Genomic DNA, 111,985 nt, shown 5'->3' with positions numbered 1-111,985 from the left:
GCGGCTGCGGACGTCGTGCAGCCCCTGGGGGCTCAGCACTCGGCGCCCGCTCACCGAGTCGCGCACGCCGAGGGCGGAGCCCACCTCGACGACCACGTCCTCCGGCGAGGTCACGCCGACGAGCTCGACGAAGTGCACCACCTGCTGCTCGGCCTCGCGGCCCAGGAGGTGAGCGAGGCGGGTCTTGCCGAGCCCGCCCGGCCCGAGGATCGAGGTCACCCGGGCGTCGCGCAGCGCCGCCCGCAGGGCCCGGAGGTCCTCGTCGCGCCCGACCAGGGAGGTGGAGTCGTAGCGCAGCCCGGAGCGCACGGGGTTGTCCGCGGCGAGCAGCTCGCCGTGCACCGCCTGCAGCACCGGGCCGGGGTCGACGCCCAGCTGCTCGGCCAGCGCGCTGCGGTGAGCCTCGTAGCGCTGCAGGGCCGCGGGCGCACCGTGGACGGCGAGCTCGCTGCGCAGCAGCGCGGCCATCGTGACCTCGTCCGGGTGGGGTACGGCGCCCAGGTGCCGCAGGGCGTCGGCGTGCTCGCCGCGCGCCGAGCAGGCGCGCCCTAGCACGGCCGTTGCGACGCCCAGGCGCTCGCGCGCCCGTACGCGCAGCTCCTCGAGCGGACCCGGCTCCCCCGGGCCGGCCACGGCCACGGCCAGCGCGGCTGCGGCCAGGTCTCGCGCGGCGACGGTGTCCCCGGCATCCTCCGCGCGACATGCCCGGTCGACCAGTGCGCCCTGCACCAGCGCATCGACCTCGTCGGGAGCCACGCCCAGCGCGTAGCCCTGCTCCAAGCGCAGTACGGCGCCGCGGTCGGTCTGGGCACGGGCTCGCGAGACCACGACCTGCAGGGCCTTGGCCGCACCCGCGGGGCGGTCCTCCCCCCACACCTCGTCGACGAGCCTCGCCTCACCCACCGCGCGGCCGCCGGCGGCGACCAGCGCCGCGAGCAGGGCCCGCGGCCGCTCGCCCCGGATCGGCGCGCCCCTCCACGACGCGCCGTCGAGGAGGGCGAGATCGCTCATGCGCTAGCGCTGCACCGCGCCGCAACGCTCGGCGGCCACGGCGACGGCCGCGTCGCGCGCGGCGCCCGTGTCCTCCTCGGTGAGGGTGCGGTCCGGCGCACGGAAGCGCAGCGCGAACGCGAGCGACTTGCGCCCCTCCCCGATCTGGTCGCCGGTGAAGACGTCGAAGAGCCGGATCGACTCCAGCAGGTCGCCGGCTCCGTCCCGCAGAGCCGCCTCGACCTCGGCCACCGTGGTGGCGGCATCGACGACGAGAGCGACGTCCTCCTTCGCCAGCGGGAACGACGACAGCTCGGGTCCGGCGACCACGTCGACCGCACGGCTCATCAGGAAGTCGAGGTCGAGCTCGACGGCCGCGCTCCGCGCCGGCAGCCCGAACGCCTTGCAGACCTTCGGGTGCAGCTCGCCGGCGTGGCCGAACTCGATCCCCCCGACCTCGAGGCGGGCGCAACGCCCGGGGTGCCACGGAGCGCGCGAGGCCGATGCCACCGTGAGCTCCACGCCCAGGTCCGCGGCGAGCCGGCGCACCAGCGCCACGCTGTCCGCCCAGCCGCTCTCGCGCCCCGGGCCCCACCACCCGGGCCGCTCGCTCTCGCCGGCAAGCACGAGGCCGAGGTGGAGCGGCTGCTCGGGCAGCGCCTCGAGGAGCTTGGCCAGGTCGGCGTCGTCGGGGCGGCGGTCGACGCCGTAGATCGGCGCCGGGCCCCGGTCGACCGGGAAGGCCACCGTGCCGGTCTCGAAGAGCGCGACGCCGGGCGCACCGCGCCCGAGGTTGCGAGCCGCGGCCTTCAGCAGACCCGGCAGCAGGGTCGTCGTGTACGACGGCTCCTCCGACGAGATCGGGTTGGCCAGCCGGACGGTGCGCCGCAGCACGTCGTCGGCCGGAAGCCCGAGCGCATCGAAGGCCGCCTCGCCGACGAACGGGAAGCTCACGACCTCGACGCAGCCGGCGCCGGCCAGGACCCGCCCGACCCGACGGCGCAGCCGCTGGGTCCGGGTCAGCCCGCGCCCGGCGGCTTCGCGGGGCAGCACCGACGGCACCTGGTCGTAGCCGACGATGCGGGCGACCTCCTCGACCAGGTCGTAGGGGTCGGTGACGTCGGGTCGCCAGGTCGGCGGGGTGACGGTGAGGCGCCGGCCGTCGGCCTGCACCGCGCAGCCGACCGCCTCGAGGTGCGCGACGGTGGTCTCGGGCGTGATCGGCATGCCCGTGATGCGCGCCGGCAGGTCCGCGTCGATCTGGATGGCCGGCGACTCGGGGACCACCCCGACCAGGGTGGCGCCGGGCTCGATCGTGCCGCCGCCGTACGTCGTCAGCAGCTCGGCGACCCGGTCCGCGGCGACGGCCGGGAGCAGCGGGTCGACGCCGCGCTCGTTGCGCTTGCCGGCCTCCGAGGAGAGCTTGTGGCGCTTGCCGGTGCGGAACATCGAGACGGCGTCCCAGTGGGCGGCCTCGATCACGACGTGCGTGGTGGCCTCGGAGAGCTCGGTGGTGGCCCCGCCCATCACGCCGGCCAGGCCGATGGGGCCGGATCCGTCGACGATGACCAGGTCCTCCTCCGACAGGACCCGGCGGACGCCGTCGAGGGTGGTGAGCCGCTCGCCCTCGACGGCCCGGCGCACGCGCAGCGCGCCGTCGAGCCGGTCGCCGTCGTAGCCGTGGATGGGCTGGCCCAGCTCGAGCATGACGTAGTTGGTGACGTCCACGCCCAACGAGATCGGGCGCATGCCGGCCTGCTGGAGGCGCCGCGCCATCCAGGCGGGGGTCGGGGCGGTGGGGTCGAAGCCGGTGACCCGCCTCGCGGCGAAGACCGGGCACCCGGCCGGGTCCTCGATGATGACGGGGTAGCCGTCGGCGTCGGGTGCGGGCACCTCGCGCGCCGCCGGATCGTGGAACGGCACGCCGTAGGCCAGGGCCGCCTCGCGGGCGACGCCGCGCAGCGAGAGCGCGTAGGCGCGGTCGGGGTTGATCTCGAACTCGATGATCTCCTCGTCGAGGCCGAGCAGCCCGAAGGCGCTCTCGCCCGGGACGCCGGCGTCGGCCGGCAGCACGATGATGCCGTCGTGATCCTCGCCGAGGCCGAGCTCCGCAGCCGAGCAGATCATCCCGGCCGAGGTGTGGCCGTAGGTCTTGCGCGCGGAGATCGCGAAGTCGCCGGGCAGGACCCCGCCGGGCAGGACGACCACCACGAGATCACCGGGGGCGAAGTTGTGGGCGCCGCAGACGATGCCCTGCGGCTCGCCGGTGCCGTTGGCGTCGCCGACGTCGACGGTGCACCAGTTGATGGTCTTGCCGTTCTTCTGCGGCTCGGGCTCCATCGTGAGCACGCGGCCCACCACGAGCGGACCGGTGATCGCCTCGCCGGGCCGCTCGATCGCCTCGAGCTTGAGCCCGAGCGCGGTCAGGCGCGCGGTCAGCTCGTCGGTGGTGACCTCGGCCGGCAGGTCGACGTACTCCCGGATCCAGGAGACGGGGGTCTTCATCCCTACAGCTCGCTTCCGAAGGCGGTGGTGAAGCGGACGTCGCCCTCGAACAGCGCCCGCAGGTCCTCGAGTCCGTGCCGGAACATCAAGGTGCGGTCGATGCCCATGCCGAAGGCGAAGCCGGAGTAACGCTCCGGGTCGACGCCGCAGGCGGTGAGCACGCGCGGGTTGACCACGCCGCAGCCGCCCCACTCGATCCAGCCCTCGCCGCGGCAGGTGCGGCAGGCGTCGGAGTCGACCCCCCGGCAGACGAAGCAGACCAGGTCCACCTCGGCGCTGGGCTCGGTGAAGGGGAAGTACGACGGCCGGAAGCGGGTCGTGATGCCCTCGCCGAACATCGCGGCGGCGAAGTGGTCGAGCGTGCCCTTGAGGTGGGCCATCGAGATGCCCTCGTCGATGGCCAGCCCCTCGACCTGGTGGAACATCGGGCTGTGCGTGGCATCGTACTCGTCGGTGCGGAAGACCCGGCCGGGGCACACGACGTAGAGCGGTGGCTCGCGGGTGAGCATGGTGCGCGCCTGGACCGGAGAGGTGTGGGTGCGCAGCACCAGATGGTCCTCGGCGGGTGCGGTCCAGAACGTGTCCTGCATGGTGCGAGCAGGGTGGTCGGGACCGAGGTTGAGCGCGTCGAAGTTGAGCCATTCGGCCTCGATGACCGGGCCCTCGGCGACCTCCCAGCCCATCGCCACGAAGATGTCGGCGATCAGCTCCGATCCGGTGGTCAGCGGGTGGCGCGCGCCCACGGGCAGGCGGTCGGTCGGGACCGTGACGTCCACGGTCTCCTCGGCCAGCATCCGCTCCTCGTGCTCGGCCTCCAGCACCTCCTGGCGAGCCGTCAGCGCCTGGTTGACCGCGCCCCGGGCCTGCCCGATCCGCTGTCCGGCCTCCTTGCGCGCCTGGGGCGGCAGCGCCCCGATCTCGCGGTTGGCCAGGGCCAGCGGCGAGCGGTCCCCCGCGTGCTCGAGGCGGGCCTGCTTGAGCTCCTCGAGGTCGCGGGCCGCGGCGAACGCCGCCAGCGCGGCGTCTCGGGCGGCGGTGACCTCTTCGGGCTGCAAAGCACTGACCTCCACGGGGTCGTAGTCGCTGTTGGGTCCGGACACGGGGTGAAGTCTAGGAACGTCCCTCGACGCCGCGCGAACCGGTTGTCACTCTGCCTGCCGTAGGGGGTCCGCCGGGCCGGGTGCGCTCTCCCGCACGAGCAGCCGGTGCGGCACCACGAGGTCGCGACCGGGCAGCGCGTGGTCGCGCATCCGCTCCTCCAGGCAGCGCAGGGCCAGCTCGGCGAGCCGCTGCTTGTCGGGGCCGACGGTGGTGATGCTCGGGACGGCGTAGCGACCGGCCTCGATGTCGTCGAAGCCCACGAGCGCCACGTCCTCGGGCACCCGCAGGCCCAGGTCCGCGCAGGCGCGGAGCGCCCCCAGCGCCAGCTGGTCGGTGAAGCAGAACAGCGCGTCCGGCAGTTCGTCGAGGCCGGCGAGGCGCCGCATCGCGCGGACCCCGTCCTCGTGGTGCAGCCGCTCGACCGCGACGTGCAGACGCTGGTCGTCCGGTACGCCGGCCTCGGCCAGCGCGTCGCAGTGGCCGGCCAGCCGGTGCTGGGCCGTCTGGTTGCGCAGGTGCGGCTGCAGCCCCACGGCGGCGATCCTGCGGCGCCCGGAGGCGAGCAGGTGCCGGGTGGCGCTCGCGGCGGCCACCCGGTTGTCGACCGCGACGTGGTCCACGGCGCCCACGCCGGGCTGCTCCCCCAGCATCACGACCGGCGGCGCGGCGGTGCGGCGCGAGATCTCATCTGCGGTCATCGACCACGGGCTGAAGATCACCCCGTCGACGCCCTGACCCCGCGCCCCGTCGAGGAGCTCGCGCTCGCGCGGGCCGCTGCCGTCGGTCTGCTCGATGTGCACCGTCCACCCCCGGGCCTCGGCGGCACGCACGACGTGGGCGGCCAGCTCCGCGAAGTACGGCGAGTCGATCTCCGGGACGACCAGGCCGATCACCTCCGAGCGGCCACGGCGCAGCTGACGGGCGGCCACGTTGGGGCGGTAGCCGAGCTCCTCGATGGCCATGAGCACCCGTCGCCGGGTGCGCTCGGCCACGACCTCGGGGGTGTTGACGACGTTCGACACCGTGCGCACCGAGACCCCGGCGCGGACGGCCACGTCCTTGAGCTTGGCTGGCATGAATCCGTACCTCCCGGGCACAGGGTATTGCAACGTGGCATTGCAACGTTGCAAGCTGGACCCCGACACCCGACTCGGCAGGAGTACCGATGACGACCACCGCAGCACTCGACGTCCCGATCGACACGGACGTCATCTCGTCCACCATCCACACCGACGGCATCATCGGCTGCAAGTCCGCGTTCTCACGCGAGTGGGTCGAGCAGCTCCGCGAGGACGTGGAGGTCGCCTTCGAGGAGGCCCGCTCGCGCGAGGGCGGCGCCGTCGGGCGGGGCCCCCACCGCTACTACGTCGAGATCCATCCCGAGGCCCTGCGCGGCTTCGTCGACCTGGTCGACCACCCGTGGGTGCGCGCGGTCTGCGAGACCGTCCTCGGACCCGACTACACGATCGTGGAGGTCGGCTTCGACATCCCGTTCGCCGGCGCCGTCAACCAGCCGTGGCACCGCGACTTCCCCAGCCCACGCGAGACGCTCGAGGAGAAGCGGCTGACGTCACTGGCCTTCAACGTCACCTGCGTCGACACCGCGGAGGACATGGGCCCCTTCGAGGTCGCGCCCGGGACCCACTGGGACACCGGGGAGGACTTCGAGCACGGCATGTTCCCGCCGAAGTCGGCCTACTCTCGCTACGAGGAGCTGGCCGTGCGCAAGTACCCACAGAGGGGTGACGTCTCCGCGCGATCCGCGCTGACGGTGCACCGGGGCACGCAGAACCACTCGGAGAAGGCCCGTCCGGTCCTGGTGCTCGGCGTCGACGCCCCGGGCGCCGGCAACGACGAGAAGCACGATCTGGCCGTGACCCGGGCGCTCTGGGACAGGCTGCCCGAGCGGGTGCGCCGACACCTGTCGTGCCCGGTGGTCGAGGAGCTCACCCCGATCACCCAGAAGCACACGATCGAGGGCCTGGTGATGGGCGAGGCCTGAGCCTGCCCGCGGTTCGTTAGGTGCGCTCGGCGCGGGTCAGCCAGCGCTGGAGGGTGACGACGCCGAGCAGGATGGTGCCGCTGACGACGGCCTGCCAGTCGGAGTCGAGCGAGCCCACCTGGTTGATGACGTTCTTGATCACCTGCAGCAGCAGGACGCCGATCAGGGTGCCCAGGATCGTGCCGGCCCCGCCGGTGAGCAGCGTGCCGCCCAGCACCACGGCGGCGATGGCCTCGAGCTCCAGGCCGACGCCGAGGATGGTGACCCCCGAGGAGGTGTAGGAGGCGATCATGATCCCGCCGAAGCCGGCCAGCAGGGCCGAGGCGACGTACGTGACGACCTTGGTGCGCTGCACCGGCAGGCCCATCAGCTCGGCGGCGTCCTCCTGCCCGCCGATCGCCAGCACCGTCGCGCCGTACGACGTGCGGTGCAGGACCAGCGCGCCGATGGCGAAGAAGAGGACCACCAGCAGGACCGGATAGGGGATGCCGAGCAGCTCGCTCTGCGCCAGCTTGCGGAACGCCGAGCCGGCCGGGACCTTGTAGGTGGTCGCGCCCTCGTCGGTGAGCAGGAGCAGCAGACCGCGGGCGAAGAGCAGGCCCGCCAGCGTCACGATGAACGGCGGCAGCCCGCCTCGGGCGATGACCACGCCCTGCACCAGCCCGATCAGCCCACAGACGCCGAGCGGCAGCGCGAACGCCACGAGGGTGCCGTGCTGGGAGCCCCAGGCCGCCAGCACCCCGCCCAGGGCGAAGACGCTGCCGACCGACAGGTCGATGCCGCCGGTCATGATCACGAACGTCATCCCGAGGGCCAGCATCGCGAGGAACGACGCCTGCACCGCGATGCCGGTCAGGTTGCCGCGGCTCAGGAAGGTGTCGAAGCTGAAGCTCGCGACGACCATCACCAGGACGAAGATCGCCAGGGCGCCCTGGCGCTGGACCAGCGCCGCGAACCGCGCCCGGGAGGCCATGGCGGCCTCGGGCGAGTTGCCGGTGGCGGGGTCGACCTCGGTGCGGCTCATGTCTTCCTCGGCTTCCTGCTCGTGCCCCGCCGCCCCAGCTGGACGTAGACGGCCGCGATCACGATCACCGCCTGCACGATCTGCGCCGACGAGTCCGGGATGTTGTGGAAGATCAGCGTGGCCGTGATCAGCTGCATCAGCAGCGCGCCCGCGACCGTGCCGAGGATGCGCACCTGCCCGCCCGACAGCGGGGTGCCGCCGATGACGACCGCCGTGATCGCGGAGAGCTCCATGAGGAGTCCCAGCTTGGTCGGATCGCTGGCCTGCGAGCGCGCGGCCAGCAGGATGCCGGCCATGGCGGCGAGCAGGCCCGATACGACGTACGTGGTCACCAGCACGCGCTTGACCGGCAGCCCGGCCAGCTCGGCTGCGAGCTTGTTGCCGCCGATGGCGACCAGCTGGCGCCCGTAGGTGGAGCGCCGTACGACCAGACCGACGACGAGCGCAACGAGGGCCGCGATGGCCACGACGTAGGGGATCCCGAGGACGCTGCCCGTGCCGAGCTCGCGAAAGCCCTCGTCGCGGATGCTCTTGATCTGTCCGCCGAACAGGTTGGCCACGCCGCGCCCGGCCACCATGAGACCGAGCGTGGCCACGATCGGCTGGACGCCGACGTGGGCGACCAGGACCCCGGCGATCAGCCCCACGACGACGCCGGCAAGGAGCGAGATGCCGATGGAGATGCCGGTGCCGTAGCCGATGTAGAGCGGGATGAGGGCCGCGGCGAGGGCCATGACGGCACCGACGGAGAGGTCGATGCCCTCCGTGCCGATCACCAGCGCCATGCCGAGCGCCACGATCAGGACCGGGGCCACCTGCACCAGCTGGAGTCGCAGCGTGCCCTCCGTGGCGAAGTTGTCGGTGAAGAGCAGGTTGAAGACCAGCAGCAGCAGCAGCGCGACGAAGACGCCGTTGCGACGCACCCAGTCGCTGTCGATGCGGCGGCGCCGGCCGCTGTCCCCGGTGCGGCCCGAAGGCTCCGTCGTGCCCGCCCCGGTGGTGGCGGGGCTCGCGGTGTCGGTCACGATGCCTCTCCTTCGCTCGCAGTCGCTCGGTCCCCGGCGAGCGCCCGGAGCAGCTCGGAGCTGCTGAGGTCGCTACTGTCCAGCTCGGCCTGCGCCGAGCCGTCGTGCAGCACGACGATCCGGTCGGCGCCCTCCACCAGCTCCTCCATCTCGCTGGAGATCAGCACCACGGCCAGGCCCTGCTGGGCGAGCTCGTCGATGAGCGCCTGGACCTCGCTCTTGGCCCCCACGTCGATGCCGCGGGTGGGCTCGTCGAGCAGGAACACGGTCGGCTCGGTGCACAGCCACCGGGCGATCAGCACCTTCTGCTGGTTGCCCCCGGAGAGCTCGCGCACCTTCTGCTGCGGGCTCGACGCCTTGATCTTCAGGCGCCGCATGAACGTCTCGACGAGCCGGTCGATCTGCCCCTCGGAGACCACGCCGCCGCGCGAGACCCGGGGCAGGACGGCCAACGCGATGTTGTCGCGCACCGAGAGGTCCGGGACGATCCCCTCCGCCTTGCGGTCCTCCGAGAGCAGCGCGATCCCGGCCTTGAGCGCCCGACGTACGGAGTTGGGTCGCACCGCCGTGCCCGCGACCGTCACCTGCCCGCCGTCAGTGTGCAGGGCGCCGTAGACGGCCTTGACCGTCTCGCTGCGCCCGGAGCCGAGGAGCCCGGCGAGGCCGACGACCTCGCCCGGTCGCACGGACAGGTCGATGCCGTGCAGGCGATTGCGCACCTCGATCCCGGAGACGACGAGGGCCGGCTCCCCGGTGCGCCGGTGCGACGCGCCGAACTCGGTGGCGCCCTCGGAGGCCACCTCCTCGACGTCGCGCCCCAGCATCTGCGAGACGAGCTCGAGCCGGCTCAGGCCGGCCATCGACCCGGTGTGCACCCAGCGGCCGTCGCGCAGGATCGTGACCCGGTCGCACAGCTCCCAGAGCTCGTCGAGCCGGTGCGAGACGAAGACCAGCCCGACCCCGCGCTCGCGCAGCCGCCGCGCCACGGCGAAGAGCGTGGCGACCTCCTTGGCCTCCAGGGAGGAGGTGGGCTCGTCCATGATCACGACCCGGCTCTCCACCGACATGGCCCGGGCCAGCGCGACCATCTGCTGGGCGCCGAGACCGAGGCGGCCGAGCTCGGTGGTGACGTCGAGGTCGATGGTCAGCTCCCGCATCAGCTCGCGGGCCCGCTGGTTCATCGCGCGTACGTCGATCAGCCCCACCCGGTTGCGTGGCTCCCGGCCCAGGAAGATGTTGCGGGCCACGCTCAGCAACGGGACCAGGTTGACCTCCTGGTAGATCGTGGAGATGCCGACGTCCTGCGCGTCGGAGGGACGGCGGAAGTGCTGCATCTCCCCCGCGTAGCGGACCTCACCCGCGTCGGGGGTATAGACGCCCGTCAGGACCTTGATCAGCGTCGACTTGCCGGCGCCGTTCTCCCCCACGAGGGCGTGGATCTCACCAGGCGCGAGCTGGAAGTCCACCCCCTGCAGGGCATGCACGCCGCCGAAGGTCTTGGTGACGCCCACCGTCTCCAGGACCGGTGCGGTGCCGTCCTCTGACGCGGTCTGCTCGGAGATGCTCACGCCAGGCCTCAGAACGCCTTCCCGAGGTCCTGCTCGGCGTTGTCGGAGTTGTACTCGTCGTCCTCGATGATGACGTCCTCGGGGATCTCCTCGCCGGCGTAGAACTTCGTCATGGTCTCGAAGGCCAGGGGGCCGAAGCGCGGGTTGGACTCGATCACGGCGTTGATGTCGCCGTCGACGATGGCCTGCACGGCGTTGCGGGTCCCGTCGATCGAGACGATCTTGATGTCCTCGCCGGCGTCCTTGCCGGCCGCGGCGACGGCGGTGACCGCCCCGAGCGCCATCTCGTCGTTGTGGGCGTAGATCGCGGTGATGTCGGGGTTGGACTGCAGCAGCTGCTCGGTCACCGACTGACCCTCGTCGCGGGCGAAGTTCGCGGTCTGTTCCTCCGCGATGTCGAGGTCGGGGTACTCCTCCGCGACCCGGTCCTTGAAGCCGGCGTTGCGCTCGTCGGTGACGTTGTTGCCCGAGGAGCCCAGCAGGATCGCGACCGTGCCCTCGCCTCCGGTGGCGTCGGCCAGGGCGTCGGCCGCCCGCTGGCCCTGGTCGTAGAAGTCCGAGCCGAGGAACGCGACGTAGTCGGAGCAGGGCTCGTTGGTGACCTTGCGGTCGATGGTGAGGACGGGCACGCCCTTCTGCTTGGCCGCGTCGAGGGCCGGGTCCAGGCCGTCGGAGTTGACCGGGGCGACGATCAGCATCTGGACACCCTGGTTGAGCATGTCCTGGACGTCGGCGATCTGCTTGGGCAGCTCGGCGTTGGCGTTGGTGACGATCAGCTTCTTGACGCCGGCCTGCTCGGCGGCCTCGCGGATCGAGGCGGTCTCGGCCGCCCGGAACGCCGCCGTGTCCGGCTCGGACTGCGAGAAGCCCACCACGGCGTTCTTCAGGTCGAGCTTCTTGGCGCCGTACTGCTCGAGCGTGCACCCCGGCCCGGCGGACTCGCTCTCCTTCACGACCTGCTCGTCGTCGCCGGCGGGGCGGTCGCTCGCCTCCTCGTCGCCGGAGTTGGTGCAGCCTGCCAGAGCCAGGGCAGCGACCGCCGCGGCGGTCACCAGCCTCCAGCGGGTCACGGTGGTGCTGGTCATGAGGTGCTCCTTGCGAAGGATGTCGAGGGTGAGACAGCCGTCACACCGAGGTCGTCAAGAAAACAGGATCGAACAGATCTGCGCAATCACCCACAAGGGTCCTCTCCGGCGACCCTGCGCGAGCGGCCCGGAGCCCTCGTCGGGGCTCACCGGCGGCCGAGGGAGGCCACCTCCGCTGCCGTGAGGGCTCGGTCGAAGAGCCGGACGTCGTCGACGTCGCCGCGCAGATAGTCCACCTTGTGCCCGCCGAACTGCCCGCGCCCGATGACCGTGTGGCCGCTGGATCCCGCGGCGGTGCAGGCGCTGCGGGTGGCCACGAGCTGCCCGTCCAGGTAGAGCTGGATCGTGCCGGCGGTCGCGTCGCGCACGCCGGTGAGGTGGTACCAGCGGCCCACCTCGGGCCGGGCCGGGGACAGCGCCCGCAGCCCGACGAAGCTGAACGCCCACCGCTGGTCCTGCCCGGAGTACTGGAGGAAGAACGCGCTGCTGGACTCGGAGTCCTGGCTGACGACCGTCTGGAACGCACCGGTGGCCTCGTCGAGTCGGGCGTAGGCGGCCACGCTGTAGCTGCCGGCCGTGTCGAGCAGCGCGGCGCCGGTGTCGGCCTCGCCGTCGCCCTCGAAGGAGGCGGCGCTGCCGGTCACCCCGGGCGTCCAGGTGACCCCCGTCAGCGTCGCGTCGGCGTCGCCGACGCTGTCGGCCGCGGTGGACCCGCTCCCCTCGTCGAAGGGGTAGGCATGGACCCCCTGGGTGCCGGGGGTCCCCGAGTCCGGGGGCGGTCCGCCGTCGCCGGTGTCGTTTGCCCCGGCGATGATCGACTCGTTGACCGCGCGCACCCGGGCGTAGTCCATCTTTCGCACCCGTCGGTCGTAGGTCAGGAAGCCGTTGACCTCGTGCTCCACGTCGGTCAGCTGGGTGTAGACCGAGCCGCTGATGCCGCAGGCACGGGCGGTCGCGAGCACGTCGCGCTGGTTCTCGACGTAGCGCCGGGTGAGGGTGGCTGAGTCCGGGGTCATCTCGTAGGCGTGACCGTCCTCGAACCACATGTGGTCTCGCACCTCGAGTCCGAAGCCTCCGTGCTCACCGTCGATCGCGACCCGCCGGGCGTCCGGGACGGGTTGCCCGGGGCCGACGTACTGGTGCCAGTCGAGGACGTCGCCCTGGCCGGAGTCGCCGAGGGAGTCGCAGCAGTTGACGCCGCTGTGGGCGTTGACCAGCCGGGTGGGGTCCTGGGCCTTGACGCTGCGCGCGATCCGGCCCGTGGCCTCGCGGTCCCACTCGCCCCAGCCCTCGTTGAAGGGCACCCAGCCGATGATCGAGGTCCAGCTGGACTTCTCGTCGACCATCTCGTGGAGCTCGCGCTCGAACTGCGCCTGCGCCCGGGGCGGGATCTGATGGCTGCCCGTGCGCATGGCCGGCATGTCCTGCCAGACCAGGAGGCCCAGCCGGTCGGCGTGGTAGTACCACCGGTCGGGCTCGGTCTTGATGTGCTTGCGCACCGTGTTGAACCCGAGGCGCTTGTGCTCCACCAGGTCGAAGCGCAGCGCCTGGTCGGTCGGAGCGGTGTAGATGCCGTCGGGCCAGTAGCCCTGGTCGAGGGTGGAGAGCAGGAACAGCGGCTTGCCGTTCAGCGTGATCCGGCGCCTCCCGTCGGCGCCCCGGGCCGTGGAGATCTCGCGCATCCCGAAGTAGGAGCCGACCCGGTCGAGCGTGCGCCGGCCGTCCTTGAGGCGCACCGTGAGGCGGTAGAGGTGCGGGTCGTCGGGGCTCCACAGCCGAGCGCGCGGGACCGGGAGTCGGAGCCGCCGGCTCGCCGGTCCACGCGTGCGACTGACGACCTTGTCGCCGTTGAGCACCGTCGCCTCGACCTGGAGTCCCCGGGGGGAGCCGGACGCGTCGGCATGCAGGCGCAGGGAGCTGGTGTCGAGGTCCGGGACCATGTCGAGGTGCGCGATGCGGCGCCCCGCGACCGGCTCCATCCACACCGTCTGCCAGATGCCGGAGGCACCTTCGTAGAAGATCCCGCGGTCCGGGACGCGCCGCTGCTTGCCGACCGGCTGCCAGGTCGCGTCGGTGCGGTCCTCGACGCCGACGATGATCTCCTGCTGTCCGCGCGGCCGCAGGGCGCGGGTGACGTCCGCACTGAAGGCACCGTATCCGCCTTGGTGGGTGGCCACCCGGACCCCGTTGACGAAGACCCGGGCCCGGTAGTCCACGGCGCCGAAGTGCAGCTGGAGACGGCGGCCCGGCTCGCCGACACGCCAGCTCTTGGGCACCCGCACCAGGCGGCGGTACCACATGTAGTCCTCGTGGCGCTGCACTCCCGAGAGCGCCGACTCGATGGGGTAGGGAACCAGCACCTGCTCGCGCAGCCGTTCGCCCAGCGGTGGCCGCTCGCCGGCCACCGCGCCCGAGAACTGCCAGAGGCCGTTGAGGTTGCGCCACTCGGAGCGGCGCATCTGAGGGCGCGGGTACTCCGGCAGCGCGTTGCGCGGTGAGACTCGCGATGTCCAGGGGGTGGCGAGCCGAGGGGTGCCCGGCGACCACCGGTCCTCCTGCTCGACGGCCGAGGGAGGCTCCCCGGCCTGCGCGACGACGGCGGGGCCGAGTGCGAGTGCGGCCACGAGGACGAGGGCGCCGCGGCGCCGCCCGAGGCGGCCTGGGAGCGAGGAACGCAATGACATGGGGCGCCTCCCGAGAGTGAACGGCGTCGACGGACTCCCGCCGCAGGCTCGGCCGGCTCTCGCTGTCGTCGAGCACCCGTCGCCGTTGCCTGTGAGCCATCTCACAGGTCAGAATGAGAGATGTCAACATGCTCACCCAAATTCGCACACGTCCTCACAGGCGCCCGCCACGCTCTACGATGAGCGCCGTCCGCCGCCGGCGTCCGCCGGTCCCCAGCCCCAGGAGTCGCACATGCTCGCAGCCGAGCGGCAGGCCCGGATCCAGCGAGAGGTCGAGCACCGTGGCGCCGTGCGGGTCAGCGAGCTGGCGCGGCTGCTGAACGTCTCGGACATGACCATCCGGCGCGACCTCGACACCTTGGCCGCCCAAGGGGGCCTGGCCAAGGTGCACGGCGGCGCCACGGTCACCGGAGGCGGCAGGCCGAGCACCGACGAACCCGGTTTCGAGACCAAGGCCGCCCAGCAGACCGCCGAGAAGGAGGCCATCGCCGCCGCGGCCGCCGCCCTGGTACGGCCCGGCTCCGCGATCGGCCTCAGCGCGGGGACGACCACGTGGACACTGGCCCACCACCTGCGCGACGTGCCGGGGCTGACGGTGGTCACCAACTCCATGCGCATCGCCGACGTCCTCCACGGCGCCGGGGCGGCCGCACCCAACGTCGTCCTGACCGGCGGCGTCCGCACCCCCTCGGATGCGCTGGTGGGGCCGGTGGCGGTCTCGTCGCTGCGCCTGCTCCACCTCGACCTGGTCTTCCTCGGGGTGCACGGCATGAACGCCCGGGCCGGGTTCACCACCCCCAACCTGCATGAGGCGGACACCGACCAGGCCCTGGTCGCCGCCGGCCAGCGCGTGGTCGTGCTCGCCGACCACACCAAGTGGGGCATCGTCGGCATCAGCACGATCGTGCCGCTCGACCAGGCCGATGTGGTGGTCAGCGACGAGGGTCTCTCCGAGGAGGCCCGCACCATGATCGGCGAGTCGGGCGCCGACCTGGTGATCGCTCCCTACCGCCCGGCCGGCGACGGCTACGTGCGCACCGGTTGAGCGCCCAGCTCCCAGTCAGAGCATGCTGCCCGAGGGCCAGGTGAGCACGACCCGGGCACCGCCCCCAGGGGCGTCGGTGATCACCACGGTGCCGCCGTGGGCACGGACCAGCCCGTTGACGAGGTACAGGCCGAGGCCCGAGCCTCCGCTGACTCCCCCGCGCCAGAACTTGGTGAACACCCGGCGCCGGAGCTCCACCGGGATGCCGTCCCCCTCGTCGTCCACGGTGAGCTCCACCCCCGGCGCCTCCGCGGAGTCCGGAAGGGGGCGCAGGCGCACGCATACGCGGCCCTCCCCGTGGCGCACGGCGTTCTCGATCAGGTTCGTCACCACCTGGGTGAACTTGTCCGGGTCCACGTTGACCTGCGGCAGGTCGCCCCCGATGTCCACATCGATCTCACGCGACGTGCCGGCGCCGACCGAGTCCGCGATCCGCCGCACCAGCACGGCCGCGTCGGAGGGCCGCGGGTGCAGCTGTAGGCGGCCGGTGTCGATGCGCGCGACGTCGAGGAGCTCGGCGATCAGCCGGCTGAGCCGGTCGGAGTCGGCATGGACCGTGGTGAGCATCAGCTTCTTCTGCTCGTCGTTGAGCCGGTCCCAGCGGTGGAGCAGCGCTTGGACGAACCCCTTCACTCCCGTCAGCGGCGAGCGGAGCTCGTGCGCGACGGTCGCGACCAGGTCGGAGCGCTCGCGGTCCAGGCGCGCGCGCCCGCGCCCCGAGCGGATCGTCACCGCCACCTGTGCGACCGGCTCTCGTAGCGACGGCCGGTCGATGCGCGCGGCCACGAGCACCTCGGTCCCGTCGGGCAGCAGCCAGGATTGCTCGGGGACCGCGGTGCGGGTGACCAGGCCGCCGTACGGCGTGTTGGCGGCGTGCCAGCTCCTGCCGCCGTGGTCCTGCAGGGCCAGGACGTCGGCCAGTGGGCGGCCCACCAGCTCCTCGGCCGAGCCCCCCAGCATCCGGGCGGCAAGCCGGCTGACGAGGACGACCGCGCCGCTGCCGTCAGCGAGCACCACACCGTCCGGGAGCGCGTCGGCCAGTGCCTGCGCGCTCGGGGTGCCCTCGGTCATGCGTGCACCCTACGAGGGTGCGGAGCGTCGCTGCGCGGTCGCGGACGCGTAGAGGCACAGCGCGGCCGCGGTGGAGAGGTTGAGGCTCTCGGCGCGGCCGTGGATCGGGATCGCGACCCGGTGGTCGGCGAGGGCGGCGAGCTCGGCCGGCAGACCCCACGCCTCGTTGCCGAACAGCCAGGCGGTCGGGCGCGAGAGCAGGTCTGCGGCGTCGGACAGGTCGACCTCGCCGGCGCCGTCCGCGGCGAGTACCACGAGGCCGGCGGCCTGCGCGGCCCGGACTGCCTGCTCGGCGTCGTCGACGACGGCCACCGGCAGATGGAAGACGCTGCCCACGCTGGCGCGCACGGTCTTGGGGTTGTAGACGTCGACCGAGCTGCCGGCGAGCACGACCGCGCCTGCCCCCGCCGCGTCGGCCGAGCGGATCACGGTGCCGGCGTTGCCGGGGTCGCGCACGTCCGCGCAGATCGCGACGAGTGCCGGCGCCGGGTCCAGCAGGTGGGTCAGCGGCCGGTCCAGGAACCGGCACACGCCGACGACGCCGGCCGGCGTCACGCTGTCGCTGAGCGCCGCCATCGCCCGGTCGTCGACGAGCGTCCAGGCGGGTGCGGCCTCCGCCAGGGCGGCGTAGCGCTCGGTGGCGGCCGGGGTGGCGAAGACCTCGACGACGCAGCCGGGGACCTCGAGAGCCGCCTCCACCGCCTTGGGCCCGTCGGCAAGGAACAGCCGCCGCTCGGATCGCTCCGAGCGGCGGCTGAGCCGACGCGTGTCCTTGACCCGGGTGTTGCCCGCGGCCAGGGGTGGGTGACCAGACCGGCGCGTGGCGCCGTCATCCGCCATCGAGTTAGGCAGTCGCCTCGACCTTGGGCGCGTTGACGTCCTCGGGCAGGGCGGCGCGGGCGGCCTCGAGGATCGCGGTGAACGCGGCCGGGTCGTTGACGGCCAGGTCGGCGAGGATCTTGCGGTCCACCTCGATGCCGGCGAGGTGCAGTCCCTGGATGAAGCGGTTGTAGGTCATGCCCTGCGCACGCGCGGCGGCGTTGATGCGCTGGATCCACAGCTTGCGGAAGTTGCCCTTGTTCTTGCGGCGGTCGTTGTAGCTGTAGACGAGGGAGTGGGTGACCTGCTCCTTGGCCTTGCGGTACAGGCGCGAGCGCTGGCCGCGGTAGCCGGCGGCGCGCTCGAGGGTGGTGCGGCGCTTCTTCTGGGCGTTCACTGCCCGCTTGACGCGTGCCATGGTGTTACTCCTTGGTGCTGAAGTTGCTAGATCGAGAGTCCTCGACCAACGAACGGGTGGACGAGGGTCAGATGCCGAGCATCTTCTTGGCGCGCTTGGTGTCGGCCTTGGCGACCTCGACCGTGCCGGTCAGGCGGCGCGTGACCTTGGAGGCCTTCTTCTCCAAGTTGTGGCGCTTGCCCGCCTTCTCGCGAAGGATCTTGCCCGAGCCGGTCACGCGGAAGCGCTTGCCGGCACCGGAGTGGCTCTTGTTCTTCGGCATCTCTGTCTCTCTCTTTCGGTCGTGGTCGCGCGCGGGGCGCGACCCGATCGGCTGCTGGCCGGCGTGGCGCCGGCCCGGGTCTCAGGCCTCGATCTCGGGATCGAGGTTCTCGGAGCGGCCGCGCTCCTTCTTCTGCGCGACCGGTCCCGCCGCGTGAGCGGCGTCGCGCTCGGCCTTCTCGGCGTCCACGACGGCGGCACGCTCGGCCATCTTGGTCTCCTTGTCGGCCTGCAGGTCGACCTTCGCGTCGGCCTTCTTCTTGTGCGGGCCGAGGACCATGATCATGTTGCGGCCGTCCTGCTTGGGCGAGGACTCCACGAAGCCCAGCTCCGAGACGTCCTCGGCGAGCCGCTGCAGCAGCCGGAAGCCCAGCTCGGGGCGGTGCTGCTCGCGACCGCGGAACATGATCGTGATCTTGACCTTGTCGCCGGCGCGCAGGAACCGCACCACGTGACCCTTCTTGGTCTCGTAGTCGTGCGCGTCGATCTTGGGACGAAGCTTCATCTCCTTGATGATCACGTTCGTCTGGTTCCGGCGCGCCTCACGGGCCTTCTGGGCGTTCTCGTACTTGAACTTCCCGTAGTCCATGAGCTTGCACACGGGCGGCTTGCCCTGAGGGGCGATCTCGACGAGGTCGAGGTCGGCCTCCTGGGCCAGCTTGAGGGCCTGGTCGGTCGGCACGATGCCGACCGTCTCGCCGTTGGGTCCGACGAGTCGGACCTCGGGAACCCGGATCCGCTCGTTGATACGAAGCTCGGTGCTGATGTGTCCTCCAGTGTGTTCGGGGCCCGGAAGCCGCCCGAAATGAAGAACGGCTCCCGCTTGTCTCAAGCGGAAGCCAGTCGCACCGCGTCCACCCGTCCGGGCTTCTGCGACTCCGCCGGCTTCGGGATCACGCGGGCGACGTGCGCTCGCGCAAGGCCGGAGCCTGCGGGACCGGACCCGACGACCTGGCGGTCGATGCGGGTGGGAGACGATGAAGCTGACTCCGCTTGTGTGATCGGTCCGGTCTCCCGGACTGATCGGTCAACACCGCATGCTATCGGACTATTCCGCCGGGTGCCCAATCGCCCTCACGAGGGCCGCAGCCACGCGGAGCGCCCGCCGACCGTCGTGAGCGTCCAGCCGGAGGCGACGCCGAGCAGGTCGTCGCCCTCGAGGACGAACGTCGCCGGGCCGGCGACGTCGACCACGAGCGCCGCCGCCTCCTCCTGCAGGGCGGACTGGGCGGCGGTGCGGGCCGTGACCGGCACCGGGCGAGCCCCCGGGTCCCAGGCGGCGAGGCTGTCGATGCCCGTGAAGGCCAGCATCGCGAGCCGGCCGTCGGCGCCCTCGAGGAGCACGGCGGCCATGTCACTGGTCTTGTCGCGCGCCAGGCCGTCCTCGCCGACCTCGACCTCGCCCAGCACCGCGACCACCGGCACCAGCAGCCGCGACCGGGCGATCGCGGCCAGCGCCGCCGCGTCGTCGTACGCCGCCAGCGCGGCACGCAGCTCCGGGTCGGCCTCCCCGGCGTCGTCGGGGAACCCGGGGCCGAGAAGGCGTCGATCGCTCATCGGGCCATTGTGGCGGGCGGGCGACTGTGCCCCCGGACACGCCCCATCGAGCCCGGTCCATGACCTGGTCGCGGTGCACGGGCATCTCGCAAGGCGATCCCGGCCGCCGGGGCCCCATGCCGGTCCGAGGCCGGTGCACCCGGCCCTGCTGGGGCCACGTGGAGCTTTGTGCCACGCTGGGGACGTGGACGACGTGACCTGGGCAGCCCTCGCACTGGTGCTGACGGCGCTCGGCGCCGTCTGGACCTGGTTCGCCTACCGGCGCCGCGGCCTGCCGGCGGCCCTGAAGGCCGCCGGGCTGACCCTGCTGCCCCTGGCGGCGTACCTGACCAAGACCCTGAAGATGCTCACCCGGATCGGCGACGCGGTGGCCGACTGGGCCACCTCGCTGGTCTTCAGCCCGCTCGTCTGGGCAGGGGTGGTCGTGGCCGGGCTCGCAGTGGTCCTCTTCGGCGCCGGCCGCGCACTGGAGCGGCGCTCCGGTGGCCGCCAGGCCCCTCGTCGAGACGCCCGGCGTGAGGTCCCCCCGAGCCCTGGAGCGGGGGCCCGCGCGAAGCCCGCCATCGACGACGACCTGGCCGAGATCGAGGCGCTGCTGCGCAAGCGCGGCATCGAGTGATGGCCGCCGTCTCGGTCTCCTCCTCCTTCGTGGACCGCAACCGGCTGTGGGCACGGCTCAACGAGGCCGTGGCGGCCCACCCCGAGCCGTTGGGCTCCCCGCTCGCGGTGGTCGACCTGGACGCCTTCGACGCCAACGCCGACGACCTGCTGCGCCGGGCCTCCGGCAAGCCCATCCGAGTCGCGTCGAAGTCGATCCGAGTGCCCGCCCTGCTCCGCCGGGCGCTCGCCAGGGACGGCTTCCAGGGCATCCTCGCCTACACGCTCTCGGAGGCCCTCTGGCTCGAGGAGGAGGGACTGAGCGACGACATCGTCGTCGCCTACCCCACGGTCGATCGTGCCGCGCTCACCCGGTTGGTCCAGTCGCCCCGGGCGGCCGGCCGGATCACCCTCATGGTCGACGACGCGGCCCACCTCGACCTCGTCGACTCGGTGCGGGCCTCGCACGCCGTGCCGGTGCGGGTCTCGATCGAGATCGACGCGGGACTGCGCCTCGGGCGCCAGCACGTCGGGCCCAAGCGGTCTCCGCTCTATGACGCGGGCTCGGTCACGCGGCTGGCCCGGGCCATCCTCGACCGCCCCGGCTTCCGCCTCGTCGGCGCGATGACCTACGAGGGCCAGGTCGCCGGCGTGCCCGACGACGTGCCGACCGCGAAGGCCCGCTCGCTCGTCGTACGCCGCCTGAAGAGCATGTCGGTGAGCCAGCTGGAGGTCCGCCGGCGCGAGATCGCGGACGCGCTCGGCGAGCTCGTCGAGCTCGAGTTCTGGAACGCCGGCGGCTCGGGCTCGGTCGAGGACACCGTCGCGGACCCGGTGGTGACCGAGGTCGCGGCGGGCTCCGGGCTCCTGGTCCCCGCCCTCTTCGACCACTACCAGTCCTTTGAGCCTCGCCCGGCGGCCTTCTACGCCCTGCCGGTGGTGCGGCGTCCCTCCCCGGAGGTCGCGACGGTGCACGGCGGCGGCTTCGTGGCCTCCGGACCGGCCGGCCAGGACCGCCTCCCGATCCCGTGGGCCCCCGCTGGCCTGCACCTGACCGGGCTCGAGGGCGCCGGCGAGGTGCAGACCCCGCTCACCGGCCATCCCGCCGCGCTGCTGAAGATCGGCGACCTGGTGTGGTTCCGCCACGCCAAGTCCGGCGAGCTCTTCGAGCACACCAACCAGGTCCACCTGCTCTCGGGCAGCCGGATCCACGAGACCGTGCGGTCCTACCGTGGCCATGGGCTCGCCTTCTGACCCAGCGCGCCACCTGCTGGACCTGGCGCGGTCGCGGCCCCCGACGCTGGGCGACGGGAGGCTCGTGTGCATCGATGGGCCGGCCGGCTCCGGCAAGACGACGCTCGCCGCCTCCCTGGCGGCCCTCGCGGGGGCGCCCGTGGTGCATATGGACGACCTCTACGACGGCTGGGACGGGCTCCCGCGGGTCACCGACCAGCTGGACGGTCTGCTGCTGCCGCTGACCGAGGGTGCCGCTGGCAGCTACCGGCGCTACGACTGGGTCCTGCAGGAGTACGTCGAGGCCGTCACCGTCGCCCCCGCCCCGCTGCTGGTCCTGGAAGGGGTCGGCGCCGGCTCGTTGGCCCACGCGGCGCGCTGCACGGTGCTCGCCTGGGTGGAGGCTCCCGACGCTCTGCGGCTGCAGCGCGGCCTGACCCGCGATGGTCCGCAGGTCGAGCAGCACTGGCGGCGTTGGATGCGCGCCGAGGCCGAGCACTTCGCCGACCAGCGCACCCGAGACCGCGCGGACGTGATCGTCGACGGCACCGCAGCCGCCCCGCCGCGCTCCCCGGGCCGGGTCACCTGATCAGCGACAAGAAAGATGCGCGCGCGTCGCAACCAAACTCGACCCCGGAGCGTCACTTAAGGTGTGAACGTGACCCCGCGGGTGGTGCTCCGCCTGGTGGCGGCCGGGGTCGCCCTCGCCGCCGTGATGACGGCTGTGCTCTCGGGGGCGCAGGAGCCGGAGGGACCGGCCGGCTCGAGCGCTGCCGGGACAGCCGGGCCCAGCGTCGCTCCCCTGCCCGTGGTGAGCGGCCCCACGCGTGAGGCCGCTCCGTCGAGCCCCAACATCGTCATGGTGATGGCCGACGACATGCGCGCCGACGACCTGCTGTTCATGCCTGCGCTGCGCAAGCTGGTCGGCGCCCACGGCCTGACCTTCCAGAACTCCTTCTCGCCGTACCCGCTGTGCTGCCCGGCGCGGGCGTCCTTCCTCACTGGCCAGTACGCCCACAACCACCACGTCTGGTGGCACGAGGAGCCTTACGGCTACGGCGCCTTCGACGACTCACGCACGCTGGCGACGTCGCTGACGGAGGCGGGCTACGCGACCGGCTTCATCGGCAAGTACCTCAACCGCTACGGACCGGCACGCTCGCTGGTGAGTGGCGGGCCGTCCTACCGCTACGTCCCGAGCGGCTGGACGGACTGGCGAGGCTCGATCGACCACGTCGAGGGGGTCGGCATCCACGGCGGGACCTACCACTACCTGGACACGCCGTTCAACGTGAACGGCAAGGTCGACAACGGCTATCGCGGTCGCTACAACACCCACGTGATCGGCGACTTCTCGGTCGACATGGCCCGCCGGTTCGGCCAGGGCAGCAAGCCCTTCTTCATGTACGTCAACTACGTGGCTCCGCACTTCGGGGGTCCCTTCGAGTCCGACGACCCGCCGGCGCAGATGACCGACGCCTCGGGGAACACGCACGACCTGCGCACGCCGGCCGTGCCGCCCTCGGTCCGCGGGCGCTTCGACCGGCTGATCACGCGCGGCGCCGGAATGCCCAGGAACGGCGGCCCCAGCGAGGCGGACATCTCCGACAAGCCCGAGGCCTACCGCCGCAACGCGGAGCCGAGCGCCGCCGAGAGGCGCGCGATGACCGAGCTGACCCGCCAGCGCGCGGAGTCGATCTACGTCATGGACCGCCAGGTGCGCCGGCTGGTGCGCGAGCTCAAGCGGAGCGGCGAGTGGCGCAACACGGTCTTCATGTTCACCTCTGACAACGGCTACTACCTCGGCGAGCACCGCAAGCGCAGCGGCAAGGCCCGCGCCCACGAGCCGTCGCTGCGGGTGCCGTTCCTGGTCACCGGCCCGGGCATGCGGACCAAGGCGAAGCGCTACGACCCGATCACCACGATCGACGTCTCCGCCTCCATCCTCGACCTGGCGAGCGCCGAGCCCCCGCGCCTGCCCGACGGCACCAGCCGGGTCCCGACCATGCTCGAGGGGGACCAGGGCTGGACGACGCCGGTCCTCGACGAGGCCACCTTCACCGGCGGGTCGTACCGCAAGACCCCTGGCTTCCGCGGACCCCGCACCTCGATCGGCATCCGCACTGCCCGCTACTCCTACATCCGCAGCCGGACCCGCGAGACCGAGCTCTACGACCTGGCCCGGGACCCGCTCCAGATGCGCAACGTCCATGGGCAACGGGCCTACCGCGAGGCCGAGCGGGCGCTGAGCCGGGTCTGGTGGCAGACCCGCCACTGCGACGGTCAGGAATGCCTGACCCCGCTGCCGCCCGAGCTCCGCGCGGGCGCTGGCCGCGAGCGCGCCCTTGGCCGCAGGTACTGGCGCCGCGTCCTGGCCTTCTACGGGTTCCGAGCCCCCTAGGGTGAGCGCATGGTGGCGCCGAGCGGGGAGCAGTTCGAGATCGAGGGCGGCGGCTACCGAGCGGTCGTGACCGAGAGCGGGGCCGCGCTGCGCACCCTGTCCCACGGCACCCGCGACCTCGTCGACGGCTTCGCCGAGGACGAGATGTCCCCCGGTGGGCGCGGGCAGCTCCTGATGCCGTGGCCGAACCGGATCCGCGACGGCCGCTACGCCTTCGGCGGCTCCGAGCACCAGCTCCCGCTCACGGAGCCGCAACGGCACAACGCCTCGCACGGCCTGGCCCGGTGGGTCGCGTGGACGCTGGAGGAGCACACGACCCACTCGGTGTCCCTGCAGTACCGGCTGATGGCACAGAAGGGCTACCCCTGGACCCTGGACCTGCGCGTCGTCTACGACCTGTCGGCCGACGGGCTCACGGTCACCCAGACCGCGACCAACACGTCGCGGGATCCGGCGCCGTACGCGTGCGGTGCCCATCCCTACCTCGCCGTAGGCCCCGGGCCCGCCGACAGCTGGGAGCTGACCCTGCCCGCGGCCACGCGCAGCCTGACCGACGACCGGCTGCTGCCGGTGGGGCGCGAGCCGGTCGACGGCACGCCGTACGACTTCCGGGTCGCTCGCCCGGTCGGCGGCACCGTCCTCAACGCCACGTTCACCGACCTCACCCGCAACGACGACGGCGTGGCGACCACGGTGCTGCGAGACCCGGCGACCGGTCACGCCGTCGCGCTGTGGGTCGACGAGCGGGTGCGATGGCTGCTGCTCTACACCGCCGACGACGTGCCCGCGACGGCGCGCCGATCGGTGGCGGTGGAGCCCATGACCGCCGACACCGACGCGTTCCGCTCCGGCGAGGACCTGGTCACGCTGGCGCCTGCCGGAGAGGCAGGCGACGAGCTATCGGTCTCGTGGGGCATCCGGGCGGTCGACTAGCCAGCGCAGCTCGCGCACGGCGGTCCGCGCGCGCTGGCCGTCGGAGCCCTGGATGCCCATGACCGACACGGTGGTGCCGTCGGTCAGGTCCAGGGTCACCCACGGAGCGCCCGGCGGCAGGTGCACCCCGACGATCTGCTCCCAGGCGAAGCGGCGCGAGCGGTAGCCGTTGACCACCGTCAGCCCGTCCCGGTCGGCGACGGCGCGGCAGCGGATCAGGGCGTGGATGCCCACGCCGATGAGGACGCCCAGCCCGACGACCGTCCCGCGCTGGAACGGCGTGACGGACTCGCGGGTGGCGTCGTCGAAGCCGATCCAGAGCAGGACCATCATCAAGACGAGGACCGCGCCGGCGACCAGCCCGGCGATGCGGGGGCCCATGGGTCGCCAGGTGCGCGGCACGCTCACCTGGACGGGCTCAGAGCCGGCAGGCATGGATGTCCGTCGTGAGGATGCCGCGGGCACCGATGCTCCACAGCTCGTCCATGAGGCGCTGGGCGCCGGCGCGCGGGACCATGGCCCGCACAGCGACCCAGCCCTCGCGATGCAACGGCGAGATCGTCGGCCCCTCGATTCCGGGGGTGATCGCGACCGCTGCGGTCACGTGCTGCTCCTCGATGTCGTAGTCCATCATCACGTAGCTCCGCGCGACCAGCACCCCGTCGATGCGGCGCTTGAAGACCTCGAAGCCGTCGGGGACGTCGCCGTTGCGCGTGACCAGCACCGCCTCGGACTCCAAGATGGCCTCGCCGAAGGTCTCGAGCCCGGCGTGCTTGAGCGTGCTGCCGGTCTCCACCACGTCCGCGATCACGTCGGCGACCCCGAGCTGGATGCTGCTCTCGACGGCCCCGTCGAGGCGGGTGACGCCGGCCTTGATGCCGCGCTCGGCCAGGAACGCCTCGACGACACCGACATACGACGTCGCGATGCGAGTGCCCTCGAGCTGGCCGAGGTCGGAGTAGCGACCGGCCGGCCCTGCGAAGCGGAACGTGCTGCGCCCGAAGCCGAGCGTCAGCGACTCGACCGCGTGCGCGCCGGAGTCGAGCAGCAGGTCGCGGCCGGTGATGCCGACGTCGAGGGTGCCCTCGCCGACGTACAGCGCGATGTCGCGCGGGCGCAGGTAGAAGAACTCGACGCCGTTCTCGACGTCGATGAGCGACAGCTCCTTGGAGTCCGAGCGCTGGCGGTAGCCGGACTCGCGCAGGATGTCGGACGCGGACTGGGACAGCGACCCCTTGTTGGGGACCGCCACTCGCAACAGAGACATGGAGACCTTCAGAGGTGGGCGTAGACGTCGTCGAGCTCGATGCCGCTGGCGAGCATCAGGACCTGGGCGTGGTACAGCAGCTGGCTGATCTCCTCGGCCGTGCGCTCCTTGCCCTCGTGCTCGGCGGCCATCCAGGACTCGGCGGCCTCCTCGACCAGCTTCTTGCCGATGGCATGGACGCCGGCGTCGAGCTGCTGCACGGTGCCGGATCCTGCCGGTCGGGTCCGGGCCTTGTCACTCAGCTCGGCCCAGAGCTCGTCGAACGTCTTCACGGGCCTCAGCCTACGGTCAGCGGACTTCGCCCCCGTCCCCGGGCGCCGCGGCGAGACGTCGCGCGGGCCAGGGGCCGGTGTGGCGGAGCTCAGCTCTCGTAGCCGCGCCGGACGCGCCTGAGCGTCTGCGCGGTCACCAGCGCGGCGGCGGTGGCCTCGTAGCCCTTGTCCTCGGCCGACCCCTCGAGGCCGGCGCGGTCGAGGGCCTGCTCCTCGGTGTCGCAGGTGAGGACGCCGAAGCCGACCGCGGTCTGGTGGTCGAGCGCCACCCGGCCCAGGCCGTCGGTCGCAGCGTTGCACACGTAGTCGAAGTGGGGGGTCCCACCGCGGATGACGACGCCGAGCGCCACGACCGCGTCGTACCCGTGCGCGGCGAGCGCCCCGGCGACCACCGGCAGCTCGAAGGTGCCGGGCACCCGCACGACGACCGGCGCCTCCACCTGGTGTGCCGTCAGAGCCCGCTCGGCGCCCGCGATCAGCCCGTCCATGACCTGGGTGTGCCAGCTCGCCGCGACGACCGCGACCCGCAGGTCGTGGCAGTCGACGGGCTCGTGGCTGGGGGCTCCGTGGCCGCTCATCGCATCGCTCCTTGCTCGAGGTCGGGAAGATGGTGGCCCATCCGGTCGCGCTTGGTCAGCAGGTAGGCGAGGTTGTGGTCGTTGGGGTGCGGGGTCAGGGGCACGCGCTCGGCGACCTCGATCCCGAAGTCCTCGAGGTTGTCGACCTTGTCGGGGTTGTTCGTCATCAGCCGCACCCGCTCGATGCCGAGGTCGCGCAGCACCTGGGTCGCGGTGCCGTAGTGGCGCGCGTCCGCGGGCAGCCCGAGGTCGAGGTTGGCGTCGACGGTGTCGCGCCCGCCGTCCTGGAGCTGGTAGGCCTGCAGCTTGGCCACCAGGCCGATCCCCCGGCCCTCGTGGCCGCGCAGGTAGACCACCACGCCGCGACCCTCCTGCACGATCCGCTCCAGCGCCTCGTCGAGCTGCGGGCCGCAGTCGCACCGGTTGCTGCCGAACACGTCGCCGGTCAGGCACTCGGAGTGCACGCGGGTGAGGACGGGCTCCGGGCCGGTCAGGTCCCCGTGCACGAGCGCGATGTGCTCGCTGCCGTCGACGGTGATCCGGTACCCGTACGCCGTGAAGTCGCCGTGGCGCGTCGGCAGCCGGGTCTCCGCGACCCGCTCGACGAGGGTCTCGTGGCGACGCCGGTAGCGCACCAGGTCGTCGATCGAGATCATCGCCAGGTCGTGCTCGTCGGCGAACGCACGCAGCTCGGGTGCCCGCTTCATGGTGCCGTCGTCGTTGACGACCTCGACCAGCACGCCGGCGGGCGTGAGGCCGGCCAGGGTCGCCAGGTCCACCGCCGCCTCGGTGTGGCCGCGGCGCACCAGCACCCCGCCCTCGCGGTAGCGCAGCGGGAACACGTGGCCCGGCCGGGTGATCTCCCACGGCTCGGTGGCCGAGTCGGCCAGGACCCGCACGGTGTGGGCCCGGTCGGCGGCGGAGATCCCGGTGCTCACGCCGTCGCGGGCGTCGACCGAGATCGTGTACGCCGTGCGCAGCTTGTCCTTGTTGTGCGGGGTCATCAGCGGGATCTCGAGCCGGTCGAGCATCCGGGCGGGCATCGGCACGCAGATGACGCCGCTTGAGTAGCGGATGGTGAACGCCATCAGCTCTGGCGTCGCCTTGCTGGCCGCGAAGATGATGTCGCCCTCGTTCTCCCGGGTCTCGTCGTCGACGACGATCACCGCCTTGCCCGCGGCGATGTCGGCGATCGCGCGCTCGATGCTGTCGAGGCGGACGAACGCATGCTGTTGCTCGGTCATGACTGCTCCTTGCTGGGGTGCTGCTGGTAGGCGCCGAGCAGCTTCTCGACGTGCTTGGCGATGATGTCGACCTCGAGGTTGACCCGGTCGCCGGGTCGGCGGGAGCCGAGCGTGGTGCGGGCGAGGGTCTCGGGGATGAGGCTGACGGTGAACGTGGTGTCGAGAGCCTCCACGACGGTGAGGCTGACCCCGTCGACGGTGATGGACCCCTTGTCGACGAGGTACCTGCCGAGCTCGGCGGGCATCTCGATCTCGACGACCTCCCAGTGCTCGCTGGGGGTACGGCGCACGACGCGACCGACACCGTCGACGTGGCCCTGGACGATGTGGCCGCCGAGTCGCTTCTCCGCGGTGACCGCGCGCTCGAGGTTGACCCGGTCACCTGGACGGGCCCCCTGGAGGCTGGTCTTGTCGAGCGTCTCCTGCATGACGTCGGCGGTCCACTCCACGCCGTCGTGGGAGACCACGGTGAGGCAGCAGCCGTTGACGGCGATCGAGTCGCCGAGCTGCGCGTCGCTCAGGACGGTCTCCGCCTTGACCGTCAGGCGGATCGCGTCGCCCTGGTCCTCGACGGCGGTGACGGTGCCGAGCTCCTCGACGATTCCGGTGAACATCAACTCTCCCTCTCCTGGGGGGTCATGGTGAGGCGGACGTCGGGCTGCTCGCCGTCGAGGCCGGTCAGGACCGTCACGTCGGTGACCACGGGCCGCAACGCGTCGGCGATCGTGGTGATCCCGAGTTCGCCCACGGCGCTGCGGCCGGCCCCGAGCAGCATCGGCGCCACGTAGGCGACGATCTCGTCGACCAGTCCGGCCCGCAGGAAGGCCGCCGCCAGCGTGGGGCCCCCCTCGAGGAACACGTGCTGGCGATCGCGCGCCCGGAGCTCGGCGAGCGCGCTCCGCGGGTCGCGGGTGCGCAGGTGCAGGCTGCCGCCGGGCTGCGTCTCGTCGAAGATCCGGCGGTCGTGCTCCAGGTCGCGCTCGCCCATCACCACGCGCAGCGGCTGGGCCGGCACCGGCCGGTCGTGCTCGTCGCGGACCGTGAGCCGCGGGTCGTCCACGGCCACGGTGTTGGTGCCGACCAGCATCACGTCGCACAGGGCGCGCAGGCGATGGGTGTCGCGGCGGGCCGCGAGCCCCGACACCCAGCGAGAGGTGCCGTCAGCCGCCGCGCTGCGGCCGTCCAGCGTGGTCGCGAACTTCCAGGTCACGAACGGGCGCCCGCGCTCGGTGGCGAAGGTCCACACCCGGTTGAGGGCGCGGCTCTCCTGCGCCAGCAGCCCGCTCTCGACCTCGACCCCCGCCGCCCGCAGCGTGTCCGCTCCCCCGGCGGCGACCGGGTTGGGGTCGGGCTGCGCGTACACCACCCGCCGTACGCCGGCGTCGACGAGGGCCCGGGCGCAGGGCCCGGTGCGGCCGGTGTGGTTGCACGGCTCCAGCGTCACCACGGCGGTGGCCCCGCGGGCGGCGGCACCTGCGCGGGCGAGAGCGTCGGCCTCGGCGTGCGGCGTACCGGCACCGCGGTGGAAGCCCTCGGCGACCGTGCGGCCGTCGTCGGCGAGCAGCACGCAGCCGACCCGCGGGTTGGGGCCGAGCGGGACACCTGGCGTCGCGGCCAGCTCGAGGGCGCGCAGCATCGCGGTCCGCTCGGCTGCGGTCACGCTCATGTGGCTGGCCCCTCGTGTCCGGTCACGGACTCCGGGGCCGACGGCCACGCTGGCGCCTCGCGGGCACCGACGTCGCCTGCGTGCGCTTCCCATCCGGACTTTCACCGTCGGTCCAGGAATCTCACCTGATCAACCGGCCACAGGCTGTGACCGGGTCGCGGACTTTCACCGCCGGCTCGGAATTACACCGACCCCAGAGCACGCGAGTTGAGAACTCGTCGAGAACAGCCTGCCACATGCCCGGTGCGCCCCCACACAGGTGCCCACATCCCGGCCCTCACGGAGCGGCGGCCTCGGCGGCGGCACGCAGCGCGGCGACCATGCGGTCGGGGTCCTCGGCGGAGTAGACGGCTGAGCCGGCGACGAAGGTGTCGGCGCCGGCCTCGGCGCAGCGCTCGATGGTCTCCAGGGAGACTCCCCCGTCGACCTGCAGCCAGGTCTCGATGCCATGGCGGTCGAGCATCGCGCGGGCGGCGCGGATCTTGGGCAGGCACAGGTCGAGGAACTTCTGGCCCCCGAAGCCCGGCTCCACCGTCATGATCAGCAGCATGTCGAGCTCGGGGAGCAGGTCCTCGTACGGCGCGATCGGCGTCGCCGGTCGCAGGGCCATGCTGGCGCGTGCGCCCGCGGCGCGGATCTCCCGGGCCAGGCGCACCGGTGCCGTCGCGGCCTCGACGTGGAAGGTGACAGAGCCGGCCCCGGCCTCGACGTAGGTCACCGCGTGGCGATCCGCGTCCTCGATCATCAGGTGCGCGTCGACCGGTACGTCGCTCACGCGCGCGATGGCCTCGACCATCGTCGGGCCGAAGGTCAGGTTCGGAACGAAGTGGTTGTCCATCACGTCCACGTGCACCCAGTCCGCCCCGGGGATGCGCGCGACCTCCTCGCCGAGCCGGGCGAAGTCCGCGTTGAGGATGCTCGGAGTGATCTGGATGCCCACGGCCCGATCCTAGGGCGCGGCCCGCGGCGGCTCGGCCCTGGCCCGGCGGTCGACAAGCCCGCATCGGCCCGGCAGGCTGGGGCACCGGACGCCACGGCCGACGCTCGTGGGCCGTACCAGCTCGGGAGGCACCTCGATGAACCGTACGCCGCAGCGTCCGCTGGCCGCCCTGGTCGCGCTCGGGCTCGCCGCCGGCCTCACCGCCGCCGTCGGCACGGCCACCGCCAGCGCCGAGGAGGACCACCGCGCCCAGCGCACCAGCGTCCAGCCGCCGACGCCGAACCCGCCCAAGACGGCCACCAGCGTCGGCTACGGCGGCGCGGTGTCGAGCGTCGACCCCTACGCCAGCCGGGTCGGGATCCGGGTCCTGCGCCGAGGCGGCAACGCCACGGACGCGGCGGTGGCCATGGCCTCGGCGCTCGGGGTGAGCGAGCCCTACAGCGCGGGCATCGGGGGTGGTGGCTACTTCGTCCACTACGACGCGAAGACCCGAAAGGTACAGACCATCGACGGGCGCGAGACCGCGCCGCGCCGGATGCCGCGTGACGCGTTCATCGACCCCGCCACCGGCGAGCCGTACCCGTTCGCCCCCGACCTGGTGACCAGCGGCGTCTCGGTGGGCACGCCGGGCACCCCGCTGACCTGGCAGCGGGCCCTGCGGCGCTGGGGCACCTGGTCGCTCCCCGACGCGCTGGCCCCGTCCATCCGGCTGGCCCGCGAAGGCTTCCGGGTGGACCGCACGTTCCGCCAGCAGACGGAGGACAACCGCGAGCGCTTCGCGGCGTTCCCCGCCACGCGACGGCTGTTCCTGCCGAAGGGCCGGCTGCCGGAGGTCGGCTCGACGTTCCGCAACCCCGATCTGGCCCGCACGCTGACCCGCCTGGCGCGGCTCGGTGTACGCGACGGCTTCTACCGTGGCCCGCTCGCCCGCCAGATCGCCAAGACCGTCCAGCGCCCGCCCAAGAGCAAGAGCACCACGCTCCCGGTGCCGCGGGGCCACCTCACGGCCCGCGACCTGCGCGACTACCGGGTCCGCGAGCAGCGTCCGACCAAGATCGGCTACCGCGGCTACGAGGTCTACGGCATGGCACCCTCCTCGAGCGGCGGCTCGACCGTGGGCGAGGCGCTGAACATCCTGGAGCGCTTCGACCTGCGCGGCATGGACGACGGCGAGGCGCTGCACCACTACCTCGAGGCCAGCGCCCTGGCGTTCGCGGACCGGGGCGAGTACGTCGGCGACCCGACCAAGGTGCGGGTGCCGCTGCGCCGCCTGCTCGACGACCGGTTCGCTCGCGAGCGCGCCTGCGCGATCGGGGACACCGCGATCGCCAAGCCGACCGCGCCGGGTGACGTGCGCGACTACGACGGGGTGTGTGGACCGACTCGCGCCGGACAGGTCGAGACCGACACCGAGAACATCTCGACGACGAACCTCACCGTCGCCGACCGCTGGGGCGACGTCGTGGAGTACACGCTGACCATCGAGCAGACGGGCGGCTCGGGCATGGTCGTCCCCGGCCGCGGCTTCCTGCTCAACAACGAGCTGACCGACTTCTCCACCGTCTACGCCGCCGACGACCCGAACCGCATCCAGCCCGGCAAGCGGCCACGCTCCTCGATGTCGCCGACGATCGTGCTGAAGAACGGTCGGCCCTACCTCGCCCTCGGCTCCCCGGGCGGCTCCACCATCATCACCACCGTGCTGCAGATGCTGGTCAACCACCTGGACCGGGGCATGTCGCTGCCGCAGGCCATCGCGGCCCCGCGTGCGTCGCAGCGCAACACCGCGACGGTCACCGCGGAGCCGGACTTCATCGCGGCCTACGGCGCGGTCCTCGAGGACCTCTACGGCCACGACCTGGTGCCATCGGGCGACGGGCTGACCAGCGCCTCCGAGATCGGCGCCGCGACGGCGATCCGCTTCGGCCCACGCGGGCGGCTCGTGGTGGTCGCCGAGCCGGACCGCCGCGGCGGTGGGGCCGCGTACGTCGTACGGAAGGCGCGCCGCTGAGCTCGACCTAGGCCGAGGTGAGCAGGCCGTGCTCCTCGACGACCTCCAGCGACCTGCTCACTCGGGCTCCTCGGGAGTCTCGGCACCCTCCCGCTCGTCGCGGTCGGCCCACTCCAGCAGCGGCGTGATGTCGAACACGTCCCCGTCGATGCCGTCGTGCAGGTCGCCGAGCTCGGCGAAGCGGGCGGGGACGGTGAAGATCGTGAAGTCGCGCGGGTCGCAGTCGTCGACCTCGTCCCAGCGGATCGGCGCGGAGACCCGGGCGTCGGGCAGACCGCGCACCGAGTACGCCGCCGCGATGGTGTGGTCGCGAGCGTTCTGGTTGTAGTCGACGAAGAGCTGGTGGGGGTCGCGGTCCTTGCGCCACCAGGTGGTGGTCACGTCGTCCGGCGCGCGCCGCTCGACCTCGCGGGCGAACGCCAGCGCCGCCCGGCGTACGGCCTTGTGGCCGTGGTCGGGGCGGATGCGCACGTAGACGTGCATGCCCGAGCCGCCGCTGGTCTTGGGGTAGCCGACCGCCCCCAGCTCGTCGAGGACCTCGTGCGCGACGTGCGCGACGCGCTGCACCTGCGCGAAGTCCGACAGCGGACCGGGGTCGAGATCGATGCGCCACTCGTCGGGACTCTCCGGGTCCTCACGGCGGCTGTTCCACGGGTGGAACTCCACCGTCGACATCTGGACCGCCCAGATCACGCTGCCGAGCTCGGTGACGCACAGCTCGTCGGCGGTGCGGTTCCACCGCGGGAAGTGCAGCCGCACCGTCTCCACCCACGGCGGCGCACCCTGCGGGAGCCGCTTCTGGTGCACCTTCTCCCCCGCGAGACCCTTCGGGAAGCGGTGCAGCATGCACGGCCGCTCGAAGAGCGCGCTGACGATGCCCGGCCCCACCGCGAGGTAGTAGTCGACGAGGTCGGCCTTGGTGGCGCCGGACTCGGGGAAGTACACGCGGTCGGGGTTGCTGACGCGCACGACCCGGTCGTCGACCTCGATCTCGAGCGCGGGCGGCGAGCTGGCCATGGCTCAGACCTTACGGAACAGCGCCATGAACATCGCGTCGGTGCCGTGTCGGTGCGGCCACAGCTGCACGGTGCCGGGCAGGGGCCCGTCGCAGTCGGGCACCTGGGGCAGCAGCGCCCGCGCGTCCTCGAGGACCACGTCGTCGCGCTGCTGCAGGACGGAGGTGACCACGTCGTCGGTCTCCGCGCGCACGGGCGAGCAGGTGGCGTAGAGCACCAGCCCCCCGCTACGGGCGGCGTCGATGGCCGACGCCACCAGCTGTCGCTGCAGCAGCACCAGCGTGAACAGGTCGTCGGCGCGGCGCCGCCAGCGCGCCTCGGGCCGGCGCCGAAGGGCGCCCAGGCCGGTGCAGGGCGCGTCGACCAGGACCCGGTCGACGCTGCCCGGCCGTACGGGCGACGCGGTGCCGTCGCCCGTGACGACGCCCACGACCCCTGCCGCCCCCTCGAGGTTGCGCGCCACGAGTCGCGAGCGGTGGTGCTGGCGCTCCACGGCGACCAGGCCGGCGCCGCGCTCGGCCGCGAGGGCGGCCAGCAGCGCGGACTTGCCGCCCGGTCCCGCGCACAGGTCCAGCCAGCGACGGTCCGGCCCGTCCAGGGGCGCCGCGGCCAGCAGCGCCGCGACCAGCTGGGAGCCCTCGTCCTGCACGCCCGCCCGGCCCTCGGCCACGGCCGGCACCGCGCCCGGGTCACCGCCCTCGAGCACCACGCCGTACGGCGAGAACGCCGTGGGGGTGCCCGGCAGCTCCGCGACGGTGGCCCGACCGGGGCGCGCCACGAGCGTCACCCGCGGGGCCACGTTGTCCGCGGCGAGCACCGCGTGCAGCTCGGCCTCGCCCACCGCCTTGCGCAGCTCGTCGACGATCCAGACCGGGTGGCTGAACGCGACCTCGGCGTAGCGGCTGGGGGGCTTGGCGGGAGCCACCTGGGCGATCCAGGTGTCCAGGTCGTGCTCGGCGACGCGGCGCAGGACGGCGTTGGCGAAGTTGCCCGCACCCGAGCTGCCCTTGGTGCGCACCAGGCTGACCGAGGTGCTGATCGCGGCGTGGTCGGGCACGCGCATCGACAACAGCTGGTGGGCGCCCAGGCGCAGGGCGTCGAGCACCTTGGCCTCGATCTTGCGCAGTGGCCGGTCCGCGCACGAGGCGATGATCGCGTCGTAGGTGCCCCGGCGCCGCAGTGTCCCGGAGGCCAGCTCGGTCGCGAAGGCCGCGTCGCGCTGCTCGAGCCGGTAGTGGCGCATCACCGCCGGCAGCACCAGGTTGGCGTAGGCGCCGTCGACGCGCACCGCCTTGAGCACCTCGTAGGCCGCCAGCCGAGCGTTGTCGATCTCGGCCCGCGGGGCGCGCGAGGGCGGCCGCCGCGCCTCGGACGGGGCGTCAGCCATCGCCGAGGTGCTTCCGGACGAGCGCCTTGGGGGCCTTGGCGGCCCAGGCGTCGGTGAGGATCTCGGCCAGCTCGTCGCGGCTCATCTCGCCCAGCCGGGACTGCTGCACGAGCACCGCGTTGAAGCTGCGGAAGTGGTCGATCGTGAAGAACGGCAGCGAGGGGTCGGCGACCAGCGCCTCCTTCTCGGCGGCGTCGGCGGTCATGATCACCAGCAGGTCGTCGTACATCTCCCCGCTCTCGGGATCGACCGCGCTCTGGTGGGGCGCCCGGAACAGCAGGAAGCCCTTGCCCTTGCCGCCGGTCGGCACCTTGTACGTCGGACGGTCGCCCCAGGAGATGCCGAGCTCGACCTCGGGCAGGCCGCGGCAGATGTCGTCGACGTCCTCGGGGCGCGCCGGGCGGCTCATGCTCCCTGCCTCGGGCTCTCGCCGAGCTGGGCGCCGGAGGCGAGGCGAGCTCCACGCGCCCAGTCGGCGGCCGGCATCTGCCTCTTGCCGAAAGGCTGGACCTGTCCCAGCACGACGGCGTGCGTGGACGTCCCCACGAGCACGGTGTCCTTGCGGACCTCGAGCCGGCCGGCCGGCAACTGCTCGTCGACCACCAGGACCGGGCCGATCTTGAGCCGCTGCCCCTCGAACGTCGACCAGGCTCCCGGCGCGGGCGTGCACGCGCGGACCTGGCGGTCGAGCAGGTGGCCGGGGACCTGCCAGTCGACGTGGGCGTCCTCGACCGAGATCTTGGGGGCGAAGGTGACTCCCTCGGCCTCCTGCTCGCGCGCCACGATCGAGCCGTCGGCGAGCCCGTCGAGCGTCGCGACCAGCAGTCCGGCACCGCCCTCGGCCAGGCGGCCCAGCAGGTCCCCCGCGGTGTCGCGCGGGCGGATCCGCTCGGTCATCACCCCGAACGTCGGCCCGGCGTCCAGCTCCTTGACGATGCGGAACGTCGTGGCGCCGGTGACCTCGTCGCCGGCCCAGATCGCGTGCTGCACCGGCGCCGCGCCCCGCCACGCGGGCAGGCACGAGAAGTGCAGGTTGACCCATCCGTGCACTGGGATGTCGAGGGCCGACTGCGGCAGCAGCGCGCCGTACGCGACGACCGGGCAGCAGTCCGGCTCCAACGCGCGCAGCGACTCCTGGAACGCCGGGTCTCGCGGGTGGTCGGGCTTGAGGACCGGCAGACCGAGCTCCTCCGCCCGCTGCGCCACGGGGCTGGCGACGAGCCTCCGCCCGCGACCCGACGGGGCGTCGGGACGCGTGACGACCCCGACCAGCTCGTGGTCGGACTCCGCGAGGGCCTCGAGCGAGGGCAGCGCGACATCCGGGGTGCCGGCGAAGACCAGCCGCATCAGAGGCCGAGCCCGCGGGTCGCGTGCGGGCTGACCTTGACCACGGGCTGCTCGAGGCCGAACCACTCCGACTCCCGGATCTCGCGCATCGCGGCCTTGCGCGCCTCACGGTCGAGCCGGTCGATGAACAGGACCCCGTCGAGGTGGTCGGTCTCGTGCTGCAGGGCGCGCGCCAGGAGGTCCGAGCCCTCGATGACGACCGGCTCGCCGTGCAGGTCGAACCCGCGCGCCACCACCGACAGTGCGCGCGTGCAGTCGTAGGTCAGCTCCGGAAGCGACAGGCAGCCCTCGGGGCCGTCCTGCAGCTCGCTGGACAGGTCGAGCGTGGGGTTGACCAGGTGGCCGACCTCGCCTTCGACGTTCCAGGTGAAGACCCGCAGCCCCACCCCGATCTGAGGTGCGGCGAGCCCGGCGCCGGGGGCGGCGAGCATGGTCTCGGTGAGGTCCTCCACCAGCCTGCGCAGCTCCTTGTCGAAGTCGACGACCTCGAGCGCGGGCTTGCGCAGCACGGGGTCACCGAAGAGCCGGATGGGCTGGATGGGCATGCCCGCCAGTCTAGTGAGGAGCTCGAGGGCTCAGAGACCGACGGGGTCCACCTGGATGCGTACGGCGTCCAGCTTGCGCGCCGAGCGCACCCGCTGCAGCTCGCCGAGGGCAGCGGACAGGGCGGGGCCCTGTGCGCGCGGCACCCGGACCACGACCCGGCACTCGTCGTCACCCACGTCGACCGGCCCCAGGACCTCCGCGCTCTCCGGCGCGGCCAGCAGGGTCACCGCGTCGTCGACCGCCCCCGGCTCACCGGTGATCGTGGCCAGGCGCGAGGCTGGCGGCAGGTGTGCCTCCTGGCGCTGAGCCGACTCCCGCTCGGCGAACCCGGCCGGGTCCCAGCGCACCAGCGCCTGGACGGCGGGGTGCGCGGGGTCGCCGACGACCAGCGCCTCACCTCCCGGGCCGACCAGGCCCACGGCGTTGCACCATCGGCGCAGCGCCTCCTCCTCGGTGCGCAGGTCGGTGCGGCCGAGCAGCAGCCAGGTGTCGAGCAGCACGACCGCGGCGTAGCCGCCGCTCGCAACGGGCTCGGCTCCCGGGGTGGCGACGACGATCGCCGGCGCACCGTCGACCTCGGCCAGGACCCGCTCGCCCGACGAGGTCAGGACCCGGACGCCCGGAAAGGCACGCCCGAGCTCCTCGGCCGTGCGGGCGTCGCCGAGCACCGGGGCGCGCAGGCCGCGGTGGCCGCACGCCGAGCAGGCCCACGCCTCGTCCGGCGTACCGCACCAGCGGCAGGCCGGCGGCGACGTCGCTCCGCCGATCGCCAGCGGCCCCCGGCACCGGCCGCACCGGGCCGGCTCCCGGCAGCGCTCGCATGCCAGGGCGGTGGCGTAGCCCAGGCGCGGGGTCTGCACCAGCACCGGTCCGCGCTCCAGCGCGCGGCCCACGGACTCATGCAGCCGGCGGGGCATCCGGCTGCTGCGGGCGTGCGGGTCGCGGTCGAGCTCCCACTCCGTGGCGCCGGCGACGCCCACCGTCACCGCCCGGCGCAGCGCCGCCCGCTCGGGGGCCAGGTCGTGGGCCCAGCCGGTGCGGGTGAGGTAGGCGGCCTCGACGCTGCGCGCGAACCCGCCCAGGAGCACCGCCGTGCCCTCCCGCTCGGCGCGCAGCAGCAGCGTCTCGCGCACGTGCGGGTAGGGCGCCCGCGGCTCGCTGTGCAGGTCGTCGCCGTCGTCCCACAGGACCACCAGGCCGAGGTCGTGGACCGGGGCGAAGGCGGCCGCGCGGGTGCCGACGACGACCCGGCGTGCGCCACGGCTGACGGCCAGGAACTCGCGGTAGCGGGCCGCCGGGCCCCGACCTGCCGTCAGCGCCACATGGTGGCCCTCGCCGAGCCGGTCGACCAGCGCGCGCTCGAGCCGTGCCACGTCCTTGCCGTCGGGCACGCACACGAGCACGCCCCGGCCGCCGGCGTACGTCTCGGCGGCCGCGTGGGCCACCAGCGCCGGCCAGTCGGCACCCGGCACCGCGCCCCAGACCGCCCGCGGAGAGCCGCCCTCGCGCAGGTGACGCAGGTACGCGGCCGCCAGCGGATGGTCAGTCCACCCCTCCGGGGCCGGCGGCAGCTCGCCCAGCGGCGGCGCCGGCGGCGAGGGCTCCTTCTCGGCGGTCGCGTGTCGGGGAGGTACGGCGAGCCGCAGCACGTCGGCCCGTGACCCGGCGTAGCGCTCCGCCAGGTCGTCGGCCAGCGCGGCGATCTCCGGCGACAGCACCGGCTCCGCGCTCACCAGCCGTCGCAGCGGCGCCAGCGTCCCCGGGTGCTCGGAGGTGGCACCCCGGTCGACGACGAGCCCGTCGAGGTCCTGGCCGGCGAACCGCACCTTGACCCGGACCCCGGGCCGCACGCCCTCGTCCATCGTCGCGGGGACGGCGTAGTCGAAGGGGCGGTCCAGATGAGCCAGCGGCACGTCGACCAGCACCCGGGCCACGGGATCGACGTCGGCCACGGCCGCCGCGGCCGAGGTCCGCGCCCGGGTGGCGCGCGCCTTCGCCTGCGACGCCTTCACCGTCGCCCGCACCATGCCCGGCAGCAGCTCGGGCTGCTCGTCGGGTGCACTCATGGCCAGAGTTCTACCAGCGCCCGTCGACACCCGCCCGGGCGCCGGTGCCGGGCGGGAGGCGACGCCGGGTCCACCCCGGAGATGACACTGACCCGTCAGAAGCTTCTGACGGGTCAGCGGTGGATCAGGGACGTCAGGCGTTGATCGCGGCCTTGAGGGCCTCGGCGCGGTCGGTGCGCTCCCAGGTGAACTCGGGCAGCTCGCGACCGAAGTGGCCGTAGGCGGAGGTCTTGGCGTAGATCGGGCGGAGCAGGTCGAGGTCACGCAGGATCGCGGCGGGGCGCAGGTCGAAGACCTCGAGCACCGCGGCCTGGATCTGCTCGTCGGGCACGATGCCGGTGCCGAAGGTCTGCACGAACACCCCGACCGGCTTGGCCTTGCCGATCGCGTAGGCGACCTGGGCCTCGCAGCGACGGGCCAGGCCGGCCGCGACGACGTTCTTGGCGACCCAGCGCATGGCGTAGGCGGCCGAGCGGTCGACCTTGGAGGGGTCCTTGCCGGAGAACGCGCCGCCGCCGTGACGGGCCATGCCGCCGTAGGTGTCGACGATGATCTTGCGGCCGGTCAGGCCGGCGTCGCCCATCGGGCCGCCCACGACGAAGCGTCCGGTCGGGTTGACCAGGAGCCGGTAGTCCTCGGAGGGCAAGGAGAACGTCGAGAGCACCGGGTCGATGACGTTCTGCTTGATCTCGGCCTCGAGCTTGGTGAGGTCGGTGTCCTCGGAGTGCTGGGTCGACAGGACGACGGTGTCGATCCGCACCGGACGGTCGTCCTCGTCGTACTCGATGGTGACCTGCGTCTTGCCGTCGGGCCGCAGGTTGCTCATGGTGCCGTTCTTGCGCACCTCGGTGAGCTTCTCGGCCAGGCGCTGGGCGATGACGATCGGCAGCGGCATCAGGACGTCGGTGTCGTCGCAGGCGTAGCCGAACATCAGGCCCTGGTCGCCGGCGCCGCGCTGGTCGAGCTCGTCCTCGGAGGAGCCCACCCGCGACTCGTGGCCGTGGTCGACGCCCTGGGCGATGTCGGAGGACTGGGCGCCGATGGCGACCTGCACGCCGCAGGAGGCGCCGTCGAAGCCCTTCTCGGAGGAGTCGTAGCCGATCTCGAGGATGGCGCTGCGGACCAGGTCGGCGACCGGGGCGTAGGCGTTGGTGCGGACCTCGCCGGCGACGACGACGAGCCCGGTGGTCAGCAGCGTCTCGACGGCGACGCGGAGGTTCTCCTTGTCGCTGTCGTGCTCCATCAGGTAGTCCAGGACGGTGTCGCTGACGCGGTCAGCGATCTTGTCCGGGTGTCCCTCGGTCACTGACTCCGAGGTGAAAAGACGTCCAGCCACAGTGCGACTCACTCCCGTTAGGCAAACTCGACTCGGTGCAGCGTATTTGAGGCACCAGCATGCTAGGTCCGCGTCTCAGCCAGCGAATCGTCGCACGACCCGGTCCCAGATCGCGTCCGCCACCGCGGCTTTGGACCCCCGCGGTACGTCGGTCGCGTCGCCCTCGGCGGACAGGATGACCGCCTCGTTGTCCGGGCTGCCGAACACCGCTCCCGCACTGACGTCGTTGACGACGAGCAGGTCGCAGCCCTTGCGGGCCAGCTTGGCGGCCGCCAGCTCGCGCACCGAGCCGGTGGCGTCACCGGTCTCCGCGGCGAACCCGACGATCACCGCGTCGGCGCGCGGGCGGTGGTGGGAGAGCTCCTTGAGGATGTCGGGGTTCTGCACGAGACCGAGCTGAGGGGCCGACCCGTCGTCGGCCTTCTTGATCTTGGCGTCGCTGACCTCCGCGGGGCGGAAGTCGGCCGGCGCGGCGGCCATGACCACGGCGTCGGCCGCGGCGGCGGCGGCCAGCACCTCGGTACGCAGCTCGGCCGTGGTGCCGACGTGGACGACCTTGACGCCGGCCGGGTCGGGCAGCGCGACGTTGGCGGCGATCAGCGTGACCTGGGCGCCACGGGCGTGCGCGGTGCGGGCGAGGGCGTAGCCCTGGAGCCCCGAGGAGCGGTTGCCGAGGAACCGGACCGGGTCGAGGTACTCGCGGGTGCCACCGGCCGACACCACCACCTGGCGACCGGCCAGGTCGTGCGGGACAGCGGCGCCGCCGCGGGCCAGCACGCCGACGCAGACGTCGAGGATCTGGTCGGGCTCGGGCAGCCGGCCCTTGCCGGTGTCCTTGCCGGTGAGGCGGCCCTCGGCGGGCTCGATGACGAGGACCCCCCGCGAGCGCAGCGTCGCGACGTTGGCCTGGGTCGCGGGGTGCTCCCACATCTCGGTGTGCATGGCGGGCGCGAACACGACCGGGCAGCGAGCGGTGAGCAGGGTGTTGGTGAGCAGGTCGTCGGCGAGGCCGTGGGCGGCCTTGGCCAGCAGGTCCGCGGTCGCCGGGGCGACCACGACCAGGTCGGCGCTCTGCCCGATCCGCACGTGGGGCACCTGGTGCACCTCGTCCCAGACCGAGGTGGAGACCGGCTTGCCCGACAGCGCGGCCCACGTGGGCGCGCCGACGAACTCCAGCGCGGCGGCGGTCGGCACGACGGTCACGTCGTGGCCCGACTCGGTCAGTCGCCGCAGCAGCTCACAGGCCTTGTAGGCCGCGATGCCGCCGGCGACCCCCAGAACGACGCGCGGCCGCGTCCCCGTCGGGGGCGCGGCCACGTGGGAGTCGCTGATGCTCAGCGGATCACTCGCTCGTCGTGAAGGAGGCGTCGATGGCGGCCTGCTTGGCGGCGGCCTCCTCGGCGGCGAGCTCGGCCGGGTCGACGTCCTCGCAGGTCAGCAGGTCCTCGTTGATCTCGCGCAGCGCGATCGAGAGCGGCTTCTCCTGGACGTGGGTGTCGACCAGCGGGCCGACGTACTCGAGCAGGCCCTCGCCCAGCTGGGAGTAGTAGGCGTTGATCTGACGGGCGCGCTTGGCGCTGTAGAGCACCAGCTTGTACTTGCTGTCGGTCTTGGTGAGCAGGTCGTCGATCGAGGGGTTGGTGACACCCTGAGCGTCGATGTTGGGCGCAGACACGCGTGAAGCCTCACAAGTCGTTGGGCAGGTGATGATCCCGGTGCTGATCATCGCGATGGGAATGCTCGGAGTCGGGCACCATCCAGGATACCAACTCATCGGCCGCATCGTGAACTTCGTGGTTGACGATCGTGACGTCGAACTCCGACTCGGCGGCCAGCTCGGCCCGTGCGGTCTCGAGTCGGCGCTCTCGCTCCTCCTGGGACTCGGTGCCCCGCCCGACGAGGCGACGCACGAGCTCCTCCCACGAGGGAGGCTTGAGGAAGACGAACAGCGCCTCGGGCATGGTCCGGCGGACCTGGCGCGCGCCCTGCAGGTCAATCTCGAGCATCGCCGGCCGACCGGCGGCCAGCGCCTCCTCCACCGGCGCCCGGGGGGTCCCGTAGCGGGCGGCCTGGTGGACCACGGCCCACTCGAGGAGCGCGTCCTCGGCGATGAGCCGGTCGAACTCCGCGTCGTCGACGAACCAGTAGTGGACACCGTCGACCTCGCCGGGTCGCGGCGCGCGGGTGGTCGCCGAGACGGAGATCCAGACCTCGGGGTGTCGCTCGCGTACGGCGGCGGCCACGGTGCCCTTGCCGACCGCCGTGGGGCCGGCGAGCACGACGAGGCGGTGGTGCGCAGGAGCAGAGGTCACCGGGGCAGTATCCGGTGAATCACTCGCCCGATGCGAACTCGCGCTCCAGTGCCGCCACCTGCTTGGATCCCAGCCCCCGGACCCGGCGGCTCTCGGCGATCCCGAGCCGCTCCATGGTCTGGCGGGCCCGGACCTTGCCGAGGCCGGGCATCGACTGCAGCAGGTCGATGACCCGCATCTTGCCGATGACCTCGTTGGTCGCGCCCTGCTGCAGGACGTCGGCGATGGACGCGCCGGAGTTCTTGAGGCGGTTCTTCACCTCCGCCCGCTCGCGGCGGGAGGCGGCGGCCTTCTGCAGCGCGGCTTGGCGCTGTTCAGGTGTCAGTGGGGGCAGAGCCACGAGTTGGGTCCTTCGGTTGTCAGGGCGACGGGAGCACGTGCCACTGGGGGCTCAATCTAGTCAGGTCGGCGACAGGGCTGCAATCGCCAAAGGAGAACGTGTTCTAGAAACGGCCGCGCCGCCCTGCCCTCACAGGTACAGCGGGGTCTGGCATACGTCACGCGCCTGCTGGTCCACGGCGGCGAGCGCCGCCCTCGTCGCCGGGCCCGCGAGCTCCGTCGCGGCCGCCTCGATCGCGGACCTCTCCTCGTCGCTGAGACCCGCAGGAGGCTTCGTGGCGTCGTACGTCGCGGGGTCGACGTCGGCCTCCTCCAGCGCCTCCACAAGCGCGTCGACGCTGGCGACCAGCACCTTCCAGTCGTCCTCGATGTCGCGGGGCGCCTCCTCGCGCAGGGCCGCGAAGCTCGGCAGGGCGTCGATCAGGGCCGTGGGGCCGCGGCCGGCGAAGGCCTCCGAGAGCGCCTTCTGCTGCGCCGAGACCTCCGCACAGTAGTCCGCGAACGGGTCGTCCTCGCCACAGCTGGCGGTCAGCAGTGTGAGCAGCAGCACCAGCGCGACCCCGCGGCGGCGGGTCACGACCGGAGCTCGTCGTTGGCCGCGCGCACGGCCTCCCGCATGGCCGCCCGGTCAGGACCGAGGCGCAGCACCTCACGCGAGGAGCTGGCCAGGACCCGGCCCGCCGCCGGGCCGAAGATCCGCCGGACGTCCGCGGCGGTGCCGCCCTGGGCGCCGTAGCCCGGCGCGAGCACCGGACCGTTGAACGCGAAGTCCAGCCCCGTGTCGCCGATCGTGGTTCCGACCACCGCCCCGAACGAGCCAAGGGGCTCGGCACCCTCGTTGAGCCGCCGCAGGTGCTCGATCATCAGGGCGCCGACGGTGGTGCCGTCCTGGGTGCGCGCCTCCTGCACCTCGGGGCCCTCCTTGTTGGAGGTCAGCGCCAGCACGAACACCCCGGCGCCGTGAGCCCGAGCCGTGTCGACCATCGGGGCGAGGGAGCCGAAGCCGAGGTAGGGGCTGGCCGTGATCGCGTCGACGGCGAGCGGCGAGGTCGGGTCGAGGTAGGCGTCGGCGTAGGCCTGGGAGGTGGAGCCGATGTCGCCGCGCTTGACGTCGAGCAGCACCAGGGCGCCCGCCGCCCGGGACTCGGCGACGACGCGCTCGAGGACGGCGACGCCGCGGCTGCCGAAGCGCTCGTAGAAGGCCGACTGCGGCTTCACCACCGAGCAGAGGGGTGCGACCGCCTCCACGACGGTGAGCGCGAACCGCTCCAGTCCGGCCACGTCGTCGTCGAGCCCCCAGTCGCGCAGCAGGGCGGCGTGCGGGTCGATGCCGACGCAGAACGGTCCGCGGTCGGCCATGGCGGCGTGCAGGCGCGCTCCGAAGGTCATGTCAGGCTCCTGTCGATCATGGCTGCCACACGAGGGCGTCGCGGTCGAGGTCGGCGAGCGTGGGGTAGCCGTCGACGGCCATCACCAGGTCGGCCTCGGCCTGCAGCGACCGGAGCACGTGGACCGCGCCCGGGACACCGCCCAGGGCCAGGCCGTAGACGTAAGGGCGGCCGACCGCGACCGCGGTGGCGCCCAGCGCGACCGCCTTGACCACGTCGGCGCCCGTGCGCACGCCGGAGTCGAAGATCACCGGCGCCTCCCCCGCGACCGCGTCCACCACGCCGGGCAGCCACCCGAGCGCGGACCCGCCGCCGTCGGCCTGGCGGCCGCCGTGGTTGGAGCAGTAGATGCCGTCGACGCCCGCGTCGAGCGCGCGCCGGGCGTCGTCGGGGTGGCAGATCCCCTTGAGCACGATCGGCAGGGTCGTGAGCGAGCGCAGCCACGGCAGGTCGTCCCACGACAGGGGGTTGCCGAACGTGCTGACCCAGGTCAGCACGAGGGTGCCGAGGTCGGGGTCGGGGCCGGTCATCTCCTGGAAGACCGGGTCCGAGGTGTAGTTGGCCAGCACCTTGCCTCGCAGCTGCGGGAAGTTGCCGCTGGCCAGGTCGCGCGGGCGCCACCCGGGCACCCAGGTGTCGAGGGTGACGACGATCGCGTCGTAGCCCGCCCGCTCCGCGCGGCTCACCAGGCTGGCGGCCAGCTCGCGACTCTTGGGGGTGTAGAGCTGGAACCACGACGGAGTGTCGCCGGAGTGGGGCGCCACCTCCTCGAGCGGGTCGTTCATCAGCGTCGAGGCGATCATCGGCACGCCGGTCTGCGCGGCGACCTGCGCGGTGGCGATGTCGCCGTGGCCGTCGGGCGTGCAGAGCCCCACCACGCCGACCGGCGCGAGCATCAGGGGGCTCGCCAGACGCTTGCCGAACAGCTCCACCGACAGGTCGCGCTCGGCCGCCCCTCGCAGCATCCGCGGCACCAGCGCCCAGCGGCCGAAGGCCTCCGCGTTGGCCCGCTGCGTCGCCTCGCTCCCGCTGCCGCCGGCCACGTAGGAGCGCAGCTCGGGCGGGAGCACCTCGAGCCCGCCGCGCTCCAGGTCGTCGTAGGTGAACGGGTGCTGCGGCAGCACGCCGCCGAGCGCGGCGAGGTAGAGCTCGTTCTGGTAGTCGCCGTACTGGCTCATCTCTTCCCCTGTACGCCGCGGACGAGGCGCCGGGGCCACAGCGGCCCCTCATAGACGAACGCGGTGTAACCCTGCAGCAGGTCCGCGCCCGCGTCGAGCCTCGCCCTCGCGTCCGCGACCGTGGTGATCCCGCCGACCCCGATCAGCGTGAGGTCCGGCCCGACCCGCTGCCGCAGCAGCCGGGTCACCTCCAGCGCGCGCGCGGTCAGCGGCTGGCCGGACAGCCCGCCCGCTCCGATCGCTGCGACCCGGGCGGCGGGGGTGCGCAGCCCCTGGCGGGAGATCGTGGTGTTGGTGGCGATGATGCCGTCCAGGCCGATCGCCAGCGCCAGGTCGGCGACGCCCGCCACGTCGTCGTCGGCGAGGTCCGGGGCGATCTTCACGAGCAGCGGCACGCCGTCGGAGACGGCCCGGACGGCGGTGAGGATCGGCTCCAGCTTCTCGACGGCCTGGAGGTTGCGCAGGCCGGGGGTGTTGGGCGAGCTGACGTTGACGACCAGGTAGTCGGCGTACGGCGCCAGCAGCCGTGCGGACTTCTCGTAGTCGCGCACGGCCTCGTCCTCGGGCACGACCTTGCTCTTGCCGATGTTGACGCCCAGCTGGGTGCGTGGCTGGGAGTCATCGTGGCGGTCGTCGGGCCCACGACGTGCCAGTGCCAAGGCGCGTCGCTTCAGCCGGTGGGCGACGACCTCGGCGCCGTCGTTGTTGAAGCCCATCCGGTTGACCACGGCCCGGTCCTCGGGCAGCCGAAAGAGCCGTGGCCTCGGGTTGCCCGGCTGCGCCTCGCCGGTGACAGTGCCGACCTCGACGTGCCCGAATCCGAGGGCGGCGAGCGCGTCGATGCCGACGGCGTTCTTGTCGAAGCCCGCCGCCAGACCCAGCACGTTGGGGAAGCGCAGCCCCATCGCCTCGACCGGCGCGCCCGGCCGCCCGAGCGCCCCCAGCACCGGTCGCGCCGCGCGGATCCCGCGGAAGGCGAGGTGGTGGGCCCGCTCGGGGTCGACTCGGGTGAGGCCGTGGTCGAACAGGAGCGAGTAGGCCCCCATCAGCGGCGGGCCCAGTCCTGCAGCGAGCGGACCCCGATGTCGCCGCGCTCCAGCGCCTCGATCCCCTGCACGGCCGCGCCGAGGCCCTGCACGGTGGTGATGCAGGGGATGTTGGCCATGATCGCGGCCGTGCGGATCTCGTAGCCGTCGACACGCGCCGAGCTGCCGGAGCCCCCACCACTGGCGGAGCCGTTGGGGGTGTTGATGACCAGCTGGATCTCGCCGTCCAGGATCAGCTGGACGGTGGTCTTCTCCCCCGCGGGTCCCGGCCCCTGGAAGTGCTTGCGCACGATCGTGGCGTCGACGCCGTTGCGGCGCAGCACCTCGGCGGTGCCCTGGGTGGCCAGGATCTCGAAGCCGTGGTCGGCGAGCACCTTGATCGGGAAGATCATGTGCCGCTTGTCGCGGTTGGCCATCGAGACGAACACCCTGCCCGAGGTCGGCAGCGAGCCGAAGGCCGCCGCCTGCGCCTTGGCGAACGCCGTGCCGAAGTCGGCGTCGAAGCCCATGACCTCGCCGGTGGACTTCATCTCCGGGCCCAGCACGGTGTCGACCTGCGCGCCGTCGGGGGTGCGGAACCGGTTGAAGGGCATCACCGCCTCCTTGACCGCGATCGGCTGGTCCGCCGGCAGCGTGCCGCCGTCGCCCTCGGCCGGGAGCAGGCCGACCGCGCGCAGCTCGGCGATGCTCTCCCCCATCATCACGCGGGCCGCCGCCTTCGCCAGCGGGGTCGCCGTCGCCTTGGAGACGAACGGCACGGTGCGGCTGGCGCGCGGGTTGGCCTCGAGCACGTAGAGCACGTCGGAGCCGAGCGCGAACTGGATGTTGAGCAGCCCTCGCACGCCGACGCCGGAGGCGATCGCCTCCGTGGCCTTACGGATGCGCAGGATCTCGGCGGCGCCCAGCGTGATCGGCGGGAGCGCGCACGACGAGTCGCCGGAGTGGATGCCGGCCTCCTCGATGTGCTCCATGACGCCGCCGAGGAACAGCTCGTGACCGTCGTACAGCACGTCGACGTCGATCTCGACCGCGTCGTCGATGAACCGGTCGACCAGCACGGGGTGCGCGGTGCTGATGGCGGTGGCGCGGCCGATGTAGTCCTCGAGCGCGTCCTGGTCGTAGACGATCTCCATGCCGCGCCCGCCGAGGACGTACGACGGGCGCACCATCACCGGGTAGCCGATCTCGCCGGCGATGCGGTCCGCGTCGGCGAAGCTGGTCGCCATGCCGTACTTGGGCGCCGGCAGCCCGGCCTCGCGCAGCACGTCGCCGAAGGCGCCGCGCTCCTCCGCAAGGTGGATCGCAGCCGGGGACGTGCCGACGATCTGCACGCCGTTGTCCTCGAGGCCCTGGGCCAGGCCCAGCGGGGTCTGGCCGCCGAGCTGGCAGATCACCCCGGCCACGGGGCCGGCGAGAGTCTCGGCGTGCACGATCTCAAGGACGTCCTCGAGCGTGAGCGGCTCGAAGTAGAGCCGGTCGGAGGTGTCGTAGTCGGTCGAGACCGTCTCGGGGTTGCAGTTGACCATCACGGTCTCGTAGCCGGCCTCGCTGAGCGCGAGGCTGGCGTGGACGCAGGAGTAGTCGAACTCGATCCCCTGGCCGATCCGGTTGGGCCCGGAGCCGAGGATGATCACGGCCGGCCGCTCGCGTGGCGCGACCTCGCTCTCCTCGTCGTAGGAGGAGTAGTGGTACGGCGTGGTGGCGGCGAACTCAGCCGCGCAGGTGTCGACAGTCTTGTAGACCGGGCGGATGCCGAGCGCGTGGCGCACCCCGCGTACGACGTCGGGCGTCATGCCGCGGATCTTGCCGATCTGGGCGTCGGAGAACCCGTGCCGCTTGGCCTTGCGCAGCAGAGACGGCGTCAGCTCGTCGGCCGCGGTGACCTCCTCGGCGATCTCGTTGATCAGCAGCAGCTGGTCGACGAACCACGGGTCGATCTTGGTGTGGTCGAAGACCTCCTGCGGGGTGGCGCCGGCCCGCAGGGCGTCCATGACCTTCTTGAGCCGGCCGTCGTGCGGCGTCTCGATCTCGGCCAGCAGCGCGTCCTTGTCCAGCTCGACCCACTCCTGGTGCCAGTCGAAGACCGCGTCGGGGCTCTCCAGCGAGCGCAGCGCCTTCTGCAGCGCCTCGGTGAAGTTGCGGCCGATCGCCATCGCCTCGCCCACCGACTTCATGTGCGTGGTCAGGGTCCGGTCGGCGCCGGGGAACTTCTCGAACGCGAAGCGCGGCACCTTGACCACGACGTAGTCCAGGGTGGGCTCAAAGCTCGCCGGAGTCTCCCGGGTGATGTCGTTGGAGATCTCGTCGAGGGTGTAGCCGATCGCGACCTTCGCCGCGATCTTGGCGATCGGGAAGCCGGTGGCCTTCGACGCCAGCGCACTGGAGCGCGAGACCCGGGGGTTCATCTCGATCACGATCAGCCGGCCGTCGGCGGGGTTGACGGCGTACTGGATGTTGCAGCCGCCGGTGTCGACGCCGACCGAGCGGATGATGCCGATCGCGAGGTCGCGCATCGCCTGGTACTCGCGGTCGGTCAGCGTCATCGCCGGCGCCACCGTGATGGAGTCGCCGGTGTGGACGCCCATCGGGTCGAGGTTCTCGATCGAGCAGACGATCACCACGTTGTCAGCGGTGTCGCGCATGACCTCGAGCTCGTACTCCTTCCAGCCGAGGATCGACTCCTCCAGGAGCACCTCGGTCGTGGGGCTCGCGGCCAGGCCGGCGCCGGCGATGCGGCGCAGGTCGGCCTCGTCGTAGGCCATGCCGGAGCCGGTGCCGCCCATGGTGAAGCTCGGGCGCACGACCATCGGGTAGCCGAGCTCCTCGGCCGCGCCGAGGCAGTCCTCCATCGTGTGGCAGATGACCGAGCGCGAGCACTCGCCGCCCAGCTCCTCGACGATCTTCTTGAAGACCTGGCGGTTCTCGCCGCGGTCGATCGCCTCGATCGAGGCGCCGATCAGCTCGACGTCGTACTTCTCGAGCACGCCCGCCTTGTCCAGCGCCATCGCGGCGTTGAGCGCGGTCTGGCCCCCGAGGGTGGCCAGCAGCGCGTCGGGGCGCTCCTTTGCGATCACCTTCTCCACGAACTCCGGGGTGATCGGCTCGACGTAGGTCGCGTCGGCGAACTCCGGGTCGGTCATGATCGTGGCCGGGTTGGAGTTGACCAGGATGACCCGGATCCCCTCCTCCTTGAGCACCCGGCAGGCCTGGGTGCCGGAGTAGTCGAACTCGCACGCCTGGCCGATGATGATCGGCCCGGAGCCGATCACCATGACGCTCTTGATGTCCTCGCGCTTCGGCACGTCAGGCCTCCTTGTTCATGAGCTCGACGAACCGGTCGAAGAGGTAGGCCGCGTCGTGCGGGCCCGCGGCCGCCTCGGGGTGGTACTGCACGGAGAAGCTCTTCAGCTCGCCGGTGGGCGTGCGCAGCTCGAGACCCTCGACCACGTCGTCGTTGAGACACACGTGGCTGACCGTCGCCTCGCCGTACGGCGTCTGGACACCGTCGTCCAGCGGCACCTCCCCCGGCCATTGGACCGCGAACCCGTGGTTGTGCGCGGTGACCTCGACCTTGCCGGTCGTGCGATCCATGACCGGCTGGTTGATGCCACGGTGGCCGTAGGTCAGCTTGTAGGTGTCGAAGCCGAGCGCGCGGCCGAAGAGCTGGTTGCCGAAGCAGATGCCGAAGTAGGGCAGGTCCTGGGCCAGCGCTCCCTGCAGCACCTCGATCTGGTGGGTCGTGGCGGCCGGGTCGCCGGGACCGTTGGAGTAGAAGAGGCCGTCGGGCTGCACGGCGAGGACGTCGTCCAGGGTGGAGGTCGCCGGCAGGACGTGCACCTCGATGCCGCGCTCGGCCATGCGGTAGGGCGTCATGGTCTTGATGCCGAGGTCCAGGGCGGCCACGGTGAACCGCCTCTCGCCCTGCGCGGGGACGACGTAGGCGGTCTTCGTCGAGACCTCCCCGGCCAGCTCGGTGCCGCTCATCTGCTCGGCGCCCCTGACCCGGTCGAGGAGCGCCGCGGGGGTGGTCTCGGTCGAGGAGATGCCGACGCGCATGGCGCCGCGCTCGCGCAGGTGGCGGGTCAGCGCGCGGGTGTCGACGCCGGAGATGCCGACGACCCCCTGCGCGCGCAGCTCGTCGTCGAGGCTGCGGCGCGAGCGGTGGTTGCTGGGGATCCGCGCGGGGTCGCGCACGACGTACCCGGCGACCCAGATCCGGGAGGACTCCTGGTCCTCGTCGTTGACCCCGGTGTTGCCGATGTGCGGAGCCGTCATCACCACGACCTGGCGGTGGTAGGACGGGTCGGTCAGGGTCTCCTGGTAGCCGGTCATACCGGTGTTGAAGACGGCCTCGCCGAACGTCTCGCCCACGGCGCCGTAGGCGTCCCCGTGGAAGGTGCGGCCGTCCTCGAGGACGAGCATCGCAGGACGCGGCTGGGTCTGGGCATGCACTGGCACGCCGTACCTCCTTCTCCGCCTCGCGGGACGGATCGTTAAAGGATGTTCGAACCCCGCGACCCTATCAGCGGCGTGTCGGCCCGACGTCGGGCCCGCGCCCTGGCGAGGGCACCCGCATGGCCCTTGCCGGTGACAGGAACCGGGTGTAACGCTTGTTGAGCGGAGGTGCAGAGCGGCCTTGAAGCAGGTCCTGCCCCGCCGCTCTCGGGAGGTGGACGTCGTGAGCTCGATCCTGAAGACCCGGTCGGCGAGGGCGCTGCTCGTCGCCGTCGTGCTGACCCTGACCAGCGTCCTCCTGGTGGTGGGGCCCCCGGCACAAGCCGACCCGATCCTCGGGGGGGACCCGACCCCGCCGGCGCGCTCGGCGTTCACCGAGCTGCAGATCCTGCCCATCACCGGGTCGCAGGGCGTGATCGGCACCAGGGCCTACTTCGCCCCGGACGGCTTCGACCCGCTCAACGGGTACCCGCTGACGCTGCCCCCCGGGTCGACGCCCAGGACGGAGGGCTCCTACCTGGGGCTCATCCCGACGCGCGACGCCGACGGGGAGACGGTCCTGACCTACTGCATCGACGCGTTCACCTCCACCCAGGCCGGTGTCACCTACGAGCGTGGCACCTGGGACGAGACCAACGTCCGCAACCTCGGCTACATGGGCTACCTCCTGGCGCGCTACTACCCGACCCAGCCGCTGCCCGCGGGCGTCCCCAACAACGTCAAGTCCGCCGCGGTGCAGGCCGCGATCTGGTACTTCAGCGACAACCTGGTGCTCGATCCCACCGAGGAGCCACAGCTGTACGCCCTCACGTCGGCCATCGTCGACGACGCCCTCGCGAACGGGCCGGAGAGCGAGCCCCCACCACCGGCACTGAGCGTCTCGCCGGCGTCCGCGTCGGCCCCGTCGACCGGCGAGCTGGTCGGTCCGTTCACGGTCACCGCGGACGGCCCCTCGACGCTGCGCCTCGAAGGGGTGGAGGTCTTCAGCGACGCCGCGGGCACCCAGCAGCTGGCGGCGGGAGACACGGTCCCCGCCGGTGCGCGGCTCTGGGTCCGCACGGTCAGCCCCGACACGCCTCAGGGCTTCGCCCTCGAACGCGAGCTGACGGTCCCGGAGAGCACCGTCTACGTCTACGACGGCGGCATTCCCAATAGGTCGGACGCCCAGAGTCTGATCCTCGCGCAGTCGGCCAACATCGAGGTCGTCGCCGGGGTGCGGATCACCCCCTTCGCCGTCGGAGGCATCGACGTCACCAAGACGATCAGTGGTGCGGGCGCCGGGCTGCAGGACCCGGTGGTCATCCGCGTCGTGTGCACCAGGGCCGACGGGGGCACGCCGGTCGAGCGGCGGGTCACGATCCCTGCTCGCACCCGCGCCGGCTCCCGGACCGTCGCGCTCACCGGGCTGCCCGCCGGGGCCTCCTGCAGGATCACCGAACCGCGCAACGGCGAGAATCGCCGGGTCAACCTCACCGCGAGCTCCATCGAGCCGAGGAACGTGACGATCGCCGAACCCGCGGCCGTCCCGGTAGCGGTCCGCAACGCCTACCAGGCCCAACCGAGCATCCGGAGCCGCACCTCCGACAAACGGGTCAGGCCGGGTGAGCCTCTCTACGACCGGGTCCGCCTGACCGGTCTCGCTCGGGGGACGACAGTGCCGGCGACGGCCCGTCTCTACGGCCCGTTCGCCTCCCTGTCCGCGGCGACCTGCCGGCCGGGGACCCTGGCGCGCACGGTCACCTGGCGCGCGGGCGCCGGGTGGTCCCGGACGCCGACCGTGCGGGTGCGCGCACCCGGTGTCTACACCTGGCGGGTCAGCACGCGGTCGACCACGGCGAACGGTGCCACGAGGACGCCGTGCGGCGTGGCCGCGGAGACCACGACGGTCGCGAAGGCGCCGTACCGGGCTCCGGTGGTCAACGGCGGGTTCTCCGGCTTCCTGCCCCGCTCCGACACGTGGTCCGCGCGCCTGGCGCCGACGATCATCCGGGCCCCGGGGATCGGCCTCCGTGCCACCGTCACGCCCACTGTGATCCGGCGTGGACTGATGCGCCTACCCGGGAACGTGGGCGTCACCAGCTGGCTGCGCAGGTCGGCGGCGCCCGGTGACCGGATCGGCGCTGCGGTGGTGGCCGGTCACGTGTCCGACCGCCAGGACCGGCCGGGTGCGCTGTGGGGTCTGAGTCGAGCCAAGGTGGGTCAGGTCGTCACCGTGGTGAAGAACGGAACGACCCACCGATACAAGGTGAGCAGCACCGCCAGATTCGAGCGGACGCGGCGCCTGCCGCAGCGGTTCTTCACCACCACCGGCACCCACCGGCTGGTGCTGATCAGCTGCACCGACCGGGTCGTCTACGACAACGGGCGCTTCCACTACACCAAGTACCAGGTGGTGGTCGCCAAGCCGGTCGGCCGGCAGAGATAGGCACGGCCTGGCTTGGCCGACCGCCCCCGGCGCCGCCCCTGGGGACTCGGTCGGTCAGACCCCCGCGGTCGCCATCGCCTGTGCCGTCAGCTCCACGGAGCGCAGCCGGGCCTCGGTGGTCGGGGCCTGGTGAGCGGTGATCAGCTCGTCGGCGCCGACCCGGGCGGCGAAGGCGCGCAGGTAGCCGCCGATCTGGTCCGCCGTACCGATCGCGGCGTAGGTGAACATCTGATCCACGTGCGTGTCGGCGCCCCGGCGCAGCAGCACGTCGGCCTCGACGTCGGAGAGGTCCTCGCCCCCGCCGAAAAGCCCGACCGCCATCGAGCGCCGCATCGCGACGTGGTGCTCGTGCGCCTGCTCGGTGGTGTCGGCGGCGATCACGGTGACGCCCGCCACGACGTACGGAGCCTCGAGCTGGGCGGAGGGCCGGAACTCCCGGCGGTACGCCGCGACGGCGGCCTCCAGCGCCTGCGGCGCGAAGTGGCTGGCGAAGGCGTAGGGCAGCCCGAGCTGCGCGGCGAGGTGGGCGCCGAACATGGACGAGCCGAGGATGTAGAGCGGCACATGCGAGCCGCGGCCCGGAACCGCTTGCACCCCCGGCACCCGCGACTGCCCCGTGAGGTAGCCCTGCAGCTCCAGGACGTCCTCGGGGAACCGGTCGGAGGACGCCGGGTCGCGGCGCAGGGCGTACATGGTGTTCTGGTCCGAGCCGGGCGCTCGGCCCAGGCCCAGGTCGATCCGGCCGGGATACATCGCCTCCAGAGTGCCGAACTGCTCGGCGATGGTCAGCGGCGCGTGGTTCGGCAGCATGACTCCGCCGGCGCCGAGGCGGATCGACGAGGTGTGCGCGCCGACGTGGGCGATCAGCACGCTGGTCGCGGAGGACGCGATGCGCGGCATGTTGTGGTGCTCGGCGTACCAGACCCGGCGGTAGCCGCTCGCCTCCGCCTGTTGGGCGAGGGCGACGCTGGCCGCGATGCTGCTGCGGGCGCTCTCCCCCTTCGCGATGGGGGCCAGGTCGAGGACGGACAGGGTGAGGCTCATGCTGGCCCGAACACCGGGAGCGCCGGTTCCCTTCCCGCGGCGCTCAGGCGAGCTTGCCGTCCAGGACCGTGGCCTTGCCGCGCAGGAAGGTCGCGACCACCCGGCCGGGCAGCTCCATGCCGGCGTACGGCGTGTTGCGGCTGAGCGACGCCGACGCCGACGCCTCGATGGTGCGGCGGGCGGCGGGGTCGTACAGCACCACGTTGGCCGGGGCGCCGACCTCGATCGGGCGGCCGTGGTCGGCCACCCGGCCGATGCGCGCCGGGGCGTACGACATCCGCTCGGCGACGCCGGCCCAGTCGAGCAGGCCGGGGTCGACCATCGTCTCCTGCACGATCGACAGCGCGGTCTCGAGGCCGAGCATGCCGAACGCCGCCGCCGCCCACTCGCAGTCCTTGTCCTCGTGGGGGTGCGGGGCGTGGTCGGTGGCGACGATGTCGATCGTGCCGTCGGCCAGTCCGGCACGCAGCGCCTCGGTGTCGGCGGTGCTGCGCAGCGGCGGGTTGACCTTGTAGATCGGGTCGTAGGTCTCGGCCAGGTCGTCGGTCAGCAGCAGGTGGTGGGGGCAGGCCTCGGCGGTGACGTCCCAGCCCTTGCGCTTGGCCTCGCGCACGATCTCGACCGAGCCGGCGGTGGAGACGTGGCAGACATGCAGCCGGGAGCCGACGTGCGCGGCGAGCAGGCAGTCGCGGGCGATGATCGCCTCCTCGGCGACGGCCGGCCAGCCGGTCAGGCCCAGTCGCCCGGACAGCTCCCCCTCGTTCATCTGAGCGCCCTCGGTCAGGCGCGGCTCCTGCGCATGCTGGGCGATGACGCCGTCGAACGCCTTGACGTACTCCAGTGCCCGGCGCATCAGCACCGCGTCGCTGACGCACTTGCCATCGTCGGAGAAGACCCGGACCCGCGCGGCCGAGTCGGCCATCGCTCCCAGCTCGGCGAGCTGCTCCCCCGCCAGGCCGACGGTGACCGCGCCGATCGGGTAGACGTCGCAGTAGCCGGCCTCGCGGCCCAGCCGCCACACCTGCTCCACGACCCCGGCGGTGTCGGCGACCGGCTCGGTGTTGGCCATCGCGTGCACGGCGGTGAAGCCGCCGAGCGCCGCGGCCTGAGTGCCGGACTCCACGGTCTCCGCGTCCTCGCGACCCGGCTCGCGCAGGTGCGTGTGCAGGTCCACGAGACCCGGCAGGGCGATCAGCCCGGCGGCGTCGATCACCTCGGCCTCGGGCGAGGACGCCTCGGCGCCGATCGCGGCGACCACACCTGCGTCCAGCAGCAGGTCGGTCGGCTCGGCCCCGAGGATGGAGACGTTCTGGATCAGGTACGCGCTCACGCGTCGTTCTCGCTTTCGTCGACGCCCGTGACGCCCTCGGCGCCACTGAGCAGGAGGTAGAGGACGGCCATCCGGACGGCGACGCCGTTGGTCACCTGCTCGACGATCACCGAGCGGTCGGAGTCGGCCACGTCGGCGGTGATCTCCATGCCGCGCACCATGGGGCCGGGATGCATCACGATCGTGTGGTCCTGCAGCGTGCGCATGCGCTTGCCGTCGAGACCGTATCGGCGGGAGTACTCGCGCGCCGTCGGGAAGAACGAGGCGTTCATCCGCTCGCGCTGCACGCGCAGCATCATCACCACGTCGGCCTTCGGGATCACCGCGTCGAGGTCGTAGGAGGTCTCGACGCCCCACGTGTCGATGCCGACCGGCAGCAGCGTCGGCGGGGCGACCAGCGTGACCTCGGCACCGAGGGTCTGCAGCAGCAGCGCGTTGGAGCGCGCCACCCGACTGTGCAGCACGTCGCCCACGATCGCGACCCGGCGCCCGTCGAGACCGCCGCCGTCCTTGGCGAGGTGGCGCCACATGGTGAACGCGTCCAGCAGGGCCTGTGTGGGGTGCTCGTGGGTGCCGTCACCGGCGTTGACGACGCTGGAGTGCACCCAACCCGAGTGCGCGAGCCGGTGGGGCGCCCCGCTGGCGCCGTGGCGTACGACGACGGCGTCGGCGCCCATCGCCTCCAGGGTCAGCGCGGTGTCCTTGAGGCTCTCGCCCTTCGACAGGCTGGAGCCCTTGGCGGAGAAGTTGATGACATCCGCGCTGAGCCTCTTGGCCGCTGCCTCGAACGAGATGCGGGTGCGCGTGGAGTCCTCGAAGAACAGGTTGACCACGGTGCGGCCGCGCAGCGCCGGGAGCTTCTTGATGGGGCGGTTGGCGAGCGAGCGCATCTCCTCGGCCGTCTGCAGGACCAGCTCGGCGTCGTCGCGGGTCAGATCGGCCGCGCTCAGCAGGTGACGCTTCATGCGGGGCTCCCTTCGGTGGGGGCGTCGATGGAGACCGCGTCGACCTCGTCGGTCTCGGCCAGACGGACGCTGACCCGCTCCACGAGCGAGGTGGGAAGGTTCTTGCCGACGAAGTCGGCGCGGATCGGCAGCTCGCGGTGGCCGCGGTCGACCAGGACCGCGAGCCGGACCGCCTCGGGGCGGCCCACGTCGTTGAGCGCGTCGAGGGCCGCGCGGATGGTGCGGCCGGAGAACAGCACGTCGTCGACCAGGACGACGACCTTGCCGTCGATCCCGCCCTGGGGGATCTCGGTGGGCAGCAGCGCCCGGGCGGGCTTCATCCGCAGGTCGTCGCGGTACATCGTGACGTCGAGGGAGCCGACGGGGACCTCGAGGCCCTCGACGGCCGAGATCCGCTCGGCGATCCGCACGGCGAGGGGCACACCGCGGCGCGGGATACCCAGGAGCACGAGGTCGCCCGCGCCCTTGTTGCGTTCGAGGATCTCGTGCGAGATCCGGGTCAGCGCCCGGGCGATGTCACGGGCGTCGAGAACCACGCGGCCGGTGGTCTCGGCGGGGGCGGGCTGTCCTGCAGGCTGGGCACACACGAGCTGCGCTTGACCTCCTTCTCCGCCTCACCGGACGGCTCGTTAAAGGATGTCGATCGGGCTTCACCCTACCGTGTCAGCGGCGGTTACGTTGGATCTCCCCACCTCAGGAGGTTCTCGTGGCAACCCTGCCCTTCCCCGACGCCGTGCGCGATCTGCTCCGACAGCCCAACCCCGCCGTGGTCGCCACGCTGCGATCCGACGGCCAGCCGGTCTCGGTGGCGACCTGGTACCTGCTCGAGGACGACGACCGGGTGCTGCTCAACATGGACCACACCCGGGTCCGCCTCAACCACCTGCGCACCGACCCGCGCGTCTCGCTCACGATCCTGGCCGCCGACAACTGGTACACCCACGTCTCTCTGCTCGGCACCGTGGTCGAGTTCAAGGACGACGAGGACCTGGCCGACATCGACCGGCTCAGCACCCACTACGGCCGTTCGCCGTACCCGGACCGCGAGAGCCCGCGCGTCAGCGCCTGGATGCGGGTCGACCGCTGGCACGGCTGGGGCGCCGCCCGCACCGACTGACCCGTCAGTCGGCGAAGGCCTGGGAGGCCGCGTCGACGAAGGCGTCGAGATCGTCGGGGTTGCGGCTCGTGACCAGGGTCCACTCGTTCTCCGTCGAGACCACGGCCTCCTCGTCGACCCAGGAGCCGCCGGCGTTGCGGATGTCGGTCTGCAGCGAGGGGTACGACGTCAGCCGCTTGCCGTCGAGCACGTCGGCCTCGACGAGGGCCCATGGCCCGTGGCAGATGGCGGCGATCGGCTTGCCGTCGTCGGCGAACGCCTTCACGAACGCCACCGCGTCGGTGTCCAGGCGCAGGGCGTCGGCGTTGGTGGTGCCGCCGGGGAGCACCAGGGCGTCGTAGTCGTCGGCGTCCGCGTCGCTCACCGCGAGCTCGGCCTCGAAGGTGTCGGCCTCCTCGACGTCGTTGGTGAACGCCTGGACCTTCCCCGCCTCCGGCGCGATGAGCGTGGTCTCGGCGCCGGCGGCGCGGAACGCCTCCCAGGGGGTGGTCAGCTCAGGCTGCTCGACACCGGAGTTGTCCAGCAGGAACGCGATCTTCTTGCCTGTCAGGTCTGCGGTCATGGCTTCCGGTACCCAGCCCCCAGCCACCACATGACCCTCACCCGACGTCGATCAGCACCTTGCCGACCACGCCGGCCTCGACCGCGTCGTGCGCGGCCGCGGTGTCCTCGAGCGCGAAGTGGTGCAGCGGCACCCCGGCGTCCTCGCCGACGCGCAGCGCACCGGCACCGACCGCGTTGCCGATGTCCTCGGCCGCGGCACGGACCAGCTCGCGGTCCAGGGTGTAGAGCAGCAGGAACTGGTAGCTCAGGTTGCGCGAGAACGTCGGCCGGATCTCGATGTCGAACGTCTTCCCGCCGTTGTCGGCGTAGATCGCCACCGTGCCGTGGTTGCGCACGACGGCCAGGTCGAGGGGGTTGTTCTGCGCCGGGGCCACCTCGACGGCCAGGTCGACGCCGTCGGGGGCGAACGCGAGGATCTCCCGCTCCGCGTCACCGGTGCGGTAGTTGACGACGTGGTCGGCCCCCGCCGCGGTTGCGAGCGCGGCCTTCTCGTCGCTGCTGACGGTCGTCACGACGCGGGCGCCGGACCACCGCGCCAGCTGGATCGCCGCGTTGCCCACCGCGCCGGCTCCCCCGGCCACCAGCACCGTGCGACCCTCGAGCGCCCCCGGCCCGAGCCGCCTCGGCCCGAACTGCATCGAGGTCAGCGCACGGTGGGCCGTCACGGCGGGCACGCCGAGGCTCGCGCCGAGGTCGAAGCTGGCTGTGTCGGGGAGTGGTACGACGAGCTCGGCCGGCTGGACGGTCAGCTCGACGGCCGTGCCGTAGGGGCGGCCGTACTGGGCGAGCACCAGCCACACCCGGTCCCCGACGGCCAGCCCGTCGACTCCCTCACCCACGGCATCGACGATGCCCGCCCCGTCCTGCCCCGGTGCGACCTCCTCGTAGCCCAGCGACGCACCGGTGCGGAACTTCCAGTCCGTCGGGTTGACGCCGGCGCGGACCAGACGCACCCGTACCTCACCCGGCCCCGGCTCGGGCACCGGTCGCTCGACGAGGTGCAGGACGGAGGAGGGACCGGTCTCGGTGTAGACGACTGCGCGCATGTTCACCCCAAGTCCTCAAGCTCCCCCGATGTTCCCCGCTGTCCCCGCTGACCCGTCAGAGAGTTCTGACGGGCCGGCGTCAGAGAGCGGCCGCCATGCCGGCGCAGGCCTTGAGCCATGACATCTTGGTGGCCTCGGACAGCTGGGCGTAGGGCACGACCGAGCCGGCGACGAGGGCGGAGTCGTACGGCACCCGGTAGACCGCGCGGGTGCGCTGCTCGTAGACCTGCACGAGGTCGTGCGCGAGCTTGCTGTCGACCTGCGGAGAGGGGTCCGAGAGCACCGTGACGGCCTTGTACTTCAGATTCTGCATGCCCGCGTCCTGGAGTGCGTCGAGCATCCACAGGCCGCTGTAGCCGGTGTCCTCGCGCACCGTGCTGGTGACGACGAGCAGGTCCGCGGCGTCGGCCGAGGCCAGCCAGTTCTCGGCGCGCATGTTGTTGCCGGTGTCGACCAGGATCACGCGGTAGAAGCGCTCCAGCAGGCGGTGCACGGCGTTGAAGTCGTCGGCTCGGATGGTCCCGGTGACGTCGGGGCGCTCGTCGGAGGCCAGCACGTCGAAGTGCGCGTCGCCCTGGGAGCGCACGAACGCCCCCAGGTCGCCGATGCGCGACTGGTAGACGTCGCTGAACCGCTCCAGGTCCTCGAGCAGCTCGCGGGTGGTGTTGCGGTGCGAGCTGCGGGTGCCGCGGATGCCGAGGGTGCCGCGGGTCTCGTTGTTGTCCCACGCTACGACGCCGCCACCGCGCACGGTCCCGAAGGTGTAGCCGGCCGCCAGCACGCCGGTGGTCTTGGCCGCACCGCCCTTGGGGTTGATGAACGCGATCGTGCGCGGGCCGTCGAAGTCGCGCTGGATGGCGCGGCGGCTCTCCTCGTACTCGAGCTCGTCCGGGCCCATCTTCGGCGCGATCAGGCCGCCGGTCCACCGGCGCATGCGGCCGCGCCAGCCCCACGTGGCCGGGCCGTGCTCCTTCTCGCTGTCGCGGCGGTCCAGGAAGTCGGTGGCCGTCATGAACCGGCGCACCTCCGGGTCGCTGAGGTCGGGCGCCGGCTCTGCGGCTCCCGCGGTCGAGTCCACGGCGGGAGCAGAAGGCGCGCTGTGGTGTCCCGCCGGCGGGGCAGGCGGGGCCGGCGGGGCAGCCGGGGCCGGTGGGCGCTCGGGTGCCGCAGGCGCAGCGGCGAACGGCGCGGCCGGCGGCGGCGGCGGCGGGGCGGCGCCGGGCGGCGGTCCCACCGTGGGGGCGGCCAGGGACGCGGACACCGCCGGCGGGCTCGGCGGCCCCGACGGTGCCGCCGGCGCACTCGGGGTGGGCGGCATCGGCGGCGGCGCGGCGGGCGGGGGCCCGGTGGGATAGGCCGGCAGCGGGTCGGTGAGCGGGTCCGTCAGCGGGTCGCCGTGGACCGCGGGCGGCGGCGCGGCGTCCTGCTGCGCGGCGTAGGCGGTCAGCTCCTCGGGCGTGTACAGACGGTCGCTGGTGTCGGAGATGTCGTAGTCCTCCGGGACCGGCGGGTCCTGCTGGGTCATCTGGTTCCTCCGTTTCGGGCCGAGGGGTCTCGGGTGAGGCTGGGTGGGGTCAGAGCCGGCAGGCATGCGTCTCGGCGCGGTCGTCGTACTCGTCCCTCGGCACGGATCCGCACACGTAGGTGCGCGGCCGCCGAGGGACCGACACGGTGCTGAACTTCCCGGTCAGCCGCACGACCTGGCTGCCGTCGTTGTACGGCGCACCGCACCGCGTCGCGGACCAGGAGCCGTGGAGCGCGCTGGCCCCCTGGTACCGCACGAACCGTCGGAACTGGTTCGCCGTGTCGTTGCTGACGTCGTAGGGGAAGGGCCCCGACTCCTGTGGTGGGCCGGACCTCGGCCAGGCCGGACCCGCCGTGCCGAGCACCGCGCGGCGCAGCTCCTCGGGGACCTCGCCCGACGAGGAGGTCACCCGCACGGGGGCCAGGTCGTAGCGGCTGAGCATCTCCTTGCCCGAGGCGGCGGTGCCGGGCGACATCTCGTGGGTCGCGGCGTAGAGCACGACGGCGCTCCGCCGGTGGAGCACGGTCTTCTCCGCGGGGGTGAAGCCCGCGACCGTGCACGGTGCCGCCTCGCTGCTCGGGGACGGCGGCTGCGGCGCTTCGGGCGCGGCCTCGGGGTCCCCCGCGTCGCTGCTGCAGGAGCTGACGGAGAGCGCCAGGGCGAGGCCCGAGGCAAGGGCGCGCCACGTCGAGGTCATGGGCGAAGTGTGTCCACCCGACCGCCCCTCAAACCACGGGGGCCTCAGCTGTCCAGCCCCGCGAGCGCGACCTCGATGGCGCGGTGGAAGGTCGGGTAGGCGAAGTGCATCGTGCGCAGCGTCGCGAGCGGGATCTCGGCGTGCACGGCCGCCGCCAGGAGACCCAGCACCTCGCCGCCGTACGGGGCCACGGAGGAGGCGCCGACGAGCACCCGCCGGTCGGCGTCGCCGACCAGCTTGATGATGCCCTCGTTGCCGACCTGGTGGATCCAGCCGCGGCTGGACTCGGGGATCTGCGCCACGCTGACGACCACGTTCAGCCCTGCCTCGCGGGCCTGGCGCTCGGTCATCCCGACGGAGCCGACCTCGGGGTCGGTGAAGGTCACCCTGCTGACGGCGCGGTAGTCGGCCCAGGGACCGTCCTCGCCGAGGATGTCGCGCACCACGACGGCGGCCTGGTACATCGACACGTGCGTGAACTGGCCCTTGCCGGTGATGTCGCCCACCGCCCACAGCCGCTCCCCCGCCCGCAGCCGCTCGTCGGTCTCGACGACCTTGAGGTCGTCGGCGAGGCCGACGCTCGCCAGGCCGATCCCGCTGAGCTGGGTGCGCCTGCCGGCGGCCACGAGCAGCTGGTCGGCGCTCACGACCTCGCCGTCGGCGAGCGTGACCCGGAAGCCGCCGTCGTGGGCGACGCCCTCGATCCGCACTCCCGCACGCACGTCCACGCCCTCGGCGGTGAGGACGCCGTGCACGACCTCGCTGCTCTCGGGCTCCTCGGGACCCAGGATCCGGTCACCCACCTCCAGCAGCGTGACCCGCACGCCGAAGCGCGCGAAGGCCTGGGTCAGCTCGCACCCGATCGGCCCGGCCCCGATGACGACCATCGACTCCGGCAGCTCAGCGAGCCGCACGACCTCCCGGTTGGTCCAGTACGGCGTGCCCTCGAGGCCGGCGATGGGCAGCGTCGCCGGCACCGTGCCGGCGTTCAGGATCACCCCTCGCGTGGCCACCAGCTCGTGCGCGGACCCGTCGGTGCCCGCGACCAGCACCCGGCCGGGGCCGTCCAGCCGCCCGGTGCCGCGCAGGATCTCGACGCCGGCGTCGGTCAGGCGCTCGACGTGGGAGCTGTCGTCCCAGTGGTTGGTGGCCTGCTTGTCGATGCGCTCCGCGACCAGCCGCCAGTCCGGCGTCACGTCGACCTCGCCCCCGAGGGTGACGGCACGCCGCGCCTCGGCGAGCGAGTCCGCGGCGCGGATCATCATCTTCGAGGGGATGCAGCCGTAGAACGGGCACTCCCCGCCGACCAACCCCTTGTCGACACCTACGACCCGCAGGCCCGCCTCGGCGAGCTTCTGGGCGGCGTACTCCCCGCCGGGCCCGAGCCCGAGCACGACGACATCGACCTCGGTGGCAGCCATGCGCTCAGCCTGCCATGCGGGTCAACGTCAGCTGGGCGAGTCCTGCTTGGCCCGCGCGAACGCGAAGAGCCCGTAGGCGACGATGCCGAGGGCCACGAGCGTGAGCAGCACCGGCCCGAACGGCTGGTCCAGCACCTCGACCAGGGCCTGGTCCAGGCCGCCGGACTTCTGGGGCTCGTGCGTGGCGGCGGCGTAGACGAAGAGCCCGCCGACCACGCCGATCGCGACCCCCTTGGCGGCGTAGCCGGACTTGCCGAACCACTTGAACGCCGTGCCGGTGTTGCCGGCCTGGTCCTCGCCGTCGATCTTCTTCAAGAAGCGCTCCGACCAGGCCGTGTAGATCAGCCAGGCGCCGTAGCCGATGACGGCGACGCCGGCGGCGCCGACGAGCAGCTGCCCCCCGGTGACATCCATGACCTTGGCGGTGATCGACTCGGTCCCACCGCCCTTGCCGCCGCCCGAGCCGGTGGCCACCCGGACCGCGCTGACGCCCACGGCGATGTACAAGATGGCCTTGCCGACCCCCACCGCCCCGGCCTTGAGGCGGTCGGAGTCGTCGTCGGTGGCATGCCCGAGGATCCCGTCGAGGATCCGCCATATGGCCAGCAGGAACATCCCGATCGCCACCGCCCAGACCAGGAAGCCGCCCAGCGGCTGCTCCGACAGCTCCTGCACGGCGCCGCTGCTCGAGGCCTCGCCCGAGCGGTCACCGAAGGCGAGCTGCAGCGCCAGCCAGCCGACCATGAGGTGGACCACCCCGTAGGCGACCAGCCCGATGCGTCCCGCAGTGTCCATGGCGTCGTGTCGATCGGCGTTCATGGACCGCAGCATGTCAGGCCGACCGGCTGCGTTGAATAGCGCCCAGGATCCCGTTGACGAACGGCGGGGACTCGTCGGTCGAGAGCTCACGGACCAGCGCCATCGCCTCGGAGACCGCGACGGTGTCCGGCACGTCCTCGGCGTACAGCATCTCCCAGACTCCGAGACGCAGGACGTTGCGGTCGACGGCCGGCATCCGCTCCAGCGTCCAGGCCTCCGAGTACGTCGACAGCAGCTCGTCGATCTCGCTCTGATGCGCCACCACGCCGCGCACCAGGGTGGCGGTGTAGTCGTTGGTCGGGCCTTCGCCGTCGGCGATGGCGCGGTCGAGCGCCTCGGTGGGCGACTCCCCACGCATCTCCGAGGCGTACAGCAGGTCGAGGGCGCGCTTGCGGGCCTTGGAGCGGGCCCCCATCAGACGACCGCCATCAGGACTTGACGCGACCCAGGTACGACGAGTCGCGGGTGTCGACCTTGACCTTCTCGCCCTGGTTGATGAAGAGCGGGACCTGGATCTCGTGGCCGGTCTCGAGCGTCGCGGGCTTGGTGCGGCCGGTCGCGCTGTCGCCGGCGAGGCCGGGCTCGGTGAACGTGATGACGAGCTCGACCGACGCGGGCAGCTCGACGAAGAGCACCCGGCCCTCGTTGGTCGCCACGATGGCCTCCTGGTTCTCCAGGAGGAAGTTGGCGCCGTCGCCCAGCACCTCGGGCGAGACCTCGATCTGGTCGTAGGTGCCGGTGTCCATGAACACGAACGACGTGCCGTCGTTGTAGAGGTACTGCATCGTGCGGCGGTCGACCGTGGCGGTCTCGACCTTGGTGCCGGCGTTGAAGGTCTTGTCGACGTTCTTGCCCGACTCGACGTTGCGGAGCTTGGTCCGCACGAACGCGGGGCCCTTGCCCGGCTTCACGTGCTGGAAGTCGACGACAGCCCACAGCTGACCGTCGATGTTGAGCACCATGCCGTTCTTGAGGTCGTTGGTCGATGCCATGCGCGCGTGTCAGCCTTCGCTCGGGGGTTCGGTACGCCGCCCGGAGATCTCGCGGGCAACAGCCGACGAGTCTAGTGCTTCGCCACCACGCCTCCTATCGGAGCCCCGCCCTCCATCCGCTCAGCCGCGCGCGACCCGCTCGAGCGCGAGGCGGTAGCCGTCCACCCCGTGCCCCGCGATGACCTCCACCGCGTAGGCAGTCACCACCGACGTGTGCCGGAACTGCTCGGGTCGCTGGTGCGGGTCGGAGATGTGCACCTCGACGAGCGGGGCGGTGAGCTGGGCGCACGCGTCGAGGATCGCGTATGAGTAGTGCGTCCACGCGGCGGCATTGAGGACGACGGCGTCCTCCTCGTCGGCCGCCGCGTTGAGCCAGTCGAGCATCACGCCCTCGTGGTTGGTCTGGCGGACCTCGACGTCCAGGCCGAGCGCCGCGCCCCAGGCCACGCACTGCTCGGCCAGCTGGGCGTGCGTGGTGGTGCCGTAGATCTCGGGCTGCCGCCGGCCCAGCCGTCCCAGGTTGGGGCCGTTGAGCACCAGCGTCCTCACGACCGGCCCCCGGCGACCACGTCGTAGGCCGCGCGCAGGTCCTTCTCCGACGGGCCGGCCAACACGACCGGCCGCCCGACATCCTCGAGCACGACGAACCGCAGCTGCGAGCCGCGCGACTTCTTGTCGACCGCCATGGTGGCCAGGAGCTCGTCGAAGTCGCCGCCACCATAGGTCGTGGGCAGCCCGACCCGCGCGAAGGCGGTGTGGTGGCGGTCTGCCACTTCGGGCGCCAGGAGCCCCGCGGCGCGGGCGAGCTCGGCGACGTAGACGCAGCCGATCGCGACGGCCTCGCCGTGCCGGATGGCGTAGTCCTCGGCCCGCTCGATGGCGTGCGCGAGGGTGTGCCCGTAGTTGAGCGCCTCGCGCCCCGGGTGGCCTCCGGTGCCGCCGGTCTCGCGCAGGTCGGCGACGACGATGTCGATCTTCACCGCGATCGCCCGCTCGACCAGCTCGCGCAGCACCTCGGAGCCGGGCGTCAGCGCCGCCGGGTCGGTCGCCTCCACCAGCCGCAGGATCTCGGGGTCGGCGATGAAGCCGCACTTGACCACCTCACCCAGCCCGGCGACGAGCTCCTCGCGCGGCAGCGACTCCAGGAGCCGCAGGTCGCACAGGACGCCGGCCGGCTCGTGGAAGGCGCCGACCAGATTCTTGCCGGCGCCGGTGTTGATGCCGGTCTTGCCGCCGACGGCGGCGTCGACCATCGCCAGGAGCGTGGTGGGCACGTGGACGACGCGGACCCCGCGCAGCCAGCTCGCGGCCACAAAGCCGCCGAGGTCGGTCGTGGCGCCGCCGCCGAAGGTGACCACCGCGTCCGAGCGAGTGAAGCCGGCCTCGCCGAGAGCCTCCCAGCAGTCGTTGGCGACCGAGGCGGTCTTGGCGCGCTCCCCCTGCGGCAGGCCGAGCACGAGCACGTCGTACTCCTCGCGCAGCGCGTCGAGCACCGGCTGCGCCTGCTCGACGAGCTCCCCGGCGCAGAGCAGGGCGACCCGCTGCACGTCCTCGCCCAGGATGGCGGGGAGCCGTCCGGCGAGGTTCGCGCCGACCACGACGTCGTACGGCGAGGCGCCGCCGACGTGGAGGACACGGTCACTGGTGGTGGCGCTCATGGCAGGGCCTTCTCGATCTCGGCGACGATGTCCTCGGGAGTTCGCTCGTCGGTGTCGACGGTGAGGTCGGCGACGGCGGCGTAGACCGGCGCGCGCTCGTCGAGCAGCGCCTTGATCCGCGAGCGGACGTTGCCGAGCAGCAGCGGGCGTCCGGTGCCGAGGCCCACACGTTTGACGGCCTCGGCCAGCCCGACCCGCAGGAAGACGACCCGGTGGTCGGCCAGCAGCTCGCGCGTCTCGGGGTCGAGCACCGCTCCCCCGCCGAGCGACACGACGCCGTCGTGCTCGGCCAGCACCTCCCGGACGGCGGCCCGCTCGAGCTCACGGAAGTGATCCTCACCGGAGTCGACGAAGATGTCGGAGATCGAGCGCCCTTCGCGGGCCTCGATCTCGGAGTCGACGTCGCGGACGGTCACCCCGAGCGCCTCGGCGAGCAGGGGCGCGACGGTCGACTTGCCCGACCCCATGGGCCCGACCAGGACGACGCTCACCGGAACCTCAGCGTGTCGAGGTAGCTCGCGACGTTGCGGCGGGTCTCCTGCACCGAGTCGCCGCCGAACTTCTCCACGACGGCGTCGGCCAGCACCAGCGCCACCATGGCCTCCGCGACGATCCCCGCGGCGGGGACGGCGCACACGTCGGAGCGCTGGTGGTGCGCCACGGACGCCTCCCCGGTCGCGACGTCGACGGTGCGCAGCGCCCGCGGCACGGTGGCGATCGGCTTCATCGCCGCGCGCACGCGCAGCACCTCGCCGGTGGTCATGCCGCCCTCGGTGCCGCCGGAGCGGCCCGACGTACGCCTGATGCCCTCGTCGGTCGGCACGATCTCGTCGTGGGCGAGCGAGCCCGGCGTGGCCGCGAGCGCGAAACCGTCCCCGACCTCGACGCCCTTGATCGCCTGGATGCCCATGAGCGCCCCGGCCAGGCGGGAGTCGAGACGGCGGTCCCAGTGCACATGCGAGCCGAGGCCCGGCGGCAGCCCGTGCACGACGACCTCGACGACCCCGCCGAGCGTGTCGCCGTCCTTGTGGGCTTGGTCGATGGCGGCCACCATGCCGGCGGACGTCTCGGGATCCAGGCAGCGCACCGGGTCCTCGTCGAGGCGGGCCACGTCGTCGGCCTCGGGCCACAGCCCGTCGGGGGCGCGGACGCCGCCGAGCTCGATGACGTGCGAGACGATGCGGGCGCCCGTGGCCTGCTCGAGGAAGTTGCTCGCGACCCGGCCGAGCGCCACGCGCGCCGCGGTCTCGCGGGCGGAGGCCCGCTCCAGGATCGGGCGAGCATCGTCGAAGTCGTACTTCTGCATGCCGGCCAGGTCGGCGTGGCCGGGGCGAGGCCGGGTCAGCGGGGCGTTGCGGGCCATGGCCTCGAGCTCGACGGGGTCCACCGGGTCCGCGGACATGACCTTCTCCCATTTGGGCCACTCGGTGTTGCCCACCTGCAGCGCGACCGGACCGCCCTGGGTGAGCCCGTGGCGCACCCCTCCGGTGAGCGTGACCTGGTCCTGCTCGAACTTCATCCGGGCGCCGCGGCCGTAGCCGAGGCGTCGCCGGGCCAGGGAGTCGGCGATGTCGTCGGAGGTCACCCGGACATGGGCGGGCAGCCCCTCGAGGATCGCGACCAGGGAGGGGCCGTGGGACTCGCCCGCGGTGAGCCAACGCAGCATGGGGCCAGTCTTTCATTGACGATCCCCGCGCTCGCGCCGGTCACCCCCCGACGAGACTCCGGAGCACCCGCTCGCCCACGCCGACGCCGACGAGGGCGCCCACGAGCATGAACGGCCCGAACGGGACGGCCCGGCGCTCCACCACCCGCAGCAGCGCCAGCAGGCCCCCGCCGACCCCGCCGAGAAGGAAGCCGGCGTACATCCCGACGACCAGCTCGCCCCAGCCCAGGTAGCCCAGCGCGATCCCGAGGACACCCGAGAGCCGCACGTCGCCGTAGCCGAGCCCGCGCGGTTGCACGAACCACAGCAGGAAGAACGAGCCGCCGCTGATGGCCCAGCCCCAGCCGGCCCGCGCCAGGTCGTCCACGTCCCCGGTGACGGCGGTGACGACCACGACGAGCGCGACGGTGAGGACGTACGTCGGCGCGATCACCCGCGTGGGGAGCAGCCGCGTGCGCCAGTCGATGACCGCCAGCGCGACGCCGATCGGGACCAGCGGCACGAGGTAGAGCAGCGGCCACTGCGCGCCCACCGCCGCCCCGATCACCGCACCCGCGACGGCGCAGGCGAGCGCGGCCCTGCCGGCCAGGCCGGGGCGCTCGGCGACCGCCGCGTAGGTCTCCTTGGGCGGCGCCCCGTCCTCGGCGACCACCGGCTCGGGCACCCGCCGCACCAGGCCCGGCACGAGCAGCCCGAGGACACCGCAGGCGGCCATCGCCAGGAGCAGGCCGTCGGGGACCTCGCTCACGCGCTGGACCGCTGACCCAGCTCCCGCTCTCCCGCGGCCCGCATCGCGTCGAGCGGGGCCGGTCGGCCGGTGAAGAGCTCGAACTGCACGGCGGCCTGGTGCACGAGCAGGTCGAGGCCGCCGACCAGCGGTCGCGACCCGGCGCTCGCCGCGATCGGGGTCGGCCACGGGTCGTAGAGCACCTCGAACAGCACCGGGATCCCCGCGGCACGCGCCACGAGCTCCGGCGTCTGAGCTCCGGCGGGGATGGTCGAGACCAGCACGTCACCGGTCGGTACGTCGTCGAGCGAGCCGACCCGCACCTCGGGGACGGACGGGTGCCGGCCGATCGCGTCGAGCGTCTCTTGCGCCCGATCCGGCGAGCGGGCGAGGACGGTCACCGTGCCGGCTCCCAGCTCGCACAGGGCCAGGCCCGTCGACGCCGCCGTCGCGCCGCCGCCGAGCACCGTGCCGGCCCGCACCGGACCGGCGTACCGCTCACGGACGGCGGCTACGGCGCCGGGCAGGTCGGTGTTGTCCGCCGAGATCCGGCCGCCGGCGAGCACCAGGGTGTTGGCGGCACCGACCAGCCGCGCCCGCTCGGTGACCTCGTCGGCCAGTCCTATGGCCTCCCGCTTGAGCGGCATCGTCAGCGAGAGCCCGCGCCAACCCGCCTCCGGGCGCAGCTGCGCCGCTAGCTCGCCGAGCCCCACCCGCACCGCGTCGTAGGTCCAGTCGAGACCGAGCGCCTCGTAGCCGGCCCGGTGCAGCACCGGCGACAGCGAGTGGGCGATCGGGTCGCCCAGGACGGCACACCTCATGACGGCGGCCGCTCAGCAGCGGTCGGACTCGTTGGCGCAGTAGTCGCGCAGCTGCTGCTTGTAGGTCAGGAACTCGTCGTAGCTCTCGGTGAACTTGGTCTCGCCGGTCTCCAGGTCGACGGTCACGTAGAACAGCCAGTCTCCGTCGGCGGGCTTGCTGGCCGCCTGGATCGCCGCGTCGCCGGGCGCCTCGATCGGCCCCGGCGGCAGGCCGACGACCTCGTAGGTGTTGTACGGCGAGTCGACCTTCAGGTCCTCCGACGTCGGGATGGCCACGAGCGAGCGGTCCAGGGCGTAGTTGACCGTCGCGTCGATCTGCAGCTTGCCGACCGTCGGCCCGCTCGGGTCGGCCAGCCGGTTGTAGATCACGCGCGCGATCCTGGGCATGTCGTCACCTCGACCCTCGGCCTCGACCAGGCTGGCCACGGTCATGAGCTCGTGCGGCGTCAGCCCCAGCTCCGCGGCGGCCGACTCGAGGTTCGCGTCCTCCGCGGCCTGCTTCCACCGGTCGACCATGGCCTTGAGCATCGAGGCCGGAGTCTCCTTGGGGCCGAAGGAGTACGTCGAGGGGAAGAGGTAGCCCTCCGGGTCGCCCTCGGCGTAGCCGGGCAGACCGAGCTTGCCCGGCTGGGCCAGCGCCTTCACGAACGCGCCGCGCTTGAAGTCGGTCTTCTCCACGAGGATGTCGAGGATGTCGACGACCCGCAGGCCTTCGGGGATGGTGATGGCGTTGGAGACCAGGTTGGCCGGCTGGATCAGGATCGCGAGCGCATCCTCGGCGGCCATCTCCTTCTTCAGCGCGTAGAAGCCCACCTGGATCCCGCCGGCCTTGGGCTCGGCGTTTGCTGCGCTGACGAACGCGTCCACGGATGCCACGACGCCCTGGTCCTTGAGGTTGCGGCCGATGTCGGTCGCGGTGTCGCCGGAGCTGACCTCGAAGCTCACCTGCCCGGAGCCCGGGCCGGGGTAGTCCTCGGCCTCGCCGAACTGGTCCTTGACGAAGTCCACGCCCTGGGTGACTCCGACGTAGAGCAGACCGCCGAGCACGGCCAGGACGATCAGCACGGGCAGGCAGCCCGAGACGCCGCGTCGCTTGCGGCGCCGGCCGCCCGGCCGGGGCTCGTAGACGTCGTCGACGAAGGAGCCCTCGTCGGGGTCGTCGGCCCGGTCGGCCGCGGGCTGGTTCATCGGCTCACTCATGGGTCTCCTCCACGATCTCACCCGGTGCGAGCCCCGAGGCGCGTTCGGTGTCGAGCGCGTGCTGCAGGATCAGGACGGCGGCCGCCTGGTCCACCACGGCACGTCGTTTGCGGCCCTTCTGGCCACGGTCGCGCAGCATAGCCTCCGCCGACACGGTGGTCAGCCTCTCGTCGCACAGCCGCACGGGGACGGGCGCTACCGTGCGGGCCAGGCGCGCCGCGAACTCGCGCACCTTGGCCGCCGCCGGCCCCTCGCCGCCGGAGAGCGACCGGGGCAGCCCGACGACCACCTCGACGGCCTCCTCCTCGGCCAGGATCTGCGCGATCCGGCGCAGGTCCCCCTTGCCGCGCCGTACCGTCTCGACCGGCGTCGCCAGGAAGCCCGAGGGGTCGCTGCGCGCCACCCCGATCCGGGCGTCCCCGGGGTCGATTCCGAGCCGTACGCCGAAGCGCATCAGCTGCGAGCCACCTCGACCGGGACCAGGGCCAGCGCCTCGTCGATGCGCGACGCATCGGTGCCGCCGCCCTGGGCCACGTCGTCCTTGCCGCCGCCCCTGCCGCCGAGCAGCGGCCCCACGGCCCGCACCAGCGCGTTGGCCGAGAGCCCCCGCGAGCGGGCCTCGTCGTTGACCGCGGCGACGACCGCGACCTTGGCGTCCGCCCCGGAGCCGGTGGAGCCGACGATCACGACGACGCCGGGCTCCGAGGGGCTCATCCGGCTGCGGACGTCGAGGGCGAGCGTGCGCACGTCCGCTCCGCCGGCACCGTCGGCGCGCTGGGCCACGACGTTGACGTCGCCCACCTTGGTCGCGGACGCCGCGAGCTGCCCGGCGCCGGCGAGCAGCTGGGCGAGCCGGCCCCGCTCCAGCTCCTTCTCGGCCTGGCGCAGGCGCTCGACCAGGTCGCTCACGCGACCCACCAGGTCGTCGGGCTGCGTCTTCAGCAGCCCGGTCAGCTGGTCGACCACGTCGCGCTCACGCGCGAGGTAGGCGAAGCCCTCGACGCCGGTAAAGGCCTCGATGCGGCGGTTGCCGGAGCCGACCGAGGACTCACCGGTGACGACGATGGTGCCGATCTGCGAGGCGTGGGAGACGTGGGTGCCGCCGCAGAGCTCGCGCGACCAGGGGCCGCCGATCTCGACCACGCGCACCTTCTGGTCGTCGTAGGTCTCGCCGAACAGCGCGATCGCGCCCCACTCCTTGGCCTCGGGCAGGGTCATGTACTGCCAGTGCACGGGCAGGTCGGCGCGCAGCGCCTCGTTGGAGACCTGCTCGATGTCGCGGACCTGCGCCGGCGAGAGACCGGAGGTCCAGCCGAAGTCCAGCCGCAGGTAGCCCGGGCGGTTGTAGGAGCCCGACTGGAGCGCGCTGGGGCCGAGCACCTGGCGCAGCGCGGCGTGCACGACGTGGGTGCCCGAGTGCGCCTGCCGCGCCCCGACGCGCCAGTCGCGGTCGACCTTGGCGTGCAGCAGCGAGCCGGGGGTGAACTCCCCGTCCACGACGCGCACCTGGTGGACGACGAGCCCGCGCACCGGGCGCTGCACGTCGAGCACCTCCAGCCGACCGCCGTCGAACTCGATGGTGCCCGCGTCGGCGACCTGACCGCCGGACTCGGCGTAGAACGGGGTGCGGTCGAGCACGAGCTCGCCCACCTCACCCTGCGCCAGCGAGGTGGCCGGAGCGCCGCCCGTGAGCAGCGCCAATGCGCTGGACTCGGTCTCGTCGGTCTCGTAGGCGAGCCACTCGGTGGGGCCGTGCGCGTCGAGGATGCCGCGGTAGACCGTCGTGTCCGCGTGCTGGCCCTTCTTGGCGCGGGCGTCTGCCTTGGCCCGCTCGCGCTGCTCGGTCATGAGCGCTCGGAAGCCGGCCTCGTCGACGCTGAGCCCGGCCTCGGAGGCCATCTCCAGCGTCAGGTCGATCGGGAACCCGTAGGTGTCGTGCAGCGCGAAGGCGCGGTCTCCGGACAGCGTGGTGGCGCCGCTGGCCTTCACCTGGCCCGCGGCGAGGTCGAAGATCTGGGTGCCGGCCTGCAGCGTCTTGCGGAAGGCCTCCTCCTCGGCGTACGCGACACGGGCGATGCGGTCCCAGTCCCGGTGCAGCTCGGTGTAGGTCTCCCCCATCTTGTCCCGGCTGATCGGCAGCAGCTCGGGCAGCGCCGGGTCCTCGTAGCCGAGCAGCCGCATGGACCGTACGGCGCGGCGCAGCAGCCGCCGCAGCACGTAGCCGCGCGCCTCGTTGCCGGGCGTGACGCCGTCGGCGATGAGCATCATCGAGCTGCGGACGTGGTCGGCGACGACCCGGAACCGGACGTCGTCCTCGTGGCTGGTGCCGTAGGTGCGACCGGTCAGGGCCATGGCCCGCTCGATCACCGGGAACATGACGTCGATCTCGTACATGTTGTCCTTGCCCTGCAGCAGGTACGCGACCCGCTCCAGGCCCATGCCGGTGTCGATGTTCTTCCGCGGCAGGGTGCCGGAGATGTCGAAGTCCGACTTGCTGCGCACGGCGCTGAGCTCGTCCTGCATGAAGACCAGGTTCCAGAACTCCAGGTACCGGTCACCGGCGTCCCAGTCGCGCTCCGCGCCGTAGGCGGGGCCACGGTCGATGAGGATCTCGCTGCACGGGCCGCCGGGCCCGGGCACGCCCATGCTCCAGTAGTTCTCGGCGGGGGGCAGGCGCACGATCCGGTCGTCGGGCAGGCCGGTGATCCGCCTCCACAGCGCCACCGCCTCCTCGTCGCCGTCGAGCACCGAGGGGTAGAGCACGCTCTCGTCGAAGCCGAAGCCCCCGTCGGCCTGGGACTTGGTGACCAGGTCCCAGGCGAGCTCGATGGCGCCCTCCTTGAAGTAGTCCCCGAACGAGAAGTTGCCGCACATCTCGAAGAAGGTGCCGTGGCGGGTGGTCTTGCCGACGTCCTCGATGTCCGGGGTGCGCACGCACTTCTGGACGCTGACCGCGCGGTCGTACGGCGGGGTCTCCTGGCCGAGGAAGTACGGCTTGAACGGCACCATGCCGGCGTTGACGAACAGCAGGTTCGGGTCGTCGAGCAGGAGCGACGCCGATGCCACCGCCTGGTGGGCCCCCACGGTCTCGTTGCGCTCGAAGTGAGCGACGAACCGTCGGCGGATCTCCGCGGTGTCCATCAGCTGATGCCTTCCTTGTCCTGGGTGGTGGTGATCTGAGTGGTGGAGTCGTGCGGTGCCGAGCCGGTGAGCTCGGGGGTCCCGTGGGGCACGAGGCCCAGTCGCTCGCGCAGGTCCGCCTCCGCGTCCGCCTTGCCCTGGGCGACCTCGTCGCGGAACATCCGGGCGCCCACGACCGCGGCACCCACCCGGTCGCGCAGCCCGTCGGCGGTCAGGGCCTCCGCGGCGCGGCGGCCACGCACCATGGCGTAGACACCGGCCCCGGCCCCCGCGACGAACCAGAGCCCGCGCCTCATGCTGCGGGTTCCTCGGTGTCGAGGCCGGCGCGCTGACGCGCCTCCCACTCGCGCCTGGCCTCCTTGAGGTCCGCGCGGCGTTGCTTGCGCGAGCGCTTGACCTCGCGCTTCATCTCGAAGCGAATCCGGTGGCGCGCCTCGGGGGCGAGCGCTCGGCGCAGCCCCGACACCAGGGACGCCGCCTGCACGACGCTCTCGCGCAGCACCAGGTCGGCGAACAGCGGCGCGGCGACGGCGGGCACCGCTGTGGGGAGTGCCGCCGGCTCCCCGATCCGGGTGATGACGTAGTCGGTGTCGTCGGGCGGCGCGGTCACGGGGGCGGTGGCCACCGCGGTGTCCAACCGCCGCTCGATCTCCGCCACCTGTGCACGCAGCGCCTCGGCCTCCGCCTGCGCCGCAGCGCGGTCGCGGACCGCGCGACGACGCCCGCGCACGGTGGCGACGGCGAGGGCGCCGACCACCAGGAGCATGACGACGAGCGCGGACACGATGGTCCACGCCGGCACGGTCCAGTCCTCGCTCACAGTCGTCGACCCTATCGCGACGGTGTCGGGCCTCCACCTCGGATAAGACGGCGGATGCGGTCCCAGCGCTCCTTGACCGCCGCCTCGGCGCCCAGACCGGTCGGGCGGTAGTACTCGGCGTCCTTGACGACGTCCGGAGCGTACTGCTGCTCGGCGACCCCGTAGGGCTCGTCGTGGCTGTACTTGTAGGTCTTGCCGTGCCCGATCTTCTTCGCGCCCGCGTAGTGCGCGTCGCGCAGGTGCGGGGGCACGGGGCCGATCTTGCCGGCCCGCACGTCGGCGCTGGCGGCGTCGATGCCCTTGATGACCGCGTTCGACTTCGGCGCCACCGCGAGGGCGATCGTGGCCTGGGCGAGGTTGAGCCGGGCCTCCGGCATCCCGATCAGCTGGACGGCCTGGGCCGCCGCCACGGCCGTGGTCAGCGCGGTCGGGTCCGCGAGCCCGATGTCCTCGCTGGCGAGGATGACCAGGCGCCGCGCGATGAAGCGCGGGTCCTCCCCCGCCTCCATCATCCGTGCGAGGTAGTGCAGCGCGGCGTCGGCGTCGGAGCCGCGGATGGACTTGATGAAGGCGCTCGTGACGTCGTAGTGCTGGTCTCCCTGACGGTCGTAGCGCACCGCGGCCTGGTCGACGGCCGTCACCGCGGTGCTCAGGTCGACCACGTCGGAGCCACGGGCCGCCGCGGCGCCGGCCGAGGCCTCCAGGTAGGTCAGTGACCGGCGGGCGTCGCCCCCGGCCAAGCGGACCAGATGGTCGAGCGCCTCGGGCTCCACGGTGAACCGGCCGGCGAGGCCGCGCTCGTCGGTGATGGCCTGGTCGAGCACCCGGCGTACGTCGTCGTCGGTCAGCGACTCCAGCCGCAGCAGCAGGCTGCGCGACAGCAGCGGCGAGATGACCGAGAAGAACGGGTTCTCCGTCGTGGCCGCCACCAGCGTCACCCAGCGGTTCTCGACCCCCGGCAGCAGGGCGTCCTGCTGCGCCTTGCTGAAGCGGTGCACCTCGTCGACGAACAGCACGGTCTCCCGCTGCGCGTTGACCAGCTCGGCCCGGGCGGCGTCGATGGCCGCACGGACCTCCTTTACCCCGGCCGAGACCGCCGACACCTCGACGAAGCGCCGGTCGGTCTGCTGGCTGAGGATCGCCGCGATCGTGGTCTTGCCGGTCCCCGGCGGTCCCCAGAGCAGCAGCGACATCGACTGGTCGCCCTCGATCAGCTGCCGCAGCGGGGAGCCGGGGGCGCGAAGCTGGGCCTGACCCACGAGCTCGTCCAGGGTCCGGGGACGCATGCGCACCGCCAGGGGGGCGGAGGCATGCGTGTTGCCGGCCAGGGAGCCGGCCCCGGAGCGCTGGCCCCGCGACGAGGAGGTCGCGGGCGCTCCGAACAGACCCTCAGGCTCGTCCAAGCGCCTTCGCATCCAGGTCGAACCACGTGTCGTCGTAGCCCGGCTTGTTGGTGATCAGCGGGCTCGGGCTGGCGCCGGGGTCGGGGCTGCCCGTGTCGTCGGTGCCGAGCAGGCGCGCTGTGATCGGCGTGTCCGGGTGCTGCCCGACGCGCCCGGGGAAGTGGCAGGCGACCTTGTGGCGCGCGCCGATCTGCAGCAGCGGCGGCTCGTGCTTGGCGCAGATCTCCTGGGCGATCGGGCAGCGGGTGCGGAACCGGCAGCCCGAGGGCGGGTTGATCGGGCTCGGCACGTCGCCCTGCAGGCGGATCCGCTCGCGGCGACCGCCGATGGCGGCCTGCTTGACGTCGGGCACGGCGGACAGGAGCGCCTGGGTGTAGGGGTGGCGGGCGTTCTCGTAGATGCTGTCGCGGTCGCCGATCTCGACGATCTTGCCGAGGTACATCACCGCGACCTCGGGGCAGAAGTGCCGCACGACCGCGAGGTCGTGGGCGATGAAGAGGAACGCGACGTCGAACTCCTTCTGGATGTCCTGGAGCAGGTTGATGACCTGCGCCTGGATGGACACGTCCAGGGCGGAGACTGGCTCGTCGGCCACGAGCAGCTTCGGGTTGAGCGTCAGCGCCCGCGCGATGCCGATGCGCTGACGCTGGCCCCCGGAGAACTCGTTGGGGTAGCGGTTGTAGTGCTCCGGGTTGAGCCCCACGATCTCCAGGAGCTCTTGGACGCGGGGCAGGATCTTGTTGCGCGGCAGCACGTTGTGCACCTGCAACGGCGTGGCGATGATGGAGCCGACCGTGTGGCGCGGGTTCAGCGAGCTGTAGGGGTCCTGGAAGATCATCTGGACCTCGCGGCGCAGCGGCTTGAGCTGACGCTTCTTCAGATCGGCCATGTTGCGGCCCTCGAAGAGGATCTTGCCGCCGGTGGGGTCGTAGAGCCGCGTCACCAGCAGCCCGGTGGTGGACTTGCCGCACCCGGACTCGCCGACGAGTCCCAGCGAGCCGCCGCGCGGGACCTCGAAGGAGATGCCGTCGACCGCCTGGACGTCGCCCACCTTGCGGCGCAGGAAGCCCTTGGAGCGGACCGGGAAGTACATCTTGAGGTTGTCCACCTCCAGCACCGACCCCCGGGAGACATCGAGCTCGGCGGCCGAGTGCGCGAGCGCCGCCTGCTCCTCGAAGGTGATGGCCTCAGGCTCGGCCTCGAGCGCGACCGGGTCCTCCGGGAGGCTCTCGGTCACGGCGTCACTCTCGGGCATCGGGGGTCTCCTCGGCCAGGTCGGGGGCGATCACGGTCAGGACCTCGCGTGCGTAGATCTCGTCCGGATCGGCCAGGTGGCAGCGCTTGAGGTGCGCGGGGCTGCGGCCCGGCAGCAGCTCGGGCGTCGTGGTGAAGCAGAGATCTCCGGGCACCTTGTCCACGTGCGTGCAGCGCGGGTGGAACGGGCAGCCGCTCGGCGGGTCGAGCAGGCTGGGCGGGCTGCCCGGGATGGGGATCATCCGGGCGCTCGTGTCGGCGTGGACGTCCGGGATGCTGGAGAGCAGCCCCCAGGTGTAGGGCATCTCCGGGTGCGTGAGGATGTCCTTGGCGCTGCCGTACTCGACCGCGCGGCCGGCGTACATGACCAGCACGTCGTCGGCCATCTCCGCCACGACCCCGAGGTCGTGGGTGATGATGATGACCGCGGAGTTGAACTCCCGCTGCAGGTCCTGCAGGAGGTCCAGGATCTGCGCCTGCACCGTCACGTCCAGCGCCGTGGTCGGCTCGTCGGCGATCAGCAGCGACGGGTCGTTGATCAGGCCCATCGCGATCATGGCGCGCTGACGCATGCCGCCGGAGAACTGGTGCGGGTAGTCGTCGACGCGCTTGTCCGGCTGCGGGATGCCCACGCGGTCGAGCATCTCGATGGCCTGCCGGCGGGCGTCGCGCTTGCTGGCGTCGGGGTGGTGGACCAGGTAGGCCTCGCTGAGCTGCTTGCCGATCCGGAAGAACGGGTGCAGCGCGGCGAGGGCGTCCTGGAAGATCATCGCCACCGAGCTGCCGCGCAGCTCCCGGAGCTTGTCCTCCGAGAGGCCGACGACCTCGGTGCCGCCGACCCGGATCGAGCCCTCGATCTGGGCCGAGCGGCGATCGTGCAGCCCCAGCACGGCCATGCTCGAGACGGACTTGCCCGACCCCGACTCCCCCACGATGCCCAGCGTCTTGCCGAGCTCGACGGAGTAGGAGAGGTCGGTGACGGCCTGCACCAGGCCGTCGGCCGTGGGGAAGCGCACGGTGAGGTTCTCGACCTGGAGGTACGGCGCGCCGGTGACGCGGCCGCGGGAGTCCAGGCCGGTGTCCAACGCGGTCATGCGAGTCTCACTCTCGGGTCCAGCCAGCTGTAGACGATATCCACCACGATGTTCATGATGACCACTGAAACAGCCAGGACCAAGGACGTGGCCTGCACCACGGGCAGGTCCTTGATGTAGGTGGCGTCGATCGCCCACTTGCCGATGCCCTCGAGAGAGAAGATCTGCTCGGTGAACACGGTGCCGGACAGCAGGAACGCGACGTCGAGGCCGAAGATGGTGACCACGGGCACCAGGGCAGACCTCAGCGCGTGCTTGCCGACCACCGTGCGGCCCTTGAGACCCTTGGCTCTCGCCGTACGGACGTAGTCCTCGTTGAGCGCCTCCACCATGGCCCCTCGGGAGTAGCGGGTGTAGGACGTGGCGCCGTAGATGCCCATGACCAGCCACACCAGCAGCAGTCCCGACGCCCACTTCAGGGGGTTGTCGAAGAACGAGACGTAGGTCACCTCTGGGAACAGCGATGTGCTCAACGTGAGCAGCAGGAAGCTCAGCAACGCGACCAGGTAGTAGGGGATGGAGCTGAAGACCAGGGTCGAGGCCACCAGCATCTTGTCCGAGACGGTGCCGCGTCTTCGCGCGGCCAGGACCCCGATGGTGACGCCGACGAGCAGATAGAGGGACGCTGCGCCGATCGCGAGGCTCACGGTGACCGGGAACCGCTCCTTGAGCTGCTCGGTCACCTGGCTCTTGTCGCGGTAGGAGAGACCGAGACAGGGCGCGGCGCAGTCGTAGGTGGCCGCGCCGAGCTGGATCTCCCGGTCGGTGACCAGGCCCTTGACCCACTTGCCGTACTCGACGTAGACGGGGTTGTTGTAGCCGAGACGCTCTTCGTACTCGGCGAGCCGGGGCGAGGTCTCGCCGCACCGGCCGTTGGTGTCGCGGCGGCAGAGCTCGAGCGCGGGACTCTTGGGGCCGTACCAGAACAGCAGGTAGACCAGCATGGAGACCATCACGACGATCAGGAATCCGGAGATTATCCGCCTGACCAGGAACGAGAGCATCGAGCTCCTCCAACTATGACTTGCGGGAGCCGGGTGGGGTCCGTGGACCCCACCCGGCCCGCTGAGTGGTGTTACCGGGCTACGCGGATCTACTTGATGTAGATGGACCGGTAGTCGGGAGCGCCGCCGACAGAGGTGTCGTTGGCGAACCCACCGACAGTGCTGCCGATGCCGAAGATGTTCTGGTAGAAGCCGGAGTTGATCACGGGCATGTACTCCGTCATCACCTCGTTCTCCAGCTCACCCCAGGCGTCGGCCTGCTCGTCGACGGGCAGCCTGCGGATCTCCTCCATGCGGTCGTCCACGGCCTTCTCGGAGAAGCCGCCGGTGTTGTACGCGGCACCGGTCTCGAGGATCGGGGGCAGGAACGTCGCCGCAGACGGCCAGTCCTGGCACCAGGCGGTACCGAGCAGGTTGATCTGCTTGTACAGCTTGCTGTCCGGGTTGGTCCAGACGTCGTAGAGGCTGCCACCCGTGTAGGGGTACATCTCCACCTTGAAGCCGGACTCCTCGTAGCCGCGCTTGCGCTGGTTGGCGCCGGCCTCGCCCTCAGGCGTGGAGGCGTCGTAGACGAACTGGACCTCGTACTCGCCCGGCTCGAAGCCGGCCTCCTTCAAGAGCTCCTTGGACCGCTCGGGGTCGTAGGTGATCTGCTCGTCGTCGATCGGGCCCTCCCACGGGATGCGACCGGCCATGCCCGGGGGCAGCAGGCCGTAGCCCAGCGACTCGTCCGTGACGCCGTTGGCGCGGGTGACACCGGCGACCTCGCCGGCAGCCGACCAGACGTTCTCGTAGTCGTAGGCGAAGGCGAGCGCCTGACGCACCTCGAGCTCGGGGATCTTCTCGTAGTTGGGCATCACGAAGCTCGTGCACGGCTGAGGACCGACGAGGATGTTGTCGTCCTTGCCCTCCTGGCGCGCCTTGTTGTAGTCCGTGCCCTGCAGGGCGGTCACGACGGTGGTCGCGCCGGCGTCGCTGAGGACGGTCTCGCCCGCGACCTGGGGCTGGACGTCGAACTCGAAGGTGTACTTGTCGACGAGCTGACGACGGGCCGGGTCGGTGGCCGGGTCCCACTGGTCGTTCTTGACCAGCGTGAGGGACTGGTTCGGGACGAACTTCTCGATCTTGTAGGGGCCGGTCGACAGCGGCTTCTGGCCGTAGTCGGTCTTGTCGGCGTTCAGCGGCACCGGGCCGATGGCCGGGAAGATGGAGTAGTAGTCCATCTCCGCGAACGGGGTGCTGAACTTCATGACGATCTCGTTGCCCTCGGTCGTGACCGCGGGGAAGTTGTCGCCATCGACGTAGGGACCGTTGTACTCCTCGCCACCCTCGAAGTAGGGCTTGGAGTACGACGTGCCGGGGCCGGTCGCGAAGGTGTCGGCGTCGAAGGTGCGCTTGATGCCGAAGGCGACCTCCTCAGCGGTGACCGGCTGGCCGGTCTCCCACTTGATGCCGTCCTTCAGGGTGAAGCGCCACTCGGTGAAGTCCTCGTTGGGGGTGCCGAGGTCGGTGGCGAGGTCGGGGACCAGCTCGTAGGCGCCGTCGTCGTTCTGGCGGAACGTCGTCAGCGAGCGCAGCAGCAGGTCCTGCGCGATGGCGTTGTCGGTCACCGACCACAGGGCGGCGGGGTCGAGCGTGTCCGGGCCGTCGTCGGGGTCCGGAGCGAGGATCTTGAGCTCGCCGCCGGCCTTGGCGCCCTCGACCTCAGGGGCCGGCCCCTGAGCCTCGGGGTCCTTGCCACCGGCGGACGAGTCGGTCTCGGTGAACGAGTTCTCGTTCCCGTTGTCACCGTCGTCGCCGCCGCCGCCGCAGGCCGCGAGGGTCAGCGCCAGTGCCGCAGCGCTCACGCTGGCGACCAACACCTTCTTGCGTTTCATAGTCGTGCCTTTCGTTGTGTGCGTTGGCTGCGCGATCGGCGCAGCCGACGTGGGGGGACTGCTAGCGACGCGTCTTGGGGTCGAACGCATCCCGGATGGCGTCGCCGAGCAGGTTGAGCGCGACCACCAGCACCGCGATGCCGATGACCGGGGCCAGCATGAACTGGGGGTAGAGCTCCCACCAGTTCGTGGCCGTGTTGATCGTCCGGCCCCACGACTCGCGACCGAACACACCGATGCCGAGGTAGGACAGGCCCGCCTCCGCTGCGACGTAGGCCGGGAGACCGAGCGAGAACGACACGACGATGGGCGCGATCAGGTTGGGGAGCATCTCGCGGCGCAGGATGCGCGCCGTCGGCACGCCGATCACCCGGGCGGCCTTCACGAACTCGCGCTCGCGCAGCGAGAGCACCTCGCCGCGCACCAGGCGTGCGACTCCCATCCAGCCGAAGATCACCAGGATCGCGACCAGCGACCAGAAGCTGACCGTGCGCATCATCTCCGGCTCCGTGCCGAAGCGCTCGTTGATGATCGGCGCGATCGCCAGCGCCGCCACCAGGAACGGGAAGGTGAGGAACAGGTCGGTCACGAAGGAGATGACCGCGTCGACCACGCCGCCGAGGAACCCGGCGAGCAGGCCGAGCGTGACCCCGACGAGGGTGGAGAGCACCGCTGCCATCGTGGCCAGGAACAGCGAGGTCCGGCACCCTTCGAACCAGACCGCGAGGTTGTCGGTGCCGGTGGACGGCGCCACACCCAGCGGGTGGGCGGGGTCGAAGCTGCCGTTGGGGGGGCCCTTGAGCGGCAGGCCCGACGCGAGGTTCACCCGCTCGCTGGCACGGACGGTCTCGGTGGACACGCCGAAGAGGCTGCACAGCTGGTCGGCGAAGATCGCGATGAGCGCGAAGAACACCACGATCGCGAAGCAGACCACCGCGATCTTGTCCTTGCGCAGACGGTCGAGGGCGATCCGCGTCGGAGAGCGGCCTGCGATCTTCTTGCGCTCCGCCTCCGGAAGCGGCGCAGCATCCTCCGGCGTCCCGAGCTCTTGGACCGGCAGGGTCATGCAGTTCCCCTCTGGGTGTGGTGGGCAGGCACCGCCTGGGCGGTGCCGCCCGTGACTCTATGTGACACAGTGCGCCGTCCGGGTCTCCCCGACGTAACGATCTGGTCTCGGCAGGTTTGTCGAGTGTTTATCTCGCGCCTCAGGGCGAAGGGGAGGAATCCTTCGCAGCAACGGCGTCGACACCGGCCTCCTTGCGCTGGGCCGCCGTGATGGGGGCGGGTGCCGCCGTGAGGGGGTCGAAGCCCCCTCCGGACTTGGGGAAGGCGATCACGTCGCGGATCGAGTCGGTGCCCGCGAGCAGCGCCACGATGCGGTCCCAGCCGAACGCGATGCCGCCGTGGGGCGGTGCGCCGAACTTGAAGGCGTCGAGCAGGAAGCCGAACTTCTCCTGCGCCTCCTCCTCGCCGATGCCCATGATCGCGAAGACCCGACGCTGTACGTCCTCACGGTGGATACGGATCGACCCGCCGCCGATCTCGTTGCCGTTGCAGACGATGTCGTAGGCCCAGGCGATCGCGCTGCCGGGGTCCTGGTCGAAGGACTCCAGGTCCTGCGGCGAGGTGAACGCGTGGTGCACCGCCGTCCAGGCGCCACTGCCGACGGCGACGTCACCCGCGGCGGTCGCCTCGTCTGCCGGCTCGAAGAGCGGGGCGTCGACGACCCACAGGAAGCTCCAGGCGTCCTCGTCGATCAGGCCGCAGCGGCGGCCGATCTCGAGACGCGCGGCGCCCAGCAGTGCGCGGCTGGGCTTGGGCAGGCCGGCGCCGAAGAACACGCAGTCCCCCGGCTTGGCGCCGACGTGAGCGGCCAGCCCGGCCTTCTCCTCGTCGCTGATGTTCTTGGCCACGGGGCCGGTCAGCTCACCGTCCTCCTGGACCAGCACATAGGCCAGCCCGCGGGCACCTCGCTGCTTGGCCCACTCCTGCCAGGCGTCCAGCTGCTTGCGCGGCTGGCTCGCGCCGCCGGGCATCACGACGGCCCCGACGTAGGGCGCCTGGAAGACGCGGAACGGCGTGTCCTTGAAGTACTCGGTGCACTCGACCAGCTCCTGGCCCATGCGCAGGTCGGGCTTGTCGGAGCCGAAGCGCGCCATCGCCTCGGCGTAGGTCATGCGCGGCAGCGGCGTCGGCACGTCGTGCCCGATGAGCTTCCACAGCGCCGTGAGGATCTCCTCGGCGACCGCGATGACGTCGTCCTGGTCGACGAAGCTCATCTCGAGGTCGAGCTGGGTGAACTCCGGCTGCCGGTCGGCGCGGAAGTCCTCGTCGCGGTAGCAGCGCGCGATCTGGAAGTAGCGCTCCATGCCGGCGACCATGAGCAGCTGCTTGAAGAGCTGTGGGCTCTGCGGCAGCGCGTACCAGCTGCCGGGCTGGAGGCGGGCGGGCACCAGGAAGTCACGAGCCCCCTCGGGGGTGCTGCGGGTCAGCGTGGGGGTCTCGATCTCGACGAAGTCGTGAGCGTCGAGCACGTCGCGGGCGGCCTTGTTGACCTTGCTGCGGAGCCGCAATGCGGCGTTGGGACCCGAACGGCGCAGGTCCAGATAGCGGTGCTTGAGACGCGCCTCCTCCCCCACGTCCACGTGGTCGCTGATCGGGAACGGCAGCGGGGCCGCGGCGCTGAGCACCTCGACGTCGGAGGCCACGACCTCGATCTCGCCGGTCGCGAGGTTGGGGTTCTCGTTGCCCGCCTTGCGTGCGGTCACCTCGCCCGTCACCTTGAGGCAGTACTCGGCCCGCAGGTGATGGGCCACGGCCTCGTCGCGGATCACGACCTGGACGATGCCGCTCGCCTCGCGCAGGTCGATGAAGGCCACGCCGCCGTGGTCGCGCCGATTGGCCACCCACCCGGCGAGGGTGACGGTCTGGCCGACGTCCTCGGCGCGGAGGGCGCCGGCGTCATGGGTGCGGATCACTGCTGCTCCTGGTGTTCGGTGGTCGTACGGTTCGAGACGACCTGCGGTCGCAGGTCCTCGTTGGGCGGGCTCCAGGCGGCCGGATCGGCGTCCACCTGCTCACCGCTGCGGATGTCCTTGACCTGGTGGCCGCCGTCGTCCTGGCGGAACCAGACGAACGGGATCCCCCGTCGGTCGGCGTAGCGGATCTGCTTGCCGAACTTCTGGGCCGAGGCCGAGACCTCGGTGTTGATCCCGCGCGAGCGCAGCGCCGCGGCGACCGCCTCGCTCTCGGCGCGGGTCTCCTCGTCGGTGACAGCCACGAGGACTGCGCTCGGCACTGGGCGGCTGCCGGCGAGCACGCCGTCGGCGAGCAGCGGGACGAGCGTGCGGGAGACCCCGAACGAGACGCCCACGCCGGGGTACGTCGTCCGGCCGTCGCTGGCCAGTGCGTCGTAGCGACCCCCGCCGCCGACCGACTTCAGCCGCTCGTAGCCGGTCATGAAGATCTCCACGACGGTGCCGGTGTAGTAGTCCAGGCCGCGGGCGATGCGCAGGTTGGCCTCGACGCTGACGTGGCGCCGCTCCCCCGCGCCGCACCCGGCCACGACGGCGGCGAGCTCCTCGAGGCCCTCCTCAAGCAGCGGGTCCTCGACGCCGAGCGCGCGCACCCGCTCGACGAAGGAGGTGTCGGGCACGCGGATCGTCGCGAGCTCCAGGCACCGCTGTGCCTGCTCGGCGGTGGCCCCGGCGTCGCTGACGAGCAGCGCCGCCACCTGCTCGGCCGGCAGCTTGTCCAGCTTGTCGATGGTGCGGATCGCCGCGGTGACGTCCGGGACGCCGAGGCCGCGGTAGAACCCTTGGATGAGCTTGCGGTTGTTGAACTGGAAGCTCAGCGGGGGCAGCGGCAGCGCGTCGAGGGCCTCCACCATCACTCGCATCACCTCGACGTCGTGGTGGAAGGGCAGCTCGTCCTTGCCGACGATGTCGACGTCGGCCTGGGTGAACTGCCGGTAGCGGCCCTCCTGGGGCCGCTCCCCCCGCCAGGCCGGCTGGATCTGGTAGCGGCGGAAGGGGAACTCCAGGTGGCCGGCGTGCTCCAGCACGTAGCGCGCGAACGGCACGGTGAGGTCGAAGTGCAGGCCCAGCCCCGTGTCGTCGGCCGCGTCCTCGGCGTGCAGGCGACGAAGGACGTAGATCTCCTTGTCGACCTCGCCGCCCTTGGCGAGGCGGTCGAGCGGCTCGACGACGCGGGTCTCGATGTTGGCGAAGCCGTGCAGCTCGAAGCTGCGCGAGAGCGAGGCGACGACCTCGCGCTCGACGGCGCGGTGCGCGGGCAGGAGCTCGGGGAACCCGCTGAGCGGGGTGGGCTTGGCGTTCATGGCTCAGAGACCTCGGGTCACTCGGCCCGCGGACCCGTCGGTCGCCAGGTCCTGCAGGAATGGGTTGGTCGTGCGCTCACGGCCGATGGACGTCTGCTCGCCGTGACCTGGGAGCACCACGATGTCGTCGCGCAGCGGCAGCACCTTCTCGGCGAGGCTGCGCAGCATGGTGGGGTGGTCGCCTCCAGGCAGGTCCGTGCGGCCGATCGAGCCGGCGAACAGCAGGTCGCCGGAGAACATCACCTCCGAGATGTCGTCGGCGTCGTACGGCGAGCGGAAGGTGACCGAGCCCTCGGTGTGGCCCGGGGTGTGGTCGACCACGAACCGCAGACCGGCCAGCTCCAGCTCCTGGAGGTCGGAGAGCTCCTGGACGTCATCGGGCTCGGCCCACTCGTAGCTGCCCCCGAGCAGCATCGCGGTGCTCTCGCGCGACATGCCGGCCATGGGGTCGGTGAGGAGGTGGCGGTCGCGCGGGTGGATCCAGGCGGTGGCGTCGTATGCGCCGGCGACCGGGGCCACGCACCACATGTGGTCGATGTGACCGTGCGTGACCAGGACCGCGACCGGCTTGAGCCGGTGCTGGCGCACGACCTCGTCGACTCCCGCCGCGGAGTCCTTGCCGGGGTCGATGACCACGCACTCGCTGCCCGGCCCCGTCGCGGCGACGTAGCAGTTGGTGCCCCACGGCCCTGCGGGGAATCCGGCGATCAACACTCCGCAACAGTATCGAGACGAGCGAGTGGTCGTCCCGCCGGTATCTGCGCACTAGTGTGGGCCACTGCTTCTGCCGGGCAACGAACGAGGGACTGCAGTGACGAGCACCGAATGGGGCCGCGTCGGGGACGACGGCACCGTCTACGTGAAGACCGCCGACGGCGAGCGTGCCGTGGGGCAGTACCCCGTGGGCACACCGGAGGAGGCGCTGAAGTTCTACACCGATCGCTACCTCGCGCTGGAGACCGAGGTCTCCCTGCTCGACCAGCGGGTGCGGTCGGGGGTCCTCGGACCGGACGAGGCGGCCGAGTCGGTCAAGCTCGTCCGCGCGCAGGTGGTCGACGCCAACGCGGTCGGCGACCTGGCGGCGCTTGCCGCCCGGCTCGACTCCCTCGGCCCGGTCCTCGCGCAGCAGCGCGCTGCCCGCCGCGCCGAGAAGGCGCAGAGGTCCGCCGAGGCCAAGCAGCAGAAGGAGAAGCTGGTCGCCGCCGCCGAGAAGATCGCCGAGGGCACCGACTGGCGCCACGGCGCCAACCGGCTGCGTGACCTGCTGGAGGAGTGGAAGGCGCTGCCGCGCATCGACCGCGCCTCGGACGACGCACTGTGGAAGCGCTTCTCTGGAGCGCGCACGGCGTACACGCGTCACCGCAAGGCGCACTTCGCCGAGCAGGACGTGAAGCGCGAGTCCGCGCGGGTCATCAAGGAGCGGCTGGCCAAGGAGGCCGAGGAGCTCGCCGGCTCGACGGAGTGGGGACCGACCGCCGGGCGCTACCGCGACCTCATGCGCGACTGGAAGGCCGCCGGCCCGGCGCCCAAGGACGTCGACGACGCGCTCTGGGCTCGATTCCGTGGCGCCCAGGATGCGTTCTTCGGGGCTCGCGACGCCGCCAACGCGGCCCTGGACGCCGAGTTCGCCGCCAACGCCGAGGTCAAGGACAAGCTGATCGTCGAGGCCGAGGCGCTCCTGCCGGTCACCGACATCGAGGCCGCCAAGCGGGCCTTCCGCGACATCGCCGATCGCTGGGACGCCGCCGGCAAGGTCCCCCGCGACCGCATCAAGGACCTCGAGGCCCGGATCCGCAAGGTCGAGCAGGCGATCCGCGGCCTCGAGGACGAGCAGTGGCGCAAGTCCGACCCCGAGAAGTCCGCCCGGGCCGGCGACATGGTCTCCAAGCTGGAGGCCGCCATCGCCGGCGTCGAGGCCGACCTCGAGAAGGCTCGTGCCGCGGGCAACGAGAAGCTGGTCAAGGAGCTCGAGGAGAACCTCGCCTCCCGCCAGGCCTTCCTCGAGATGGCCAAGCGCGCCGCCCAGGAGTTCTCCGGCTGACCCGTCGGGCTGAGGGGGCGAGCAGCTACACGGGGTCGCCGAGGGCGCACTCGCACTCGAGCATGAGCCCGGTGAAGTGGGGTGCCAGGGAGGTGCCGCGGTAGATGCCGGAGCCCGCGGTGCTGTGGCCGTGGGTCTCGCCGAGCGCGTCGACGGCGAGGATGACCGCCGCTGCGGTGTACGTCGTGTGCTCGTGTGGCCAGTAGACGTCGTCGCCGAAGACCCAGCCCGTCCAGTACCCGCCGGTCTCGCTGCGCAGGTGCTGCATGTCGGTCAGCAGCGCGATCGCGCGGCGGTGCTCCCCCAGGCCGTCGAGCGCCAGGACCAGCTCGCAGGTCTCGGCCCCGGTCACCCAGGGGTTGGTGTCGACGCACCGGATGCCCAGGCCCGGGACCACGAAGTCCTCCCAGCGGCTCTCGATCAGCGCGAGGGCGTCCTCGCCACGAACGGCGCCCCCGAGGACCGGGTAGTACCAGTCCATCGAGTACGTCGACTTGTCCTCGAAGAGGTCGCGATGCTCGCGCAGCGCATGGCCGAGCCGGCCGCCGGCGAGCTCCCATTCGGGCTGGGGGTCCTCGAGCAGGTCGGCGAGCGCCACCCCCGCGCGCAGCGAGTGGTAGATGCTCGAGGACCCGGCCAGCAGTGCGAACGGCTCGGTCGGGGTCCAGTTGATGCCGCCGAACGGCAGCTGCTGCGACACCACCCAGTCCAGCCCGGCGCGCACCGACGGCCAGAACCGCTGCACGAACGCGAAGTCGCGCCGTACCAGCCAGTGGTGCCAGATCCCGACGGCGAGGTACGCCGACATGTTGACCTCGCCCCGGGGGTCGTCGACCTCGCCGGCGACGATCTTCATCGGCCACGAGCCGTCCTCGCGCTGCATGGTCGGGACCCACTCGTAGGCCCGCTCGGCGGCCTCGACCTCGCCGCCGACGAGCAGGGCCATGGCCGCCTCGACGTGGTTCCAGATGTCGACGTGCTCGCCGACCGTCCACGGGATCGCCCCGCAGGGCTCCTGCATGGACGCGATGGACGCCGCGGTCGCCGCGACGTCGGCCGCGCTCAGCACCCCGCCGACGTAGGGCAGCCGCGCCAGCGGGTCAGACATCGCCGTCCGTGGCGGGCGCCTCGGGCTTGCGGAAGTACAGCACCATGCTCTTGCCGATCATCGGGTCGAGCACCTTGCCGGCCCACCGCAGCACCTTGGGCTGCTTCATGATCTCCCACACGAGGAGCTTGTGGTAGGCCTTGGCGAGCGGGTGGTCGTCGTCGTTGACGCCGACGGCGCACTTGATCCACCAGTACGGCGCGTGCAGGCCGTGGGCGTAGTCCTTGCCCTCGAAGACCATCGCGTCGCCCGGCGTGCCGTCGTTGAAGCGGCCGGCCTTGGTGACCTTGTCGATGAGCTCGTGGTCGGTGTAGATCCGGATGTGGCCACCCTCGGCGTTGTGGTACTCCTCCGACAGCTTCCAGTTGATGACCTCCGGCAGCCACCGCGGCACCGAGATCGCCATGGTGCCACCCGGGCGCAGGACGCGCACCAGCTCCTTGATCGCGTCGACGTCGGCGTGGATGTGCTCGAGCACCTCGGCCGCCACGATGTGGTCGAACTCCCCGTCCGAGAACGGCAGCTGCAGGGCGTCACCCTGCTTGATGTCGGCCTCGGCGCCCGCGGGCACCTCGCCGGCCTCCTTCATCGCGCCGAACAGCTCGAGCACGCCGGCCAGCTCGTCGGCGTCCATGTCGAAGGCGACGACGTCGGCACCGCGGCGGTACATCTCGAAGGCGTGCCGGCCGGCGCCGCACCCCATGTCCAGCACCCGGTCCCCGGCGCGCAGGCCGAGGCGGTCGAAATCAACGGTCAGCAACGGAGCGCTCCTTCTCGAAGTCGGCGATGACGTGCTCGTACGCCGCGGCGACCGTCGCTGCCACCGCGCGCCAGCTGAACAGCTCCTCCACCCGCTTGCGCCCGGCGGCGCCCATGCGGGCTCGGCGCTCGGGGTCGTCGAGCAGGCCCTCGATGGCGGTCTTCAGCTCGCCCACGTCACCGGGGGTGACCACCTCGGCGCACTCGCCCTCGGGGCCCACGACCTCGGGGATCGCGCCGGCGCGAGACACCACGAGCGGGGTGGCGCAGGCCATCAGCTCGGCGGTGGGCAGCGAGAACCCCTCGTACAGCGAGGGGACGCAGGCCACCTCGGCGGAGCCCATCAGCTCGACCAGCTCGGCCTCGCTCACGCCGCTGACGAAGCGCACGGAGTCGCCGATCGCGAGTCTCTCGATGAGCTTCTCGGTGCGGCCGCCCGGAGCGGGCTTGGTCACCAGGACCAGCTCGACGTCGCGCTCGGTGCGGATCTTGGCGAACGCCTCGAGGAGCGTGTTGATGCCCTTCATCGGGGCGTCGGCACTGGCCATCGCCATGATCCGGCCCGGCACGCGCGGCTTGGTCGGGGGCCGGAACCCGTCGTCGACGCCGAGCAGGATGACCTGCATCTTCGCGGGGTCGACCCCGAAGTCCCGGGCGATGTCGCGCTTGGAGGTCTCCGACGGGGTCAGGATCCAGCGCAGCCGCCGCACCACCTTGCCCTGCATCCGCACGAACCCGTACCAGCGTCGCAGCGTCAGCTTGCGCCAGGGGTTGCGTGTCTGCTGCAGGTCGATACGGCGATCGAAGGTGATCGGGTGGTGCACGGTCGCGACCAGCGGCAGGCCCAGCTTCTCGATGTCGAGCATGCCGTAGCCGAGGACCTGGTTGTCGTGGGCGATGTCGAAGTCGTCGACCCGCTCGGCCAGCAGCCGCGCCACCCGGGTGCTGAACGTCTTCGGCTCGGGGAACCCGGCCACGCACATCGTCGCGAACTCCTCCACGTCGACGAGGTCGCGGAACTCGCGCAGCTTGGGGACCCGGAAGGGATCGGGCTCGCGATACAGGTCGAGGCTCGGCACCTTGGTCAGGGTGACCCCCGGGTCGAGCTCGGGGTACGGCTGCCCGGAGAACACCTCGACGGTGTGACCGAGGTTGGTCAGCTCACGACTGAGATGGCGCAGGTAGATGCCCTGACCTCCGCAGTGCGGCTTGCTGCGATAGGACAGCATGGCGATGCGCACGTCTCGCGACCCTCTCTCTAGTTCGGCCTGGCTGCTTCGGACTCCGGACAATGTCTGGATGGCCGACCCCCCGGGCCGGACGAAGTGGAACGCGTTCCTAGTATGTCCCACCAGGTTGGTAACCTGATCATGCACGCACTGAACCGCCCATGCTCCCTGGCACTTTCCACCGTCGCAACGTGCCGAGGGACACACGATCTTGGGGAGCCCACGTGAGCACCGCCAACTCCTTGACGGTGGAGGATCTCGGATCTGCCGCCCAACGCGACCGCCGCAAGCGCATCCTCGACGCGACCTACGAGCTGGCTTCGGAGGGCGGGTTCGACGCCGTCCAGATGCGCGCCGTCGCCGACAAGGCCGATGTCGCGCTCGGGACCCTGTACCGCTACTTCCCCTCCAAGATCCATCTACTCGTCTCCGCCCTGGGGCGCGAGTTCGAGCGGGCCGAGGCCCTGCTGCGGGAGAAGCCCATCCCCGGCGACACCGCCTCCGAGCGGGTCATCTACGTCCTGAGGAAGACCACCCGCGGACTGCAGGGCGACCCCCACCTCACCGAGGCGCTGACCCGCGCGTTCATGTTCGCCGACGCCACCGTGGCCAACGAGATCCACGCGGTCGGGATGCTGATGACCTCGATGCTCACCCACGCCATGCACCCGGGCGCCACGGAGCTCACCGAGCACGACGTCGCGATCGCCCGCGTCGTCGGGGACGTCTGGCTCTCCGCGCTCGTCGCCTGGGTCACCGGCCGCTCCACGGCGGCCGAGACCAGCGCCCACATGGAGACCGCCGTCCACCTGCTGCTGCGCGACTAGAGGCCCTTGCCGACCAGGCCCACCAGGTCGGCGATCGAGTCGCAGACCATGGTCGGCCGGTAGGGGAAGCCCTCCACCTCGCCGGGGTGAGTCGAGCCGGTCGCGACCAGGACCGTGCGGAGCCCCGCCTCCAGGCCGCTGATGATGTCGGTGTCCATACGGTCGCCGATCATCACGGTCGTCTCGGAGTGGGCGTTGAGCCGGTTGAGGGCCGAGCGCATCATGAGCGGGTTGGGCTTGCCGACGTAGTACGGCGTGCGACCCGTGGCCGTGCTGATCAGCGCGGCCACGGCTCCGGTCGCCGGCACCTTCCCGCCGGGGCTCGGCCCGCTCGCGTCGGGGTTGGTGGCGATGAACCGCGCACCGGCGTCGACCAGTCGGATCGCCCGGGTGATCGCCTCGAAGGAGTAGGTGCGGGTCTCCCCCAGCACGACGTAGTCGGGGTCCCGGTCGGTCATCACGTAGCCGATGTCGTGCAGCGCGGTCGTCAGGCCCGCCTCCCCCACGACGTACGCGGTGCCGCGCGGGAGCTGGTCGTGCAAGAACTGCGCGGTCGCCATCGCCGAGGTCCAGATCGACTCCTCCGGCACGTCCATGCCGCTGCGCAGCAGCCGGGCCCGCAGGTCGCGCGGGGTGAAGATCGAGTTGTTGGTGAGCACCAGGAACTGCAGGTCCGAGCGCTTGAGTGCCTCCACGAACTCCTGTGCGCCGGGGATCGGCACGCCCTCGCGCGCCAGCACTCCGTCCATGTCGGTCAGCCAGGTCTTCACGGGTCGATCCATGACCCCATTCTGGGCCACTCGCTACTGCAGGAACGCGGCGGTGGAGCCGCCGAGGTCCACGGGGGCGAGGCCGAGCTTGCGGTGGTCCCAGCTGCGGGTGCGCACGGGGTCGAGGCGGACCACCACGCGGTTCTTGGCCATGAGCTCGACCAACGGCTTGAGCTCCTCGGTGTACGGCGCGTGGTAGCGCTCGAACACGTTGACGCACACCTCCCACACCACGTCGGGGTCCTCGACCACCACGCCGGTGCCCTCCAGGGCGACCCCGCGCAGCTGGTCGTAGGTGTGGCCGGCCTCGACCAGGAACGACATGGTCGGGTCGCGGCGCAGGTTGACCACCTTCTGGGACTTGGCCTTGGTCTCGATCCAGACGTGGCCGTCGTGCACGGCGTACCACATGCCCACCAGGTGCGGTCGGCCCTGCGGCCCGAGGGTGGCGACGGTGGCGCTGCGCTGCTGGTGCAGGAACTCCACGACCTCGTCGTGGCTCATGACGATCTGTGCTCGCTGGTTGGCCATGGGCAGAGACTGTCACAGTGACGCTGTCAGCGTGACCCGGCTCACCCCCCGAACGCGTGGGTGGACGTGACGCCCCCGTCGACGGCGATCTCGGCGCCGTTGATGTAGCTCGACTCGTCGCTGGCGAGGAAGACGTAGAGCGGCGCGACGTCCTCGGGGCGACCGACCCGGCGCAGCGGCACCCGGGACGCGCCGTACTCCATCGCGGCGTCACCGCCGTGCACCCGGGTCATGGGGGTGTCGATCATGCCGGGGTGCACCGAGTTGACCCGGATCCCCTTCGGCCCCAGCTCCATCGCGGCGCACTTGGTCATGCCTCGGATCGCCCACTTGGTCGCGGCGTACGCCGTGCAGCCGGCCATGCCGGCCAGGCCCTCGACCGAGGAGGCGTTGATGATCGACCCGCCGCCGTTCTTGCGCATGGTGCGGCTGACCGCCTGCATGCCGAGGAAGCAGCCGAGCTGGTTGACCCGCCAGAGCAGCTCGACCTCGTCGGAGCCCATGCGCTCGATGTCGCCGAAGCGCAGGATGCCGGCGTTGTTGGCGAGCACGCCGACCGGCCCGAAGCGGGCGTGGGTCTCCTCGACGACGGCGGCCCAGGACGCCTCCTCGCTGACGTCGTGCGCGGCGAAGTGGGCGTCGCCGCCCAGCTCGTCGGCCAGCGCCTGCCCCTGCTCCTTCGCGACGTCGGCGATCACGACGCGCGCGCCCTCGGCGACGTAGGCACGGGCGATGCCGGCGCCCTGGCCCTGCGCGCCGCCGGTCACGATGGCGACCTTGCCGTCGAGTCGACCCATCTGGTCCTCCTCTAGATGGTGAGCTGCATGATCGAGTCGGCGGCGAACCCACGGCCCGGGTCCCGGTCGCCGAAGTACCCGCCGAGCTGCCGGTCGAGGTCCTCGAGCGTCCAGGCCGTCCCGGCCTTGTCGAAGCGCTGCTCGAGCACCGGCGCCGCGACCAGGGCGACCATCCCGCCGTACACGACGAAGACCTGGCCGGTGATCGACTCGGCGGCGGGCGAGGCGAGGTAGGCGACCAGCGGGGCGACGTGCTCGGGCGAGTACGGGTCGACCTCGAGGCCGGAGTCGTCCTCGCCGAAGACCTGCGCGGTCATGGCGGTGCGGGCCCGGGGACAGATCGCGTTGGCGCGCACGCCGACCCTGCCGAGGCCGCGGGCCGTGGAGAGGGTGAGCGCGGCGATGCCGGCCTTGGCGGCGGCGTAGTTGGCCTGCCCCGGCGAGCCGCCCAGGAACGCCTCGGAGGCGGTGTTGACGACGCGGGCGTAGACCGGCCCTCCGGTCTCCTTCGACCTCGCGCGCCAGTACGCCGCGGCGTTGCGCGAGAGCAGGAAGTGCCCGCGCAGGTGGACCCGGATGACCGCGTCCCACTCGTCGTCGCTCATGTTGAAGAGCATCCGGTCGCGGGTCATGCCGGCGTTGTTGACGACGATGTCGAGCGAGCCGAAGCCGTCGACCGCGGCCGCCGCCATCGCGTCGGCGGTCGCGCGCTCGGCGACGTCCCCCTCGACGATGCTCACCTCGCCGCCCCCCGCCTTGATCGCCTCGGCCGCCTCGTCGGCGGCCCCCGGCAGGTCGTTGAGGACCACCCGGGCGCCGGCGGCGGACAGGGCGAGCGCCTCGGCGCGGCCCAGGCCGGCGCCGGCCCCGGTCACGACGGCGACCCGGCCGTCCAGGGAGAGGTCGGTCGGGGTCATGCGGCTCCTCGTGGGCTAGTCGGTCAGGGAGATCGCCGCACGCGGGCAGGCCGCGACGGCACGCTTCACGCTCTCGACGTTCTCGTCGGTGGTCTGCTCGGTCTTGAGCTGGAGGAAGTCGTCGTCGTCCAGCTCGAACACCTCCGGCGCCATGGCCTCGCAGAGGCCGTTGGACTCGCAGAGGTCGAAGTCGACCTTGATCCTCATGCTGCCTCCTATGAGCCTGGGTCAGGCCTCGGACGAGTGGCCTGGGAACACCTTGGCCGTCGGGTCGATCGCGACGGTGGCGTTGTTGACGGCCGTCGCCGCCTCGCCGAAGCCGACCGCGATCAGGCGCACCTTGCCGGGGTACTCGGTGATGTCGCCCGCCGCGAACACGCGCGGCAGGTTGGTGCGCATCGCCGGGTCGACGACGATGTGCCGCTTGAGGACGTCGATCCCCCAGGTCTGCAACGGACCCAGGTCGGCGACGAAGCCGAGGGCCGCGACGACCGCCTGGGTCGGCAGCCGCATGGTCTCACCGTCCACGGTGACGTCCACGGACTCGATGGTGTGCTCGCCGCTGATCGCGCTCACCTCGGCCTTGGTGATGATCCGCACCGAGGACCCGCGCACCTGCTGCACGGTGCGCTCGTGGGCACGGAACGCGTCGCGGCGGTGGACCAGCGTGACCGACCGTGCCATGGGCTCGAGGTGGACCGCCCAGTCGAAGGCGCTGTCGCCGCCCCCGACGATGACCACGTCCTTGCCGGCGTACGGCGCGAAGCTCGGCACGAAGAACTCCAGGCCCCGGCCCAGCCAGTCACCCTGCGCCGGCAGCGGCCTCGGGCTGAACTTGCCGATGCCGGCGGTGATCAGCACCGCGCCGGCGCGGACCTGGGTGCCGTCGTCGAGCCCGACGGTCACGCCGTCGTCGTCGTGGACGAGAGTGGCGGCCGTACGGTCGAGCAGGTAGTGCGGGTCGGCGGTCGCGGCCTGGCTGACCAGCCCCTCGACCAGGTCGCGGCCCTTGACGCTCGGGAAGCCGGCCACGTCGAGGATCTGCTTCTCCGGGTACATCGCGGTGATCTGGCCACCGAGCTCGGGCAGCGAGTCGACGACGGCGACCCGGTGTCCGCGGAACCCGGCGTAATAGGCCGCGAACAGGCCGGTGGGGCCGGCTCCGATGATCAGCAGGTCGGTCTCGACGCTCGGGCCGGTCGACGGCGCAGGTGTGGTCACGTCGCGATCCTTCCGTGCTCGGGAACCGGGCTCAACCACCGTGCGGTGAGGCGCGCCGAGACAGTTACTGGAACATGTTCTAGTTCTGACGCTATCAGAACGTCTGCATCTTGGAGACGAGCCATCCGGACCCGGTGCGGACGACGGTCACCAGGATCATGTACTGGCTGAACCGGGAGTCCTTGCCGTCGCTGGTGCTGGACTGGTCGAGGTAGACCAGAGCGACGACCTGCTCGGGCGACGCCCGGACGACGCCCTGCATCGCGACCTCGGCCGTGACCGCGGTCTTCTGCGCCAGGACCCGCCCCCGGGCGTCCGCCTTGGTCTTGCGGAAGTCACGGGCGAACTCCTTGGTCATCAGCGCCGCGTCGGCCTCGGTGTCCTCGTCGTAGGTCTCCCAGGACCACTGGGAGATCTCCTTGGCCGCCGTCGCGGCGACGTCGACGGCCGAGGCCGCGTTGACCTGTCCGACGACCACCGGGCGCGAGGAGGAGACGACCGGGTCGTCGGTGCCCCACAGGTAGAACGCCTCGCCGCCGGCCACTGCGGCGAGCAGCACGACCGCGGAGACCAGGACGGCGGTCGCCCGCCGCGGCCCGGGACGACGCGCCTCCTCGGTGGGCCAGTCGGCCTCGTCGGCCTCGTCGGCCTCCTCGACCCCGCCGGGCGGGTCAGCGTCGGGGAGCGGCTCGGGCTCGAGGACCTCGGGCCCGGCGAGGACCTCGGGCTCCTCGGTGCGGGGGTCCTCCCCCGCCGCCCCCGGCGACGCCTGCCGTCCGGCGACCTTGCGCGGGCGCGAGACGGGGGTCCGCGAACCGAGGGGCGGCCGGCGCGGGGGGCGGGGGGCGCTCATCCGACGAGCTCCAGCTTCTCGGTGCGCCACTCGCCGTCGACCCGGACCACGTCGAGCCGGAAGCGGAAGCGCCGCTGTTGCGGGTCCTCGCCGGTGGCGGTGTTGCGCGTGGTGCCCTGGGTCGCGACCATCACGGTCGCACTGTCTGCGTCGATGTTGGACACGGCCGCGGCGCGAACCTTCCCGGTCGAGATCGACTTGGCCTGGGCGAAGATCTTCTCCTGGTCCTTCCAGGAGCTCTGGTACTCCTTCAGGAAGGCGCCGGTCGCCCCCGCGGTCACGGCGTCGTAGGTCGACTGGAGCTCGCGGTAGTCGAGGTTGACCAGCGCCTCGGCCACCCCGGTGGCCGCCGCGACGACGTCGCCGTAGCGCTCCTGCTCGACCTTCGCGTCCTGGCGGTCCTCGTGGGCGCGGTACGTCGCGACGCCGCCGGCCACGCACGCGGCCGCCAGCACCAGCGCCAGCCCGTAGAGGACGACCTCCAGCCACGGGGCGCGACGCGCCGGCTCGCTCGAGGAGGTCACCGGCCGGCCACCGGCCCCATCAGCAGCCACTTCCACGAGTCCTCCCCCAGGATCGCCAGGTCGCCCGGGTCGACGTAGCGCACAGCCCCACCGTTGCGGTCCACCGCCCCGTCGAGCACGCCCGACACGGGGTCGTAGGAGCCACCGTACGCGCGCGGCGGCGAGGCCGTCCTGCGCGCGCCGGGCACGTACTTCGGCCCGCGCATGACGTACGGCGGCCCGCTGGTGCACTGCGCGGGGTAGATCGGGGCGTCGGTCAGATCGCTGGGCGGGCGCCACTCGCTGGGCGGCTTGTAGCCGGCCGTGCACGGCGGCGTCTGGTCGAACTGCAGGCTCACGTGGCCGTACCCCTGGTCGTCGGTGCCGGTGAAGCCACCGGCGATCGTGCGCGGGAAGGTCACCAGCAGCTGCTCCAGCCCGGCCAGGTGCGAGACCACCACCTGGTTGACGCTGACCGCGTTGCCGAGCAGCGCCGGGAGCGTGGGCTCGAGGTCGCTCAGGAGTGCCTCGACCTCCCGGGCGGCGCCGGGCGTGCCCTGCAGCGTGGCGCGCAGGTCCGGGTCGGCGCGCCGCAGTGCGTCGGTGAGCAGCCGCAGGTCGCGGGAGAAGGAGCGGATGTTCTCGCCCTGGGCGCGCTGGGTCCGCAGCACGGTGAGCCCGGTCTCGAGCAGCCGGATGGTCGCGTCGGTGTGCGCGGCCGCCTCGTCGATGAACTGCCCGCCCCCGTCGAGGAGCCGCTGCAGGGGGACGCCGGTGTCCTCGAACATGTCCCCGAGCTCGGCGACGACGGTCTGCAGGTTCTGCTTGTCCACCGAGCTGACGAACGCGTCCAGCTCCACGAGCAGGTCCGCCTCGTCGACAGGCAGGGACTCTGCCGACCCGGCGAGGGTGTCGCCGTCCTCGACGTACGGGCCGTCGTCGTCGGGTGGCTCGAAGTCGAGGTACTGCTCCCCCACGGCCGACAGGTTGTGCACGTACATCGGGGCGTCCCGGGGCAGCCGGGTCTCGTCGGCGAGCTCGAGCTCGAGCGTCACCCCGTCCTCGGTCGGCGTCATCTTCGAGACCTTGCCGATCTTGACGCCGCGGTAGGTCACCTCGCTGCCCTCGAAGAGGCCGCCGGACGTCGGGAGCGTGGCCTGGACCGTGAGCCCCCGGCCCAGAGCACGGTCGACCAGGCCGAGGTAGGAGGCGGCGATGTAGACGATGCCGACCGCGCTCAGCACGGCGAACGCGACGAGTCGGACCTTGATGCCGGCGCGGGTCATCCGGTCTCACCTCCGTAGAGCGACTCGGCCGATGGCGCCGTGCTCGGCGTCGCGTCGGTGAGCGAGCGGCTCAGGCGCGACAGCCCTCCGCGCCCCAGCCCGGACAGCCCGCCGGGCAGGCCGAGGTCCGGCAGCTCGATCTCGCCGTCCTGCAGGCCGGCCAGCGCCACGCACACGGGGTTGTCGGCGTTGGTCGCCCGCGTGCAGCGCTCGACCAGCTCGGCGAGCAGCGTCAGGTTGGCCAGGACCTTCACGCATGCCTTGCTGGACAGGCTGCCGCTGGCCAGGCAGTCGAGCACCTGGTTGGCCAGGTCGGGTGGCAGCCCCGGGAGCGGGAGGTCGGGCAGGTCGGGCAGCGGACCGCCGCCGCCGGCGGAGAAGAAGTTGGCGAGGTTGATGTCGGCCCGGATGGAGGTGTTGGCGTAGTCGCCCAGGACGATCTCCGAGGCCTCCTGCGGGAACGGGAAGCTCACCAGGAGGTTCAGACCGGGCGCCAGCTTGTCGCCGGCCTGGCGCAGCCGCTTGACGACGGGCTGGAGGTGGCGCAGCGACGCGATGATGTCGTCCTTGCTGGCGGTGATGACGCGGGTGCCCACGACACCGAGGCGGTCCAGCGACCTCAGCATGGCGACGAGCTCGTCGTGCTGGTCGCCGAGCACCTTGATCGCGGGACCGGCGACGTCGAGGGCGCCCGTGATCGTCCGGCGCTCCCGGTTGAGGGTCGCGGTGAGGTTGTTCAGGGACTCCAGGGCACTGATGATGTCGCCCTTCTGCTCGTCGAGGGTGCCCACGACGCTCTCCAGCGAGCCCAGCAGGTGCCGCATCCTCTCGGTGCGCCCGCCCATCACGTGGTTCAGCTCCTCGGTGATCGTGCCGAGCTGGGCCACGCCGCCACCACTGAGCAGGAAGGAGAGTGCGCCCAGCACCTCCTCGACCTCCGGGTTGCGGCCGGTGGACTCCAGGCGCAGGTGGTCGCCCTCGCCCAGCGGGTTGGCGCTGGCGCCGTCGGCGGGCGACTCGAGGGCGACGTACTTCTCCCCCAGCAGGCTGACCTGGCGGATGTCGGCGATCGCGTTGTCGGGCAGCTCGACGTCGTCGCGGATGCGCAGGGTCACCTGGGCGTGCCACCCGACGCGGTCCACCTCGGTGACCTCGCCGACGGTCACGTCGTCGACCATGACCGGCGAGCGCGGGACGACGTTGAGGATGTCGCGGAACTCCGCGGTGATCTCGTAGGAGTGGTCCGCCTCGACCGGTGAGCCCGGCAACGGCAGGTCGTAGGCGCCGTCGAACTCGCACCCGGTCGTCAGGAGGGCGAGAGCGGCGAGCACGGCGGGCCAGCGGCGGCGGGCGGCAGGTCTCACGGGGCGCCTCCCAGGAGGGTGTCGAGCGTCGGCTCGACCGCGCGCTGCGGTGGCGACTGCGACTGGGCCACCCGCTGCCGGGCGGCGCCCGTGCCGGGAACCGTGGTGTCGATCTGGGTCGTGATCTGCTCCAGCAGGACCTCGAAGATCTGGCAGGCGAGGTTCTTGGTCGGACGCGGCAGCTCGGACTGCTGGACCACCGAGCAGAGGAACCCGTCGGCGTCCCAGACGTTGCCCTGGACCCCGATCCGGGAGCCGATGGTGCCCGACTCGGAGTTGTAGGCCAGGACCAGGTTGCCGATCGCGACGGGCGCGATCCGCAGGGCGTCGTCGAGGTTGTCCTTCTCCGAGCTGATCGTGCGCACGACGCTGGTGAGGCGCTCGACGTCCTGGACCAGTGCCTTGCGGTTGCCGCGCACGAACCCCTCTACCGTGCCCACGGCGTCGGCGACCGAGGCCAGCGCGGCCTCGAGCTCCTCTCGCTCGGCGGCGAGCTGGTTCGAGACCCCGGCGAGGTCCTTCATGAACGCCTGCACCAGCTTGTCGTTGGTGGCGAGGGTGTCGGTGAACTCGGCGAGCTGGGTGACGGTGTCGAACAGGTCGCCGCTGCCCTCACCGAACGTCGTGGCGGCGGCCGCGAGGCTGCGGATCATCTCGTTGGCGCGCCTGCCCTGTCCGTCCAGGCCCTCGGCGCCCGCCTCGAGCAGGTTGTCGAGCGTGCCGTCGGCGTTGGCCCCGTTGGGCCCGAGCGTGTGGGTCAGGTCGCGCAGAGCCGCGTAGATGCGGTCCAGCTCGACGGGCACGCCGGTGGCGGGGAGTGCGATCTCGGCGCCGTCGTCCATCGTCGCGCCCTCGGTGTAGACCGGGGTCAGCTGGACGAAGCGGTCCGCCACGAGCGTCGGGGTCACCACCACGGCCTGCGCGTCGGCCGGCACGTCGTAGGTGGCGTCGTACTCCATCTCGACGCGCACCGACTCGCCCTCAGGGGCGACCTCGGTGACCTCGCCGACGTTGACGCCGAGGATCCGCACGTCGGTGCCGACGTAGACGCTCACCGCCCGGGGGAAGTGCGCGGTGACGGTGCGAGTCTCGGTGGTGTCGCCCCGGACCAGGAGCGTCGCCGCGAGGACGACGAGCACGGCCACCAGGGCGACGACCTTGACGCTGACCTTGCTCAGCACCTCAGCCCCCCAACGGTCCGGGCAGGAACTCGCCCGTGGGGATGCCGGCCAGGTTGACGGCGTACGCGTCGAACCACGGGCCGGTGCCGATGATGTTGCCCAGGATGGACACGTAGGGCCCCAGTGCGGCGAGCGTGGCCTTGAGCTCCTTCTCCTTGGAGTTGAGCAGCCCGAGCAGCTGGTCGACCTCGGCCAGGGCGGGGCCGATCTGGGCCTGGTTGTCCTCGGCCACGCCCCGCAGCTCCACGGCCAGAGACCGCGCGTTGACGAGCAGCAGGTGGATCGCCTCCCTGCGGCGCGTCACCTCGGCGAAGACCAGGTCGCTGCTCTTCATCAGGTCGACGAGGTCGCCGCCGCGTCGGGCGAGCAGCGCGCTCACGTCCTTGGAGCTCGCGAGGAGCCCCTTGATCTGCTCGTCGCGGGAGGCCACGGTCTGCGAGAGCCGGGCGATGCCCTCGAAGGATGCCTCGATCTCGGGGGCGGCCGCGTCGACGGTGTCGGCCACGACGCCGAGCGCCTCGACGAGCTGCGACTTGTCGATGTCCTCGGTGGTCTGGGTCAGGTCACCGAAGACGCCGACGATGTCGTAGGCCGACTCGGTGCGCTCGACCGGGATCGCGGTGTCCTGGTCGAGCTGGCCGTCGCCGGCGGGGGTCAGCTCGAGGTACTTCTCTCCCAGCAGGTTGAGGACCTCGATGGAGGCCTCGCTCTCGGTGCCGAACTCGACGCCGTTGTCGACCTCGAACTTCACGACCACCTTCGCGCCCTCGAGGGTGACGTCCTGGACGCGGCCGACGCGCATGCCGCCGACCTGCACCATGTTGCCGCGGTGGATGCCGCTCGCGTCGCTGAACTCCGCGGTGTACGACGTGCCGCCGAAGCCGGGGAACCTCGAGAGGTTGAAGGCTGCGGCCATGATCACGAGCATCACGACCAGCGTGATCGCTCCCAGCCGGAGGATCCGGGCGTCGCTGTGCCGGCTCATCGGTTGCACCTCTTGGCCGAGGAGTGGAACTCGATGTCGGTGAGCCCGGCGAGCAGTTGGTTGAGCAGTCGTGGCGGGATGCCGGGGATGTCGAGCTCGGGCAGCGTGATGTTCCCCGAGAACCCGCAGATGTAGTAGGAGTACCAGGATCCGTAGGTGCCGGTCCGGGTCTGGTCGGTCATCGACTCCGGCAGCCGGTCCAGCAGCTCGACGAGCTGGTCTCGGTTGGTCTTCTTGTTGAGCAGCGCGGCGAGCTGGCGCAGCTCGGCGATGTCGGCCTTGATGACCGGGCGACCCTCGCGCAGGAGGTCGGCCAGCACGACGGTGAGGTCGCTGATGTTGCCCAGCGAGGAGCCGATCACGGACCGGTCTGCAGCCAGGTCGCCCATCCAGCCCTTGAGCTCGAGCACGAGCTCCGAGAGCTGCTCGCGCCGGCTGGAGACGGTCTCGAGGGTGGTGCCGAGGTTGTCGATGACCTGCCCGATCAGCTGGTCGCGGTCCGCGAGCGTGTTGGTGAGTGACGCCGTGTGCTCGAGCAGCCCGCTGATCGTCCCGCCCTCGCCCTGCAGGACCTGGATCAGGTTCATCGTGAGCTCGTTGACCTGCTCGGGCTGCAGGGCCTGGAAGAGCGGCTTGAAGCCGTTGAACAGCGTCGTGAGGTCGAGCGCCGGGCTGGTCTGGTCGATCGGCAGCCGCTCCCCGTCGCCGAGTGCGTCGGCCTCGGAGTCGGCTCCCTCCTCCAGCGCGAGGTAGCGGTCGCCGACGAGGTTGAGGAAGCGGATCTCGGCGCGCGAGGCGGTTGTCAGGGGGACGTCGGCCTTGACCCGGAAGGTGACCAGGGCATGGTTGCGCTCGAAGTGCTCGACCTTCTTGACCTCGCCGACGCTGACCCCCGCGACGCGCACGTCGTCGCCCTTCTCCAGCATCGAGGCAGTGGTGAAGACGGCCTGGTACTCCCGGCCGGCACCGAACCCGATGTTGCCCATGATCGCGGCGAGCAGACCGGTCACCAGGATCGAGACCACCGTGAAGATCGCGAGCTTGACGCCCGAGGCGATGGTCACCGAGTTGCGCGACATCAGCCTTCATCCCCGCGCAGGACGGGGCCGAAGAGCAGCGAGCCTAGGGACCCGTAGCTGTCGGCCGACCGGCCGGACTCGCCGGCCAGCACGGCGTTGACGACGGCCTGGTCGGCCTCGCTGCCGGCGTACCCGCTGGACATGCCGGCGCCGAACCCGCGCTGGGAGGTGCTGATGAGCTCCTGGCGGGTGAGACCGGGCAGGGGGATCGGCGGCAGGTCGCTGGTCGGCGGGTTGTCGTCGAGGTCCGAGCCGTCCTTGAACGCGTTGGGACCGATCGGCACCGGCGGGAAGGGCAGCCCTGAGCACCACGGCCCATGGCCGACCTCGCCGTACTCGGGCAGGTCGCGCTGGTCGTAGGCGCGGTACTGGGCGGTCCCGAACTCGATGAACTGCTTGACCTGCTTGCCCTCGAACGTCGAGGCGAGCACCGGCTTGTAGCGAGCCGCCCCGCGGATCAGGCAGGGGAACTCCGGCGAGTACACGTCGAGCAGCTTCAGGACCGGCTCGGTCACCTGGCCCAGGCGGATCAGGTCGTCCTCGTTGTCGGCCAGGATGCGGGTCGTGGTGTCGGAGAGCCCGCCGACGTCGCCGAAGAAGACGTCGAGCTGCGTGCGCTGGTCGAGCACGGTCCGGCTGGTGACGGTGAGGTTGCGCAGCACCCCGAGCAGGTCCGGAGCGGCACCGTCGTAGACGTCGGCGACGTCGGCCAGCGTGACCAGGTCCTCGCGGAGGGTGGGCAGGCTCTGGTCGATCGCGCCGAGGTAGCCGTCGAGCCGGTCGAGGGTCGCCCCGATCTGCTCGCCGCGGCCCTCCAGCGCCGTGGCGAGGGCATGGAGGGTGGCGTTGAGGTCGGCCGGCTGGACCGCGCGCAGCAGCGGGAACAGCTCAGCCAGGATCCGACTCAGCTCGACGTTGGTGTCCACGCGGTCGGCCGGGATCTCGTCGCCGTCGCGCAGCGGCGTGCTCGACGGGGACTGCGGCCGCACGAAGGAGATGAACTTCTGCCCGAAGAGCGTGGTCGGCAGGATCTCGACCTCGATGTTGTCGGGGATCTCCTTCGCCGACGCCGGCTCCAGCGCCACCACGATGGATGCCTGCTCGCCGTCCTGCTCGACGCTGCGGACCTGCCCCACCAGGGCACCGTTGAGTCTCACGTCGCCGAACTTCGCCAGCTGCAGCCCGGCCTTGTCCGCCTTGATCGTGACGGTGGTGACCGTGTCGAACTTCTTCTGGTAGACCGCGATCGAGAACCACACCAGCCCCGACATGACGGCGAGGAACACGACCCCCGCGACCAGCAGCCGGCGGTGCTCCGCCGGGCTGTCGTGGTGGACGTTGACCAGCATGCCCATCCCCGGCTACCCCGTGATCCGGACGGTGGTCGTGGAGCCCCAGATGGCGAAGCTGAGGAAGAAGTCGGCGACGACGGTGAACACGATGCTGGTGCGGATCGCGCGACCGACCGCAGTACCGACGCCGGCCGGACCGCCGGAGGCGGTGTAGCCGTAGTAGCAGTGGATCAGGATGATCGCCGAGGCCAGGAAGAGCAGCTTGAAGAACGACCACAGGATGTCGATGGGCGGCAGGAACTGCAGGAAGTAGTGGTCGTAGGTGCCCGAGGACTGGCCGTAGATCATGGTCGTGATCAGCCGGGGCGAGAGGTAGGAGGCGCTCAGCGCCACGACGTACAGCGGGATGACGGCGATGAACGCCGCGATCATCCGCGTCGTGACGAGGAACGGCAGGGACGGGATGCCCATGACCTCGAGCGCGTCGATCTCCTCGGAGATCCGCATCGCTCCCAAGCGGGCGGTATAGCCGCAGCCGACGGTGGCGGCCAGCGCGATCGAGGAGATCAGCGGAGCCACCTCGCGGGTGTTGAAGTAGGCGGAGATGAACGCGCTGAACTTTGCGACGCCCAGCTGGCTCAGCGAGGCGTAGCCCTGGATGCCGACCTCGGTGCCGGCGAAGAAGGAGAGGAACGCGATCACACCGACGGTGCCGGCGATGAGCGTGAGGCCGCCCGCACCGAAGGAGACCTCGGCGAGGGTGTTGGTGATCTCGCGCGGGTAGCGGCGGATCGCGCGCGGCGTCCAGGCCAGCGCCTTGACGTAGAACATCAGCTGGTCGCCGTAGGCCTCCAGCGACCTGCGTCGTCCGTCGATGACCGCTCCGGCGATCGTCCCCATGGTCGCCATCTCAGAGCCCCGGCGGTGGGACGACTTGGAAGTAGATGGCCGTGATGATCGCGTTGATGAAGAAGAGCAGCATGAAGGCGACGATCACCGACTCGTTGACCGCCCGGCCGACGCCGCTGGGACCGCCGCCGGCATTGAGCCCCTTGTAGGCGCCCACGACCGCGGCCATGCCGCCGAAGACCACCGCCTTGACGATAGCGATGTAGAGGTCCGAGAGCGAGGCCAGCGCCGTGAACGAGGAGAGGAAGGCGCCGGCCGAGCCGCCCTGGACGATCACGGTGAAGAAGTAGCCGCCGCCGATGCCGGCGCCGATCACGATGCCGATGATCATCAGCGCCACGAACATGGTCGCGGCGACCCGGGGCACGACAAGGCGGGCGAGCGGGTTGACGCCGAGGACCTCCATGGCGTCGATCTCCTCGCGGATCTTGCGGGCGCCCAGATCGGAGCAGATCGCGGAGCCGGCCGCCCCGGCGATGATCAGCGCCGCCGCAATGGGCGCGGCCTCGCGGACGACGGCGAGCACGGCGGTCGCGCCCGCGAACGACTGGGCGCCCAGCTGGCCGGTGAGGTTGCCGACCTGGAGCGAGATGACCGCGCCGAACGGGATCGAGACCAGGATCGTCGGCATCAGCGTGACGCTGGTGATGAACCAGGCCTGCTCGATGAACTCGCGCAGCTGGAACCGCGTGGTGAAGCTCAGCTTCGCGACGTCGACCGTCATGGCCGCCAGCTCGCCGGGTCCACGGAGGACGGACACAGCGCTGAACGCCATTCGTACCTCCCCGTCAGTGCGACGACCGCCACAATAGAACGTGTTCTTGTTCTTGGCTAACGAGACATGACCGCAGTGGTCACGCTCCCCATCCCGGGCGCGCCACGCCCCGGCGGAGCCGGGCTTGGGCCGGGTCGGCTCCCTAGGATGCGGAATGTGAATCTCCCCGGTGCCAGCAGCCGAGGGCGAGCATGACCGCCGACGAGCTGTGGGCGGGCCTCGCCCACGACCCCCGCGACCCCCAGTTCGCAGGGCTGCGGGCCTCCGACCAGGACCGTGAGGTGGTGCGCGCCCTGCTCGCCATCGCCTACGCCGACGGTCGACTGGACCGGACGGAGTTCGATGAGCGCAGCGATGCGGTCACGGCGGCGCGCACGCTCGGGGACCTGCCGCCGATCCTCTCCGACCTGGTCGCCCCCGCCCCGGCGCGACCGGCCGGCCTGGCCCAGGTCGGCTCGGCCGACCTGGCGGCCCGGGCGCGACGCAAGTACGAGTCGGATCGCCGTGAGGCGGTCGCCGCATTCCTCCTGGCGAGCACGATCTCTCTGGTGATCTGGTCGGTGGTGATGTTCGGGGGCTTCTTCTGGCCGACCTTCGTCATCGCCGGCACCGGAGTCAACCTCGCGCAGACCCTGATGCGACGCCAGGAGATCATCGACCGGCACCTCGCGCGGCTGGAGGCGAAGCAGGCCAAGCAGCTCGAACGGCAACGGCGACGCGAGATCGAGAGCCCTCCGGACGAGGACGACGCGTGATCACCGTCCACACGGTGCGCCAGCACCCATCCGCGGTCCTGCTGGTCATGCAGCTGGTGGCGGTGCTCTCCTACCCGTTCCTCGACGGCAACGTCGCCGGCCGGGCCGTGGTCGGGGTCGTGCAGATGGCGATGGTGTTCCTCGCGGCCTGGGCCGTGCGCCGTACCCCGGCGTTGAGCTGGGTGGCGGTCCTGCTCGGCGGGCCGGCGATGTTCTTCACGATCTTCGAGGCCCTGCAGCCCTCGACCGAGTGGGTGGTGCTCGTCTCCGCGGTCTTCCACGTGCCGTTCTACTTCTACGTCTCGTACGCGATGATCCGCTACCTCTTCCACGACGACAAGGTCACCCGCGACGAGCTCTACGCCACCGGCGCCGCCTTCACGGTGGTCGCCTGGGCCTTCGCCTACGTCTACGCCGCCGCCCAGGTCGTCTGGCCAGGGTCGTTCGTCGGGATCGGCGGAGAGGGCGACCAGGGCTGGTTCGAGCTGCTGTACCTGTCCTTCACCACCCTCACCAGCGTCGGCCTCTCCGACATCATGCCGATCCGCGACCACGCCCGCTCGCTCGTGATGGTGGAGCAGGTCGCCGGGGTCTTCTACGTGGCCCTCGTCGTCGCCCGCCTCGTCGGCCTCAACGCCATCCGCCACTCCCGCCGCTGACGCCCTCGGTGGTCGAGGTGCGAGGAGCGCCAGCGACGAGCCTCGAGACCCGGTGACCCGACAACCAGCCCGGGGGTACGGCGGTCAGGTCGCCGCCGGGGGTCTCGAGGCTCAGGCGCCAGGGCGCCTTCGCACCTCGACCACCGAAGGGGGTCGAGAAAGTGCTCAGAACCCTGTGGACAAAGGACATTCTCGGCCTTCGACTGTCGGTGGCGGGTGCTTGAGTAGACCCATGACCACCCCCGGACCCGACCAGAGCAGGCAGCTGCTCGACGGTGTCCGCGCGCACACCCAGGCCGCGATCGAGGCCGAGCTCGGCCGCGTCCACCTCGTCCATGACTGGTGCTCGCTGCATGAGACCCACGACGAAGACGACGCCGCGTTCGGCGACCACGGGATCCCCCTCGCCGGACCCGGGGCACCCTGGGTGTCGGAGTTCGCGGTGATGGAGCTCGGCGCCGCCTTGGGGATGTCCACCGACTCCGCCAAGCGCTACGTCGGCGCCGCACTCGAGATCCGATACCGCCTCCCCAGGATCTGGGCCCGCGTCGAGGCCGGTCAGCTCGGGTTCTGGAAGGCCCGCTGGATCGCGGAGCACACCATGTGCCTACCCGCGGCGGGTGCCGCGTTCGTCGACGCCCGTCTCGGGTACTGCGCGCACAAGGTCTCCTACGCCGAGGTCGAACGACAGATCACCACCGCGATGGCCAGGTTCGACCCCGAGCAGGCCGAGAAACTACGCCGCCAAGCCGCCGACGGACGCAAACTCGACATCCACACCGACCACATGTCCCTCGAAGGCACCATCGAGGTCAACGGCACCCTGGACGCCCAAGACGCCCTCGACCTCGACACCGCGATCAACCGCCTCGCCGCGCACCGGAAGGCCGCCGGGTCCACCGAGTCGTTGGACGTACGACGCGCCCAGGCCGCCGGTGACCTCGCCCGCGGCCAAGACACCCTGCCCTTCGGTGATGACAGCGAGGGTGGTTTCGAGACAGGACTTCGTCCTTCCTCAACCACCGAGAGCATCAAGATCACCCGAGTCATCGACCTGCACATCCACCAGGCCGGCGTGTTCGGAGACCCGAACGCCACCGTCGGCAGATGCGGCCGCAAACCGGTGCTGCTCGAGACCATCCGCGAGTGGTGCGGCGCACCCGACACCGTCATCAACCTCAAACCCGTCAGAGACCTCGCCGAGCACCTCCACGTCGCCAGCTACGAGCACCCCGACCGCCTGGTCGAGCAGGACGACCTCATCGACCACCACTGCGTGTTCCCCTGGTGCACCAGAGCGGCCGAGCGGTGCGACCACGACCACGTCACCCCCTATCAACGCGGCGGACCGACCTGCTCCTGCAACTCCGCACCCCTGTGCCGCGGGCACCATCGCTTGAAGACCCACGGCCGCTGGACCTACGACGTCCTCGACCGCGGCACCTATGTCTGGCACTCACCCCACGGCCACACCTACCGCCGCAACCACACCGGCACCGAACCCCTCCAACACCACAGACCCTGAGCGCCCCACACCCCGCCACCGGCGGGGCCGAAGGCATGTCTGGGTCGCTCAGACCGAATCCCAGCCAGACGGGCGCTGCTTCTGAGGGAGCTTCGCAACGACCAGGCGGTAGGACTCGTCGACCGCCTCGAGGAGATCCTCGTCGTGGATAGCGCCGGAGAACGACAGGTCGTTCCAGCCGGAGCGGCCGATGTAGGCCATGACCGTGGCGTCGCCGGGGTAGCGGTCCAGCCACTCGTCGGCGGCCTCGCGGCTGGGGCCGCCCTTGATGCCGACCTTCTCGGCGCCGAGGAAGGCGAAGATCTTGCCGCGCTCGCCCTCGCCGACCTTCACCACCGGGTGCTCGTGGTCCCAAGGATTGTCCGCCCACGCACCTGGCTTGGACAGGCAGTGGGCCTGCATGGTCTCGACGTCCATGCCGACAACCTACGACCGCGAGGCGCTGCATGCCGGCGCCGCTCACGGCGGAGGCCTCCGACCGCAGGCGCCGAATCTGAGGTGGGCCGGGCCAGGTCTAGGGCGGGCCTCCCGATGTGCCGGGGCCTGCGTCGGCCGCAACGTGGAGTCTGTCCCCGGGTCACCCCGACGCGGGGCAGGATCCCGGAAGGGGAACCCACCATGAACAGCAAGACCGTCTTCGCAGCACTCGGTACCACCGCCCTCGCCCTCACCGGGCTGGGTGCGGTCACGGTCCCGGCCGGCGCCGCTGCCCCCGCATCCTCCGCCAGTCCGGCGGCAGCGCCCGGCAGCCTCTGCCAGATCCGGGTCATCTCGGTCAAGGCCCGCGACATCCAGGAGGACAACCAGGGCACCGACGAGATCCGGCTCAAGCTCGGCAACACGTTCACCGTGCAGCGCACCTACTTCGAGGGGCAGAAGCGCAACACGCTGTCCGACGGGAGCGACCTCTTCGTGGCGCCCGAGCGCGTCAAGCTGCTCGAGCTGGACGGCGCCAATCGGGAGGTTCTGGACTCGACCACGATCCCCTGCGTAGCCCGCACGGCGACGTCCAGGCTGGCAAGCGCAGACGGCGACGCCGTCTACCAGGTCAAGTGGGTCGTCGACGTCCTGGTGCCCTGACCCTGGGTGCACGCTGACGCCGGGTCACGCTCCGGACCCGTCCGGGCGCGGAGCGGCCCGGCGATGTCGGTGGCCGAGCCGGGCGGCCTCCTCGCGCGAGGCCACCCCTTGCTTGCGCAGGATGTTGGAGACGTGGACGCTCACGGTCTTGACGCTGATGAACAAGTCGTCGCCGATCTCACGGTTCGTCCGGCCGGCCATCAGGCACTGCAGGATCTCGTCCTCACGCGCCGTCAGACCCGGATATCCCGTTACGGGGCCGGCATCTGTGGCCACTTCCACGAGGTCCACCCGGCCCCAGCGGGCCAGCAGCTCGACCTCCTGGACCAGGCGGTGGGCACCCAACGTCGTGGCCGCGGCGTGCGCTCGGCGTACGGCGGTCACCGGCCTCTCCCCCGTCTGCTTTCCCAGCACCCGCACCTCCGCCTCGCGCCACCGGGCGTAGGCCGCGGGGAACGGGCGGTCCAGGCGCTCCCACGCCGCGGCGGCCGCCACCCAGGCCTCCCCGGAGTCCTGTGCTCCACTACCGCGGCCGAGCTCGGCCCGCAGGGTCAGCTCATGCGCCCGCCCGTCCGGCATCGGATGACCGGCACCCACCAGGGGGTTGGGCCGCATCGCCTCGGCCCGCGAGACCAGCGCCTCCCGGGCCTGCGCGAGCTCTCCTGGCTCTCCGGGCTCCCGGCGCTCCGCGTGCCCGGACGTCGCTCCCTCGGACAGGTCGGCCAGTCCGCGGGCGGCCAGAGTGACCAAGGCCCCGGCGAACCGCGCCTCGTCGCCCCGCTCGATCAGGTCCAGCCCGGTCCGAGCGGCGAGGAGCCCTTCCGCGGGGCGACCCGCCCACAGGTGCAGCTCGGCCTCTACCTCGCACAGCTCACGACGCCACGAGTCCGGGGCCGCGTGCTCGTCCAGGACGGCTCTCGCCCGGCCGACGAGTCCGTCGGCGGCCTCCTCTCCTCGGTGCAGGGCGAGGCGGGCCGCGTGCTCGAGGACCGGGAAGCTCCGCAGGCCCCGCGGGTGCTGGGCGAGGGCCTGCTCGAGCAGGTCGTCCGCCTCCCGCCAACGACCGGCCCGCTCCAGTCCCTCTGCCACGTTGGCCTGCAGGAAGCTGCCGTCCTGACGCGCCAGTCCGACCCGGGTCAGGGCGGCGTACCCGCGCGCGCCCACCTCGAGCGCCTCGTCGCAGGCGCCGGCCAACGAGAGCAGGTGGGTGAGGTTGATGTAGGCCAGGCTCAGGTCGTCGGCATCGTCCAGCCGCTCGGCGAGGGAGACGGCCCGACGGCAGTGGTCGATGCCCCGGGACAGATCGCCGAGCAGGGCGGTCGCCACCCCCAGGGCGTTGAGAGCTCGGCCCTCCTCGAGCTCGGCAGCCACCGCACGGGCAACCTCGATCGCCTCCGTGCAGACCTCGACCGCGAGGTCCAGCCGGGTCCAGCCGGTCGCCAACAACCCACGCCCGGACAGCACCCGCGCCCTCGCCTGCGACGGCTCGGAGGGGAGCAGCGCCAGCGCGGAGCGAAAGGCCGCGTCGCCCTCGTCGGCCCGACCCGCGCTGAAGCAGTAGCGACCCTTGCGCTCCAGCGCGACCGCCTGGCGCTCGGCGTCGACGGCCAGCCCGACCGCCCGGTCGCCGAGGTCGACCGCGCGCGCGTCGTCGCCCGCGAGGTGGGCAACCTCCGCCGCGTGCAGAAGCAGGTCGTACTCCGTCAGGCCAGAACCGTCCGGGTCGACGTCGTCCCGCTCACCCAGCGTGAGCGCGCGCCGCAAGAAGTCGTCCGCCTCGGCGAAGGCGCACAGCCGCTCGGCGGCCAGCCCGGCTCGGACCGCGGCACGGAAGGCCGGGCCGGCGGCGTGCGCCTGCTCCCAGTGGTGGGCGACCA

General features: G+C 71.9%; 109 protein-coding genes and 1 riboswitch (2 of these 110 running past the window's edge). Of the genes, 16 read left to right on the top strand and 93 right to left on the bottom strand.

What is annotated here, in order from left to right; genetic code table 11:
* The 4 genes in view from LRP67_RS13250 to LRP67_RS13235 are tightly spaced (at most 45 nt apart) and all read right to left on the bottom strand, a layout consistent with a single transcriptional unit that may run on beyond the window.
* On the bottom strand, positions 1-1,011 hold the 5' portion of the coding sequence (locus LRP67_RS13250) for an AAA family ATPase (RefSeq protein WP_231270631.1). It extends 2,109 nt beyond the left edge of the window; the window shows 1,011 of its 3,120 coding nt (coding positions 1-1,011); it begins with the start codon at positions 1,009-1,011; the stop codon falls past the left edge of the window.
* 3 nt (positions 1,012-1,014) lie between these two features.
* Positions 1,015-3,495 carry a phenylalanine--tRNA ligase subunit beta gene (gene pheT, locus LRP67_RS13245; protein WP_231270630.1) on the bottom strand — a complete coding sequence of 827 codons (2,481 nt, stop codon included), beginning with the start codon at positions 3,493-3,495 and terminating at the stop codon, positions 1,015-1,017.
* A gap of 2 nt (positions 3,496-3,497) precedes the next feature.
* Positions 3,498-4,595, bottom strand: coding sequence for a phenylalanine--tRNA ligase subunit alpha (gene pheS, locus LRP67_RS13240; RefSeq protein ID WP_231270629.1), 1,098 nt, complete (start codon positions 4,593-4,595; stop codon positions 3,498-3,500).
* Between the two features lie 45 nt (positions 4,596-4,640).
* Entirely contained in the window at positions 4,641-5,672 is a 1,032-nt protein-coding gene (locus LRP67_RS13235) for a LacI family DNA-binding transcriptional regulator (protein ID WP_231270628.1), read from the bottom strand.
* A gap of 89 nt (positions 5,673-5,761) precedes the next feature.
* Between LRP67_RS13235 and LRP67_RS13230 the strand changes: the two genes are divergently transcribed.
* A complete protein-coding gene (locus LRP67_RS13230) occupies positions 5,762-6,598 on the top strand; it encodes a phytanoyl-CoA dioxygenase family protein (protein ID WP_231270627.1) in 837 nt (278 codons plus the stop codon).
* A gap of 16 nt (positions 6,599-6,614) precedes the next feature.
* Here LRP67_RS13230 and LRP67_RS13225 read toward each other — a convergent pair whose 3' ends face one another.
* The 5 genes from LRP67_RS13225 to LRP67_RS13205 form a co-directional block, all read right to left on the bottom strand.
* Positions 6,615-7,622: an ABC transporter permease gene (locus tag LRP67_RS13225; protein ID WP_231270626.1), complete on the bottom strand. Its 1,008-nt coding sequence runs from the start codon at positions 7,620-7,622 to the stop codon at positions 6,615-6,617.
* A complete protein-coding gene (locus tag LRP67_RS13220) occupies positions 7,619-8,647 on the bottom strand; it encodes an ABC transporter permease (RefSeq protein WP_231270625.1) in 1,029 nt (342 codons plus the stop codon). Before LRP67_RS13220 ends, LRP67_RS13225 begins: the two co-directional genes overlap by 4 nt.
* Entirely contained in the window at positions 8,644-10,215 is a 1,572-nt protein-coding gene (locus LRP67_RS13215) for a sugar ABC transporter ATP-binding protein (protein WP_231270624.1), read from the bottom strand. The genes LRP67_RS13220 and LRP67_RS13215 overlap by 4 nt, the downstream gene beginning before the upstream one ends.
* An 8-nt stretch (positions 10,216-10,223) precedes the next feature.
* Entirely contained in the window at positions 10,224-11,300 is a 1,077-nt protein-coding gene (locus LRP67_RS13210) for an ABC transporter substrate-binding protein (protein ID WP_231270623.1), read from the bottom strand.
* Positions 11,301-11,446: 146 nt separating this feature from the next.
* Positions 11,447-13,984 (bottom strand): LamG-like jellyroll fold domain-containing protein, encoded by a 2,538-nt coding sequence (locus tag LRP67_RS13205; protein ID WP_231270622.1) that lies wholly within the window; start codon positions 13,982-13,984, stop codon positions 11,447-11,449.
* A gap of 232 nt (positions 13,985-14,216) precedes the next feature.
* Between LRP67_RS13205 and LRP67_RS13200 the strand changes: the two genes are divergently transcribed.
* Positions 14,217-15,029, top strand: coding sequence for a DeoR/GlpR family DNA-binding transcription regulator (locus LRP67_RS13200; protein ID WP_231270621.1), 813 nt, complete (start codon positions 14,217-14,219; stop codon positions 15,027-15,029).
* 15 nt (positions 15,030-15,044) lie between these two features.
* On the opposite strand, the gene LRP67_RS13195 is transcribed toward LRP67_RS13200, so the two are convergent.
* From LRP67_RS13195 to LRP67_RS13170, 6 genes are all read right to left on the bottom strand, one after another.
* Positions 15,045-16,100, bottom strand: coding sequence for an ATP-binding protein (locus LRP67_RS13195; RefSeq protein WP_231270620.1), 1,056 nt, complete (start codon positions 16,098-16,100; stop codon positions 15,045-15,047).
* A 9-nt stretch (positions 16,101-16,109) separates the two neighbouring features.
* Positions 16,110-16,940 (bottom strand): RNA methyltransferase, encoded by an 831-nt coding sequence (locus LRP67_RS13190; protein WP_231270619.1) that lies wholly within the window; start codon positions 16,938-16,940, stop codon positions 16,110-16,112.
* Between the two features lie 4 nt (positions 16,941-16,944).
* Positions 16,945-17,337, bottom strand: coding sequence for a 50S ribosomal protein L20 (rplT, locus tag LRP67_RS13185; protein ID WP_091025905.1), 393 nt, complete (start codon positions 17,335-17,337; stop codon positions 16,945-16,947).
* Positions 17,338-17,404: 67 nt separating this feature from the next.
* Complete coding sequence (rpmI, locus tag LRP67_RS13180; RefSeq protein ID WP_193609946.1) at positions 17,405-17,599, bottom strand: 50S ribosomal protein L35; 195 nt, start codon at positions 17,597-17,599, stop codon at positions 17,405-17,407.
* Positions 17,600-17,680: 81 nt separating this feature from the next.
* Complete coding sequence (infC, locus tag LRP67_RS13175) at positions 17,681-18,430, bottom strand: translation initiation factor IF-3 (RefSeq protein WP_269211524.1); 750 nt, start codon at positions 18,428-18,430, stop codon at positions 17,681-17,683.
* A gap of 242 nt (positions 18,431-18,672) precedes the next feature.
* Positions 18,673-19,155, bottom strand: a complete 483-nt coding sequence (locus tag LRP67_RS13170; protein ID WP_231270618.1) for an SseB family protein — start codon at positions 19,153-19,155, stop codon at positions 18,673-18,675.
* A 184-nt stretch (positions 19,156-19,339) separates the two neighbouring features.
* Here LRP67_RS13170 and LRP67_RS13165 point away from each other — a divergent pair, with 184 nt between their 5' ends.
* The 5 genes from LRP67_RS13165 to LRP67_RS13145 all read left to right on the top strand — a co-directional run bounded on the left by LRP67_RS13165 (position 19,340) and on the right by LRP67_RS13145 (position 24,319).
* Complete coding sequence (locus tag LRP67_RS13165; RefSeq protein WP_231270617.1) at positions 19,340-19,774, top strand: hypothetical protein; 435 nt, start codon at positions 19,340-19,342, stop codon at positions 19,772-19,774.
* Positions 19,774-21,006 (top strand): amino acid deaminase/aldolase, encoded by a 1,233-nt coding sequence (locus LRP67_RS13160; RefSeq protein ID WP_231270616.1) that lies wholly within the window; start codon positions 19,774-19,776, stop codon positions 21,004-21,006. Before LRP67_RS13165 ends, LRP67_RS13160 begins: the two co-directional genes overlap by 1 nt.
* The gene (locus LRP67_RS13155) at positions 20,990-21,574 is read left to right on the top strand and encodes an AAA family ATPase (protein WP_231270615.1); all 585 of its coding nucleotides are present in this window, start codon (positions 20,990-20,992) and stop codon (positions 21,572-21,574) included. Before LRP67_RS13160 ends, LRP67_RS13155 begins: the two co-directional genes overlap by 17 nt.
* A 69-nt stretch (positions 21,575-21,643) precedes the next feature.
* On the top strand, positions 21,644-23,386 hold the full coding sequence (locus LRP67_RS13150; protein WP_231270614.1) for a sulfatase: 1,743 nt from the start codon (positions 21,644-21,646) through the stop codon (positions 23,384-23,386).
* A 9-nt stretch (positions 23,387-23,395) separates the two neighbouring features.
* Positions 23,396-24,319, top strand: coding sequence for an aldose 1-epimerase family protein (locus LRP67_RS13145; RefSeq protein WP_231270613.1), 924 nt, complete (start codon positions 23,396-23,398; stop codon positions 24,317-24,319).
* On the opposite strand, the gene LRP67_RS13140 is transcribed toward LRP67_RS13145, so the two are convergent.
* The 8 genes from LRP67_RS13140 to rpe all read right to left on the bottom strand — a co-directional run bounded on the left by LRP67_RS13140 (position 24,284) and on the right by rpe (position 30,286).
* Positions 24,284-24,754, bottom strand: a complete 471-nt coding sequence (locus LRP67_RS13140; RefSeq protein WP_231270612.1) for a PH domain-containing protein — start codon at positions 24,752-24,754, stop codon at positions 24,284-24,286. The genes LRP67_RS13145 and LRP67_RS13140 overlap by 36 nt on opposite strands.
* Positions 24,738-25,586, bottom strand: a complete 849-nt coding sequence (hisG, locus tag LRP67_RS13135) for an ATP phosphoribosyltransferase (protein ID WP_231270611.1) — start codon at positions 25,584-25,586, stop codon at positions 24,738-24,740. Before hisG ends, LRP67_RS13140 begins: the two co-directional genes overlap by 17 nt.
* Before the next feature lie 8 nt (positions 25,587-25,594).
* Positions 25,595-25,858 carry a phosphoribosyl-ATP diphosphatase gene (locus LRP67_RS13130; RefSeq protein ID WP_231243822.1) on the bottom strand — a complete coding sequence of 88 codons (264 nt, stop codon included), beginning with the start codon at positions 25,856-25,858 and terminating at the stop codon, positions 25,595-25,597.
* A gap of 89 nt (positions 25,859-25,947) precedes the next feature.
* Positions 25,948-26,436 (bottom strand): 6,7-dimethyl-8-ribityllumazine synthase, encoded by a 489-nt coding sequence (ribH, locus tag LRP67_RS13125; RefSeq protein WP_231270610.1) that lies wholly within the window; start codon positions 26,434-26,436, stop codon positions 25,948-25,950.
* A complete protein-coding gene (locus LRP67_RS13120) occupies positions 26,433-27,680 on the bottom strand; it encodes a bifunctional 3,4-dihydroxy-2-butanone-4-phosphate synthase/GTP cyclohydrolase II (RefSeq protein ID WP_231270609.1) in 1,248 nt (415 codons plus the stop codon). Before LRP67_RS13120 ends, ribH begins: the two co-directional genes overlap by 4 nt.
* Complete coding sequence (locus LRP67_RS13115; RefSeq protein WP_231270608.1) at positions 27,677-28,294, bottom strand: riboflavin synthase; 618 nt, start codon at positions 28,292-28,294, stop codon at positions 27,677-27,679. Before LRP67_RS13115 ends, LRP67_RS13120 begins: the two co-directional genes overlap by 4 nt.
* A complete protein-coding gene (gene ribD / locus LRP67_RS13110) occupies positions 28,294-29,346 on the bottom strand; it encodes a bifunctional diaminohydroxyphosphoribosylaminopyrimidine deaminase/5-amino-6-(5-phosphoribosylamino)uracil reductase RibD (protein WP_231270607.1) in 1,053 nt (350 codons plus the stop codon). Before ribD ends, LRP67_RS13115 begins: the two co-directional genes overlap by 1 nt.
* 76 nt (positions 29,347-29,422) lie before the next feature.
* Positions 29,423-29,552: riboswitch (FMN riboswitch) on the bottom strand.
* 71 nt (positions 29,553-29,623) lie between these two features.
* Entirely contained in the window at positions 29,624-30,286 is a 663-nt protein-coding gene (rpe, locus tag LRP67_RS13105) for a ribulose-phosphate 3-epimerase (protein WP_231270606.1), read from the bottom strand.
* 136 nt (positions 30,287-30,422) lie between these two features.
* Between rpe and ggt the strand changes: the two genes are divergently transcribed.
* Positions 30,423-32,297 carry a gamma-glutamyltransferase gene (ggt, locus tag LRP67_RS13100; protein WP_231270605.1) on the top strand — a complete coding sequence of 625 codons (1,875 nt, stop codon included), beginning with the start codon at positions 30,423-30,425 and terminating at the stop codon, positions 32,295-32,297.
* Positions 32,298-32,354: 57 nt separating this feature from the next.
* Here the strand turns inward: ggt and ligD are convergent, their stop codons facing one another.
* The 17 genes from ligD to carA all read right to left on the bottom strand — a co-directional run bounded on the left by ligD (position 32,355) and on the right by carA (position 50,680).
* On the bottom strand, positions 32,355-33,314 hold the full coding sequence (gene ligD / locus LRP67_RS13095; RefSeq protein ID WP_231270604.1) for a non-homologous end-joining DNA ligase: 960 nt from the start codon (positions 33,312-33,314) through the stop codon (positions 32,355-32,357).
* A gap of 3 nt (positions 33,315-33,317) precedes the next feature.
* Positions 33,318-34,700: an RsmB/NOP family class I SAM-dependent RNA methyltransferase gene (locus LRP67_RS13090; protein WP_231270603.1), complete on the bottom strand. Its 1,383-nt coding sequence runs from the start codon at positions 34,698-34,700 to the stop codon at positions 33,318-33,320.
* Positions 34,693-35,109 (bottom strand): MmcQ/YjbR family DNA-binding protein, encoded by a 417-nt coding sequence (locus LRP67_RS13085; RefSeq protein WP_231270602.1) that lies wholly within the window; start codon positions 35,107-35,109, stop codon positions 34,693-34,695. Before LRP67_RS13085 ends, LRP67_RS13090 begins: the two co-directional genes overlap by 8 nt.
* Entirely contained in the window at positions 35,106-36,047 is a 942-nt protein-coding gene (gene fmt, locus LRP67_RS13080) for a methionyl-tRNA formyltransferase (RefSeq protein WP_231270601.1), read from the bottom strand. The genes LRP67_RS13085 and fmt overlap by 4 nt, the downstream gene beginning before the upstream one ends.
* On the bottom strand, positions 36,047-36,592 hold the full coding sequence (gene def / locus LRP67_RS13075) for a peptide deformylase (RefSeq protein WP_231270600.1): 546 nt from the start codon (positions 36,590-36,592) through the stop codon (positions 36,047-36,049). The genes fmt and def overlap by 1 nt, the downstream gene beginning before the upstream one ends.
* Before the next feature lie 30 nt (positions 36,593-36,622).
* Entirely contained in the window at positions 36,623-38,659 is a 2,037-nt protein-coding gene (locus LRP67_RS13070) for a primosomal protein N' (RefSeq protein ID WP_231270599.1), read from the bottom strand.
* Between the two features lie 133 nt (positions 38,660-38,792).
* Complete coding sequence (gene metK, locus LRP67_RS13065) at positions 38,793-39,995, bottom strand: methionine adenosyltransferase (protein WP_231270598.1); 1,203 nt, start codon at positions 39,993-39,995, stop codon at positions 38,793-38,795.
* Positions 39,996-40,070: 75 nt separating this feature from the next.
* Positions 40,071-41,312 carry a bifunctional phosphopantothenoylcysteine decarboxylase/phosphopantothenate--cysteine ligase CoaBC gene (coaBC, locus tag LRP67_RS13060; protein WP_231270597.1) on the bottom strand — a complete coding sequence of 414 codons (1,242 nt, stop codon included), beginning with the start codon at positions 41,310-41,312 and terminating at the stop codon, positions 40,071-40,073.
* 25 nt (positions 41,313-41,337) lie between these two features.
* Positions 41,338-41,721 carry a DNA-directed RNA polymerase subunit omega gene (rpoZ, locus tag LRP67_RS13055; protein ID WP_231243807.1) on the bottom strand — a complete coding sequence of 128 codons (384 nt, stop codon included), beginning with the start codon at positions 41,719-41,721 and terminating at the stop codon, positions 41,338-41,340.
* Positions 41,681-42,307, bottom strand: coding sequence for a guanylate kinase (gmk, locus tag LRP67_RS13050; protein ID WP_231270596.1), 627 nt, complete (start codon positions 42,305-42,307; stop codon positions 41,681-41,683). Before gmk ends, rpoZ begins: the two co-directional genes overlap by 41 nt.
* 19 nt (positions 42,308-42,326) lie before the next feature.
* Positions 42,327-42,647, bottom strand: coding sequence for an integration host factor, actinobacterial type (mihF, locus tag LRP67_RS13045; protein WP_231270595.1), 321 nt, complete (start codon positions 42,645-42,647; stop codon positions 42,327-42,329).
* Positions 42,648-42,776: 129 nt separating this feature from the next.
* A complete protein-coding gene (locus LRP67_RS13040; protein WP_231270594.1) occupies positions 42,777-43,223 on the bottom strand; it encodes a hypothetical protein in 447 nt (148 codons plus the stop codon).
* Positions 43,220-44,035, bottom strand: coding sequence for an orotidine-5'-phosphate decarboxylase (gene pyrF, locus LRP67_RS13035; protein ID WP_231270593.1), 816 nt, complete (start codon positions 44,033-44,035; stop codon positions 43,220-43,222). Before pyrF ends, LRP67_RS13040 begins: the two co-directional genes overlap by 4 nt.
* 16 nt (positions 44,036-44,051) lie before the next feature.
* Complete coding sequence (locus tag LRP67_RS13030) at positions 44,052-45,212, bottom strand: alpha-hydroxy-acid oxidizing protein (RefSeq protein WP_231270592.1); 1,161 nt, start codon at positions 45,210-45,212, stop codon at positions 44,052-44,054.
* Complete coding sequence (locus LRP67_RS13025; protein WP_231270591.1) at positions 45,209-46,258, bottom strand: quinone-dependent dihydroorotate dehydrogenase; 1,050 nt, start codon at positions 46,256-46,258, stop codon at positions 45,209-45,211. Before LRP67_RS13025 ends, LRP67_RS13030 begins: the two co-directional genes overlap by 4 nt.
* Positions 46,258-49,560 (bottom strand): carbamoyl-phosphate synthase large subunit, encoded by a 3,303-nt coding sequence (carB, locus tag LRP67_RS13020; RefSeq protein WP_231270590.1) that lies wholly within the window; start codon positions 49,558-49,560, stop codon positions 46,258-46,260. The genes LRP67_RS13025 and carB overlap by 1 nt, the downstream gene beginning before the upstream one ends.
* Position 49,561: 1 nt before the next feature.
* A complete protein-coding gene (carA, locus tag LRP67_RS13015) occupies positions 49,562-50,680 on the bottom strand; it encodes a glutamine-hydrolyzing carbamoyl-phosphate synthase small subunit (RefSeq protein WP_231270653.1) in 1,119 nt (372 codons plus the stop codon).
* A 256-nt stretch (positions 50,681-50,936) separates the two neighbouring features.
* Here carA and LRP67_RS13010 point away from each other — a divergent pair, with 256 nt between their 5' ends.
* Positions 50,937-53,138, top strand: coding sequence for a DUF5979 domain-containing protein (locus tag LRP67_RS13010; RefSeq protein WP_231270589.1), 2,202 nt, complete (start codon positions 50,937-50,939; stop codon positions 53,136-53,138).
* 54 nt (positions 53,139-53,192) lie between these two features.
* Here LRP67_RS13010 and LRP67_RS13005 read toward each other — a convergent pair whose 3' ends face one another.
* From LRP67_RS13005 to pyrR, 4 genes are read right to left on the bottom strand one after another with little or no spacing between them, the layout of a single operon-like run.
* Entirely contained in the window at positions 53,193-54,182 is a 990-nt protein-coding gene (locus tag LRP67_RS13005) for an LLM class flavin-dependent oxidoreductase (protein WP_231270588.1), read from the bottom strand.
* A 43-nt stretch (positions 54,183-54,225) separates the two neighbouring features.
* Entirely contained in the window at positions 54,226-55,512 is a 1,287-nt protein-coding gene (locus LRP67_RS13000) for a dihydroorotase (RefSeq protein WP_231270587.1), read from the bottom strand.
* Entirely contained in the window at positions 55,509-56,477 is a 969-nt protein-coding gene (locus tag LRP67_RS12995) for an aspartate carbamoyltransferase catalytic subunit (RefSeq protein WP_231270586.1), read from the bottom strand. The genes LRP67_RS13000 and LRP67_RS12995 overlap by 4 nt, the downstream gene beginning before the upstream one ends.
* Positions 56,474-57,064 (bottom strand): bifunctional pyr operon transcriptional regulator/uracil phosphoribosyltransferase PyrR, encoded by a 591-nt coding sequence (gene pyrR / locus LRP67_RS12990; RefSeq protein WP_269217242.1) that lies wholly within the window; start codon positions 57,062-57,064, stop codon positions 56,474-56,476. Before pyrR ends, LRP67_RS12995 begins: the two co-directional genes overlap by 4 nt.
* A gap of 119 nt (positions 57,065-57,183) precedes the next feature.
* Between pyrR and LRP67_RS12985 the strand changes: the two genes are divergently transcribed.
* The gene (locus tag LRP67_RS12985; RefSeq protein ID WP_231270585.1) at positions 57,184-57,594 is read left to right on the top strand and encodes a TIGR03618 family F420-dependent PPOX class oxidoreductase; all 411 of its coding nucleotides are present in this window, start codon (positions 57,184-57,186) and stop codon (positions 57,592-57,594) included.
* 4 nt (positions 57,595-57,598) lie between these two features.
* Here LRP67_RS12985 and LRP67_RS12980 read toward each other — a convergent pair whose 3' ends face one another.
* The 28 genes from LRP67_RS12980 to LRP67_RS12845 form a co-directional block, all read right to left on the bottom strand.
* Positions 57,599-58,156: a type 1 glutamine amidotransferase domain-containing protein gene (locus LRP67_RS12980; RefSeq protein WP_231270584.1), complete on the bottom strand. Its 558-nt coding sequence runs from the start codon at positions 58,154-58,156 to the stop codon at positions 57,599-57,601.
* A gap of 37 nt (positions 58,157-58,193) precedes the next feature.
* On the bottom strand, positions 58,194-59,204 hold the full coding sequence (locus LRP67_RS12975) for an NADPH:quinone reductase (protein ID WP_231270583.1): 1,011 nt from the start codon (positions 59,202-59,204) through the stop codon (positions 58,194-58,196).
* 79 nt (positions 59,205-59,283) lie between these two features.
* On the bottom strand, positions 59,284-60,729 hold the full coding sequence (locus LRP67_RS12970; RefSeq protein ID WP_231270582.1) for a hypothetical protein: 1,446 nt from the start codon (positions 60,727-60,729) through the stop codon (positions 59,284-59,286).
* 49 nt (positions 60,730-60,778) lie between these two features.
* Positions 60,779-61,426 (bottom strand): hypothetical protein, encoded by a 648-nt coding sequence (locus LRP67_RS12965; RefSeq protein WP_231270581.1) that lies wholly within the window; start codon positions 61,424-61,426, stop codon positions 60,779-60,781.
* A 44-nt stretch (positions 61,427-61,470) separates the two neighbouring features.
* Entirely contained in the window at positions 61,471-62,847 is a 1,377-nt protein-coding gene (locus LRP67_RS12960) for an NAD(P)/FAD-dependent oxidoreductase (protein ID WP_231270580.1), read from the bottom strand.
* A 27-nt stretch (positions 62,848-62,874) separates the two neighbouring features.
* Positions 62,875-63,666, bottom strand: coding sequence for a DUF1206 domain-containing protein (locus LRP67_RS12955; RefSeq protein WP_231270579.1), 792 nt, complete (start codon positions 63,664-63,666; stop codon positions 62,875-62,877).
* A gap of 13 nt (positions 63,667-63,679) precedes the next feature.
* On the bottom strand, positions 63,680-64,081 hold the full coding sequence (gene nusB, locus LRP67_RS12950) for a transcription antitermination factor NusB (protein ID WP_231270578.1): 402 nt from the start codon (positions 64,079-64,081) through the stop codon (positions 63,680-63,682).
* 13 nt (positions 64,082-64,094) lie between these two features.
* Entirely contained in the window at positions 64,095-64,658 is a 564-nt protein-coding gene (gene efp, locus LRP67_RS12945; RefSeq protein ID WP_231270577.1) for an elongation factor P, read from the bottom strand.
* Positions 64,659-64,778: 120 nt separating this feature from the next.
* Positions 64,779-65,207: a type II 3-dehydroquinate dehydratase gene (locus LRP67_RS12940; protein WP_231270576.1), complete on the bottom strand. Its 429-nt coding sequence runs from the start codon at positions 65,205-65,207 to the stop codon at positions 64,779-64,781.
* Entirely contained in the window at positions 65,204-66,316 is a 1,113-nt protein-coding gene (aroB, locus tag LRP67_RS12935; protein ID WP_231270575.1) for a 3-dehydroquinate synthase, read from the bottom strand. Before aroB ends, LRP67_RS12940 begins: the two co-directional genes overlap by 4 nt.
* Positions 66,313-66,783: a shikimate kinase gene (locus tag LRP67_RS12930; protein ID WP_231270652.1), complete on the bottom strand. Its 471-nt coding sequence runs from the start codon at positions 66,781-66,783 to the stop codon at positions 66,313-66,315. Before LRP67_RS12930 ends, aroB begins: the two co-directional genes overlap by 4 nt.
* Positions 66,784-66,803: 20 nt before the next feature.
* The gene (gene aroC, locus LRP67_RS12925) at positions 66,804-67,982 is read right to left on the bottom strand and encodes a chorismate synthase (protein WP_231270574.1); all 1,179 of its coding nucleotides are present in this window, start codon (positions 67,980-67,982) and stop codon (positions 66,804-66,806) included.
* A 40-nt stretch (positions 67,983-68,022) separates the two neighbouring features.
* On the bottom strand, positions 68,023-68,730 hold the full coding sequence (locus tag LRP67_RS12920) for an A24 family peptidase (protein ID WP_231270573.1): 708 nt from the start codon (positions 68,728-68,730) through the stop codon (positions 68,023-68,025).
* The gene (locus tag LRP67_RS12915) at positions 68,727-69,530 is read right to left on the bottom strand and encodes a shikimate dehydrogenase (RefSeq protein ID WP_231270572.1); all 804 of its coding nucleotides are present in this window, start codon (positions 69,528-69,530) and stop codon (positions 68,727-68,729) included. Before LRP67_RS12915 ends, LRP67_RS12920 begins: the two co-directional genes overlap by 4 nt.
* A 12-nt stretch (positions 69,531-69,542) precedes the next feature.
* Entirely contained in the window at positions 69,543-70,730 is a 1,188-nt protein-coding gene (mltG, locus tag LRP67_RS12910) for an endolytic transglycosylase MltG (RefSeq protein ID WP_231270571.1), read from the bottom strand.
* Positions 70,723-71,184 carry a Holliday junction resolvase RuvX gene (gene ruvX / locus LRP67_RS12905; RefSeq protein ID WP_231270570.1) on the bottom strand — a complete coding sequence of 154 codons (462 nt, stop codon included), beginning with the start codon at positions 71,182-71,184 and terminating at the stop codon, positions 70,723-70,725. Before ruvX ends, mltG begins: the two co-directional genes overlap by 8 nt.
* Positions 71,184-73,871, bottom strand: a complete 2,688-nt coding sequence (alaS, locus tag LRP67_RS12900) for an alanine--tRNA ligase (protein WP_231270569.1) — start codon at positions 73,869-73,871, stop codon at positions 71,184-71,186. The genes ruvX and alaS overlap by 1 nt, the downstream gene beginning before the upstream one ends.
* On the bottom strand, positions 73,871-74,167 hold the full coding sequence (locus tag LRP67_RS12895; protein WP_231270568.1) for a DUF6167 family protein: 297 nt from the start codon (positions 74,165-74,167) through the stop codon (positions 73,871-73,873). The genes alaS and LRP67_RS12895 overlap by 1 nt, the downstream gene beginning before the upstream one ends.
* Positions 74,164-74,691, bottom strand: a complete 528-nt coding sequence (locus LRP67_RS12890; RefSeq protein ID WP_231270567.1) for a hypothetical protein — start codon at positions 74,689-74,691, stop codon at positions 74,164-74,166. The genes LRP67_RS12895 and LRP67_RS12890 overlap by 4 nt, the downstream gene beginning before the upstream one ends.
* Before the next feature lie 11 nt (positions 74,692-74,702).
* A complete protein-coding gene (locus LRP67_RS12885; RefSeq protein ID WP_231270566.1) occupies positions 74,703-76,094 on the bottom strand; it encodes a replication-associated recombination protein A in 1,392 nt (463 codons plus the stop codon).
* On the bottom strand, positions 76,081-77,187 hold the full coding sequence (locus LRP67_RS12880; protein ID WP_231270651.1) for a dipeptide ABC transporter ATP-binding protein: 1,107 nt from the start codon (positions 77,185-77,187) through the stop codon (positions 76,081-76,083). The genes LRP67_RS12885 and LRP67_RS12880 overlap by 14 nt, the downstream gene beginning before the upstream one ends.
* A 148-nt stretch (positions 77,188-77,335) precedes the next feature.
* The gene (locus LRP67_RS12875; protein WP_231270565.1) at positions 77,336-78,442 is read right to left on the bottom strand and encodes an ABC transporter ATP-binding protein; all 1,107 of its coding nucleotides are present in this window, start codon (positions 78,440-78,442) and stop codon (positions 77,336-77,338) included.
* Complete coding sequence (locus LRP67_RS12870) at positions 78,439-79,446, bottom strand: ABC transporter permease (protein ID WP_231270564.1); 1,008 nt, start codon at positions 79,444-79,446, stop codon at positions 78,439-78,441. The genes LRP67_RS12875 and LRP67_RS12870 overlap by 4 nt, the downstream gene beginning before the upstream one ends.
* Before the next feature lie 89 nt (positions 79,447-79,535).
* Positions 79,536-81,323, bottom strand: a complete 1,788-nt coding sequence (locus tag LRP67_RS12865) for an ABC transporter substrate-binding protein (RefSeq protein ID WP_231270563.1) — start codon at positions 81,321-81,323, stop codon at positions 79,536-79,538.
* 61 nt (positions 81,324-81,384) lie between these two features.
* Complete coding sequence (locus LRP67_RS12860) at positions 81,385-82,389, bottom strand: ABC transporter permease (RefSeq protein WP_231270562.1); 1,005 nt, start codon at positions 82,387-82,389, stop codon at positions 81,385-81,387.
* Between the two features lie 139 nt (positions 82,390-82,528).
* Complete coding sequence (gene aspS / locus LRP67_RS12855) at positions 82,529-84,301, bottom strand: aspartate--tRNA ligase (protein WP_231270561.1); 1,773 nt, start codon at positions 84,299-84,301, stop codon at positions 82,529-82,531.
* Positions 84,298-85,662 (bottom strand): histidine--tRNA ligase, encoded by a 1,365-nt coding sequence (gene hisS, locus LRP67_RS12850; RefSeq protein WP_231270560.1) that lies wholly within the window; start codon positions 85,660-85,662, stop codon positions 84,298-84,300. Before hisS ends, aspS begins: the two co-directional genes overlap by 4 nt.
* 3 nt (positions 85,663-85,665) lie before the next feature.
* Positions 85,666-86,376 carry an MBL fold metallo-hydrolase gene (locus LRP67_RS12845; protein WP_231270559.1) on the bottom strand — a complete coding sequence of 237 codons (711 nt, stop codon included), beginning with the start codon at positions 86,374-86,376 and terminating at the stop codon, positions 85,666-85,668.
* 97 nt (positions 86,377-86,473) lie between these two features.
* Here LRP67_RS12845 and LRP67_RS12840 point away from each other — a divergent pair, with 97 nt between their 5' ends.
* The gene (locus tag LRP67_RS12840) at positions 86,474-87,703 is read left to right on the top strand and encodes a DUF349 domain-containing protein (RefSeq protein WP_231270558.1); all 1,230 of its coding nucleotides are present in this window, start codon (positions 86,474-86,476) and stop codon (positions 87,701-87,703) included.
* Between the two features lie 25 nt (positions 87,704-87,728).
* Here the strand turns inward: LRP67_RS12840 and LRP67_RS12835 are convergent, their stop codons facing one another.
* From LRP67_RS12835 to LRP67_RS12825, 3 genes are read right to left on the bottom strand one after another with little or no spacing between them, the layout of a single operon-like run.
* Positions 87,729-88,811: a prenyltransferase gene (locus LRP67_RS12835; RefSeq protein ID WP_231270557.1), complete on the bottom strand. Its 1,083-nt coding sequence runs from the start codon at positions 88,809-88,811 to the stop codon at positions 87,729-87,731.
* Positions 88,804-89,571 carry a class I SAM-dependent methyltransferase gene (locus tag LRP67_RS12830; RefSeq protein ID WP_231270556.1) on the bottom strand — a complete coding sequence of 256 codons (768 nt, stop codon included), beginning with the start codon at positions 89,569-89,571 and terminating at the stop codon, positions 88,804-88,806. The genes LRP67_RS12835 and LRP67_RS12830 overlap by 8 nt, the downstream gene beginning before the upstream one ends.
* Positions 89,558-90,811: a glycosyltransferase family 4 protein gene (locus tag LRP67_RS12825; protein ID WP_231270555.1), complete on the bottom strand. Its 1,254-nt coding sequence runs from the start codon at positions 90,809-90,811 to the stop codon at positions 89,558-89,560. The genes LRP67_RS12830 and LRP67_RS12825 overlap by 14 nt, the downstream gene beginning before the upstream one ends.
* A gap of 212 nt (positions 90,812-91,023) precedes the next feature.
* Between LRP67_RS12825 and LRP67_RS12820 the strand changes: the two genes are divergently transcribed.
* Entirely contained in the window at positions 91,024-91,626 is a 603-nt protein-coding gene (locus LRP67_RS12820; protein ID WP_231270554.1) for a TetR family transcriptional regulator, read from the top strand.
* Here the strand turns inward: LRP67_RS12820 and LRP67_RS12815 are convergent.
* From LRP67_RS12815 to LRP67_RS12740, 16 genes are all read right to left on the bottom strand, one after another.
* Positions 91,623-92,408 carry an HAD-IIA family hydrolase gene (locus LRP67_RS12815; RefSeq protein ID WP_231270553.1) on the bottom strand — a complete coding sequence of 262 codons (786 nt, stop codon included), beginning with the start codon at positions 92,406-92,408 and terminating at the stop codon, positions 91,623-91,625. The genes LRP67_RS12820 and LRP67_RS12815 overlap by 4 nt on opposite strands.
* A gap of 21 nt (positions 92,409-92,429) precedes the next feature.
* Positions 92,430-92,927 (bottom strand): pyridoxamine 5'-phosphate oxidase family protein, encoded by a 498-nt coding sequence (locus LRP67_RS12810; protein WP_231270552.1) that lies wholly within the window; start codon positions 92,925-92,927, stop codon positions 92,430-92,432.
* 41 nt (positions 92,928-92,968) lie between these two features.
* The gene (locus tag LRP67_RS12805; protein ID WP_231270551.1) at positions 92,969-93,724 is read right to left on the bottom strand and encodes an SDR family NAD(P)-dependent oxidoreductase; all 756 of its coding nucleotides are present in this window, start codon (positions 93,722-93,724) and stop codon (positions 92,969-92,971) included.
* An 11-nt stretch (positions 93,725-93,735) separates the two neighbouring features.
* Positions 93,736-94,641, bottom strand: coding sequence for a 3-oxoacyl-ACP reductase (locus LRP67_RS12800; RefSeq protein ID WP_231270550.1), 906 nt, complete (start codon positions 94,639-94,641; stop codon positions 93,736-93,738).
* A 15-nt stretch (positions 94,642-94,656) separates the two neighbouring features.
* The gene (locus tag LRP67_RS12795) at positions 94,657-94,848 is read right to left on the bottom strand and encodes a ferredoxin (protein ID WP_231243761.1); all 192 of its coding nucleotides are present in this window, start codon (positions 94,846-94,848) and stop codon (positions 94,657-94,659) included.
* 21 nt (positions 94,849-94,869) lie between these two features.
* Positions 94,870-95,862, bottom strand: a complete 993-nt coding sequence (locus LRP67_RS12790) for an NAD(P)/FAD-dependent oxidoreductase (RefSeq protein WP_231270549.1) — start codon at positions 95,860-95,862, stop codon at positions 94,870-94,872.
* Between the two features lie 94 nt (positions 95,863-95,956).
* A complete protein-coding gene (locus tag LRP67_RS12785; protein WP_231270548.1) occupies positions 95,957-96,715 on the bottom strand; it encodes a hypothetical protein in 759 nt (252 codons plus the stop codon).
* On the bottom strand, positions 96,712-97,239 hold the full coding sequence (locus LRP67_RS12780; protein WP_231270547.1) for a hypothetical protein: 528 nt from the start codon (positions 97,237-97,239) through the stop codon (positions 96,712-96,714). Before LRP67_RS12780 ends, LRP67_RS12785 begins: the two co-directional genes overlap by 4 nt.
* The gene (locus LRP67_RS12775; RefSeq protein WP_231270546.1) at positions 97,236-98,504 is read right to left on the bottom strand and encodes an MCE family protein; all 1,269 of its coding nucleotides are present in this window, start codon (positions 98,502-98,504) and stop codon (positions 97,236-97,238) included. The genes LRP67_RS12780 and LRP67_RS12775 overlap by 4 nt, the downstream gene beginning before the upstream one ends.
* A complete protein-coding gene (locus LRP67_RS21490; protein ID WP_308189746.1) occupies positions 98,501-99,868 on the bottom strand; it encodes an MCE family protein in 1,368 nt (455 codons plus the stop codon). Before LRP67_RS21490 ends, LRP67_RS12775 begins: the two co-directional genes overlap by 4 nt.
* Positions 99,865-101,049: an MCE family protein gene (locus LRP67_RS12765; protein ID WP_231270545.1), complete on the bottom strand. Its 1,185-nt coding sequence runs from the start codon at positions 101,047-101,049 to the stop codon at positions 99,865-99,867. The genes LRP67_RS21490 and LRP67_RS12765 overlap by 4 nt, the downstream gene beginning before the upstream one ends.
* Before the next feature lies 1 nt (position 101,050).
* Positions 101,051-102,034, bottom strand: coding sequence for an MCE family protein (locus tag LRP67_RS12760; protein WP_231270544.1), 984 nt, complete (start codon positions 102,032-102,034; stop codon positions 101,051-101,053).
* Positions 102,031-103,113: an MCE family protein gene (locus LRP67_RS12755; protein ID WP_231270543.1), complete on the bottom strand. Its 1,083-nt coding sequence runs from the start codon at positions 103,111-103,113 to the stop codon at positions 102,031-102,033. The genes LRP67_RS12760 and LRP67_RS12755 overlap by 4 nt, the downstream gene beginning before the upstream one ends.
* Positions 103,113-104,462 carry an MCE family protein gene (locus tag LRP67_RS12750; protein WP_231270542.1) on the bottom strand — a complete coding sequence of 450 codons (1,350 nt, stop codon included), beginning with the start codon at positions 104,460-104,462 and terminating at the stop codon, positions 103,113-103,115. Before LRP67_RS12750 ends, LRP67_RS12755 begins: the two co-directional genes overlap by 1 nt.
* Positions 104,463-104,474: 12 nt before the next feature.
* Positions 104,475-105,305 carry an MlaE family ABC transporter permease gene (locus tag LRP67_RS12745; RefSeq protein WP_374107418.1) on the bottom strand — a complete coding sequence of 277 codons (831 nt, stop codon included), beginning with the start codon at positions 105,303-105,305 and terminating at the stop codon, positions 104,475-104,477.
* Between the two features lie 10 nt (positions 105,306-105,315).
* Positions 105,316-106,089: an ABC transporter permease gene (locus LRP67_RS12740; RefSeq protein WP_231270541.1), complete on the bottom strand. Its 774-nt coding sequence runs from the start codon at positions 106,087-106,089 to the stop codon at positions 105,316-105,318.
* 191 nt (positions 106,090-106,280) lie between these two features.
* Here LRP67_RS12740 and LRP67_RS12735 point away from each other — a divergent pair, with 191 nt between their 5' ends.
* The 3 genes from LRP67_RS12735 to LRP67_RS12725 all read left to right on the top strand — a co-directional run bounded on the left by LRP67_RS12735 (position 106,281) and on the right by LRP67_RS12725 (position 109,028).
* On the top strand, positions 106,281-106,844 hold the full coding sequence (locus tag LRP67_RS12735; protein ID WP_231270540.1) for a DUF1707 domain-containing protein: 564 nt from the start codon (positions 106,281-106,283) through the stop codon (positions 106,842-106,844).
* Entirely contained in the window at positions 106,841-107,503 is a 663-nt protein-coding gene (locus LRP67_RS12730) for an ion channel (RefSeq protein ID WP_231270539.1), read from the top strand. Before LRP67_RS12735 ends, LRP67_RS12730 begins: the two co-directional genes overlap by 4 nt.
* 232 nt (positions 107,504-107,735) lie before the next feature.
* Positions 107,736-109,028, top strand: a complete 1,293-nt coding sequence (locus LRP67_RS12725; protein ID WP_231270538.1) for an HNH endonuclease signature motif containing protein — start codon at positions 107,736-107,738, stop codon at positions 109,026-109,028.
* Positions 109,029-109,076: 48 nt separating this feature from the next.
* Here LRP67_RS12725 and LRP67_RS12720 read toward each other — a convergent pair whose 3' ends face one another.
* A complete protein-coding gene (locus LRP67_RS12720; RefSeq protein ID WP_231270537.1) occupies positions 109,077-109,445 on the bottom strand; it encodes an MmcQ/YjbR family DNA-binding protein in 369 nt (122 codons plus the stop codon).
* Positions 109,446-109,646: 201 nt separating this feature from the next.
* Between LRP67_RS12720 and LRP67_RS12715 the strand changes: the two genes are divergently transcribed.
* Positions 109,647-110,108, top strand: a complete 462-nt coding sequence (locus tag LRP67_RS12715) for a hypothetical protein (protein ID WP_231270536.1) — start codon at positions 109,647-109,649, stop codon at positions 110,106-110,108.
* A 24-nt stretch (positions 110,109-110,132) separates the two neighbouring features.
* Here the strand turns inward: LRP67_RS12715 and LRP67_RS21485 are convergent, their stop codons facing one another.
* Positions 110,133-111,985, bottom strand: partial view of an AAA family ATPase gene (locus tag LRP67_RS21485; protein ID WP_269211521.1) — the 3' portion only. Its footprint extends 1,168 nt past the window's final position; 1,853 of the gene's 3,021 nt are visible here — the last part of the coding sequence; its start codon lies beyond the right edge, outside the window; it ends in the stop codon at positions 110,133-110,135.

The sequence above is a fragment of the Nocardioides sp. cx-169 genome, assembly GCF_021083605.1.
Classification (GTDB): domain Bacteria; phylum Actinomycetota; class Actinomycetes; order Propionibacteriales; family Nocardioidaceae; genus Nocardioides.
The sequence above is the reverse complement of the archived record's forward strand: the minus strand, read 5'-3'. Positions and strand labels throughout refer to the sequence as shown.

Excerpts from the sequence above, each read along its gene's own strand:
- ribH (WP_231270610.1), bottom strand. The coding sequence starts at position 26,436 with ATGAGCGGCCACGGAGCCCCCAGCCACGAGCCCGTCGACTGCCACGAC.
- LRP67_RS13140 (WP_231270612.1), bottom strand. The coding sequence starts at position 24,754 with ATGCCTGCCGGCTCTGAGCCCGTCCAGGTGAGCGTGCCGCGCACCTGG.
- alaS (WP_231270569.1), bottom strand. The coding sequence starts at position 73,871 with ATGGACACCGCGGAGATCCGCCGACGGTTCGTCGCTCACTTCGAGCGC.
- LRP67_RS12720 (WP_231270537.1), bottom strand. The coding sequence starts at position 109,445 with ATGGACGTCGAGACCATGCAGGCCCACTGCCTGTCCAAGCCAGGTGCG.
- ruvX (WP_231270570.1), bottom strand. The coding sequence starts at position 71,184 with ATGCGCTTCGGCGTACGGCTCGGAATCGACCCCGGGGACGCCCGGATC.
- LRP67_RS12860 (WP_231270562.1), bottom strand. The coding sequence starts at position 82,389 with ATGACCCTGCCGGTCCAAGAGCTCGGGACGCCGGAGGATGCTGCGCCG.
- LRP67_RS12785 (WP_231270548.1), bottom strand. The coding sequence starts at position 96,715 with ATGAGCGCCCCCCGCCCCCCGCGCCGGCCGCCCCTCGGTTCGCGGACC.
- LRP67_RS13155 (WP_231270615.1), top strand. The coding sequence starts at position 20,990 with ATGGGCTCGCCTTCTGACCCAGCGCGCCACCTGCTGGACCTGGCGCGG.
- LRP67_RS12745 (WP_374107418.1), bottom strand. The coding sequence starts at position 105,305 with ATGGGGACGATCGCCGGAGCGGTCATCGACGGACGACGCAGGTCGCTG.
- LRP67_RS12970 (WP_231270582.1), bottom strand. The coding sequence starts at position 60,729 with ATGACCCAGCAGGACCCGCCGGTCCCGGAGGACTACGACATCTCCGAC.
- ribD (WP_231270607.1), bottom strand. The coding sequence starts at position 29,346 with ATGAGCGTGACCGCAGCCGAGCGGACCGCGATGCTGCGCGCCCTCGAG.
- LRP67_RS12805 (WP_231270551.1), bottom strand. The coding sequence starts at position 93,724 with ATGGGTCGACTCGACGGCAAGGTCGCCATCGTGACCGGCGGCGCGCAG.
- efp (WP_231270577.1), bottom strand. The coding sequence starts at position 64,658 with ATGGCATCGACCAACGACCTCAAGAACGGCATGGTGCTCAACATCGAC.
- carA (WP_231270653.1), bottom strand. The coding sequence starts at position 50,680 with ATGCTCGTCCTCGAGGACGGCCGCACCTTCCACGGGGACGCCTACGGC.
- ggt (WP_231270605.1), top strand. The coding sequence starts at position 30,423 with ATGAACCGTACGCCGCAGCGTCCGCTGGCCGCCCTGGTCGCGCTCGGG.
- LRP67_RS13195 (WP_231270620.1), bottom strand. The coding sequence starts at position 16,100 with ATGACCGAGGGCACCCCGAGCGCGCAGGCACTGGCCGACGCGCTCCCG.
- pyrF (WP_231270593.1), bottom strand. The coding sequence starts at position 44,035 with ATGACCTTCGGAGCGCGCCTGCACGCCGCCATGGCCGACCGCGGACCG.
- LRP67_RS12875 (WP_231270565.1), bottom strand. The coding sequence starts at position 78,442 with ATGACCGCGTTGGACACCGGCCTGGACTCCCGCGGCCGCGTCACCGGC.
- LRP67_RS12835 (WP_231270557.1), bottom strand. The coding sequence starts at position 88,811 with ATGTCTGACCCGCTGGCGCGGCTGCCCTACGTCGGCGGGGTGCTGAGC.
- LRP67_RS13120 (WP_231270609.1), bottom strand. The coding sequence starts at position 27,680 with ATGACCGAGCAACAGCATGCGTTCGTCCGCCTCGACAGCATCGAGCGC.
- mltG (WP_231270571.1), bottom strand. The coding sequence starts at position 70,730 with ATGAGTGAGCCGATGAACCAGCCCGCGGCCGACCGGGCCGACGACCCC.
- LRP67_RS12930 (WP_231270652.1), bottom strand. The coding sequence starts at position 66,783 with ATGGGGTCGGGCAAGTCGACCGTCGCGCCCCTGCTCGCCGAGGCGCTC.
- LRP67_RS12735 (WP_231270540.1), top strand. The coding sequence starts at position 106,281 with ATGACCGCCGACGAGCTGTGGGCGGGCCTCGCCCACGACCCCCGCGAC.
- LRP67_RS13230 (WP_231270627.1), top strand. The coding sequence starts at position 5,762 with ATGACGACCACCGCAGCACTCGACGTCCCGATCGACACGGACGTCATC.
- LRP67_RS12895 (WP_231270568.1), bottom strand. The coding sequence starts at position 74,167 with ATGAGGCGCGGGCTCTGGTTCGTCGCGGGGGCCGGGGCCGGTGTCTAC.
- LRP67_RS13115 (WP_231270608.1), bottom strand. The coding sequence starts at position 28,294 with ATGTTCACCGGAATCGTCGAGGAGCTCGGCACCGTCACCGCCGTCGAG.
- LRP67_RS12800 (WP_231270550.1), bottom strand. The coding sequence starts at position 94,641 with ATGACCCCGACCGACCTCTCCCTGGACGGCCGGGTCGCCGTCGTGACC.
- LRP67_RS12715 (WP_231270536.1), top strand. The coding sequence starts at position 109,647 with ATGAACAGCAAGACCGTCTTCGCAGCACTCGGTACCACCGCCCTCGCC.
- LRP67_RS12755 (WP_231270543.1), bottom strand. The coding sequence starts at position 103,113 with ATGTCGCGCAACTCGGTGACCATCGCCTCGGGCGTCAAGCTCGCGATC.
- LRP67_RS13085 (WP_231270602.1), bottom strand. The coding sequence starts at position 35,109 with ATGAGCCGCCCGGCGCGCCCCGAGGACGTCGACGACATCTGCCGCGGC.
- LRP67_RS13030 (WP_231270592.1), bottom strand. The coding sequence starts at position 45,212 with ATGAGCCAGTACGGCGACTACCAGAACGAGCTCTACCTCGCCGCGCTC.
- LRP67_RS12880 (WP_231270651.1), bottom strand. The coding sequence starts at position 77,187 with ATGTACTTCCCGGTCCGCTCCAAGGGCTTCCTGCGCCGCAAGGTGGGC.
- LRP67_RS12760 (WP_231270544.1), bottom strand. The coding sequence starts at position 102,034 with ATGAGCCGGCACAGCGACGCCCGGATCCTCCGGCTGGGAGCGATCACG.
- LRP67_RS13205 (WP_231270622.1), bottom strand. The coding sequence starts at position 13,984 with ATGTCATTGCGTTCCTCGCTCCCAGGCCGCCTCGGGCGGCGCCGCGGC.
- LRP67_RS12815 (WP_231270553.1), bottom strand. The coding sequence starts at position 92,408 with ATGGATCGACCCGTGAAGACCTGGCTGACCGACATGGACGGAGTGCTG.
- rplT (WP_091025905.1), bottom strand. The coding sequence starts at position 17,337 with ATGGCACGCGTCAAGCGGGCAGTGAACGCCCAGAAGAAGCGCCGCACC.
- aroB (WP_231270575.1), bottom strand. The coding sequence starts at position 66,316 with ATGAGCGCCACCACCAGTGACCGTGTCCTCCACGTCGGCGGCGCCTCG.
- LRP67_RS13210 (WP_231270623.1), bottom strand. The coding sequence starts at position 11,300 with ATGACCAGCACCACCGTGACCCGCTGGAGGCTGGTGACCGCCGCGGCG.
- rpoZ (WP_231243807.1), bottom strand. The coding sequence starts at position 41,721 with ATGATCAGCACCGGGATCATCACCTGCCCAACGACTTGTGAGGCTTCA.
- LRP67_RS13005 (WP_231270588.1), bottom strand. The coding sequence starts at position 54,182 with ATGAGCCTCACCCTGTCCGTCCTCGACCTGGCCCCCATCGCGAAGGGG.
- LRP67_RS12725 (WP_231270538.1), top strand. The coding sequence starts at position 107,736 with ATGACCACCCCCGGACCCGACCAGAGCAGGCAGCTGCTCGACGGTGTC.
- LRP67_RS12995 (WP_231270586.1), bottom strand. The coding sequence starts at position 56,477 with ATGAAGCGTCACCTGCTGAGCGCGGCCGATCTGACCCGCGACGACGCC.
- aroC (WP_231270574.1), bottom strand. The coding sequence starts at position 67,982 with ATGCTGCGTTGGCTCACCGCGGGCGAGTCCCACGGCCCCTCCCTGGTC.
- LRP67_RS12740 (WP_231270541.1), bottom strand. The coding sequence starts at position 106,089 with ATGGCGTTCAGCGCTGTGTCCGTCCTCCGTGGACCCGGCGAGCTGGCG.
- hisS (WP_231270560.1), bottom strand. The coding sequence starts at position 85,662 with ATGAACGCCAAGCCCACCCCGCTCAGCGGGTTCCCCGAGCTCCTGCCC.
- LRP67_RS13235 (WP_231270628.1), bottom strand. The coding sequence starts at position 5,672 with ATGCCAGCCAAGCTCAAGGACGTGGCCGTCCGCGCCGGGGTCTCGGTG.
- LRP67_RS12915 (WP_231270572.1), bottom strand. The coding sequence starts at position 69,530 with ATGAGGTGTGCCGTCCTGGGCGACCCGATCGCCCACTCGCTGTCGCCG.
- LRP67_RS12965 (WP_231270581.1), bottom strand. The coding sequence starts at position 61,426 with ATGACCTCGACGTGGCGCGCCCTTGCCTCGGGCCTCGCCCTGGCGCTC.
- LRP67_RS12775 (WP_231270546.1), bottom strand. The coding sequence starts at position 98,504 with ATGACCCGCGCCGGCATCAAGGTCCGACTCGTCGCGTTCGCCGTGCTG.
- LRP67_RS13090 (WP_231270603.1), bottom strand. The coding sequence starts at position 34,700 with ATGGCTGACGCCCCGTCCGAGGCGCGGCGGCCGCCCTCGCGCGCCCCG.
- LRP67_RS13225 (WP_231270626.1), bottom strand. The coding sequence starts at position 7,622 with ATGAGCCGCACCGAGGTCGACCCCGCCACCGGCAACTCGCCCGAGGCC.
- LRP67_RS12975 (WP_231270583.1), bottom strand. The coding sequence starts at position 59,204 with ATGCGCGCAGTCGTCTACACCGAGACCGGTCCCTCCTCCGTCCTGCAC.
- ligD (WP_231270604.1), bottom strand. The coding sequence starts at position 33,314 with ATGGCCAGCTCGCCGCCCGCGCTCGAGATCGAGGTCGACGACCGGGTC.
- LRP67_RS12795 (WP_231243761.1), bottom strand. The coding sequence starts at position 94,848 with ATGAGGATCAAGGTCGACTTCGACCTCTGCGAGTCCAACGGCCTCTGC.
- rpmI (WP_193609946.1), bottom strand. The coding sequence starts at position 17,599 with ATGCCGAAGAACAAGAGCCACTCCGGTGCCGGCAAGCGCTTCCGCGTG.
- LRP67_RS13070 (WP_231270599.1), bottom strand. The coding sequence starts at position 38,659 with ATGAGTGCACCCGACGAGCAGCCCGAGCTGCTGCCGGGCATGGTGCGG.
- pheT (WP_231270630.1), bottom strand. The coding sequence starts at position 3,495 with ATGAAGACCCCCGTCTCCTGGATCCGGGAGTACGTCGACCTGCCGGCC.
- LRP67_RS13025 (WP_231270591.1), bottom strand. The coding sequence starts at position 46,258 with ATGGGGGCCTACTCGCTCCTGTTCGACCACGGCCTCACCCGAGTCGAC.
- LRP67_RS12750 (WP_231270542.1), bottom strand. The coding sequence starts at position 104,462 with ATGCTGGTCAACGTCCACCACGACAGCCCGGCGGAGCACCGCCGGCTG.
- LRP67_RS13200 (WP_231270621.1), top strand. The coding sequence starts at position 14,217 with ATGCTCGCAGCCGAGCGGCAGGCCCGGATCCAGCGAGAGGTCGAGCAC.
- LRP67_RS12810 (WP_231270552.1), bottom strand. The coding sequence starts at position 92,927 with ATGGCCAACCAGCGAGCACAGATCGTCATGAGCCACGACGAGGTCGTG.
- hisG (WP_231270611.1), bottom strand. The coding sequence starts at position 25,586 with ATGTCTCTGTTGCGAGTGGCGGTCCCCAACAAGGGGTCGCTGTCCCAG.
- LRP67_RS12980 (WP_231270584.1), bottom strand. The coding sequence starts at position 58,156 with ATGACCGCAGACCTGACAGGCAAGAAGATCGCGTTCCTGCTGGACAAC.
- LRP67_RS13160 (WP_231270616.1), top strand. The coding sequence starts at position 19,774 with ATGGCCGCCGTCTCGGTCTCCTCCTCCTTCGTGGACCGCAACCGGCTG.
- LRP67_RS12960 (WP_231270580.1), bottom strand. The coding sequence starts at position 62,847 with ATGGCTGCCACCGAGGTCGATGTCGTCGTGCTCGGGCTCGGGCCCGGC.
- nusB (WP_231270578.1), bottom strand. The coding sequence starts at position 64,081 with ATGGGGGCCCGCTCCAAGGCCCGCAAGCGCGCCCTCGACCTGCTGTAC.
- LRP67_RS12955 (WP_231270579.1), bottom strand. The coding sequence starts at position 63,666 with ATGAACGCCGATCGACACGACGCCATGGACACTGCGGGACGCATCGGG.
- fmt (WP_231270601.1), bottom strand. The coding sequence starts at position 36,047 with ATGCGGCTGGTCTTCGCCGGCACCCCGGATGTCGCGCTGCCCTCGCTC.
- LRP67_RS12865 (WP_231270563.1), bottom strand. The coding sequence starts at position 81,323 with ATGAAACGCAAGAAGGTGTTGGTCGCCAGCGTGAGCGCTGCGGCACTG.
- def (WP_231270600.1), bottom strand. The coding sequence starts at position 36,592 with ATGCCCATCCAGCCCATCCGGCTCTTCGGTGACCCCGTGCTGCGCAAG.
- LRP67_RS12870 (WP_231270564.1), bottom strand. The coding sequence starts at position 79,446 with ATGCTCTCGTTCCTGGTCAGGCGGATAATCTCCGGATTCCTGATCGTC.
- LRP67_RS13170 (WP_231270618.1), bottom strand. The coding sequence starts at position 19,155 with ATGAGCGATCGACGCCTTCTCGGCCCCGGGTTCCCCGACGACGCCGGG.
- LRP67_RS13190 (WP_231270619.1), bottom strand. The coding sequence starts at position 16,940 with ATGGCGGATGACGGCGCCACGCGCCGGTCTGGTCACCCACCCCTGGCC.
- LRP67_RS13145 (WP_231270613.1), top strand. The coding sequence starts at position 23,396 with ATGGTGGCGCCGAGCGGGGAGCAGTTCGAGATCGAGGGCGGCGGCTAC.